This window comes from Lactococcus sp. SK2-659, from assembly GCF_020218185.2.
Taxonomy (GTDB): Bacteria; Bacillota; Bacilli; order Lactobacillales; family Streptococcaceae; genus Lactococcus; species Lactococcus lactis.
On sequence record NZ_JAIWQZ020000003.1, the window covers coordinates 56826 to 172168 of the forward strand.

Below are 115343 nucleotides of genomic sequence, written 5' to 3' on the forward strand. Positions count from 1 at the left end.
GTCACTTGGATGGGTGAACAAATTAATGAAAAAGGATTTGGTTCAGGTGTTTCAGTAATTATCTTTGCTGGGATTGTATCTAGTATCCCATCGGCGGTCAAATCTGTTTATGATGAAAAATTCTTAAACGTTCGACCTTCAGAAATTCCAATGTCTTGGTTATTTGTCATTGGTCTAGTATTGTCAGCAATTATCATTATTTATGTAACAACTTTTGTTCAACAAGCAGAACGTAAAGTACCTATTCAATATACTAAATTGACTCAAGGTGCACCAACAAGTTCTTATTTGCCACTTCGTGTCAATCCAGCTGGGGTTATCCCAGTTATCTTTGCTGGTTCAATTACAACTGCTCCAGCTACGATTTTGCAATTCTTGCAACGTTCGCAAGGAAGTAATGTAGGTTGGTTGTCAACTTTACAAGACGCCTTGTCATATACGACTTGGACAGGAATGCTCTTCTACGCATTATTGATTGTGCTCTTTACATTCTTCTACTCATTCGTTCAGGTCAATCCTGAAAAGATGGCTGAAAACCTTCAAAAACAAGGTTCTTACATTCCATCTGTTCGTCCGGGTAAAGGAACCGAAAAGTATGTATCACGTCTCTTAATGCGTCTTGCAACGGTAGGTGCGCTCTTCCTTGGTTTGATTTCAATCATTCCAATTGCCGCCCAAAACGTTTGGGGACTTCCAAAAATTGTCGCTCTTGGAGGAACATCACTCTTAATCTTGATTCAAGTTGCTATACAAGCAGTGAAACAACTTGAAGGATATTTACTCAAACGTAAATATGCAGGATTTATGGATAATCCACTTGAAACAAAATAAAATCTTGTCATTAGACAAGGTTTTTCTTTATTTTTTAGCAAAAATACGCTAAAATAGTGTAGGTAAAATCACAGAGAACATCTGCAATTTACTGACAGTTCTGTCAGTAATTTATAAATTAAAATCAGGAGAAAACAAAATGAATTTATTAATCATGGGACTTCCAGGAGCTGGTAAAGGAACTCAAGCTGAGTTCATCGTTAAAAATTATGGAGTAAATCACATTTCAACAGGTGACATGTTCCGTGCCGCAATGAAAAACGAAACTGAAATGGGTAAACTTGCTAAATCTTTCATCGATAAAGGTGAACTCGTACCTGATGAAGTAACGAACGGAATTGTTAAAGAACGTTTAGCACAAGATGATATCAAAGCTTCAGGCTTCTTGCTTGATGGATATCCACGTACGATTGACCAAGCTCATGCACTTGATACAATGCTTGAAGAACTTGGAATTAAACTTGATGCCGTTGTAAATATCGTTGTTAACCCAGATATTTTGGTTGACCGTTTAAGTGGTCGTTACATCTGCCGTAACTGTGGTGCAACTTATCATAAAATCTTCAATCCAACTAAAGTTGAAGGCGTTTGTGACGTTTGTGGTAGTCATGACCTTTATCAACGTGCGGATGATGTTCCAGAAACAGTTAAAAATCGTTTGGATGTCAATATTAAAGAATCAGCTCCAATTATTGAACACTATACTGAACTTGGACTTGTTAAAAACATTGAAGGTGAACAAGAAATTAGCCAAGTAACAGAAGATATTAAAAAAGTTTTAGGATAATAAAAATAAAAACCTCTGTCAGAGGTTTTTTTAGTAAAATAGCAAGATTAGAATACAAAATTTTACTGACAAGCTCTCTGTCAGTAAAATTATAAAAATGAAACACCCGAAAACATTGCCATGAATAGCTTTGAAAGCGAGTAATAAATTAAACATGTACTCAAGCTAGAAAAATAAAGGCTTTTCTAAAAGAAAGACTTGCATTTGTTGCTGAAAAATGCTAAAATACATAAGTCCGACTTTTTAGATATATATAGTATATATCTTTCGGGAAATTTCTAAGGAGGTACTTTTGCTTGGCAAAAGATGATGTAATTGAAGTAGACGGCAAAGTCGTTGACACCATGCCGAATGCGATGTTCACGGTTGAACTCGAAAATGGTCACCAAGTCTTGGCGACGATTTCAGGAAAAATTCGAAAGAATTATATCCGTATCTTGCCTGGAGACAAGGTTCAAGTTGAACTCTCACCATACGATTTGACACGCGGACGAATTACTTACCGATTTAAGTAATCCGGACATTCATTGAGTGCATGATGCACAGTAACCATAGAAAGGAAGACACAATGAAAGTAAGACCATCAGTTAAACCAATCTGCGAATACTGTAAAGTTATTCGTCGTAACGGTCGTGTAATGGTAATTTGCCCTGCCAATCCAAAACACAAACAACGTCAGGGATAGAAAGGAAATAGAAAAATATGGCTCGTTTTGCTGGAGTTGATATTCCAAACGAAAAACGCATTGTTATTTCATTAACATACGTATTCGGTGTTGGACTTCAAACATCTAAAAAAGTACTTGCAGCTGCAGGTGTCTCAGAAGATATCCGTACAAAAGATTTGACATCAGATCAAGAAGATGCAATCCGTCGTGAACTCGATGGCTTGAAACTCGAAGGAGACCTTCGTCGTGAAGTGTCACTTAACATCAAACGTTTGATGGAAATTGGTTCTTACCGTGGTATGCGTCACCGTCGTGGACTTCCTACACGTGGACAAAACACTAAGAACAACGCTCGTACACGTAAAGGTCCTGCTAAATCAATCGCAGGTAAGAAAAAATAATTAAATAGAAAGGAGTTAAAATGGCAAAAATTACACGTAAACGTCGTGTTAAAAAGAATATTGAATCTGGAATTGTTCATATCCAATCAACATTCAACAACACAATCGTTATGATCACAGACGTTCATGGTAACGCCCTTGCTTGGTCATCAGCTGGTGCACTTGGTTTTAAAGGTTCTAAAAAATCTACACCTTTCGCCGCTCAAATGGCTTCAGAAGCTGCTGCTAAAGCTGCTCAAGAGCAAGGTTTGAAAACTGTATCTGTTACAGTTAAAGGTCCTGGTTCAGGTCGCGAATCAGCTATCCGCGCACTCGCTGCAGCTGGTCTTAATGTAACATCTATCAGTGATGTGACTCCTGTACCTCACAATGGTGCACGTCCTCCAAAACGTCGTCGTGTATAATTAGTTGCTCTTGTCACTAATCACTTTTCGCTTAGAGGAGAACATACATGATTGAGTTTGAAAAACCAAAAATTACTAAATTTGACGAATCAGAAAATTACGGTAAATTCGTTGTTGAACCACTTGAACGTGGTTATGGTACAACTTTAGGTAACTCTCTGCGTCGCGTCCTTTTGTCATCACTTCCTGGTGCTGCTGTGACTTCAATTCAAATTGAAGGTGTTCAACACGAATTCGCAACAATCCCTGGCGTACGTGAAGATGTCATCCAAATCGTTCTTGCGGTTAAAGGAATTGCCATCAAATCATACGTAGAGTCTGAAAAACAAATCGAACTTGACGTAACTGGTCCTATGGATGTTACTGCTGGTGATATCTTAACTGATAGCGACATTGAAATTGTCAACAAAGACCATTACTTGTTCTCTATTGCTGAAGGTCACTCAATGCGTGCTGTAATGACTGTTAAAAAAGGATACGGCTATGTTCCGGCTGACGAAAATAAAGTCGATGGAGCGCCAATTGGCACAATTGCTGTAGACTCAATTTACACACCAGTAAGTAAAGTAAATTATCAAGTAGAACCTGCCCGTGTAGGTGGAGATTCTAGCTACGATAAATTAACACTTGAAATTACTACAAACGGTACTATCGTTTCTGACGAAGCTTTGTCACTCTCAGCTAAAATCTTGACAGACCACTTGAACTTGTTCGTTGATCTTTCAGAAGTTGCAGCTGAAGCCGAAACACTTGTTGTTAAAGATGAAGTTAAAACAGAACGTGTGCTCGATAAAATTATTGAAGAAATGGACTTCTCAGTTCGTGCTTACAATGGTTTGAAACGCGCAGGTATTAACACTGTTGCTGATATTGTTGAAATGAGCGAAGCTGACATGATTAAAGTCAAAAACCTCGGTCACAAATCAGTAGAAGAAGTCAAAGTTAAATTGACTGAATTGGGACTTTCCCTTAAAAAAAGAAAATAATAATATAGGAGGAAACAAATGAGCAATCGTAAACTCGGACGTACATCTTCACAACGTAAAGCTATGCTTCGTGATTTGACTACAGATTTGATCATCAACGAAACTATCGTTACAACTGAAGCTCGCGCTAAAGAAGTTCGTCGTACAGTAGAAAAAATGATTACGCTTGGTAAAAAAGGTGACCTTTCAGCTCGTCGTGCAGCAGCTGCTTACGTACGTAATGAAATCGCAATTAAAGATTTCAACGAAGAAACTGAAACTTTCCCAACTGCCCTTCAAAAATTATTCAACGACCTTGCTAAACGCTACGAAGGACGTAACGGTGGTTACACTCGTATCCTTAAAGTAGAACCACGTCGTGGTGATGCTGCGCCTATGGCAATCATTGAATTGGTTTAATTGTATTAAATCTTGAAGTAATAATAAAATACTAAATTGAGTGTTATGATGTTGGCGGGGGTTTCTGTGGGTGCATGTGTTGAGTTGTGATTGACTCTCTTTCGCATCAGCCTTGCTTATAGTCTAGCTCTGTCTGATTAGATTAAATTTCTAATCTAGTCAGGCCACTCAATTTATTTATTTTAGCCGTTGTAGCTCAGTCGGTAGAGCAGCACCATGGTAAGGTGAAGGTCGACAGTTCGATTCTGTTCAATGGCATATTTTTTTACAGTAGATATATTTAAATATGAGAAGTCTTATTTTATAAAATAAGACTTTTTATTGACTTTAAAAGCTTTAAAAAGCGAATAATGTCCACGGTTAAATACATTTGTTTACAAAAACGGCTCCTAATAAAATGAATGATTATAATATGCACGCACCTATTAATGATATGCAAATTGCCGAGGATATTCATCTTACTTTCAATCACATGATGATGTCAATTTTTCATAGAATAGTTGTGAACAAAAAATGAGAAAAGCAATTTTCGTTGACTTTGATGGAACAATCAATATTCGGAAGACAAAAAGTACTTTCAAAATTTGAATATTGGTAAAAAGTGGCAGACTTTTTTTACTTTGCAAGCCATTTTCCTTATATTACTGGCTTGTCCAACCATTTCTACAGAATGTTAAGAAGAAATTAAATGCTTATGAAAACTATTTTGGACAAAAATAATAATATTTTCTTGATGTAAATCAATGTTTTATAGTCTTTTTAAACTTATAATAAGACTATAAATATTGATGCATAATTGCAGGAGGAAAGTATAAATGTCAAAAATAGTAATGAAATTAGATGAATTGAGCTGTCCATCATGTATGGCTAAGATTGAAGGAGCTTTAAATACAACAAATGGAGTAGAAACGGCAAAGGTGCTGTTCAACGCTTCAAAAGTCAAGGCAGAATTTGATGACAATCAGGTAACTGCTACTGACTTAGTTAGTAAAGTTGAGGGGCTTGGCTATGTTGTCCAAAAGAGTAAAGTCACGGAAATTTAAAGCTATGATGTGCTAACTATTTTTTATCTAAGATTCGTGTCAGACACTCTGAAATATGATAAAATGGTAGAAGAATAAAATCCTTAATCAAATAAAACAGCGGATTATCCGCTGTTTTGTTACATTTTAATAAATTTTACGTATGAATAAGTGGAGGGAAAATGGCGAAGAAAAAATCATCATTTATTTGTCAAAATTGTGGCTATAAGTCTGCAAAATACTTAGGACGTTGTCCAAACTGTGGCGAATGGTCTTCTTTTGTTGAAGAAGTTGAAGTCCAAGAAGTTAAAAATCAACGTGTTTCAATGACTGGCGAACGTTCAAAACCATTGAAGCTAGATGAAGTTGAATTATTTGATACTCCTCGGATTGAAACGGACTTAGATGAATTTAATCGTGTATTAGGAGGGGGTGTTGTTCCTGGTTCATTAGTTTTGATTGGGGGAGACCCTGGGATAGGTAAATCAACTTTACTTTTACAGGTTTCTACTCAATTGGCTTCTAGAGGTCGTGTGCTGTATGTGAGTGGTGAAGAATCAGCCCAACAAATTAAACTAAGAGCTGAGCGTTTAGGAGATATTGACCGTGACTTTTATCTCTATGCTGAAACAAATATGCAGTCGATTCGTGCAGAAGTTGAGCGCTTAAAACCTAACTTCTTAATTATTGATTCCATTCAAACAATCATGACACCAGAAATTCAATCAACTCAAGGCTCTGTAAGTCAAGTTCGTGAAGTGACTGGAGAATTGATGCAAATTGCTAAAACGAATGATATTGCGACCTTTATTGTTGGTCATGTGACTAAAGAAGGTCAGCTGGCTGGGCCAAGGATGTTGGAGCACATGGTTGATACGGTGCTGTATTTTGAAGGAGAACGAAATAATACATTTAGAATTCTTCGTGCTGTAAAAAACCGTTTTGGTTCAACTAATGAAATTGGAATTTTTGAGATGCAGGGTCATGGCTTGGTCGAAGTGACTAATCCCTCAGAGGTCTTTTTAGAAGAACGCTTAGAGGGCTCGACTGGATCTGCGATTGTTTGTGCACTTGAGGGAACACGGCCCATATTAGTTGAAATACAAGCACTGACGACACCGACAATGTTTGGAAATGCTAAAAGGACTACCTCAGGCCTAGATTTTAACCGTGTAAGTTTAATTATGGCGGTGCTTGAGAAGAGAACAGGGCTCTTGATGCAAAATCAAGATGCCTACCTCAAATCTTCAGGGGGAGTAAAATTGGATGAGCCAGCCATTGACCTCGCGGTTGCGGTTGCTGTGGCTTCAAGTTATAAAGAACTTCCAACAGATGCGCGTGAATGTTTTATTGGTGAAATTGGTTTAACGGGTGAAATTCGTCGGGTGACCCGAATTGAACAAAGATTAAATGAAGCTGCAAAACTAGGGTTTAAAAAAGTATATGCTCCTAAAAATTCAATTGTAGGGATTGATATTCCTGAACAGATTCAAGTGATTGGAGTAACAACTTTAACTGAATGTTTAAAACTAGTCTTTGGCTAATATAAAAATAAGGCTATTTCATTAATGAAATAGCCTTTGCTTTTTATGAATGACTCATCTTATAAGAATAATAAGCTAATAGAACTAATAGACTAGAGCCGATTAATGTAAAATCACCTAACCATAAACTTAAAAGTGAAGAAATAAAGGCTCCCACAACAAATGATAAAGCAAGAGATAAGAAGATGAGTGAATTTTTTAAGTCCTTTGTGTTTTTAGAAACTATATATTGTCCTAGATTTGTTCCAAAAGCTTTGATATTACCTGTGGACATGATATTAGCATAAGGAAGTCCTCTGACTCGAGTAAAGGTATCACCTTGAATAACCATAAAAAAGGAGAGAATTCCAACAAAAAGTGAGGCTGATAAATGTAAAAAAGTAGCGAAGGCGAGAGAAATGAGTAAAATACCAATCATTTGTATGAAGAGAAGGGATTCAATTTCACTTTTATTATTTTGGGTTTTATATTTGGTGAATAAGGTCTTGAAAAGTGCACCTAGTGCAAAAAATAAAATTGGAATAATAAATTGAAAAGCTTTCTCCAAATTTCCATGGGCTAAATTAATTCCAGTCTGAATCAAATTCCCAGTTTGGAGACTAGCGAAACGGCCGTCAAAATGAAAAAAGGTAAAGGCATCAACAAAGCCTGTATTCATAGCAAGTAATAGAGCAACAAGTAAACTTTCTTTAGAATGGACTGCGGATTTAAGCATAATTTTTTCCTTCATAATCTGTAAAAGATAAGGTCATTATAGCACAATGATCATCTAATGTACTCTATTTAAAATAAAAAATTAAATGATCGCTAATAAGGGATACAAGTTATAAAATAATAAATATAGCATGAGAAATTAAATAGATTTCTTGTGTTTGGATAAGCAATATTAAAGGAGCGTGTGGTATAATTGACACAGGGCTTTCTTGTAAGCCTATCCATTTTCTAAAAGGAGGAAAAGATATGCGTCGTTGGATTATTCATCTTGTTATGACTGTCATCGGAGCATCGCTAGGTGTTGCTGTTGTACCATCAATTTTAAAGGTATTTGGTTGGGACACAGGGATTTTGCAGAACGAAGCTGTTGACGGTGTGATTGGTGCAATTATTTTTATTATTCTTTCATTTATATTTGCCGGTTCAATGCTTAATGGGTTGAAAAAAATAGATTCTAGAATTTCCAAAATGAATATGTCAAAAATGGTCTTCAATATTATTGGGATTGTTCTTGGTCTTCTAGTTGGGGTTATTGGAAGTATTCCATTAAGATTTTTAAATGTTCCTATTTTAAGTAATATCATTTCATTCATACTTGTTTTGGTGATGATTTATTTGGGATATGTTTTATTTGATCGACGAGGAGACGAAATTGCTAGAGTGCTTTTTCGTAAACGCCGTGAAGCAATGGCAACTGAACCAGCAGAAGTTGCTGAGGAAGTTGTCAGTGAATCTAAGAGTAATAATAGTATTTTATTGGATACAAGTTCAATCATTGATGGTAGGATTTTAGATGTAATTAAAACAGGGTTTATTTCAGATAAAATTATTGTTCCTAATTTTGTGATTTTAGAATTACAATTAATTTCTGATAGTTCAGACCCACTGAAAAGGGCTAAAGGACGTCGGGGCTTGGATTTGGTTAATGAATTGACTAAATTTGATCAAGTTGAAATTTCTCAAGTTGATTTTCCAGATGTTCGAGAAGTTGATACTAAACTTCTTAAATATGCAAGTTCTACTGGCTCAAAATTAGTGACGAATGATTTTAATCTTAATAAAGTTGCTGAAATTCAGGGTGTTCAAGTTCTTAACATTAATGACCTTGCTAATGCTGTGAAAACACAACTTGTTGTGGGCGAACATATTAACGTACAAATTATTCGTGCTGGTTCTGAACGTCAACAAGGCGTGGCTTATTTACCAGATGGAACAATGATTGTCATTGAAGATACTGCAAAATTGATTGATAAAACAGTTACTGTTGAAGTTGCTAAGGTGCTACAAACAAGTGCTGGTCGAATGATTTTTGCTGATTTAGTAAAAAAATAAAGAAGAAAACCGATAAATTATCGGTTTTCTTCTTAAATGAATTTTGAGTATTTAGGAGTTTAATATGTATTTAAAACGTTTTATTCAATTGTTTGTAGTTTTTTTAATTTCTTTAGCTGTTTTTGCTTTGATATTAGAAATGAATTTTGGAAATTATTGGTTAAGATTTGTTTTAGGACTTATCATTGCTTATGTTTTTCTTACTTTACCACTTGTTCTCTTAACAATTTTTAAAACTAATAAAAAGGCTAATGTTGTTGGTACGAATGCTGTAGAAAATGAACTTGCTTATCTTTTAAAAGACTTTCCAGGCTACCTTGCTTTAAGTGTGACTGATGAAAATTCAAAGAGTTCAACAACGATTATGAGTTTTATTCAAGCTCAAAAAACGGAAAATATTTTCTACATGGTTGCGGATAAAAAAGCTTCAAAGATTAGTGATCTAAAAAGAAATTCACAAGTGAGTTTTACGACTTGGTTTGATAAGTTGGAAAAAGGAGGGCGTTTGACTTCAAATCGGGTTCATGCAGAAATCTTAGAAGAGGCTAAAGCTCAAGAAATTGTGAAAAAAGAAGGATTAATCCTATCTCTTCATGAAAATGCGGAGAATATGTCAATTATTGCTTTAAGGATTGAATCGGCCCTTTATGAAAATTTTAAAGGTCAAACTAAAGTTATTAATTTTGAAAAATAATTTATTAAAACTGCTTTTTAGCAGTTTTTTTATTTTAATAAAAGTGGGAAATATTGATATTTTAGCTATATTGTATTACTATATAGATGTAGTTAGTATTACTAAATAGTGGGGGAAAAAATGAATCAAATTACAGAAATGTTGAAAGGAGTTCTTGAGGGGTGTGTTTTAGAAATCATTGGTCAAGGGGAAACTTATGGTTATGAAATTACTCAAAAACTGCGAGAACTTGGTTTTGAAGATGTTGTAGAAGGAACGGTATATACGATTACGATGCGTCTTGAAAAGAAAGGGTATGTTGAGATTAGAAAAAAGCCTTCAAAACTTGGTCCCGCTCGAAAATGGTATCGTTTAAATGAGGTAGGGCAAATTGAGCGAGGAAATTTTTGGAAAAAATGGGCTTTTATTTCAGAAAAAATGGAGTTTTTACGTCATCAAAATTTATGGAGTGAGCAGAAGGGAGAAAATCATGGTGGAGCATAGAAATATTGTTGATCGAATGATTGGTCTTGAAGAAAAAAGAGAATTTCGCGAATTTGAAAATCATGCTCAGAAACTTGGAGAGAATTATTATGAAGATTATAAGGAATTAAAAAAATATATATGGCACTCTGGGGTAACGAAATGGGCAGATTTCAAATTTATTTTTGGACAAGTTCTTGATTTACTTGAAGAAGCTAAAATCCAAGACAAAGAATTAACTGATTTAATTGGTTCAGATGTTGCGGCATTTATTGATGAGATGGTGGATGATACGAGTTGGGAAAAAAAGAAAAAAAATAAACTTAATAAGGAGCTGAAAAATGGTTTTAGATAAAATTAGTGACCTTCTTGCTGAAAAAAAAGACTGGCAAGAAATGCAAAATCGAGCTAAAAAATTACCTAAAGATTTTTATCAGGCTTATCGTTCAATTCAAAAATATATGTTCAAAATGGGGGCAACAGATTGGCATATTTTTAAGGATATTATTGAATTATTTGAGTTGGCAGTAGTTGATGGGCGAAGTCCAGCTGAGGTTCTGGGCAATGATGTTGCAACTTTTGCGGACGAATTATTAAGTGATAATAAAGAGGACTGGCGAAATAAGTATCGTCAAGAATTGAATGATTATTTTGCTCAAAAGTAATCAATAGCTTTTACTGATAAGTCTGTCAGTAAAATTGAAAATTTATCAATAAAAAAAGTTACTGACAGGTTTGTTAGTAACTTTTGTTTTTTTTAAAATTCCATGACCATATTGTACCAAGTTTCTCCACCGAATTTTGACTCGGAAAGTCCTTCGTCAGTAAAGCCGTGTTTTTCATAATAGGGAACTAAATAATCATGGCAAGTAAGACTGATTCCCAAACGTTTTTTCGATTTGGCTTCTTTTTCAAGTAAAAGGAGTAAGTTTGTCGCAATTCCTAAGCCTTGATAATCAGGGTCAACGGTTAAACTGATGATTTTTTGGAAACCACCTGTTTTGGGATTGGCTTTGGTACGTTCAAAAGATTCATCATCCAAGTAACGACCTTCTGTAACAGGACCAGAAACGTAACCTACGACAGTTCCTTCACTATTTCTTGCTGCGATAAAGCTATCAGGAATTAAGTTAATTCTTTCGATCATTGACTCTACAGAGAGGGCTTCATTTTCTGAGAAAGTAGCTCTTTCAATACGGATGACATCATCTATATCATTTGGCATAATTTGAGTATAAGTAATTTCATTCATACAATTAATTCTAACATAGACTGTTCAGAAAGGAAATCAATAATCATCGTTAGTAATTAAAAGAATAAATAGTTTGTCGTTTAAAGGATATGAAGTGGTTTAAAAATCTAAAATCTTTAATAAAATAAAGTTTAACTAAATGTTTACTTAAGATTTACAAAAAATTTACATTGAGTTTTGGAGAATGGGATAAAATGAAAGGGTAGTAATCAAACCAATGGAGGTTTTATGAACACAAGCGGAAAAAAATTCCTAGGAATTTTAATTGGAATTTCAGCTCTTTTATTAATTATTGCGTCTTTGGGGGATTTGCAAATTTCTAAAATGGTTATGGATCAAAATTCAATTTTTGGTAATCTTTTTCAGATATTTGGAATGTTTCCGTCAGCGCTTATCCCTTTTATTTCAGCGGAAATTATCTTCATTTATGGTCTAAGACAAGATAATCAACTGACAAAATGGATTTTAGCGATTTCTGGACTTGGCTTTGCTTATTGGTCAGCATGGGGCTGGGTTGATGGTTGGATGTTTTACGGTGTGACCACACTTAATAACATCAAAAATCATCAGCCACTGGGTGCGGCAAATAACAGTATTGGAGCCACAGCGACTTATTCTTTTGGACTTGAAGCACTTTTTACATTTATTATCCTGGTCATCGGAACATTTTTGATTTATAGATGGCTGAGCAAGAAAACTTACGAAGAATTAAGTCAATTGATTATTGTGGCGATTGCTGGGATTGCTGTCGTTTATGTCAGCAACTCAATTGTCAATACGATGAAAGTTAACTGGGGGCGTTTTCGCCCTTATGAGGTTAAGGAAATTGTTTCCTCTACCAAAGGAACGTTCACTAATTGGTGGCATTTGAACGGTCAAACAGGTCATCAATCATTCCCGTCAGGTCATACAATCGCAGCGGCTGCAGCACTCTTTTTACCATTTTTTGCTGACAGAAAAAATCTTAAAGGCCAAAAGATTTTGGCTTACAGCGGATTTATTTTCACACTTTTAATGATGGCTGCTCGGGTCCGAATTGGTGCACATTTCTTATCGGATACTACGATGTCATTAATTATCGCGTCTTTAGTTACTTTTGTTGCCACAAAGGCAATTGGTTACTCATTTATTGAGGAAGAATTTCTCAAATAGAAAATTATAAATGATTACTACAAAAATAACATTCTTTGGGGTGTTATTTTGATTTTGGTTGTAAATTCTTTGTTTTCTGGAGAGATTGTCTTATACTAATGCTAAGAAAATCAATTTTTGAAAGGAATAAAAAGATGAAAACAAGTGATGCTTTGATTGTAATTGATATGCAAAATGAGGTATGTGCTGGGATTTATCGGCGAGAAGAATTAATTGAGCAAATTAATCAACGAATTATTACTTATCGAAAGGCTAAAAAACCGATTATTTTTATCCAGCATAATGATGATGAACTGATAAAAGAAAGTTTTGGTTGGCAAATGATTCCAGAATTGCTGACAGCATCTACTGACAAGTATGTTGAAAAAACGCATGCCAATGGTTTCTATCAAACGGAACTGCAAAAACTACTGACAGACTTGTCAGTAAAATCGATTGAATTTTGCGGTGCTCAAACTGAATTTTGTGTTAACACGACGCTTGTTTTTGCTCATGGTCTGGGCTATCAAAATTGGATGCAAAGAGGGGCAAGTTCAACTTTCGATAGTAAATGGCTGTCAGCAAAAGAAATCGTTGATTTTTATGAAAACCATCTTTGGGATGAACGATTTCTTCAATTCTTAGATTAAATTTGTCAATGATAGATTACAAATAAATTTTAGGTCGGCATGCTTTCTTAATTTGTGGTAAAATAGAGGTGATTGTTAGAGTAGTTTAGGCTATTTAAAACCAAGAACGATTCATTTCTTACAGAAAAGAAGTGAACGAATTAATGAGGAGAATTGGATTAATATGAATAAAAAAATCCGCGTCCGTTACGCACCATCACCAACAGGACTTTTGCATATCGGGAATGCTCGTACAGCCCTTTTTAACTATCTTTTTGCCCGTCATCACGGGGGAGATTTTATCATCCGTATTGAAGATACAGACCGTGAACGTCACGTAGAAGATGGTGAGCGTTCACAACTTGAAAACCTTCGTTGGTTGGGAATGGATTGGGATGAAAGTCCTGAAACACATGAAAACTACCGTCAATCAGAACGTTTGCCTTTATATCAAAAATATATTGACCAATTGTTGACTGAAGGAAAAGCTTATTATTCTTATAAAACGCCAGAAGAACTTGAAGCTGACCATGCGAAACAAGAAGCGGCAGGAATTGCTCCACACTATATTAACGAATATGCTGGCATGAGTGATGATGAAAAAGCAGCTTATATCGCGGAGCGCAAAGCGCAAAATATTGAACCGGTTGTTCGTATTTCTGTTGATGAAAAAGCAATTTATAAATGGAATGATATTGTTAAAGGCGACATTGAATTTGAAGGTAAAAACATCGGTGGAGATTGGGTAATCCAAAAACGTGATGGTTACCCAACTTACAATTTTGCTGTTGTTGTTGATGACCATGATATGCAAATCTCACATGTTATCCGTGGAGATGACCATATTGCCAATACGCCAAAACAATTAGTTGTTTACGATGCTTTGGGTTGGGAAGCACCACAATTTGGTCACATGACTTTGATTATTAATTCTGAAACTGGGAAAAAATTATCAAAACGTGACACAAATACACTTCAGTTTATTGAAGACTACCGTAAAAAAGGTTACATGTCTGATGCCATTTTCAACTTTATTGCACTTTTGGGCTGGAATCCTGGTGGAGAAAAAGAAATTTTCTCTCGTGAAGAATTAATTGAACTTTTTGATGAACATCGTTTGTCTAAATCACCAGCAGCCTTTGACCAAAAGAAATTGGACTGGTTGGATAATGAATACATCAAAAATGCTGATTTTGCTAAAGTATTTGAATTGACAAAACCATTCCTTGTTGCTGCTAATCGCTTTGATGAACGTGCTGAGGAACTGGTTAAACTTTATCAACCACAAATGAAATCAGCAGATGAAATTGTTGAATTAACAGACCTTTTCTATGGAGATTTCCCAGAATTGACTGATGAAGCTCGTGAAATGTTGGCTGCTGAAACAACACCATTAGCTTTGAGTACTTTCCGTGCAAAATTGGCTGAACTTCCTGAAAATGATTTTACAGTGGAAAATATTTTCCCACTCTTTAAAGCGACTCAAAAAGAAACTGGCGTAAAAGGTAAAATGCTTTGGATGCCAATTCGTATTGCAGCTTCAGGTTCAATGCATGGTCCAGAATTACCAGAAACAATTGCACTTCTTGGAAAAGAAAAAGTATTGGCTCATTTGGACGCTGCTTTAAATAAATAAATTAATCAAAAAATGACTGACAGAAAAAAGCGTAGCTTTTGAGTATTCTGTCAGTAATTTTTATTTATAAAAAGATTGCTGTCAGTAAAATAAAAACTCGTCATTGACGAGTTTTTTAATTATTTGAATTGGTCAGCAGCTGGAATATGGCTGTCATGGAAATATTGTTCTGACAGTTTTTTAAGTGTGCCGTTATCATAAAGTTTTTTGAGTTCAACATTCAAATCTTTTTGCAATTTGCTTTGGCTGTTATCAAGAATAAAGTAATCATAAGTCTTAAATTCTGGTTGTTTATCCAAGTCTGTTGGAACAGTATCCACTAAACCTGTGATTGCATGTTCTTTAATCAAATTTTCTGCGGGTGCTTTAGAAGCAAATAAGAAATCAATTTGTCCACTAGAAACAGCAGATAAACGGTCGGCTAAAGGACGTTGGCTGTATTTAACATTAATTTTTTTGTCTGGATGATTTTTGTTCCAGCTTTCAAACATATCACCATAGTTGGTTCCAGCAGGAATTTCTGTCGTTTTACCAGCAAGTTGAGAGATTTTTGTAATATTTTCTTTAGATGTTGAGAAAATCGCATCAATTCCTTGGCGAACAGGATAGCTAAAGAGATATTTTTCAGAACGTGCTTTTGTCTTACCAAAATTATTTGCCGCAATTTGTGCACGGCCACCGTCTAAAGCAGCTAAAATCGCACTATCTTCATAGACTTTAAAGTCGAATTTATAATCCTTCATGTCTTTGTCAGCAGCTTTTAAAATATCATATTCAAAACCAGTCATTTTGCCATTTTCGCTGTATTCATAAGGGACAGAAGCGGCAGAAGTTGCAACAGTTACGGTTGTTACTTTATCTGTTGATTTAGAAGATGAATTATCTTTTGACGAGCAAGCAGCAAGTAAGCCAATTGAGGCAATTCCAACTGTTGCAAGAGTCAACAATTTTATTTTTTTCATATCAATTTCTCCTCAGAAATTTTGTCAGCTCAGTTTTTATTTTAAATTTGGAAGCAGGTTACGAGTGAGCTGACTTTTAATATAGACATAATATTAACATAATCTTAAAAAAACCACCATAAAAAAGATTTATGACGGTTTTTTAACTTTTATATGGTTCCGTTAGCGAAAATTTCAAAAATTTTCTTATCAAAATGCTCAGTTTCCCAAGTACATTCTGGGTGCCATTGGACAGCAAGCACATGTTTTTCTTTATTTTCAATCGCTTCAACTAAGCCATCGTTTCCATGAGCAATGGCCGTCAAGCCTTGGCCCAAATCTTTAATGACTTGATGATGGAAAGAATTAACCATATAATTTTCAGGCAAGAAGCCCAAGGCACTTTCTTTTTCAACACTAATATGATGAGTTGGAATTTCTTGTGGTGTTGGACTTTGGAGATGTTTTATCTGACTTGAAGTTTGACTCAAGTCTTGATAAAGACTTCCGCCAAAATAAACATTGAGTAACTGTAGGCCACGACAAATGCCCAAAATAGGTTTATTTGCTTCTAGAGCAGCTTTGATTGTGGCAAGCTCAAAACGGTCACGAATCGGATCAGTTGTTCCTAATTTAGCATTAGGCTCCTCACCATAAAGATAGGGACTGACATCTGCCCCACCAGTCAGTACAATTTTATCTACCAATGTCAGATAATTTTTTATATTTTCGGTTTTGTCAACAGGAAGAACAATCACAGTATGGCCTAAATCCTGAAAAACATCAATAAATGATTGACGAGTATAGCTTACTTTGTTCCACCAAAAAGGGGATTGTTCAACTGTATTGTAAGGAGTTCCAAGAATTCCAATAATTGCCATTTTATTTTTTCACACTTTCAATAGGAATAATGAGTTTAGATTGAGATAAATCAATCTCGTAAGTCACTTTACGATTATCACGAACCGTATGTTCAAAGTCAGTACTATAGAGTATGATCCGAAGTTTATCCGCTTTTTCTAAATGATAAATCGTTGGTTGTAGTTCAAATTTGAGCGTAAACCATTCGTCAGCATTTAAATCACTGACCGTCAGCAAATCTTGATTTTGGAGATTGGTAAATCCTTTAGTGACCAACTGATAAGGACTCTCGACAAGAGGAAGTTCAGCCAAATCATCTAACATAAAGTTTCGGCCACGGTCAAGAACTTTAAAATCTTTTACTCTTGCTTTATCTTCCAGCCGTTTTTTGGGACCAAAATCAAGAATTTGAGCAGATAAGAGTCCTTTACTATCATTTAATTTTAGTCTGATTTCTAGTTCAATTGGACCATTAATTGTTAACTCAGAAGGAAGTTCTAAATCAATGACAGCTTCGTTAGCTTTATTTTCAAATAAATCTTTTTTAAAGACGTTGAAATCTTTAGAATACTTTTTGAAGCTTTCATCATCATAGTGGTTATCAAATTGAGCAAAAGAAACCGCCGTTTTCCCAAGGGGGAGTTTGAGCTGGTCATCGCCCCCAAATTTACTGACAGCTGACCAAACTTGTTCTTTAGAATTTTCCTGTAAAATAACGGGTGGAAGATTTAAATTTAAATCTCTATCTAATAATTTGGCAGAGAAATAAGCATTGATTGTCTCAGAAAAATCAATGGATTGCCAAGAATTCATATAAATATGAGCCCCACGATGTAGAAAGGCATGCTTGGCATGACCTTCTGGCAGAGCCTGCCAAAAATTATAAGCTTGTTCGGGTGTAACATTCCAGTCTTGTAAACCGTGAACAATTAGGACGTCAGCTTTAACTTGGTCAGAATTGATTAAATAATTTCGGTCATGCCAAAATTGATTGTAATCACCAGACTTACGGTCTAAAGCAGTGGTCATTTCTGCTAAGCGTTTTTCGTATTCAGCATTTCCTTTTAAATAATCAGCACCATCAAGATTTCGTGAGTAAGTCAGTGCAGCAAGCACATCTAAATCTTCACCAGGAAAGCCACCAGGAGAACGGACAAGACCATTTTCACGATAGTAATTATACCAAGAAGAAATTCCAGCTTCAGCTAAGATGACTTCAAGTCCATCGACTCCAGTAGTAGCAGCACCATAAGCCATCGTTCCTAAATATGACTTTCCAGTCATGGCTACTTTTCCGTTTGCCCAAGTGGCCTTAATTTCATGCGTCTTTTTACGAGAAGTATAGGCACGAGTTCGGCCATTTAACCAATCAATGACAGCAGTCATACTATAAATTTGCTGATAATCGCCTGAAGTTTGGAAGCCATTTGAGCCACGCGTTCCAACACCAGCCACATAAATAGAAGCAAAACCACGCGTCAAAAAGTAGTCATTTAAAGAGTAAGTCCAACCATGAGTAAAGTGATAAGGTGCTTTATCCACAATAGGAAGTTCTTTGGTTTCAGACGCACGTTTTTGTGGAAGCTTTCCTTGGACATGGATTTTGTGACTGTCTTTTTTTTCCAAATCAACATTCATTTCATGAAGCGCTAAATCATTAGCTTTCTCATTGATTCCCAAATGATAAGGACTTGCGGTCATCACAACTGGAAGTTTTTCTGTGCTTTTTGGACGAATAATTTGAATTTTAATTAAGTCATTTTTTCCTTTTTGCTCAGTATCAACTGGACTTTCAACCCAAATGACCTCACGTTCAAGGAGCGAAGAATCAAAAGTTGCCAATGATTTGTCATTGAAAAAGTGATAGTGATTATCCAAAGGAAGAAGGCCTTCTGAAACCCAATGTTCAACAAGAATCATCCCGCTTTTACGACGGCTACAAAGTAAATAGTAAAAAGCAGAGATGATAGTTTCAGTTGTCATTTCAACATCACTTTGTGGAAGATTAAGTTTTTTAGCAAATTCAGTTGCTTTTCCTATTTCAAAATCAAAATTTGGAACAAAGTCAAGAAGTTGCAAAGCAATATTCCAGAAAATTTCCCAATCTAATTCAATAGAGGATTTTAAGAATTCAATGACATCTAGCTCAGTATTTGCTTGTAAAACAGTCATATCAGTAGGACTTTGAATGAGAAAATCTTTTAAAATTTTCTTTTCATCCCAAAAAACAGACCAACGAAACCCGAGCTGATCAAGTTCTGCTAGTTGTTCATCAAAATTTTTATCAACAATTGAAAAATGATTAAAGCGCATCTTAAGTCCTCCATAAAAAGCATGATAATTCTTTTAATTATAGCAAATTTTCAGTAAATAATCAGACTAAAAGGGTCTAATTTCCAATGAATATTTGAAGCAAGCGCGCTTTTCTGATATAATAGCTGAGGTTATTATATTAAAATCAAATTTTGGAGGGTTCCATAAAAAATGGATGTTACATGGACAGTGAAATATATCACTGAATTTATCGGAACTGCACTACTCATCATCATGGGTAATGGTGCGGTTGCCAACGTCGAACTTAAAGGTACAAAAGCTCACGCACAATCTTGGATGATTATTGGTTGGGGTTATGGACTTGGTGTAATGCTACCAGCAGTTGCATTAGGTAATGTTACTTCACAAATTAATCCAGCTTTCACACTTGGACTTGCAGCCTCAGGACTTTTTCCCTGGGCACATGTTGCTCAATATATTATTGCGCAAGTTTTAGGTGCGATGTTTGGGCAATTATTGATTGTTATGGTTTATCGCCCATACTATCTTAAAACACAAAATCCAAATGCTATTCTTGGAACTTTCTCAACAATTGATAATGTTGATGATAACGATGAAAAAACGCGTTTCGGAGCTACAGTTAATGGTTTCTTAAATGAGTTTCTTGGTTCATTTGTCTTGTTCTTTGGTGCAGTTTCGGCAACTAACATCTTCTTTGGTAGCCAATCAATTTCTTGGATGACAGACTACTTGAAAAAACAAGGAGCAGATATTACATCATCAGATATTATGAACCAAATTTGGGTTCAAGCATCAGGAGCTTCTGCTTCTAAAATGATTGCTCATTTGTTCTTAGGATTCCTTGTTATGGGACTTGTAGTCGCTCTTGGTGGTCCAACAGGTCCTGGTTTGAATCCAGCGCGTGACTTTGGTCCACGTTTGGTTCACAGCCTCTTGCCAAAATCAGTTTTGGGTGAAGCTAAAGGTTCATCTAAATGGTGGTATGCATGGGTTCCAGTTGTAGCACCAATTCTTGCAGCACTTGCAGCAGTTGCATTGGCTAAAATGATTTACAAATTTTAATTATTAAAATAAAAATTACTGACAGAATTTCTGTCAGTATTTTTTTTTATTTAATCATAAGAGCAATGACCAGTCCAAAGAGATTCCAAAGGAGATGGACGCTCATGTTAAGATAAAAATTGCGATATTTAGCATAAAGACTGGTAAGCACAAGACTCATTAAACCGTAAGTTAACCAGCTGTAGAGGTCAGTAGGACCATGCATGTAAGCAAAAAGGAGCAATGCCGTTAAAAAAGCAAAATATTTTTGATTTTTGAAAATGACCTCAAAAATTCCTACCCGATAAACAAGTTCTTCTAAAAAACCAGCAGCAAGTGTTTGGGTCGCAAAGACAGCAATTGGAATCACTTTTTGTAGCTCGTTTAGTGAATCTTGATTACTGGTTGTTGGACTTTGATTGATAATTTGAGCAAAAATTCCTGTCAGAATAGAGACTAGAAAAAGCAAAGCAAAACCAATTATTATTTTTAAAGGAGGAAAATATTTCCAACTTATTTTAGGGATGAGTTCAGCTTTACGAGCAATCAGATAAGAAGAAATAATCGTAAGTAAAAAGATAATGAAAAAGATGACGGTATCTAAGGTTGTGAAATGGTGCTGATAAGCAAAAATGGTTGTCGCAAGCATTGGTAAGTTAGATAAAATAAAGAGTACCAACCAAACTGATTTGTGATAAGCAAAAATTAATCCAACAATCGATAATACGAGAGCTGTCATTAAAAATGGTAAATGAAAAATACTGACAGATAGGGCTGAAAAAAGTAGCGCCAAAATAATCACAATTGCCCAACGATATTTGGCTAATGATTGAAGTTTTTCTATATTAAACATGTCAATATTATAGCATAGTAATAGCTGTCAGCAGAAAAAAATATTTCATTTTTGTTGATAACTTTTGTTAATCTGAACTTGAATAAATTGTAGTAAAATAGAGCTACCTCAAAAATGTGCATATCTGGCAACCACAATAAAAGGTCAGTCTAACTTTGTTCGTACCTAGATATGTACTTAAAACTATCCTTAAAAATGCTCATGGTTAACGACTATGAGTTTTTTTATTGAGATTTTAAAATTACATAATTAATGTAGAAAGAAAAAGTAAAAGATATAAATCGTTGATAATTTCCTTGAAATTTGCGAAAATAAGAGATAGTTATTTGTAAATGTAATCAATGGAGGCTAAAATGAGCGAGATTATAAATCATATTACCGCTTTTCAACCAGTCTATCGTGTGCTTAACCGTGAAGAAAATTTAGATTTCTACCGTGAAGTGCTTGGCTTTAAGGTCTTGGTAGAAGAAGGCGCAATGGTATGGCTTGGTGGGCATGAAGCGAAAAAAGATCGGTTTCAATTAGAAGAATCACCAGGTTTTCGTCCTGTTGAAGGATTGAAAAAACACGGGCAAACGGTGATCAAAGCTAATTCATCTGAGATTGAGCAATTAATTGTTCGTAACTTGGACAAGATTTCTAAGGTCTATAAAGGAAAAAATGGCTTTGCTTTTTCAGCGCTTTCGCCTGAATCAGAACTTTTTTGGGTAGCATCAGATTTACTGACAGATTTATCATCACTGACAGAAATTGATAAATCAGAAATTGAGCTTGAGAAAGATAAAACTTTTAAAGGTTTGTCAGATTTTGAAATTATAGCAATGGATTTGAATGTTGCTGACCAATCAATTATTGAATTTTATGAATCAGTTTTTGGTCTTAAAGCAATCAATAACCAAATTGAATTTCCTTTTGTAACTTTGACTTTTAGTGTTGAAGAAAGCGAAGATTTAGCTGCAGGAACCGATGAAGTACTTGACCTTGAGTTTTTAGTGTTCATGATTGATAAAGATTTTGATTTGAAAGATTTTGCTCATCAATTTTCTGATGTAGACGGAACATATTTGGATGGCTCAGCTAAAACTTTTTCATTAGAAGTTCCTGACCATGCAGAACTTTGGTTTGTAAAATAATAATTTTAAAAAAACTTGTTAATTTTTGACAAGTTTTTTTACTCAAAGTAAATCAGAAACGAAGGTTGAAACATGAAAAATCAACAAGAATTTTTAAACATAATCGAAGATTATATTGAGCGTGACGTTTTCCCAGGTGTCAATTTCGCAATTATTGAAGGAGAAAAAGTCGAGGAGTATCTTTTAGGAAATTCAGCAATTTATCCTGAAACAATCAAGCTCACTCAGGGAAAAAAATGGGATTTAGCTTCTTTGACAAAAGTAGTGGGCACCGGAACAGCCGTCATTAATCTTGTCCTAGCAGGAAAGTTAGAAATTGATGCCCCTCTTCAAAAATATTATTCTAAATTTACTGACAGAAGCGTCAGCTTGCGGCAATTACTGACACACACTTCTGGTATTGATCCTTTCATAAAAAATAGAGATAAGCTAAACGCAAAAGAACTGACAGAAGCAATTAATCAGATTAAAGTTACTGACAATAAGACCTTCAAATATACAGATATTAATTTTATTTTACTAGGTTTTTTATTAGAAGAATATTATGGAGAAAGTCTGGATAAAATCTTTTACAAACAAGTATTTGAAGACTGGAAAATGAATGACACAAGTTTTGGACCAGTAGAAAATGCAGTCCCAACAAGTCAAAATATCCCAGTAGGATCAGTTCATGACCCTAAAGCTCAAGTTTTAAAAAATCATTGTGGCTCAGCTGGTTTATTTTCAACGATGTCTGATTTGATTTTATTCAGTCAAGCTTACTTTCAAGAAGAAAAATATTTAAAGCTGACAAAAAATTATGCTGACGGAGATAAAAAAAGAAGTTTGGCTTGGGACTTACTCGGGCCAAATGATGATTGGTTGCTTCATACTGGCTATACCGGAACTTTTCTATTAATTAACCCTCGTATCAAAAAAGCAGTTGTTTTCTTATCGAACCGTGTCCATTTAAAAGATAATCGAGAAAAATGGATTGAAGAACGTGACTTCTTGATAAAATTTTTAATCAGCCATTTGACCTTAGATTAAGACTAAAATAAAAAGAACTGTACTGTTTAGTTTACAGTTCTTTTTTAGTTATTGCTGACAGACTAAAAAAATAAATGGCTGGACTCAAATAGTTTACATTTAGATTTTTTTGACCTATAATTTACTTGAAAAGTAATTTATTTACTTACGGCGAAAGGAGAAATTAGTATATAAAGTAGTTTCAAAGTAGTTGGTAGTTGATAGATTTAAGATCAAGGAGAATATCATGACAAAAATAAATGCATCAGATGCAATGTTAAAAGTTATTGAAGATTGGGGTGTCAAAAATATTTACGGTTTACCCGGTGGGTCAATTGATTCGACAATGAACGCATTATATAACCGAAGAGACACATTAAATTACATTCAAGTTCGTCACGAAGAAGTGGGTGCTTTAGCAGCCGTTGGGGAAGCAAAAGTAACCGGAGAAATCGGAGTAACCTTTGGTTCAGCAGGACCAGGAGCCGTTCACTTGTTAAATGGATTATATGATGCTCAATATGACCATGTTCCAGTACTTGCCTTGGTTGGTCAAGTTCCAACGAGTGCAATGAACACTAATTATTTCCAAGAATTAAATGAAAATCCAATGTTTGCTGACGTTAGTGTCTATAACAGAACAGTAATGACCGCAGAACAAATGCCAGCAGTAGTTGATGAAGCGATTCGTCAAGCCTATGCCAAACGTGGTGTTGCTGTCATTACCATTCCCAAAGATTTAGGTTGGCAAGAAATTGAAGATAATTATGTTTCTAGCGCTAATCTATATCAAAAACCTTTGCCACTAGAACCTGCGACTGAAAAAATCCAAGAAGCTTGGAAAATACTAAAAGAAGCAAAACGTCCTTTGATTTATATTGGTCAAGGAACAAGAGGAGCCCGCAAGGAAATCTTAGAACTTTCTAAAATGCTTCATGCTCCAATTTTGAGTTCTGCTTTAGGAAAAGGAATTGTTCCTGACAATGCCCCTGCTTACATGGGGTCAGCTGGTCGAGTTGCCTCTAAACCCGGGGTAGAAATTGCGTCTAACACAGATGCTGTTTTGTTCTTAGGTTCAGATATGCCATTCCAAAGTTTCTTTATTCCTAAAGATGCTAAATACATACAAGTTGATATTGACGGAACTAAATTTGGACGTCGTCATCAAGTAGATTTAGCTATTTTGGCAGATGCCAAACTGACAATTAAGAAATTAATGGAAGTGGGAGAACAACTTCCAGAAACAAATTGGTATCGCGCAGCACTAGCAGACAAAGAAAATTGGGTAGAGTGGCTTGAAAAACGTTCAGTTATTGACAGCTCACCTTTGGAAGTAGAACCTGTCTTTAAAGCCATTAATGACATGGCAACTGATGACGCCATCTTCCAAGTTGATGTAGGAAATGTCACAATTGACGGAATGAGACTTCTTGATACAAGTAAGGAACAAAAATTCACAACAAGTGGCTGGTATGCGACAATGGGTTATGCTCTACCTGCAGCAATTGGTGCGAAAGCGCAATATCCAGACCGTCAAGTTTGGTCAATTTCTGGTGACGGAGCTTGGGCAATGGTGATGCCTGATATTCTTACTCAGGTCAAATATAACTTACCAATTATCAATGTTGTTTTGACCAATAAGAGCCTTGGATTTATCGAAGCAGAACAAGATGATGCCAAACAACCACACTCAGGAATTGATTTGATAGGTGCTAATTTTGGCGCTTCTGCAGCGGCTTTGGGTGCTTTAGGTTTTGATGTTAATAATTTGTCAGAATTAAAAGAAGCTTTTGCAAAAGCTAAAGAAGCGAATCGTCCAACGGTCATCAATGTTAACATCTTTGACCATCGTCCATTACCTGTTGAACAATTGCAACTTGATTCTGCTGAATTTGAAAAAGAATATCAAACTCAAGGATTGATTCCATTTAGCAAATTGATTCAAGAATAAAAATAAATAATTTATACAAAAAAGACATTAGAGTTCTAATGTCTTTTTTGTATAGATTAAAATAAAAGAATAAATTAGAATAAAATTAGTTTTTGTTAGATAGGGATTATAAAAAAATAAAGTCAAATCATAGTATTATTAGTCACTATATATGAATTTATAGGTTTTATTCATTGTCTTAGCGAATGTACTTTTATAAATACTAAAGCAAAACAATGTATTTCGATTTGAAAAATAAGAACAATATGAGATAATAATTATGTAAAATGAGTTTATGGTTGTGAAAATAATAAAATTATAAATCAAAAAGATTTAATCTAAAACTCAAATATGAAGCATGGATAAAAAATAGAAAGGAGTAGAATTCTACCAAAATAATTTCGATAAATATGAAATTCGCAAGAAAGGAATGATAGATGATAAAAAAATGGACGGTTTGTTTAAGTATAATAATCTTAGTTCTAAACTTTGTTCCAAACTTACTGCAAGGTCATCAAGTATTTGCAGAAAATCAAAAAATTTATAAAGATAAAGTTGAGCTTATTAATGATGAATCATTCAATATCTCATATAGTATGCGAGCTTTAGAAAATCAATACGAATGGGAAATTGATTATAGAATAAATAAAACAGAAAATGATAAAGAATTAAAGTTAAAGTTTTCTTTTGAAGGGGATCAGCCTATTGAAATAGAGGAAAATGAAAGCTGGACACTTAAAGAAAAAAACACAATAATTTCAGATTTTGAAAAAGAAAATGAAGGAAAGATTGTACTTAGAGCTAACAACTCTATTTCATTGTTAAACTTAGAAATTCAGGCAGATGCTAAACTTATTGAAAACAATCAAGAAGTCATCAGTGAAGATATTTTAGCGAAGAATGAATCAACAATTTTTAGCTTATATATTCCAGAAAATAATAAAGCAGATTCAAAAGAGAAGGATAATAAAAATACAGAAAAAGTATTAAATAACGAGTCAAGTCAAGAAGAAACTGTTAGTCAATTAAAAAAAGATTCACAATTAGCATTTTCTTACCCTTCAAACTTTGGGATAAAGGCTAGTTTTAATGATTTAGCGCAAAATTATGAAAATATTTCTCCTGAATATAGACAAGATGAGACAGGAATTTCTCCAAATCATTCTTGGATACCTACGGGAAATACAACAGTGGTCAATCATCAAGGCTGGAATTCTTTTTCTTCACAGTGGGATGGAGTCAATAGTTGGAATGGAGAAGCAACAAATTTAGAAAATTCGTATATTGAATACGCTGGAGTTAATAATCCGGTCGATTTTGCCTTAAGAAAATATGCAAAAGAAACAGAAACACCAGGCTTATACGATGTTTATTTAAATGTTCGAGGAAATGTTCAAAACCCAATAAAACCAGTTGATATTGTTTTGGTAATTGATATGTCAGGCTCGATGCAAGGGGCAAAAGAAACTGCTGTTCGGCAAGGAGTGAGTGATTTTTTATCAACGATTCAAAACACTGCTTATGCAGATTATGTCAATGTTGGAATTGTTGGATATTCTAGTCCCGGGAATTATGTAACGGGAGCTAGTGGATATATCACGGTACCGATAGATAAAGTATCATCAGAAAACCATGTTAAATCAATTAATCAAGCATTAGCACCACAATTTTCAGGCGGAACTTTTACTCAATTGGGACTTCGCAAGGGAACTGAGATGCTTGAACAGGACTCCAGTGATAATCAAAAAATGATGATTTTGATGACTGATGGGGTTCCGACGTTTAGTTACAAAGTAAATTCTGCCTCAAAAGTTGATAATGTCATTTATGGTCAAAGCTTTGCTGAAAGCCGAGATGAACCAGGAAACACTTCTAAGATTCAAAGCCCATATTCTGTTAAAGATATAAATGGTGGAAGTAATATCGAAATTCGGGACACTTGGGCCGCAACATTAGGAGAGGCAGAAATTTCTAAACAAAAGATTTCAGAAATTCATACACTTGGAATTCAACTTGGGAATGATGGAAGCTATCTGAGTCAAGAAGAAGTCAAAAGTCAGACCAGTCTAATAGCTACGACAGGATTATACCAAGATGCAAATAGTGCAAATGATATTACTGATTATTTAAAAAATCAAGCAAATGTCGTTCTAAGTCGATTTAACACAATTACAAATGGATTGATTCTCGACCCACTAGGTGCTCAGTTCGAATATAAGGATACAAAGTTTGAAATTACCAGTGTCGGAGAAGACTCAATTGATAATTTACCAACAGGTAAGATAAACGAAAAAGGATTAGAAATTTCAAATCTTAATATTGGGAAAAATCAAGAAGCTCAAATTCATTATCAGGTTCGGTTAAATACTGAAACCGATGATTTTAAAACTAATTATTGGTATCAAATGAATGGAGAAACGACGTTGACTCCAAACGGTAGTAACCCAGATAATAAAGTAAATTTTGGAGTACCATCAGCAAAATCATCAGGAATAAATCTTACCCTTGAAAAACAATGGTTAGCTAATTCAGAAAATATACCTGAGAATGTTGAGCTGCTTATAGGCCGAAGAAGTGCTCAAATATCATCTGATTGGACCAAGACTGTTACGCTTCAGGAGGGTGATGAATGGCGGAGTCAGTTAGAAAATTTACCTAAGTATTCTATTTTGGGCGAAGAATTCATTTATGAAATAAAAGATGAGATTGTTCCTAATAGCGAAATATATGATTGGATAACAATTGGGGAAGACAAAACTACAATTGCTAACATAGAGAAGTTTAGATTACAGCTAATCAAAACATCTAACCATGATAATGAACCATTGTCAGAGGTGGAATTTGTACTTAAAAATAGTCAAGGAGAAGAAATTGACAAGGCAGTAACGAACGAAAAAGGTGAAATTTTATTTGATAAGACCCGTTTAAATTACGGAGAAGAATATCAACTCCACGAAATAAAATCGCCCGGTCACTCACTGGAAGGACCATGGAAAATAAAAACTGAGCTTGAAAATGGGCAGCCTATAATAAAAGTTGATGGAGAGCAAATCGCTTTAGATGAACACTATAATAAATTCATGATTAGTCTCAATATCACTAATGATATAAATATAGAGGAATTTAGAAACTCTGTTACAATTGATAAAAGAGCAGTTGATTCAGAAGAAAAACTTGATGGAGCAGTTTTTAATTTATATCAGATAGAATCAGTAGATGATGAATTGACCCAACTTACGCCCCTTGAAATCACAAATAATCTATTACCCGGTCTATACGCCTTGCAAGAAAGTGTTAGCCCAAATGGATATTACAGAGATGATGAAGTTCACTTTTTCCGAGTCAAATTTAATGGAAGCATTGTTGCTATTGGTAGTGAGGGTATAGATATTCCATTTTTAGATGAAAATGAAAGTGGAAAAAATGGATTAGTATTGAATGAAGAAGAAAATGGTGATTTGCATCTCACACTAATTTTTTATAATCAGGCCGTTCCGCCCTTGCAGTTAGAAGTTGATAAGATAGATGATGACTTTACCTCCCCTTTAGCTGGAGTAAGTTTTGAATTGACTCGCTTAGGTAGGAAGTCTACTGATTCGGACTCCGTAAAAAGAATCAATAGTTTTGATAGAATACTAAAAACATTTAATAATGACTTTACAGGAGAAACAATAGCCTTAAAATCTAATTCAGATGGCAAGCTAACTGTTATTGACAATGAAAATAATGGTCAAGAAAGTACATCTCCAATTAGCTTAGAGTATGATACTCAATATAAATTGGTTAAAAAAAGTTCGATTGGATTATTTCCAAATTTTGGAGAAACCTCCCAATGGATAATCACAACACCAAATATGGACGAACTTAAAGAACATGAAGAAGATAATAACATTGAAATTGATGGTGGAGATTTACTTGAAACCCCAGATGAATCAATACTAGAAAGTATCAATCAAACGCCAAGTACACTTGGTGTCGTTTCGCTTATTAAAACAAAGAACCCAGAATTCAAAGCATTAGAGAGTACTGATTCTCAGGTCGAAAAAGTAAAAAGTGACTCATCTTTCCAAGAAAAAATCTCAGCATATTTAATTTCTTTTGAGATTCATTCTAATATTACTCATCGTTTTACAATAAAAAAAGTTGATGGAGAAAGTAATAGACCAATGGACACCCAATTTGCTTTAAGGTGGGTTGAGAAGTTTGAACCGACTCAAGATTTTGACAGCCTTGAGCGTTTAAATCTTGACACTTTGGACTTGTCAGGGAATGATATTTCAACGAGTAGTAAGACTTCTATTGATGCCAAAGCAGGAGCCACTCTTTCTACTGAAAAGGGTTCTAGAACCTTAGACCATATGGCTAGAGGTAATCTTTATATCATAAGTGAAGAGGAGGTGCCTACAGGTTATCAAAAGACTAACACTGTTATTGTGGCATACATGGATAAGGCACAAGGATATGCAGATAAAGCTACCATTCATATTAGATTAGCCAAACGTTCGGCAACTCATCCAGAAATCCTAGAGTTTGGAAGTTTAGAAGACTTTAAAGAATATAAAGGAGATTTGGAAGATGAAATTGGGATAGTATTTGCAAATTACAAAATGGCTGAAGGAGGAAGTGAAGAAAAAGAGAAAGAAAAAGAAAAAGAAGAAAATAATGAGATGCAGAATAAGCAAGAAACAAATAAACCGAACATAGAACTCCCTGCTCTTGGAGCAATCGGTGTAGGAGGAGTTGGGTTACTACTTATCATCTCAGCTTACTTATTGAAAAAGTATCGTGGAAAGTAGAAAATATATTTGTAAATAATGATGATTAAAAAATACTGACAGCTAGTCGGTATTTTTAATATTTGTTATAATAAGATTATCAGTCAAAACCATGACACCGAATAAGTAGTAAAAAGAGGAGGATATTCTTTACTAAAACAGCTCTTATTTTAAAAATTGATAAGAACGAGGAAGATTCTAGCAAAAAAATGGTAATTATGGTATAATATACGCAAAATTTTGAAATAATTGATTCGAGGAAAAATATAAAAATATGAGTAGAATGATGCCGGCACGAGTGCGAAGTGAGGGAATCGCCCTCTATGCGAAAGGCTTCTTAAATGACCCAATTGAAACTGATTTTAAACTAACAGCAGAAATTGATGGTGAAGAGGTAAGTTATGACCTAGATGGTGCGCAAGATAGTTGTACTTGTGCAGCCTTTCAACAAAACCACCGCTATTGCAAACATATTGCAGCGATAGAAGAGTATCTAAAAAATCAAGATAAAGGAAGTCAGGAAACAAAAGACAAAGAAATCAAAGGAGCTGAACGAGCGCTTTTTGGTGAAAATGTTGCTTTTTTAGATGCTGTAAATGGTGAGACACAATTAAATTTCAATACAGACCAATACTCTATCGAAGTTCAAATTGAGGATAATAGTCAGCTTTATGATTATTTTTCAATGGATTATTTTTTGTATTTTGATTTAAAATTAAGAAGTAAAAATTTGGGCCGCTCATACGTTATTAAAGATATTCCTTATTTTCTACGTGCTTTAAAAAATTATAGTCAGTATTCTTTGGGTTCTCTACACTATATTGACCTCTTTTTTGATAATTTTGATGAAGCAAGTCAAGAATTTTTAACTTTTCTTTTAAAAATTGATAGTAAATCCGATGAAGCACTTACCAAATCCTTATATATTAAAAATGGTCGTTATCTTAATATTCCATTTTTATTCCTTGAAGAAGCAATGGACTTAGTTTCAGCTTTAGAGAATTATCAACTTCAGATTACAGGTAGAACGGTCAATTATTTTACATTTATAGCCCTTGATAATGATTCGGAGATTTTTAAATTTAAGGTTGAAAGTCAGCAAGATTATATCGAGTTGAAACTCTACAGTGAGGATTATCATAATTTTTATGATTATTCACTTCTTTATGCCAATAATGTATTTTATAAACTCAATCAAGAACAACGGCGTCTGCTCCTTGTTTTAGATAAGCAATTTGCTAAAAAATCACAAATTAAATTTTCATATGCTGATAAGGATAAATTAGCTCAGGCTCTTCAACAATTATCAACTTTGGGAGAGATTGAAGCGCCAGACCATTTTGTTGTCAGACCTTTTGATGCTAAATTTACTTTTGATTTGTTGGAAGATCAGACCATTAGTTTGGCAATGACTTTTGATTATGGAAGTTTCTCAATAGATAGTTTCCACGATTTAGAAACCCTAGAATTTTCAAGAGATTTGCGTAAAGAGCAAAAGATTTTTGCGCTGATGGAACGTTTGCAGTTTGCTAAGGCTTTTAATTCGTCATTAAATATTCCAGAAAATTTATCAGAGAATTTCTTTTTGAAAATCTTACCTGCTTTTCAAAAACTTGGTCAGATTGAACTGTCGCCAACTTTAAGAAATATGAGAATGGATGAAGTTCCTGAAATTCATATTGATAGTCAGGGAGGGCTCTTAGATATTTCCTTTGATATCCCTCAGGTTGAAGATGGTGAATTTGCAAATGTTATTGCAAAATTACAAGAAAATGCTGAATTTTATATCAGTGAAAGTGGGAAATTTTATCATTTTAATGAAAAATTTGACCGCTTGAAAGCTGCATTAAATGAACTTGACGACCAATTTGTTATTCAAGGAAGCAGTTTGCATGTTAATATTAATCGAAGTTTTCAAATTTCTAAAATATTTGAAAATATTGGTGGAGCTTCCTTCTCTGAAAAATTTAAATCACTCTATCAACACTTGACGCATCCTGAAGAGTTTCCTTACGAGAAACCAGAACATATTAAGGCTTCCTTGCGTTCTTATCAGGAAACGGGTGTTCGCTGGATGAGTATGCTCTCTCATTATAATTTGGGAGGAATTCTTGCTGATGACATGGGATTAGGTAAAACGGTTCAAGCGATTACTTTTATTCTTTCTAATCTGAAAAAAGATGAGAGTGTTCTAATTACCGCACCAGCTAGTCTTACTTATAACTGGGCAAGTGAATTTGAGAAATTTACTGATGAGATTGATTTTGCTGTTATTGACGGGACAAAAGCCGAGCGAAGTAAAGAAATTCAAGAAAAACATCAAATTTATATCACAAGTTATGGTAGCTTCTTGAAAGATTTTGAAGACTATCAGGATAAAAAATTGAATTACTTACTTTTGGATGAAGCTCAAGTTGTCAAAAATTATAGTAGTAAAACCAATAAATCACTATCTGCTCTGAATGTTGAACATACCTTTGCCCTTTCAGGAACACCACTAGAAAATCGAATTGAAGAAATTTGGGCCATTTTCCAAGTGGTGATGCCAGGCTTTTTACCAAAACGTGAAAAATTCAATAAGATGGAACCATCTGTTATCTCAAGATTGATTCAGCCTTTCATTATGCGTCGTAAAAAAGAAGATGTGCTTGAAGAACTTCCAGAAAAAATGGAAATTACGGTCTATAACCAATTAGCTGATGATCAAAAAGTAATCTATTTAGCACAACTCGAATTGATGCAAAAACAAGTTTTAGAAATGGATAGTGCGGCTTTATCACGTTCAAGAATTGAAATTCTGGCAGGAATTACACGACTTAGACAAATTTGTAATACACCAGCATTATTTATGGATGACTATAAAGGAAGTTCTGGGAAACTTGAACGTTTACGAGAATTATTGGCGCAAATTAAAGATTCAGGCCATCGTCCTTTGATTTTCTCTCAATTTACAAAAGTTTTTCCACATATTGAAAAGTTGATGGAAGAACAAGAAATGACCGCTTATAAACTGACTGGTTCTACTCCAATTAAAGACCGACTTTCAATGGTTCAAGCCTTCAATGCTGGTAGTCGTGATGCTTTCTTAGTTTCATTAAAAGCCGGTGGGGTTGGTCTTAATTTAACCAGTGCTGATGTCGTCATTTTGGTTGACTTGTGGTGGAACCCAGCTGTTGAAGAACAGGCTATTGCGCGTGCCCATCGGATGGGACAAAAAAATACGGTAGAAGTCATTCGCTTGATTACCAAAGGTACAATTGAAGAAAAAATTATGGAAATCCAAGAGCGTAAAAAGGATTTAATTGCTAATGTTTTAGAAGGCGATACAGTGGATAAAGTCCTTAGTGAAGCAGAAATTCGTGAAATTCTTGGAGTATAGCTTTAAAAAACTTAGAAATTAAGCTATAATGGATATTGAAACGGTTATCTTAGAATCTAAATCTTGATTTGATATTTTATCTAGTAGAAGAAAAATTCTATAAAAGCTAGGAAAGACAAGAGTTTTCAATGTTCTTTGATAAACTTTCATCATCTTCATAAAGAATTAAAATGTAATTAATAGATTAAACAAACTATAAAAAAGTAGGGCAAAACATGGTAGAAAGAAGAGTGGTATTTCCAGTTATTGGTGATGACGAAGCACTTCAAAAAGATACTCGGGTAATTTTTACTAACCAGCAGTTGCTGACAAGAAATCCCAGCCTTCAGGATGAAGCTTCAATTGAAAATAATAAGCCAAAAACTGATGCCAAGAGACCTGAGAGTTTCAAACCTTATAAAGCTAAAACAAGCTTTAGCACACAGCATCGTCCGCTAAACTCTAATCATGACGGCGTAAGTTCCTATGATAAAATGCCTAAGAAAACTAGCGTTGACGAGTCAAAAGAACGGGCAAAACGTGCAGCAGCAACACTTCCAAAGCCTCCTAAACAGTATGTTTCACCATTGGAGCGGGACAAGGAGGATATCACAGTTCGTCGTTCAACATCCGCAATTTTGAATAAGCGACCTTCAGCTAATGATAACCCAATTCGGGATATGAAAAATCAAGGAATGAACGTTTCTGATGCAGTCGCTAAAGGCGGAATGAAGAAGGCAGTTCCACATGGAGCCGCTGCTAATGACACACAAAAAGGAAGTTATTTTGAAAATAAGCGGAAAAATATCTTTGACCGTGGAATCGTTTAATTTTCAAATTTAAATGAAAAAACTGACAGAGAAGTTAAATTTTATTATGGTAAAATTTACTTTGGAGATATCACTTGTCAGTTATTTTGTGTGTCTTTGAGCTCATAAAAATTTAAGTAAATAAAAAAATAATTGTAAGAAAAGAAGGGAAATTTCTGTCAGTGATTGATAAAGAAATAGAATTACTGACAGAAAATTTTATCATGGAAAAAACATATCATTTTACCGGTATTAAAGGTTCAGGCATGAGTGCACTTGCGCTAATGTTACATCAAATGGGAAAGAAAGTTCAAGGTTCGGACTCAACAGATTACTTTTTCACACAACGTGGTCTTGAACAAGCTAACGTACCACTTTTGCCTTTTGACGAAAAAAATATTAAGCCCGAATTTGAATTGATTGCTGGAAATGCTTTTCGCGATGATAACAATGTTGAAATTGCATTTGCCCATAAAAATGGATTTCCATTCAAACGTTACCATGAATTTTTGGGACATTTCATGGAAGATTTTACTAGCATCGGAGTTGCAGGTGCACATGGTAAAACTTCAACAACTGGAATGTTAGCTCACGTGATGTCTAATATCGTGGACACTTCTTACTTGATTGGTGACGGAACTGGTCGTGGGATTGAGGGAAGTGAATATTTTGTCTTTGAATCTGATGAATATGAACGTCATTTCATGCCTTATCATCCTGAATATACAATTATGACAAATATTGACTTTGACCATCCTGACTACTTTGAAGGAATTGAAGATGTCACCTCAGCTTTCCAAGATTACGCAAATAATATTAAAAAAGGTATTTTTGCTTACGGGGAAGATGTTAACTTACGTAAATTGACTGCCAAAGCACCTATTTACTATTATGGTTTTGAGGCTAATGACGATTATCGTGCCGAAAATTTGGTCAGAAGTACACGTGGCTCATCTTTTGATGCTTATTTCCGCGGTGAAAAAATTGGTCATTTTGTCGTTCCAGCTTATGGTAAACACAATGTATTGAATGCCTTGTCAGTTGTAGCCGTTTGTCATAATCTTGGGTTGGATATGACGGAAGTTGCAGACCACTTATTGACTTTCCGAGGAGTGAAACGTCGTTTCACTGAGAAAAAAGTAGGTGAGACAGTCATTATTGATGATTTTGCTCATCATCCAACTGAAATCGAAGCAACATTGGATGCTGCTCGTCAAAAATATCCTGATCGTGAAATCGTTGCTGTTTTCCAACCTCATACTTTTACTAGAACAATTGCATTTGCTGACGAATTTGCAGAGGTGCTTGACCATGCGGATACCGTTTACCTTGCTCAAATTTACGGTTCAGCACGTGAAGTAGACCATCATGAAATTACGGCACAAGATTTAGCTGACAAAGTTCGTAAACCAGCCAAAGTAATTGATCTTGACAATGTTTCGCCATTGTTGGACCATGACCGTGGGGTTTACGTTTTTATGGGAGCAGGAAATATTCAAAAATATGAACTTGCTTTTGAAAAGTTACTTAGCCAAGTCTCAACTAACTTACAATAAAATAAAAAAAGTACTGACAGCTTTTTGGTCAGTACTTTTTTTGTTATATTCAATTTTTGTCAGTAAAAAAAATTCAAGTCACGGGAGTGCGACTTGAATCAAAGGGGTTTATGAAGAAATTATTTAGGGAGTAATATGAGTATAAATGTAAACGCTTAAACGAACCTTAATTTGTTTAAAAATTATCCTAATAAAATATACTTTATTTCCGCAGTAAGAATATTTGCCGCTTTTTCGGACGCACAAATAACGAGCAGAGTATCTGCTCCGGCAATTGTACCTAAAATATCTGTCCGACTATCACGTTCGTCATCTAAAGCATTCGCCAACACATCGGCCTCACCCAATTTTGTCCGAATAACCACTAAAGCTCCGACAGATTTTGCTGAAATAACAAAATTATAAAAATACAACTGTAAATCAGAATTAATTTTGGAATTGCCAGAAGTCAAAAATGAGTAAAAACTCTCTCCTTTATCCCGTTTTTTTATAATATTTAATTTTCTGATATCTCTTGATAAAGTAGCTTGTGTTACCTCTACACCGCGTTCTAATAATAGAGATTGAAGCTCTTCTTGAGTCGATATTTTATTATTTGTCACAATTTCTTTAATAATTTCTAATCTTTTATCTCTTTTCATAGCATAATTATACCATATAATGGACTATATATTGACAAAATTAGTGTTTTTTCTGTATAATTAATGAATGGATGAAAAACAATTAGTAAGCCAAGCACTGTCTGCTGCAATCGATGGTGTTCTTGGAGTAGAACAAATCGCGGCTATTATCGAAAAACCTAAATCGTCAGATTTAGGAGATTTAGCATTCCCAGCTTTTCAATTGGCCAAAACTCTCCGAAAATCTCCACAAATCATTGCTGGAGAAATTGCTGAGAAGATAGATACAAAAGGCTTTGAGAAAGTTATCGCAGTAGGACCATATGTTAACTTTTTCTTTGATAAAAATGCAACTGCCTCAGAAGTAATTCGAGAAGTTTTGACTGAAGGTGAACATTACGGTGATGCAAATATTGGTCAAGGAGGAAATGTTCCGATTGACATGTCTGCGCCAAATATTGCTAAACCTTTTTCAATTGGACATTTACGTTCAACTGTTATCGGGGATTCAATCGCCAAAATTTACGAAAAATTGGGTTATCAGCCAATCAAAATCAATCACTTGGGCGACTGGGGTAAACAATTTGGTCTTTTGATTACAGCTTACAAGAAATATGGTGATGAAGCTACAATTACAGCTAATCCGATTGATGAACTCTTGAAACTTTATGTCAAAATCAATGCTGAAGCTAAAGAAGATCCAGAAGTTGATGAAGAAGGACGTCAATGGTTCCTTAAAATGGAACAAGGCGACGAGGAAGCACTTCGCATTTGGAAATGGTTCTCAGATGTTTCTTTGATTGAATTTAACCGTATTTACGGAAAACTTGGTGTAAGTTTTGACCACTTCATGGGTGAAAGTTTCTATAGTGATAAAATGGATGCCATTGTTGAAGATTTAGAAAGTAAAAATCTTTTACACGAATCAAAAGGTGCTTTGATTGTTGACCTTGAAAAATATAACCTCAATCCAGCTTTGATTAAGAAAACAGATGGTGCAACACTCTATATTACACGTGACCTTGCCACAGCAGCTTACCGTAAAAAAACTTTCAATTTTGTGAAATCTCTTTATGTTGTTGGTGGCGAGCAAACCAATCACTTTAAACAATTAAAAGCAGTTTTGAAAGAAGCTGGTTATGATTGGTCTGACGATATGGTGCATGTTCCATTTGGTATGGTAACTCAAGGTGGGAAAAAATTCTCAACTCGTAAAGGGCATGTCGTGAAATTGGAAATGGCACTTGACGAAGCAGTTGATCGTGCTGAAAAACAAATTGAAGCCAAAAATCCTAATTTGGAAAATAAAGAAGAAGTTGCCAAACAAGTTGGGGTTGGTGCTGTTAAATTTTATGACTTAAAAACTGATAGAAATAACGGTTATGACTTTGACTTGGACGAAATGGTTTCATTTGAAGGGGAAACAGGCCCTTATGTTCAATATGCACATGCTCGTATTCAATCAATTTTACGTAAAGCAAACCGTAAGGTAGATATTAATAATATTTCTCTCGCAGTTTCTGACGCTGAAGCTTGGGAAATTGTTAAAGCATTAAAAGAATTCCCAAATGTTGTTAAACGTGCTGCAGATAATTATGAACCATCTGTTATTGCTAAATATGCAATTTCGCTTGCGCAAGCTTTTAACAAATATTATGCTCATGTTCGCATTTTAGAAGATGATGCTCAATTGGATGGCCGTTTGGCTTTGATTAGCGCTACTTCAATCGTCTTGAAAGAAGCATTGCGTCTTCTTGGAGTTGCTGCACCTGAAAATATGTAAAAAATAAATTTTTCACTTAATCTCTTATCAAAAAGATTTAATTCTTTAGGATAAGAGATTTTTTTGTTGCCTTTTTAAAATACTTTTGTAAAATAAGCTTTTTTAATAAAAGCCTAAGAATCGCATGATAACAAAAGAAATGAATAAACGTGAAATTGTCAGAATATAAAAAAACATGTATAAATGAATAAACCTTTGTAAAGTGTAGCATAAGTGCTTGACAAAAAATATGCATAGATGTATAATTTCCTTGTAAACGATTCCAATAATACCGAATCGAAATCAGAAAGGATACTCCAAAATGAACAATGGAATTAATGTTAACTCAGAAATTGGGAAATTAAAATCAGTCCTCCTCCATCGCCCAGGTGCGGAAGTTGAAAATATTACCCCAGACACAATGAAACAACTTTTATTTGATGATATTCCATATCTCAAAATTGCTCAAAAAGAGCATGATTTCTTTGCTCAAACTTTGCGTGATAATGGTGCAGAAACTGTTTATATCGAAAATCTTGCAACAGAAGTTTTTGAAAAATCATCTGAAACAAAAGAAGAATTCTTAAGTCACTTATTACACGAAGCGGGTTACCGTCCAGGACGCACATATGATGGTTTGACTGAATATTTGACTTCAATGTCAACAAAAGATATGGTCGACAAAATCTATGCTGGCATTCGTAAAAATGAATTGGATATCAAACGTACAGCACTTAGCGATATGGCAGGATCTGATGCAGAAAATTATTTCTACCTCAATCCATTACCAAATGCCTACTTCACACGTGACCCACAAGCTTCAATGGGTGTCGGAATGACCATTAATAAAATGACCTTCCCAGCTCGTCAACCTGAAAGCTTGATTACAGAGTATGTTATGGCTAATCACCCACGTTTCAAAGATACTCCAATCTGGCGTGATCGTAACCATACCACTCGTATCGAAGGTGGTGATGAATTAATTCTTAACAAAACAACAGTAGCTATCGGGGTTTCAGAACGTACTTCATCTAAAACAATTCAAAATCTTGCTAAAGAGTTGTTTGCAAACCCACTTTCAACATTTGACACTGTACTTGCGGTTGAAATTCCTCATAACCATGCAATGATGCATTTGGATACAGTATTTACAATGATTAACCATGATCAATTTACTGTCTTCCCAGGAATTATGGATGGTGCTGGTAATATCAATGTCTTCATTCTTCGTCCTGGTAAAGATGACGAAGTTGAAATTGAACATTTGACTGACCTTAAAGCAGCACTCAAGAAAGTCTTGAATCTTTCAGAACTTGACTTAATTGAATGTGGTGCAGGTGATCCAATTGCCGCTCCTCGCGAACAATGGAATGATGGATCAAATACACTTGCTATCGCACCCGGCGAAATCGTTACTTACGACCGTAACTATGTAACTGTTGAGTTATTGAAAGAGCATGGAATCAAAGTTCATGAAATCCTTTCAAGCGAACTTGGTCGTGGCCGTGGTGGTGCCCGTTGTATGTCACAACCACTTTGGCGTGAAGATTTGTAATCTTAAAGATTTAAAAATATCTTCGTAAGTTCATTGATAACTTAGGAAGAGATACTTTAAACTTATAATTTCATAGATTCATTTGATAATTAATTATTTAGGAAAGAGTGAATCACTAGCTTATTAATGTAATTTAAAAAATTCATTAAATATAATAAAAATAGAAAAAGGAAGAAAAAATAATGACATCACCACTTATTACAAAAGCAGAAGTAAACTCAGTATTCCAAGGTCGCAGCTTACTTGCTGAAAAAGATTTCACACCAGCTGAAATTAACTACCTTGTTGATTTTGGTCTTCATTTGAAAGCATTGAAACAACAAAATATTCCTCACCACTACCTTGAAGGTAAAAATATTGCCTTGCTCTTTGCAAAAACTTCAACTCGTACACGTGCTGCCTTTACAACTGCTGCAATTGACCTTGGGGCTCATCCAGAATACCTTGGAGCTAACGATATTCAATTGGGAATTAAAGAATCAACAGAAGATACAGCTCGCGTGCTTGGTTCAATGTTTGATGCTATCGAACGTCGTGGATTCTCTCAAAAAGAAGTTGAAGATTTGGCAAAATACTCTGGTGTTCCAGTTTGGAATGGTTTGACAGATGATTGGCATCCAACACAAATGATTGCAGACTTTATGACTGTTAAAGAAAACTTTGGACATCTTAAAGGTTTGACATTAGTCTACGTAGGTGATGGTCGTAACAACATGGCAAACTCACTTATCGTAACTGGTTCTATGCTTGGTGTGAATGTTCATATTGTTGCTCCAGATTCACTTCATCCTACTAAAGAAGTTATGGACATTGCAAATAAATTTGCTGAAAAATCAGGTGCTAAACCTCTTGCAACTTCAAATATTGAAGAAGGTGTTAAAGGCGCAAACATTATTTACTCAGACGTTTGGGTATCAATGGGAGAATCTAACTGGGAAGAACGTGTTAAACTTTTGACTCCATACCGTATCACAATGGATATGCTTAAAATGACTGGAAATGCTGACAATGGTCAATTGATCTTTATGCACTGCTTACCAGCATTCCATGATACTGAAACTGAATATGGTAAAGAAATCAAAGAAAAATATGGTTTGACAGAAATGGAAGTGACTGACGAAGTATTCCGTTCTAAATATGCTCGACAATTTGAAGAAGCAGAAAATCGTATGCACTCTATCAAAGCAATCATGGCTGCAACTTTGGGTAATTTATTTATCCCAGCAGTTCCTGAAGATTTTAAATAATTAAAATAGATAATTTGTCAGTTTACTGACAGAGCTGTCAGTAAACTGATAGATTTTGATTTAAGTCGTTGAAAGCAGTCTAAGATAAAATTAGACTGTTTTGGCGGTTGAAATCACTGAAAGGATTGATATGGACGCAGAAAATAAAAAAGGAATTGGCCTTGCTGCTTTAGTTGCGATTATTGTTTCTGGAGCGATTGGTGGTGGGGTATTCAATCTCTCTAACGATTTAGCAACAAATGCATCACCTGGTGGTGTTATCATTTCATGGATCGTTATTGGTTTTGGTATTTTAATGTTGGTTTTATCACTAAATCATTTGGTGGTAAATAAACCTGAACTTTCAGGTGTATCAGATTATGCACGTGCTGGTTTTGGTAATATGGTTGGTTTCATCTCAGGTTGGGGTTATTGGTTATCTGCATGGGCAGGTAACATTGCCTTTGCTGTTTTGATGATGACTTCCGTTGACTATTTCTTCCCCGGCGTATTTCAAGCTAAGAATGGTTCTTTGACCATTCTGTCAGTAATTGTTGTTTCAATTGTTTCGTGGGGATTGACCTTACTCGTTATGCGAGGTGTTGAAGGGGCTGCTGCTATTAATGCAATTGTCCTCATCGCAAAATTGATTCCATTGTTTGTTTTTGTAATTGCTGGAATAGTAACATTTAAAGCTGGAGTATTCAGCGCTCACTTCTGGCAAAATTTCGTTGCGAATACAAATGCTGATGGTGTCATCAAGAGTTTAACTTGGTCAAATATGACTGGCGGAGATTTATTCAGTCAAGTCAAAGGTTCACTTATGGTTATGATTTGGGTCTTTGTCGGTATTGAAGGTGCTGCTATGATGGGTGACCGTGCAAAACGTAAATCAGATGCCGGTAAAGCTTCAATTCTTGGTTTGATTGCCTTGTTAGTAATTTATATCTTGCTCTCATTATTACCATTTGGTTTTATGAGTCAACAAGAGTTAGCAAACACAGGACAACCTGGTTTAGTTCATATTTTGAACGCCATGGTTGGTGGTTGGGGTGGCTCACTAATGGCCATTGGTCTGGTGATTTCACTTCTTGGTGCTTGGTTATCATGGACAATGCTTCCAGTTGAGGCAACACAACAATTGTCAGAACAAAAATTACTTCCTAGTTGGTTTGGTAAACTTAATGACAAAGGTGCACCTAAAAACTCACTTTTGTTGACACAATTAATTGTTCAAATCTTCTTGATTGTTACTTATTTTGTAGCTGATGCTTACAATGTCTTTGTTTACCTTTGTACTGCTGTTATCATGATTTGTTACGCCTTAGTTGGTTTATACCTCTTTAAATTAGGGATTCAAGAAAAGAAAACAAGTAACATTATTATTGGTTTCATCGCAGCTGCTTTCCAAATTTTAGCATTGTACTATTCAGGTTGGCAATTTGTTTGGCTTTCATTAATTCTCTATGCTGTTGGTTTCATTCTTTATGCTTTGGGCAAAAAAGAATATGGCACTAAAATGTCCACAGCAGAATTAATTGCAACTTTTGTTTTAACAGTTTTAGGAATCCTTGCTGTTTTTGGAGTATATGGAAACTGGCTTGGCTTGCAAGATGCACTTGGAATTGATGGTAATACATTACTTGTTGCTGTTGTTCCACTGATTGTAGTGACATTTATTGTTTACTTCGTCGTTCGTAGCGATATTAACAAAAAAGAAATAAAAAATTAAGCGAAGGGGTACAGAAATGGTAAAACGTATTGTTGTAGCCCTTGGTGGGAATGCTATTCTGTCGAAAGACCCATCAGCGAAGGCTCAAAAAGAAGCACTTGAAGTTACAGCTGAACAATTGATGCCATTAATTAAAGATAATGACTGCCAAATGGTTGTGACTCATGGAAATGGACCACAGGTTGGAAACTTACTTTTACAACAGCTAGGTTCAGATAGTGAAAAAAATCCAGCTATGCCATTGGATACAGTTGGAGCAATGACCCAAGGTGAGATTGGTTTTTGGACCGTTCAAGCATTTACAAGAGCAATGGCAAATAATGGCTTGGAGCGTTATCCAGTTATTTCAGCAGTGACTCAAACATTGGTTGATGAAAATGATCCAGCTTTTAAAAACGCTAGTAAACCAATTGGTCCTTTTTACACAGAAGAACAATTGCCAGAAATTAAAAAGCAATTTCCTGATTGGGAATTAATGGAAGACGCTGGTCGCGGATATCGCCGAGTTGTTCCAAGTCCTAAACCACTTGAAATTATTGAAGCCAAAGCTTTTGGACCAATCTTAGAATCTGGTAGTCTATTGATTGCTTCTGGCGGTGGTGGAATTCCCGTCATTAAAGATGGTAATGGTTATAAAGGTGTTGAAGCCGTAATTGATAAAGATTTCTCTGCAGCTAAACTGGCTGAAATGGTTGGAGCAGACGAGCTTTTGATTTTAACAAGCGGTGGTGACGTATATTTGAACTATGGGAAAGAAAACCAAGTTCATTTGGAAACAGTCAAAGTTTCTGAAATGCGCAAATATGTTGACGAAGAACGTTTTGCAAAAGGTTCAATGGGACCAAAAGTCGAAGCAGCTGTCAGTTTTGTTGAACGAACAGGTAAGACTGCTACAATTACTAGCCTTGACAATGTTGAAAATTTTGTCAAATCTGGTAGTGGAACAAGAATTGTTCCTTAAATAAGAAAAAAGATAGAGGAGAAATAATTTCATGGTAAGACGTATGGTCGTAGCCCTAGGTGGTAACGCTATTTTAACAGATGACCCAACAGCAAAAGCGCAAGAAAAAGCACTTGAAACAACAGCAGAACAATTAATTCCTCTTATTAGAAATAATGATGTGGAAATGGTTGTCACTCATGGTAACGGACCACAAGTCGGAAATCTTTTATTGCAACAATTAGCAGCGGATAGTCCTAAAAATCCAGCTATGCCAATTGATACAGCTGTTGCAATGACTCAAGGACAAATTGGTTTCTGGATGGGGCAAGCATTTACAAGAGCTTTGATAAAAAATAATATGGAACGTGTTCCAGTCATCTCTGTAGTGACTCGTACAGTTGTTGATAAAGATGACCAAGCTTTTGAAAAACCTACTAAACCAATTGGTCCATTCTACGACGAAAAAGGATTGGCAGAAATGAAAGCTCAATACCCCGACTGGGTATTTGTTGAAGATTCTGGCCGCGGCTATCGAAGAGTAGTTCCAAGTCCTAAACCAACACGTATCGTTGAAGCCGAAGCGATTAAGCCACTAATCTCATCAAGTGTTTTGGTGACTGTATCTGGTGGTGGTGGAATTCCTGTCATTGAAACTAAGGATGGTTATGAAGGGGTTGAAGCTGTTATTGATAAAGACTTTTCAGCAGCGAAAGTAGCTGAACTTGTTGAAGCAGATAATCTTTTGATTTTGACTGCGGTAGATAATGTTTTTGTTAATTTCAATAAACCTAATCAGAAAAAACTAGAAACAGTAACAATGGCAGAAATGAAAGCTTATATTGAAGAAGGTCAATTTGCTGCAGGTTCAATGCTTCCGAAAGTCGAAGCAGCAATGGAATTTGTTGCTCGTACAGGGCGTCCTGCAACAATTACTTCTTTGGAAAATCTTGAAGACTTCCTCAACAATGATTCAGGAACAAAGATTATTCCTTAAAGATAAAAATGCTACATTTTTGATGTAGCATTTTTTTATAAATGTAGTCTAAAAATCGATAAACTTTCCGATATTTTATCAATAATTATTGTACAATTAACATGTAAACGATTTATATTGATAAAGTTACTGACAAGATGTAAGTATCAGCGATAAATATTAAGGTAAAATGATTACTAAATCTGTCAGTAAAAAAATAAAGAGAGGAAGACAAATTTAAATGATTTTTTCTTAAAAAAATATTTAAATTTGCAAATAAAACTTATGGAACTTGTACAATTTGGTTGTGAAGACTGGCTCAATGTTTGGGAAAAATCTGCAACGATTGATATTGCTCAGTCAACCATTGATTCGTTATCTTTGGAAGAAGTTTTGGCCTTCGAAGAAGATAATGGCGAAGCTTTTATGTTACAGATGATGAAAGAAAAATTCAGTTATGGTTGGATTGAGGGTTCACCAGCTTTTAAATCAGAAGTGGCAAAACTTTATAAAAGAGTGCCAGAGGATAATATTTTATCTACAAATGGAGCTACCGGAGCAAATTTCCTTACAATTTTAGGATTAATTGGTCAAGGTGATCATGTGATTGCTCAATATCCTTCTTATCAACAACTGTATGATTGGCCTAAAACATTAGGTGCCCAAGTTGATTATTGGCATATCAAAGAAGAAAATAATTGGTTGCCACAAATTGAAGAATTACGTCGTTTAGTAAAAAGTAATACAAAACTTATTTGTTTAAACAATGCGGCCCAACCAACCGGAGCAATCATGAGTCCTAAATTTTTGTCAGAAGTGGTTGAAATTGCACGCAGTGTTGATGCTTATATTCTTTGTGATGAAGTTTATCTTCCACTGGATGAAGAAACGCCTTATTCACCTATTGCTGATTTATATGAAAAAGGAATATCAACTAACTCTATTTCTAAAACTTATTCTGTACCAGGAATTCGTGTGGGTTGGGTAGCCACTCAAGACCGTGACCTTTGTAATGAATTTAGAAAAATCCGGGATTATACCTTGATTTGTACCGGGGTATTTGATGACGCCGTAGCGGCTTTAGTATTGAAACATAAAGATAAAGTACTTGAACGCGCTCGTAAAATTGTCAAAGGTAATTTATCAATTTTGAAAGAATGGGTGGAAAATGAACCTTTAGTCTCAATGGTTTATCCCAATGCAGTCTCTGTAAGTTTTGTTAAATTTGAAGAACTTGATCCAACAAAAACTGAAGATTTTGCAATCCAACTTCTTCGTGAAAAGGGTGTCCTAATTATTCCTGGAAACCGTTTTGATTTACCAGGCTATGGTAGGATTGGGTATTGTACAGATGAAACAACCTTACGTCAAGGCCTTAAACTCTTATCTGAATTTTTGAGAGAATATCAGGTTTGATATATTCTTTATAAAATACATTTCTGTTTTACTAAAGTGTATAAAAAGTGTATAATAAAGAACTGATAGTATAATTATAATTGAAGAATATAAAATAGTCTCTATATTCAAGAGACTCTTTTATATTTATAAATGATATTATACAAATTTAATTATAGGAAATTTATGATTAAATAGTAGAAAGTGAGTAAATGGAAAACAAGAAAACAAAAGGGATTAGCCTTTTTGCACTATTAGCAATTATTATTTCTGGAGCAATTGGAGGTGGAGTCTTCAATCTTGCTAATGACCTCGCCAATGGTTCAACACCCGGTGGAGTCATGATTTCATGGCTCTTTATTGGTTTTGGGATTTTCATGCTTGTCTTGAGTTTTAATCGACTGATTACAATTAGACCCAAACTTTCCGGAGTCTCCGACTATGCTCGAGAAGGGTTTGGAGACTTTATCGGTTTTCTATCAGGATGGGGTTACTGGATTTCAGCTTGGACTGGAACAATTGGTTTTGCAGTTTTAATGATGACATCTGCTGACTATTTCTTCCCTGGCAAATTTGCTAATTCCAATGGTTCGTTGACTGTTTTATCAGTAATTATTGTTTCAATAATCTCATGGATATTAATGTTTCTAGTTGACCGAGGAGTAGAAACTGCCGCCCTTGTAAATGCGGTTGTTATGATTGCAAAGCTCATTCCTTTAGTTGTATTTTCAATCACAGGGATTATCCTATTTAAAGCTGATGTATTCACTCAACATTTTTGGCAAACTTTCACAAGCAATCTAGCTGCGGATGGGTCAGTCAAAAGCCTAGTTTGGCATGCGATGACTGCTGGTGGACTCCTTGATCAAATTAAAGGCTCGCTGATGGTCATGGTCTGGGTATTTGTTGGGATTGAAGGCGCAGCGATGATGGGAAATCGGGCAAAGAAAAAATCGGATACAGCTAAAGCGACAATTATTGGTCTAGCAGTTTTGCTTGTCATTTATGTCCTTTTATCATTACTTCCTTATGGTTATATGGACCAGGCAAGTTTGGCAAATGTTAAAGCACCAGGCTTAGTTTATATTCTTAACGAGATGGTCGGTGGCTGGGGCGGAAGTCTGATGGCAATTGGACTAATGATTTCCTTATTAGGAGCTTGGCTTTCGTGGACAATGTTACCAGTTGAGGCGACACAACAATTGGCAGAGCAAAAACTATTGCCAAGTTGGTTTGGTAAGCTGAATAAATATCATGCGCCAAGTAATTCTTTGCTTATTACTCAGCTGATGATTCAAATCTTTATTATCATTACATATTTTGTAGCCAATGCTTATAATGTCTTTATTTATATGGCAACAGCTGTAATTATGATTTGTTATGCTTTGGTTGGAGCTTATCTTCTTAAAATTGGGATTAAAGAAGGTTCAATTAAAAATATATTAATAGGATTTTTCACCTTTGCTTTTCAAGCTCTGGCCCTTTATCTTTCAGGTTGGCAATATGTTTGGTTGGCGATGATTCTTTATACGATTGGTTTCATTTTATTTATTAAAGCGAAAAAAGAAAGTCGACAAGCAATATCAGTCAAGGAATGGGCAGGAATGTTCATTGTGGCCTTACTAGGAGTTTTAGCAATTCTGGTCTTGATTTGTGGCGCAAAATCAGGAACAGCTTTAGATCTTCGGGGATTACTAGGCTACTAAACAAAATATAAAAATAAGTTGTCTTATATAAATTAATTTTATCGGTATTTTTCTAAAAGTGAATAAAGGAGAGAATTGATGAGAACTTTTTCAGAAGTTAAGGAATTATTAGCTGATCTTGAAATTCCTTATAATATAGTAGAACATCCAGCAAGTCATTCAACTGAGGAGTCGGATAACTACATTAAAGATTATGAAGGTTGTCGTTCCAAAACTTTAATCTTAGCCAATAAAAAGTCTACCCAGTTCTATATGATAATTATGGATGATGCTAAACAGGTTGATATGAATCGCTTGGGAGAAATTATTGGAGTGAAGAGACTTCACTTTGTCTCGGAAGAACGACTAGAAGATATGCTTGGATTAAACTCCGGAATTGTTTCTCTTTTTGGACTTGTTGGTAAACATTATGATAATATGCATATTTATTTTGACCAACAAATGCTAGATGACTATCAAATTCAAACTTTTCATCCTAATGATAATACCAAAACTATTTTCTTTGCGATGGATGCTTGTTTTACAATTTTGAAGTCGCAGGGCTATGATTATCAAATTATTGATTTATAAATTAAAACTCTTACTTGTTAAGAGTTTTTTTGTAATCAATCTATTGAGTCTGAAAACTAATTCTTGTATAATAGCAATATGTTAACTTTCCCACTCATCAATGACACTTCGCGAAAAATCATTCATATTGATATGGATGCCTTTTTTGCTTCTGTTGAAGTGCGTGATAATCCGAGTTTAAAAGGTAAGCCGGTTGTTATTGCCAGAAATCCATTACAGACAGGTGGACGTGGCGTGGTTTCAACTTGTTCTTATGAAGCGCGTGCTTTTGGAATACATTCGGCAATGAGTGCTAAAGAAGCTTATGATCTTTGCCCACAAGCTATTTTTATTTCAGGAAACTATGAAAAATACACAAAAGTAAGTAAACAAGTTCGTGAAATCTTTAAACGTTACACTGATGATATTGAAGCAGCTTCAATTGATGAGGCCTATTTAGATGTAACAGAAAATAAAATCGGTGCTCAATCAGCAATTAAAATTGCTAAGTTGATTCAGCATGATATATTTGTTGAGTTAGGTTTAACCTGTTCTGCAGGAGTTTCTTATAATAAATTTTTAGCGAAAATTGCATCTGATTATGAAAAGCCCCATGGCTTAACCTTAATTATGCCAGAAGAAGCATTAGAATTTTTAGCAAAATTACCGGTGGAAAAATTTCATGGTGTTGGAAAAGCGACAGTTCCTAAATTGCACGCACTAGGTTTCTTTAATGGGGGAGATTTACAAAAAGCAGACCCAGTTGATTTAGCTGAAAGATTCGGAGTTTATGGTTGGGAGCTTTATCAAAAGGCCAATGGAATACATAACTCGAAAGTCAAAAATTACCGTGAGCGAAAGTCAGTTGGAAAAGAACGAACTTATGGTAAACTATTATATCTTCCGGATGATATTAAAGCAGAGTTGAGTAAAATTTCTGGTAAAGTTTCCGACTCATTAAAGAGTCATCAATTAAAAGGAAGTATTGTCATTTTAAAATTGAGATATTCTGATTTTACAACATTGACAAAAAGAAAATCTTTAGCAGAAAAGTTAGAAAGTCCAGAAGAAATTGCAGAAGTAGCACAAGAGATATTTGAAGAACTTGAATATGATGAAAGTTTAGGAGTAAGGCTTTTAGGGGTTACGGTGACAGAATTTGGTGTCCCAAAAGCAACATTAGATATGCAATAGTTAGAAACGGGATGAAGGCAATTTCAGCTCGCTTTTTTGTGATTAGATAATAAATGGTACCAAGTGAACAAGCAATTTGAAGGAGCAGCATTTCGTTTAAGAAAGTTAGAGAAAATGAAGCGGTAAAAAACCATAAAAAATCACCGCTGCCAACTCTTAAATTGAATTTTTCAGCTAAGACGGCTAAAATAAGCCAAAAATAGAAAAGGGGAGAAAGAGGAAATATTAAAATAAAACTGAGTGCAAAAATAAACCAGATAACAAAAGGAAAACTGTGCTGACGATAATCAAAAGCAGATAAAATTAGTGAAAGAATAATCAGTAAAAATTGACTAGGTTTAAGATAATTTACCCAAGCTAAAACAAAAATTAAAGCTGATGAGAACTCCAAAAAAACATATAAATATGGAATTTTACTTTTACAATAACGGCAATGTGAGCCAGAACATATTTGAGAAAAAATAGGAATTAGATCACGATAGGCTAAAAGTTGCTGACAAGAATCACAATGTGAGCGTCCAAAAATAATCGATTTTCTTAGTGGAATACGGTCAACTATTAAGCCAAAAAATGAGCCAAAAATACTTCCAATTACAAATATAAATAAAATGTCCATACTAATCTATACGAAATAAATGAAGAATTGTAACTTTAAATATAGCGAAAAAAGAAAATAAGTAAATCATTTGAGAAAAAAATCTCATTGGTTTATAATATATTTATAGAAAAGTTAATATTAAGTCTCTTTATGACATTTAATATTTAAAAAATGGAGGTTAGTTATGTCAAATGAACACACACAAGAAGTTTTAAATCAAACAGTTGCTGATTTATCAAAAGCATCAGCACTTGTTCATCAAATCCACTGGTATTTGCGTGGTCCAGGTTTTCTTTACCTACACCCAAAAATGGATGAATTAAAAGATCAATTGGATGAACATTTGGACGAATTTGCAGAACGTCTAATCACTATTGGTGGTTCTCCAGTTTCAACTTTAGCAGAATTTGATAAAAATTCTAAAATTGAAATGACTCCCGCCGTTTGGGGAAAATCTAATTCAGAACGTGTAAAAGAATTGATTGTTGCTTACAAATATTTGACTCAACTCTTCAAAGATGGCATTAAAATTGCTGGTGATGATGGTGATGATGTGACAGTTGACTTATATACGACTGCTCTTGGAGATATTGAAAAAACACTTTGGATGATTGAAGCTGAAGTAGGTTAATTACTTTATAAATAAAAAACTCTCTGTCAGTTAATGATAGAGAGTTTTTTATTTGAAATTTACTAATAAGACGATTAGTAATTAGATACCAGATTTAGTTTTACCATTCCAAGAATTCAAACCACTTTTAAGGATATAAACTTCAGGAATGCCAGCTTTTTTTAGTTTTTTAGCAACTTTTGCTCCGCCAACAGGACGACCATTTTCATAAATGAGTACAGGTTTATGTTTACTTAAGGCATTTAAACTTTGGTCAATTTGTCCAGCAGGAAGATTACGTGCACCAAGAATATGTTTAATACGAAAATCTTTTGCTTCACGAATATCAATTAATTGAGAAGTAGGCATTAAACGAGCAAACTCAGCTTCTTCAACAAGTTTAGCATTACGACGAAGATTCCAACGAGGATAGACAAACATTCCGATAATTACTAAAACAAGAATGATATCAATGATAATAATAACCAAAATTATTCTCCTTTAAATTTAAGAGCAAGACTTGCGGCACCGATAATTCCAGCGTCATTTCCAAGGACAGCAAGTTTGATTTTACTTGAGTTACGAACAGTTGAAAAGGCATATTTAGTGAAATATTTTTCAACTTTTTCACGTAAGAATTCTCCAGCAGCAGAAACACCACCACCGATGACGATTGAAGCAGGGTTCAAAGTAGAACCAAGGTTTGCACAAGCAAAACCGAGATAATAAGCAAATTTATCAACAACGGATAAGCTGAAGTGATCTCCTTCTTGAGCTGCAAAGAAGATATCTTTGGAAGTCACCTCATCACCATTATCAATTGCTGCTTTAATAGTAGAATCACCTTCATATTCTTCAGCAAATTTACGAGCTAAACGAACGATACCTGTTGCAGAAGTTACTGTTTCCAAGCAACCGCGATTTCCACAAGTACATTCAAAACCATCAGGGTCAACACAAATGTGGCCAATTTCGCCACCAGCTCCGGCAACACCATGAACAAGCTCACCTGAAGCGATAATTCCGCCACCAACACCAGTTCCAAGAGTAATGAAAACAACATCTGGATTATTTTCACCTGCCCCTACCCAACGTTCACCAAGAGCAGCAACGTTAGCATCGTTATCCAAAATGAATGGAAGGCCAACACCTTCAGAGATTGGTTTACCTACTTCTTGAGTATCTGCCCAGTTTAAGTTAAAAGCAGCTTTTACGGTACTTTCAGAAATATTTACTGAACCCGGTGTTCCCATTCCAATTCCAAGAAATTCAGATTTGTCCAAGTTATAAAGGCTTAAACGGTGGTTGATTGATTCAATAATATCAGGGACGATATGTTTTCCATCTTCTAAAATATTTGTCGGAATAGACCATTTATCTTGAACCTCACCATCGAGTGTCAAAATTCCAAATTTAATTGAAGTTCCACCAAGGTCGATACCGATAATTTTACTTGCAGTCATGTTTTTTTCTCCAATCTGACAATAAAAAAAGAATCATTTTTTATTGGTCGTAGATTTTTTCTTTTCAATTCTCTCTTCACGTGCCAAAATCAAGCGAGCAGTCAAATAGTCATGGTCGCTTTTTTGAAATATTCCTGATTCAAGCATTTTTCCTAATTCAATTTGCATAAAAGCAATCGCATCCAAACGATCTGGAAAAAGATTGATGTATCCATATTTTTTCAGCATTTCTTGCACGTCATAGAGAGTTTTCATTACTACATTTTACCGTATTTGATAAAGGCTTTCAAGTCCAAGCTATATGTAAAAGAGAGTGAATAGCGCAGAATTTGCTTATAAAATGGTATAATACAATATAATTTGAAAACGTAACTAAAAAGATATTTAATGGTAATGATGCTTTTGGAATAAGATTGTAGTTAAAATTTACTTGTTGAGGGTAAAAAATGAATAGAATTTTGATTGATGCGGACTTTTATGCAGTAAATCGCTTGGAGCGATTTGTTCTTGAAAATGAAAAAGAACTTGGGATAAAAGACGAGATCGATGCAACAATGGTATTCTATAATCATCAGCATGTCTATAAATTTCTTCAAATTTACCTTAATGAAGTTAAGACTTGTTTTATAAAAATTGCACAAAAAGAAGAGTTCGAAATACTGAAAAAAATACAGAAGTTAGAAAGTAAGGCATTTTTTCTTATCTATACTGATAATCCTGACTTAAAAAAAGAATTATTGAACTTTACTACCTCTCCGTTATGGACTCAAATGACTGTGGCCAGTGACTCTGATACTGAAGTTAGAGAAATGATTAAGAAAGTGTTGCTCTACTGTTTTACAAATGAGCTAAATATTGTCGAAATCAGTGGTTATCCAATTTCGATAGATTCTCTTTTATATATTGAAGCGGACAAAACACATCGAAATTATCTTAGAGCCATCACAAAAGATAATGAATGTTTAGTTCGTGGTACGATTTCTGATGTAAAAAAGAAAATTCCCAATTTACTTGCACTTGGGCGCGGTTTACTCGTTGATACAAATAAAATTCGTCGAATTGAAAAAGACGGGTTGACGCTATGTTTCGAACAAAGCTTGAAAAAAGTCAAAGCACCGGCGGTTTGCAAAAAAGAGTTAAAGGAACTCAAAAAACAATCAAAACGAATAAAATAATCACTCTTTTTTAGGGTGATTTTTGTTTTTTCCTGATAAAAACGCAATTTCATCACAGAAAACTCAATTTCGTCACAAAAATAATGAAATTATGCAAAAAAAGATTGTATGCAAAAATGAAAAGGTTTACAATCGAAATATAAGATTTAATATTGATTTAAAACTATTAAACAAATGCAATCAACTAAAAGCTCATACATAATCAAAGTGAGGAAGGAGGGACAAAAAATTTTGTTGCAGTAGAATTTTAAAAAAGTTCTACAAAAGATTAGAAATCTTTAGAAAGGAAGTAGAAAAATGAAAACTAAAAAATTACTTGTTTCAACACTTATCCTTGCGACTCTCGGTGGAACATTCCTTCAAGTCAGTCCTGTATTCGCTGTTAATCGTTCAACTTATTCTCAAGGTTCAACAAATGACAAAAAGTATGGTATGGGAGCTTATGCGGCCTACTGGAACAACTATGGAAATCATTGGGCTGAAGTAGTATATGTACACCGCTATGGAGGGGCTTTAGCGGGAGCTTATGCCAATCAACAAGCTTATGCCTGGTTAAATACTCGCTGGGGAGAAAGAGTGATTTTCTTCCATGGTAATAATACAGTTCAAACCAAACATTGGTGAGTGAAATGAAAAAAATAAAGTATATTTTTTTGACTGTGACCATTGCACTAGTCACAGTCTTTTATATTATCAACATAAAAGGAAAAGATCAGCAAATCATTTCAGAAAGATTGCCAAAGGCTGTTCTTATTGCAAATAATGAGAATCAAAACCCAGAAACCATTCCTAGCCCTCAAGAAGTCGTCAAAGAAATAGACGATTATGCAAGAAAACATAATGTCTTTATCGTTATGGATATTGTCACACCTGCCGGCTCTGAAGACTTCAAGCCAACTTATATAACTTTTGGGACAGGGAAACTTGCAAGTAATATGATTTTATTTCCAAAAGCGAATCGGGCAAACAATGACTTATTGGGTATGGGTGCAACTTACAATATTCTAAAAGGGCATGGAAGTGCCGAGGAATTAAGTCAATATTTAAATCAAAAATTTCATGTAACGGCATCTTATTTTCCCACTATGTCACTCATTGGGGAGTACTATAATATCTATGGTAATCCACAGGCTGTAACCTTATTGATAAGTATCTTTCTGGCTTTTGTCGGCTTAGCTATTTTTGTAAGAATCTCAGAGTTACGAAAATCAGGAATAGAGCTTTTGTCTGGAAAGACCTTGTTGAATACTGTATTTTCAGATAGTATTTGTGATATAAAGTTTATCTCAATTTTGACGATTATTGCTATGATAGGGACTTCTAGTTACTTGCTCATAACTGGTCTAAGCAACTTGTCACTTCATATTTTTGCTTTATTTTCTATCTTCTTTTCTTCTCTGATATTTGTGCTATTGTCATGCTTAGTAAGTGCAATAATCATGATTATCCTCTCTCGGAGTCAGCTTAATTCACTTATCAAAGGGAAACTACCGACAATAGCGTTGATGGTTCTTGTGGTTTTGATGCAATTTGCTGTGAGTCTTGTCCTTGTCACAAGTCTATCAGGAATTCACTATAATCAAATTGAATTAAAAAAACAGGAAGCCGACTTAGATAAATGGAAAGAAGAAAAAGATTATTATACGTTTCCCTATGCCTCTATTAATTTGCAAGTGAGTAATCAAGAAGCAAAATCATGGTGGAACTTTTATAATATTGAAGTAACGAAAGATGATGCGATATTCGTTAGACATGATTTATTTGCTGGACCAGAAGAAAGTAGCCAAGACCAACTTTTCGTTACACCAAGTTATCTGAAAGCACAACATATCAAGACTAAAGAAGACTTTTCTAATCTTAAACTTGGAGAATACGCTCTTTTGATACCGAAAAATCAAATGAAAAACCGTCAAAAACTTATCACTAAATATAATAAATCATTGACGGAAACCACACAAAACGGTAAAAAAGAGACTAAGATGAAGGCAAAATACGTTGAAGAAGTACCAAATGGTGAAAAACGTTTTATTTATAATGTCGCTTATGAGAAAATGACAACGCAGCAAGAAATCTCTGACCCAATTATTATTGTGATAACACCGAAATCATCAGGAGAAGAAACTGGTCTATCGTGGGCAGGGGATAATGATTATTTCTTTGTGAAAGGTAAAGAACAAACGATTAATAGGCTGAAAAAGTTGGGATTATACGATAAGGTTCATTATTTAGTTAATGCCTATGGACAGTATGAAGCACAGACAAATCTTGTAAAAGAGAGTTTAAATATGGCAATCATGTCAGCCATTATAACGATTATTGTCATTAGTTTTTTCTATATTTTACTGCATGTCCTTTACTTTACTCATTTCAGAAGAACAATTGTAATAAAATTTATTTCTGGAATGCCCAACTTGAGAATTCATCGTCGGTTCATTTTTGTAGAGTTAGGATTACTTTTGATTTTATTACCAACATTGACAATAATCAGCAATGAGTTTTTATATTCTCTTTTTGTTGTAAGTGCTTTGTGGTTTATTTCGCTCATTATCCTACTTGTTCAAATGAAAAATTTTGAAAATGGACAAATAAATAGTTTGAAAGGAGAATAGATGTTTGAATTAACTAATATTACTAAAGAATTTTTACATAGAAAGGTTTTTGATAACTTTAAATTAACCTTTGAAGCTGGGAAAGTTTATGCCATTATCGGTCAATCAGGTTCTGGTAAAACAACCTTACTGAATATGATTGCTAAACTTGAATCCTACGAGGGAAGTATTCTTTATGAGGGAAAAGAATTATCAAAAATCAAGAAACATTCCTATTTTCTAAATGATTTGTCTTATCTTTTTCAAAATTTTGGATTGATTGAAAATGAAACGATTGATAAAAATTTGGATTTGGGATTGATTAATCAAAAGTTATCCAAGAAAACTAAACAAGAAAAAAAGCTTGAAACTTTGGCACAAGTTAATGTAGCCTATTTAAAACTCAATCAAAAAATTTATGAATTGTCAGGTGGTGAGGCACAGCGTGTGGCACTTGCTAAAGCGATTTTGAAGGATTCACCGGTTATTTTGGCAGATGAGCCAACAGCAGCACTAGATTCTGAGAATAGTGAAGAAGTGATGAAATTACTTTTGAGTCTGAAAAATAAAAATCGGATTATTATTATTGCTACGCATAATCCTGTGATTTGGGAAATGGCGGATGAGGTTGTTGAATTGTCTAGATGAGGTAATATATTGGGGGGATTTTTACTTTTTACAATGAAAATATCAATTTCATCACAAAAAAATTGATTTCGTCACAAAAATGATGAAATTGTGCAAAAAAATATTGTAAACGAAAATAAAAAGGCTTACGATTAAAGTATGAATAATGATAGAAATAAATCTTGAAAGAGAGGGAGGACCAATGGAAAATTAATAAAGTTCAATATCAACTCAAAGATATATCGTGCAAAAAGAAAGTGGGTAATTTTTTAATTAAAAATATAACATCAAGTAAGTTATAATTTAAAGACTAGCTCTTAGATTAGTAACTTACAGACTAAGAAAAGAGGATTTAGTTATGAATGCGAAAAAAATTATTATTGGCACACTTGTTGTCAGTGTATTATTTGCAACTGGATTTGCTGTAAAAGCAGATGGTGCATTAGCACCTAATGTTGATGTGTCTAAAAATGGAAAAGTTAATTTGAATATACCTAAAAAGGCAGATAAAATTATTATGAATACGAAAAAGCAAGTTAAATATGTTGTGAAGGGAGCCGTGAAGCTAGAGAGTACAAGTGGTGGTAATTTGACAGCGCCTGTAACGGTGGATAGTCAAGTAACTACTGATAGTGGAGACAATACAAAAGGAGTGACAACTTATACTGCTGATTTATCTCAAGCTCAAGTTATTAGTAATGATAAAGCAAGTTCAGATAATAATTTGGCTATAAACATATTGGGGAATTTTTTTGGCACTAAGGTATCTGCTACAACTTATGATACTTCAACAACATCTAAATGGGATTCAACATATGGCGTAAAGATTAAAGAAGAAATTTACTGGACAGTAACGGGTTCACATAATGATAATAAGTTGAATATTTATAAAGTTACGGGCGGCTACACGATTGCTGATTCGTCAATTCAGGTAACCTCATCTAGTATAAGAGTACAACAAAAATATCATCCGTCGCAAGACCATACATGGGGAAAAGGCACCTCAGCGTCTTGGAGTGTATCAACAGGTTATACAGCTGTTTCGAATACTCCTGGTTCAAGAGGGGAAGTAGGTTATACAGTTAATTTAAAAAGAGGAACTCATTCTAAATGGTCAGTAACCCTTAATAATTTAGTATTTTCTTATTAATTTAGTTAGGAGATAGATATGAAAAAATATATAGTATTTACATTTATTTTAGGGTTGCTCAGCTTCTTTCTTCCTTTTTTTCCAGCGACTAATAATCACTTTGAGAATACTCAACTTTTGGGCTTTCAATATGTTGTTAAATATGGTTTGCGGCTCTATTTCGTTGTTTTGATTGTACTATTGGTTAATTATTTTACAATAAATGAGCGGTATGTAAGATATAAAAAAGTCATTCCGCTTTTAATCACAATTGCTATATTTGGAGCTTATGGTGGTCTCGCATTTAGACAATTTTTGATTGGTGGAATACAAAGAGGACTGATGGTGCTAGGAGATTATAGTTTTGGATATTTTATCAGTTTCGCTTTGTTTTTAATTTTTAATGTTTTGGTTTGTATTGATGCCTATAAAAAGGGAGATTAAAATGTGGGTAAGAAAAATAAAAATTTGGCAAGTATTTCTTGCATTCATCATTTGGATAGGAACCATGTTTCTTCCTGCAACGGTAAATCAGGCTAAATTGAATACGAATTTTGACTATAAAAAAAGTCGAGAAAATTTCTTTTATTTTCTTTTTCATCAAGTCCCTTTTTATAGTTTCATTTTGGGATTGGTGTTGCTTATATCACTTTTTCTCATTTATAGGAAAATAAATTTTAGTGTCTATTTTTCTTTTGCTAGTCTTATTTTTTACATTAGTTTCTTAGTTATAGCTTTTCCGTCTATGATTATTTTTAATCATCGTTTATCTGAGAATACTTTTGGGGCTGAACTTTCTATCTTTTTAACCTTTTATGGAGCTGGATATATTATTGCTGTTCTATTGGGTTTAGTTGCTTTTCTTTTACTATTTCTCTACAGTTTAAGAATAAAAGAATGTTAACAACATAATCATTTTTGCTGATTTTATTAATTATAAAAAAATAAAGAACTCCTTAGAAATTTTTCTTTGGGGTTTTCATTTTGGAAGTAAAAAAATCTTTGTTAGGCTTGTAAACGTGTGCATTTACAGCTTTTAGAAAAGTGTGCTATAATGGGTTAGATATATACGAAAGTAAGGTATGATAAAATTGACTAAATTACGCGAAGATATTAGAAACGTCGCTATTATTGCCCACGTTGACCATGGTAAAACTACATTGGTTGACGAACTCTTAAAACAATCTCAAACGTTGGATGCTCGTAAAGAATTAGCTGAACGTGCGATGGACTCAAATGCACTTGAGCAAGAACGTGGGATTACTATCCTTGCCAAAAATACAGCAGTTGAATATAACGGAACTCGTATCAACATCTTGGACACACCAGGTCACGCGGACTTCGGTGGAGAAGTTGAACGTATTATGAAAATGGTTGATGGAGTTGTCCTCGTTGTCGATGCTTATGAAGGAACAATGCCTCAAACACGTTTTGTTTTGAAAAAAGCTTTGGAACAAAACTTGACTCCAATCGTTGTTGTTAATAAGATTGACAAACCATCTGCTCGTCCAGCTGAAGTTGTTGATGAAGTTCTTGAGCTTTTCATCGAACTTGGTGCTGATGACGAACAATTGGATTTCCCAGTTGTTTATGCTTCAGCAATCAATGGTTCTTCATCAATGTCTGATAATCCAGCTGATCAAGAACACACAATGGCAAATATTTTTGATACAATCATCGACCATATCCCTGGCCCAGTTGATAACTCTGATGAACCTTTGCAATTCCAAGTTTCACTTTTGGACTACAATGACTATGTTGGACGTATTGGTATTGGACGTGTTTTCCGTGGAACAATCAAAGTTGGGGACAGCGTTACTTTGTCTAAACTTGATGGTTCGACTAAAAACTTCCGCGTTACTAAACTTTTTGGTTTCTTCGGTCTTGACCGTCAAGAAATCCAAGAAGCAAAAGCTGGTGATTTGATTGCTTTGTCTGGTATGGAAGATATCTTCGTTGGGGAAACTGTTACACCTTCAGACCACGTTGAACCATTGCCAATCTTGCACATTGATGAACCTACTTTGCAAATGACTTTCCTTGCTAACAACTCACCTTTCGCTGGTCGCGAAGGAAAATGGGTAACATCACGTAAAGTTGAAGAACGTTTGGTTTCTGAATTGCAAACTGACGTTTCACTTCGTGTTGAAAACACTGAATCTCCTGATAAATGGGTTGTTTCTGGTCGTGGTGAATTGCACTTGTCAATTCTTATTGAAACAATGCGCCGTGAAGGATATGAACTTCAAGTTTCACGTCCTGAAGTTATCATCAAAGAAATTGATGGTGTTGCTTGCGAACCATTTGAACGTGTTCAAATCGACACTCCTGAAGAATACCAAGGTTCAATCATCCAAGCCCTCTCTGAACGTAAAGGTGATATGCTTGATATGCAAATCACTGGTAACGGTCAAGCGCGTTTGATTTTCCTTGTTCCTGCACGTGGTTTGATTGGATTCACAACAGAATTCATGTCAATGACTCGTGGATACGGAATCATGAACCATACTTTCGACCAATATCTTCCAGCTGTTAAGGGAGAAATCGGTGGACGTCACCGTGGTTCTTTGATTTCTATGGATTCAGGTCAAGTTACTTCTTACGCAATGGGTTACGTTCAAGAACGTGGACAACTTTTTGTTGATGCAGGTACTGAAGTTTATGGTGGGATGATTGTTGGTGAACACAGTCGTGATAATGATTTGACTGTAAATATCACTAAAATGAAACAACAAACAAACGTTCGTTCTTCAAATAAAGACTCTACATCTGTTTTGAACACACCAAAAATTCTTTCACTTGAAGAATCTTTGGAATTCCTTGGAGATGATGATTACTTGGAAGTAACTCCAGAATCAATCCGCTTGCGTAAACAAATTTTGGATAAAGCAATGCGTGAAAAATCAACTAAGAAGAAAAAATGAGTTTAATCAAATAGAGAAACTTGATTTTCAATTATTGAAAGTTTGATGATGAATAAATTAATTTTTCGTTAGTTCTTGTCATAACTTGGAAAGGAGAAAAATGTTCTATATTATCTTGTTGATTTTAGTTGCCTTTGCGTATATTTTCATGATGCCCAAAGACGTTCGGCGGAGTATGGACATTTTCTTCTTTGCTGGTGTTGGAGTTCTAGTTCTTGCTTTTGCTGTGGCACAGGCGGTAAGTCATCGGTCATTACTTTTAGAAATTATCGGTATTGTGGCGATGCTTGTCGTAACGGTCAGAGCTTGGATGGAATTGGAAAAGTTGGACAGTCGAAAAAGAAAAAAATAAATGATTGATTGATTAATAATCAAGCAATGAATAAAACTGTCAAAGTTTGGCAGTTTTATTTTGATTTTGTAGAAATGGAGAAAAAACATGGATATGGAAAAAGTGGCTCAAGGTTTTGAGCTAGTTGTTGCAAATATTATGTTACTATCTGAGAAATTGGATACAGATTTTTATGATGCTTTTGTAGAACAAAATGCTGCTTTTTTAGATGATACTGACCAAGGAATTGTTGAATTGTCAGTAAATAATGACAAACTTCGTCAGTTAAATTTATCAAATAAGGAGTGGCAAAAACTTTTTCAATTTGTTTTGTTGAAAGGGTCACAAGTCGCACCACTTCAGCCCAATCATGCAATGACTCCAGATGCAATTGGTTTAATTTTTAATTTCATTATTGAACATCTTAATAAAAATTCTGAACTTCGTTTAATTGAATTTGGGTCTGGTATGGGTAATCTTGCTGAAACGCTTTTGGTTAATCTTAATAAAAAGGTTGATTATGTAGGCTTTGAAGTTGATGATTTACTTTTAGATTTGTCTGCTTCAATGGCTGAAATTATGGGGAGTCAGGCTGAGTTCATGCAAATTGATGCAGTACAAAAGCGTTTGATGGAACCTGCTGACGTTGTTGTCAGTGATTTACCAATTGGTTTTTATCCAGATGATGAAGTTGCAAAGAATTTTGAAGTTACGACTACTGACGGACATACTTTTGCTCATCATCTTTTGATTGAGCAATCATTTAATTATTTAAAAGAGGGTTCTTTTGCCATTTTCCTAGCTCCAGAAGATTTACTGACAAGTCCTCAAGGACCTCTATTAAAGGAGTGGATTAGTAAACATGGGAGTGTGATGGCTGTCATCACTTTACCAAAATCACTTTTTAATGCTGATGCTAAGGCGATTTATGTTTTGAAAAAGGGGCCGGCTGCACATGCAACTTTTGCTCACCCTTTGTCTTCACTGACAGACAGAGAAAGTTTAGAAGTCTTTATGGAAGAATTTACAAAAATTGTAAAATTATAAGATTGAAATTACTGACAGGTTCTGTCAGTAATTTTTTTGGTTAAAATGTATGAAAATGATTGAATTTGAAAACGTTTTTTATTTTAAAAACTACATCTTGAATTAAGCTCGTGAATCATGACCGAAAAACACAAAAGGAATTGTAATTGTGTTATAATTTAACCGTATTTCAAATTCAAGGAAGGTTTATTAAACATGACCAAAACATTAGCAGTTAACGCTGGTTCATCATCTATGAAATGGCAAATGTATGAAATGCCAGAAGAAAAAGTTCTTGCCAAGGGATTAATCGAACGAATTGGTTTGAAAGATTCGATTGTGACCGTCAAATTTGGTGAGCAAAAAGAAGAACGCGTTTTTGACATTCCAAATCATACAGAAGCAGTAGAAGTTTTACTTGAAGATTTAAAACGATTGAAAATAGTAGAGGAATTTACTGAAATTACAGGTGTAGGACATCGTGTGGTTGCTGGAGGTGAAATTTTCCAAAAATCAACAGTTGTTACACCAGAAGTGTTGCAACAAGTTAAAGATTTGTCAGCTCTTGCTCCTTTGCATAATCCAGCAAATGCTGCAGGAATTGAAGCTTTTTTGAACTTACTGCCTGATGCAACTTCAGTAGTAGTTTTTGATACAGCTTTCCATACAACGATGCCTGAAAAAGCATTCCGTTATCCATTGCCTAAAAAATATTATACAGATTATGCTGTCCGTAAATATGGGGCTCATGGAACTTCACACATGTATGTTTCACAAGAAGCTGCAAAATTACTTGGAAAACCAATTGAAGAAACTAAAATTATCACTGCTCATATCGGGAATGGCGCATCACTGACAGCAGTAAAAGGTGGGAAATCAATTGATACTTCGATGGGATTCACACCACTTGCTGGAGTGATGATGGGAACACGTACAGGTGAAATGGACCCTTCTGTTTTTCCATACCTTATTGAAAATGACTCTGAGTTAAAAGATGCTCAAGATGTTGTTGATATGATGAACAAAGAATCTGGTCTCTATGGTGTATCTGGTATTTCATCAGATATGCGTGATATCATTGCTGCTAAAGATACAGATACTGATGCAAAACTTGCATTCGAGATGTATGTTGACCGAATTCAAAAATTTATTGGTCAATATTTGGCCGTTTTGAATGGGGCTGATGCTCTTGTCTTCACCGCTGGTATTGGTGAAAATTCGGTTCCTGTTCGTGAAGCAATTCTTTCTGGATTGACTTGGTTTGGAATTGAAGTTGACCCTGAGAAAAATGTCTTTGGCGTCGAGGGAGAAATTTCAACACCTCATTCACGCGTAAAAGTTTTTGTGATTCCAACTGACGAAGAGCTTGTAATTGCTCGTGATGTTGAAGCACTTAAAAAATAATTAATTAAAAGATTTTGTTCTAAAACAAAATCTTTTTTATTTTTAAAATGACATAAAATGATAAGTTCTGGGAATCCTTGAGGGAGGAGAAATGAAATCAGACATAAAATATGATATAATTTTAAGAATAAAACGCATACATTAAGGAGAGTAAGTATGGAAAAAACGCTCGCTGTCAATGCAGGCTCCTCGTCATTAAAATGGCAACTTTACGAAATGCCGGAAGAAACCGTGATTGCTAAAGGAATTTTTGAACGTATTGGTTTGTCTGGCTCAATCTCAACAACTAAATTTAACAATGAAGAACACGTTAGAAAACAAGAAATTGTTGACCATCGTCAAGCTGTTTTGTTATTAATGGATGAATTAATTCACTTTAAATTAATTCATGAATTCCGCGAAATCACAGGAATTGGCCATCGTGTTGTTGCAGGTGGGGAATTTTTCAAAACTTCTACGGTTATTAGTCCTGAGGTTTTGGCTGAGATTAAAAATCTTTCAACTTTGGCTCCTTTGCATAATCCTGCTAATGTTTTAGGGATTGAAGCTTTTCAACGGCTATTACCAGATGCACTTGCAGTTGCAGTTTTCGACACTGCTTTTCACAGTACTTTGCCAGAAAAGGCTTATCGTTATCCTATTCCAACAAAATATTATGAAGATTATTCAATCAGAAAATATGGAGCACATGGAACGTCACACATGTATGTCGCCCAAGAAGCGGCAAAAGTTTTAGGAAAACCATTGGAAGATTTGAAGCTAATTACGGCTCATATCGGAAATGGAGCTTCAATTACAGCAATTGAAGCTGGAAAATCTGTTGATACTTCAATGGGATTTACACCACTTGCTGGTGTAATGATGGGAACACGTGCAGGTGAAATGGACGCCTCAGTCATTCCTTATATGTTAGAGAGCGACCCAAGCCTTAGAAATGCTCAAGATGTGATTGACATTCTCAATAAAGAATCTGGAGTTCTTGGGGTGTCAGAACTCTCAAGTGATATGCGTGATCTTTCAGAAGCTGTGGCTAAAGGAAATCCTAAAGCGATTCTTGCTTATGAAATGTATGTTGACCGTCTCAAGAAATTTATTGCCCAATATTTTGGAGTGTTAAATGGGGCTGATGCTCTTATTTTCACGGCTGGTGTTGGTGAAAATGATACAGCTGTTCGGACTGATGTAGTTAATGGACTTTCTTGGTTTGGCATGGAAATTGATGAAAGTAAAAATGTTCGTGGAGCATTTGGTATTATTTCTAAACCAGAGTCTAAAGTGAAAGTACTTGTTGTGCCAACAAACGAAGAATTGGTTATTGCTCGTGATGTTGAAGCTGCTAAATAATTAGATAAAATTTACTGACAGAAATTTGTCAGTAAATTTTTTTATTTATGAAAAAGCTGTCAGTAAAGTTTTGACAAATGGTTTGTCTTCTATAAAAGAAAGCGTTATAATTAGAGTAAATGGAGGGAAGGTTATGGAGGATTTACCAAAAGTTACAAAAGCTGAAATGTTGCCAGGAGTGCGTTTACGTTTGGAATTTGATAATGGACAAGTTCGATATTATCCTGTTCATGAGCAAATTGATTTGCTGATGAATCCTTTTGATGTGAGTAAGTTAAAAAAGACGTATGGCGCAAATTTGTTTCTTGGGGGAATGGTTTCATGGATTGGAAATGAGATTAAGATTGAACCTAATGGAGATTTGTTACTTAATAAATCGGTGATTCCTGCTGAAATTCTTTGGAAACACAGTCTTAAACATGTTGACAGTCTGGACCCGGAAAAATTGAAAGAGTTAGAAGAAATCAAGCACCCAATTTGGCAAGGTTTTAAAAGTCTTAATTTAATCTTTTGGATTGCGGGGATTCTTTTTGTGATTTATTTACTTATTCAGTTGTTGGGACATCTGGGTTTATTGACATCATGATAGTTTCTAAAAAGGCTTTGATTAGTCTTTTTTTCGTGAGCATTTTATGGTAAAATAGAGAAAATATAATAGAATAGGTGCAATATGGCTGAAATTAAATATAAACGCGTACTGTTAAAACTTTCGGGAGAGGCCCTCTCAGGCGAAAAAGGTTTCGGATTTGACCCTGAAACAGCAAAAGCTGTCGCTGAAGAACTCAAAGAAGTCCATGATTTGGGCGCAGAACTTGCGATTGTTTGCGGTGGTGGTAATGTTTGGCGTGGAGTTACTGGTGAGAAAGCCGGAATGGAGCGTGCTCAGGCAGATTACATGGGAATGCTTGCAACAATTCAAAATGGATTGTTCATTCAAAGCGCTCTTGAAAATATTGGGGTTGACACACGAGTGATGACAGCCATTGAGATGAAAGCTGTTGCTGAACCTTATATTCGTCGTCGTGCTGAACGCCATTTAGAAAAGGGACGTGTTGTCATTTTTGCTGGGGGAACTGGTTCGCCTTACTTTTCAACTGATACAACCTCTGCATTACGTGCTGCGGAAATTAATGCTGATGTCATTTTAATGGCTAAAAATGGTGTTGATGGTGTTTATAATGCTGACCCTAAATTAGTTGCTGATGCTATTAAATTTGAACATTTGACACATATGGATGTTATTACCAAAGGCTTGCAAGTAATGGACAGTACGGCTTCAACAATGTCAATGGATAATCATATTCCACTTGTTGTTTTCAACATGAATGAAGCTGGAAATATTACACGTGTCGTTCGTGGTGAAGAAATCGGAACAACGGTTGAATAAGATTTACTTACAAAAAAGTTGTCAGTAAATTTATTCATTAAAAAATTACTGATGGAAATACTAGCATATTCGTAAACGCTGAAGCGTCAACGACTATCCTATGATGGAAATACTAGCATAACTGTAATCATTAAAATACTAACGCTTAACTCTGACAAAGTTTATGTCAGTAAAATAAATAGAAGAATTAAAAGTAGAAAAAGGAAATAAAATGGCAAACGAAATTGTTACAACAGCTCAAGACCGGATGAAACAATCATTAGGAAGTTTACAACGTGATTTAGGACATATCCGAGCTGGTCGTGCCAACGCAAGTCTTCTTGACCGTGTTCAAGTTGTTTACTACGGCGCACCAACACCACTCAATCAATTAGCGTCAATCACAATTCCAGAAGCGCGCGTATTGATGGTTACTCCTTTTGATAAATCAATCTTGAAAGATATTGAAAAAGCATTGTATGAATCAGATCTTGGGATTACACCAGCAAATGATGGTTCTGTGATTCGTTTAGTTATCCCAATGCTGACAGAAGAACGCCGTCGCGAACTTGTCAAAGAAATGGGTAAATATATTGAATCAGCAAAAGTAGCAATCCGTAATATCCGTCGTGATGCAATGGACACTGCTAAGAAATCAGAAAAAGCAAAAGAAATCACTGAAGATGATCTTAAAGATCTTGAAAACAACATTCAAAAAGTGACTGATGACGCGGTTAAAGAAGCAGACCGTCTTGCATCAATTAAAGAAAAAGAATTGTTGGATATCTAAGTAGAACAATCTAACAAATAAAGTAATCTGTAAAAGCATTAACGGCTCCATTGAGCCGTTTTTACATCAAAAATCTGTCAGGATGGATAAATTTGAGAGAACTAATCAAACTTAGAGAGCAACCGTCTTATCTCAAAGAAGCAATTCGATTTTTTCAGGAAAAATGGGGAAATACGGACAGTAACCCTGTATATGATGACTGTTTGAAGCATAGTTTAGAGAGTAACAAAAAGATTCCTCAGTGGTATCTGATTGTTGATGAAGGAAAAATTATTGCGGGTTGTGGACTGATTAGCAATGATTTTATTAGTCGAATGGACTTATATCCTTGGCTTTGTGCACTTTATGTTGAAGAAAAATTTCGAAAGCAAGGTCTTGCTGGTCTGTTGATTGAAGCAGTAAAAGAAGATTGCAGAACTTTTGATTTTGATAAACTTTATCTTGCAACGGATTTTGCTGATTTCTATGAGCGCTTTGATTTTCATTATCTAGCTGACGGCTATCATCCTTGGGGTGAAAAATCACGGATTTACGAAGGAAATATCAATTAAACAGAGACAAATAGTCTCTCAATCACATTTTATAAAGAGGTACAAATGAGTATTATTGGACAAACAATCTCCGCGATAATCGTGGAAGAAAGTGAACGTTTCTATTTTCTCCAAAAGGGAGAAGATTTATTACGTTTAGATAAAACAGAAGGTGAACATACAGTTGGCGATGTGGTAACTGGTTTTGTTTATGTGGATAAAGATGACCATCGTCGTTTGACGACTTTGGAACAAAAAGCAACAAATGAGCATTATGGTTGGGGAACGGTAACAGCTGTTCGTAAGGACCTTGGTGCCTTTGTTGACACAGGTTTACCAGGAAAAGATGTGGTCGTCTCTCTTGATGATTTGCCACTCGAAAAAGACCAATGGCCAAAAGTTGGTGACCAACTTTATGTGAAATTAATTATTGACAGAAAAGAGCGGATTTGGGGTCATTTAGCTTGGCATGAAGATTTCTGGAATCTTGCAGGTCCTGGTTATGACAACATGCAAAACCAAGATTTACGAGCAATTGTTTATCGAAATAAAGAATCAGGAACATTTGTTTATTTGCCTGATAACAATATGCTAGGATTTATTCATCCAAATGAACGTTTCTCAGTCCCACGTGTCGGTCAAGAACTTCAAGTTCGTGTTATTGGTTTTAGAAAAGAAGACCGTAGTCTAAATCTGTCAGCAAAACCACGTGCTTATGAAATGCTTGATGCTGATAGCCAAATGATTTTAGCTTATCTTCAATCAATGGGCGGGAAAATGGCATTTAATGACAAATCAAATCCAGATGAAATTAAAGCAACTTTTGGAATCTCAAAAGGACAATTCAAAAAAGCGCTTGGTGGTTTGATGAAGGCTAAAAAAATCAAACAAAGTCCAGAGGGAACAGAATTAATCGGAGAATAATTTACTGACAGCTTCTTTAGAAATACTAAGCTTATTTAAAAGCATTCGTCAGTAAATTCTGTCAGTCTTATGACTTATAAAAATTTCTATCAGTAAAAAAGTAGCTTAATTGGCTACTTTTTTTGAGCTATGCTATAATATTTCACAAGACAAACAAAGTGAAGGAGAAATAATGGCAACAGAAAGAGCAATATTTGCAGGTGGATGTTTTTGGTGTATGGTTCAGCCTTTTGAAGAACGAGAAGGGATTTTATCTGTGATAAGTGGCTATACAGGTGGAACTGTTGAAAATCCAACTTATGAACAAGTAAAAAAACACCTGACTGGTCATACAGAAGCAGTAGAAATTATTTTTGATAATAGTAAAATTACCTATCAAAGTCTTGTTGAACTTTATTGGACACTCACGGACCCAACAGATGCTTTTGGTCAATTTGAAGACCGTGGGGATAACTATCGTCCAGTCATTTTTGTTGAAAACGAAGAACAAGAAAAAATTGCCAAAGAAAGCAAAGCGCAATTGCAAGCCAGCGGAAATTTTGATTCACCTATTGTGACAAGTATTGAAGCCGTTCAAAAATTCTGGCCAGCAGAAGACTACCATCAAGGATTTTACAAAAAAAATCCAGAAGATTATGCTCAATCAAGTAAAATTCGTCATGATTTTTTGGAAAAACAATGGGAAAAATAATTAATTTTCCGACTTAATGATAATAGAAAGAGAAAATGACTTTTTATAATTACCTTATGCGCCATCGCGCACCAGTAGAAAAAGATGATGCAACTCGTCTTGCAAATTTAGTTTTTCAAGATCCGCTTTTTCCAAAACAGTCTAAAGATTTTGATGAAATTTCGACTTATTTAGAAACCCAAGCCCCATTTTATTTTAATCTTACCCTGTTTGATAATATTTGGGAAAGTTATTTAGAAGCTTAAATTAAAGTAATTTGGAAATATTTTCTAAAAAAAATAGAGTTGACTCACTCTATTTTTTTTGTAAAATTTTTAAGCAAAATCATCTTCTAATTTTTCCTTATCCAAAAGTTTAATCATTCGTCCTTGACGGCTAATAATTTTATTTTCTTCAAAAACCTTGATTTTACGTGAAATTGTTTCTGGACTGGTTCCGATATAATTGGCAAGCTCCTTGAGTTTCATTGGAATTTCAAAATAAAGGCTATCAGAAGTGGCTGATAGATTCAAAAAGTAATGTGCAAGACGTGCTTCAACATCATCTAGTGCCAAAAATCCTGCTTGGTGCTCAGCAGCTAGATATTTTTTAGCATTAAGTTTTAAAAGTTGTAATGAAAGACTAGGATAAGTCGTTAATAATGTCTCAAAATCAGATTGACGCAAGAAACAAATCGTAGAATCAATCATGGCCTGACCATAAAGTTGTCCGTTAGTCACGCCAAGTAAGGCTCCTTCGCCTTCATAATCGCCTGCTTCGATGATTCTTAAAAGTTGCTCTTTGCCACTTTGTGAAAGTTGTGAAATTTTAAGTGCACCTTGAGCTACAATGACTAATAAAGGTTCTTTGTCAGGGCTAATAATAATTTCACCTTTTTTAATTTTTTTGTGTTCAACAATTTTTTCGACCTTAGTTAAATCTTGTTCAGCAAGTTTTTCAAAGAGTGGAACTAATTGGACACAATGATGATTATCTAAAGTCATTTTATTCTCCTTATTTGAGTAGATATTTTTCCTGAAAGATTTTCTTTAATTATAACCTTATTTTTAGTCATTTGCGACAGGAAAATTTTTGGATAGTATTTTTTTATGAGGAATTAAACGCATTGCGTTGAGAATAACCAATAAAATACTTGCTTCATGGACAAACATTCCAGTCGCCATATTGACATATTGTCCAATAAATCCTGAACTATTCCCCAAGATTAATCCGGAAAGAAGAAAGATTACAACAAAGAGAGCAATTAAAATATTTTGTCTCATATTTTTCCTTGTACTTTTTGCAAGGGAATGAGCATAAGAAAGGTTATCAAAATTAGAACTCATAAGGACAATATCTGAAGTTTCAATGGCGATGTCAGTCCCAGATGACATTGCGATTCCCACATCGGCAAGTGCAATACTAGGGCTATCATTAATACCGTCGCCTATAAATGCTACTTTTTTACCAGCTAGTTTATAGTCTTGCACGATTTTTGCCTTGTCTTCAGGTAGGAGGTTGGCGTAAACCTGACTGATTCCCACTTGTTGTGCAATTGATTGAGCGGTACTTTCATTGTCGCCTGTCAGCATTATCAGCTCTTTAATTCCTTGTTTTTTGAGTCTGGTCAGTGTTTCTTTTACATTTGGTCGGATTTCGTCAGTAATTCCATAAAGTAAACGCACCTTATCATCAGCAATTAATACTGTTGAAAGTCCATGTTTTTGAAGTTTCATTAAATCATTTTTTTGTTGAGCGTTTAAAAAAATTTTATGATTTTCAAGGAGTTTTTCGTTTCCAATCAATAAATGGTCAGCAGAAATCCCCTGTCCTTTTATGACTTCAATATTTTGAAGAGGTACTTTGGTAAATTCACCGATTTCATCAATGATCGCCTTAGCTAAAGGGTGATCTGATTGACTTTCAAGCATAGCGACCTGGTTGATAAGTTCGGTAGAAGCGCCATAATTTTTAGTAATGGAGACCTGAGTCTTTCCTTTGGTAAGTGTTCCCGTTTTGTCAAAAAGAAGCAGGTCAGTCTGACTAAAATTAGTCATGATATTTCCACCTTTAATTAAAATTCCCTTTTTGGCTCCATTCCCTATCCCTGCGACATTACTGACAGGAGGTCCAATGACAAGGGCACCCGGACAACCTAAAACTAATAAAGTAATTGCCAACTTGATATCTTGACTGACAAGGAAAATTAAAAAAGAGAGAACTAAAACACTAGGAGTATAATATTTTGCGAAACGGTCAATAAATTTTTCAGCAGAGGATTTTGTATCTTGGGCTTCTTCCACTAATTCAATAATTTTACCAAAGGTGGTATCCTCTCCTACCTTTTTAGCTTGAATCAAAAGACTTCCATTTTCAAGAAGCGTTCCAGCAAAAACCTTATCTCCGACTCCTTTTTTTATTTCAGCGGACTCCCCACTAATACTTGATTCATTGACAAAACCAGCCCCCTCATAAATAGTGCCATCTACAGGAATTTGAGCGCCAGTTTTTACTAATAATTCGTCATTAATCTTGACATCATCAATGTCAATGACTTCTCCAGAAATCCGAAGAGCGGTTGAGGGAGCAATTTCTGTCAAAGATTTAATGGAAGAACGTGTTTTTTCTAAAGTTTTCTTTTCCAAAAAAGCTCCGAATGCGAAAAGAAAAGTAACAATTGCTGACTCCTCATACTCTTGAATAAAAAGAGCAGCAATAACAGCAATTGATACCAATAATTCAATTGAAACTTGTTTGAATTTAAGTGCTTGGACTGCTTGAAAAGCAATTGGGACAAGACCAATAAATGTAGCTAATAAGAGTGCAAAGGCCCAAAGAAAATAAGAATTCAAAAGATATTTTCCACTATAAGCGATTAAAATTAATAAGGCTGAAAGACCAGTCAATTGATTACTATATTTTTTTAGTAAAGCTTGAAGTTTCATGAATTAACCTTTCTTGGTTTGATAGTTCTATTATAGATTACTTGCAACTTAAAAAAATTGATAGTCATCAAGAAAATTAACCTTTCGTAAACAAAGAAAAGTTGACATCAGTCCTTTTTTTTGATAGAATACTCAGGTATGTGAATTTTCACATGCACGGCGTGGAAGCTGTAAAATACAGCATCATACCACATCACGAAAACAAAATATAAGGAGAATTTATCGTGGCTAAACAAGTAGAAAAACTCGTTAAATTACAAATCCCTGCCGGTAAAGCAACACCAGCTCCACCAGTTGGACCAGCTTTGGGTCAAGCAGGTGTTAACATCATGGGATTCACAAAAGAATTCAACGCTCGTACAGCTGACCAAGCTGGTATGATCATCCCAGTTGTTATCTCAGTTTATGATGACAAATCATTTACATTCATCACAAAAACTCCTCCAGCAGCAGTTCTTTTGAAAAAAGCAGCAGGCGTTCAAAAAGGTTCTGGTGAACCTAACAAAACAAAAGTTGCTTCAGTTACAAAAGCACAAATCAAAGAAATTGCGGAACTCAAAATGCCTGACCTTAACGCGTCATCAGTTGAAACTGCAATGTCAATGATTGAAGGTACTGCAAAATCTATGGGATTCACTGTTACTGACTAAAAATTTAGACGAATTACTTCGTTGACAGAACCCTCACCTACTTAGGTAGGCTTCGGAACCTGTCGCCTCGTACTTCGACTAAATTTTCGAGATTTACATATTGTAAATTCAGAAAAAGTCACACATGCAATCCACACATTTAGTGGAAGGCTGTTACTCTTGTTGTTATAAAAGTACTATTAGTTCATCTGAGCGGCGAGGAGCGAGAAAATAGCTTCCGACGTTTAGTATAAAGACCGTGTTTGGAGGGGAATATTTTCCTTTGAGCGCAGCAGAGCGAATTTTCAAACGCAACAAGGAAGACAGACAACCGATATTACCACAAGGAGAAAATAGAAATGGCTAAAAAAAGTAAAGCATTGCGCGCAGCGATTGAAAAAATCGACGCAACTAAATTATACAGCGTAGAAGAAGCTGTAGCACTTGCAAAAGAAACTTCATTTGCAAAATTTGATGCAACTGTAGAAGTTGCTTACAACCTTAACATCGACGTTAAAAAATCTGACCAACAAATCCGTGGAGCAATGGTATTGCCAAACGGTACTGGTAAAACTGCTCGTGTTCTCGTTTTCGCTAAAGGTGCGAAAGCTGAAGAAGCTACAGCAGCTGGTGCAGACTTCGTTGGTTCTGATGAACTCGTTGCTAAAATCAACGGTGGATGGTTGGACTTCGACGTTGTTATCGCAACACCTGATATGATGGCTGTTGTTGGACGTCTTGGACGTGTCCTCGGACCACGTAACTTGATGCCAAACCCTAAAACTGGTACAGTTACTATGGATGTAACTAAAGCAGTTGAAGAATCAAAAGCTGGTAAAGTTAACTACCGTGCTGACAAAGCTGGTAACGTTCATGTTCCAATCGGTAAAGTTTCATTCGATACAGAAAAACTTGTTGAAAACTTTAAAGCTTTGAACTCTGTAATTGCAGCTGCTAAACCTGCTGCATCTAAAGGAGCTTACATCACAAACCTTTCTGTTACAACTACAATGGGTCCTGGTGTTAAAGTTGATTCTGCATCATTCTAATAACAATAAAAAAGAGAAAAATATTTTTCTCTTTTTTTATTTATTGTAGAATATAAAAAAACATGCTAGAATGAGGTATGTTATTATTTATATGGGCTTATACAACAATTATCTTTGCAATTGCCTATCTTTTTCAAGTTCTAAACTTGACGCTGATTGGATTAGAGGTCGTTACCATTCTCATTCTTTTTATCAGTTTTTGGGAAAGTACCAAAGGAAGACATTGGCGAATTATTGGAATGAATATTATTAATATTATATTCATAAGTATTCTATATTTTTCACAACATACCTTTACTTATATTCAACATCATGATGTCGAAAAAATGCTGGTCATAGTTGTTAGTTTTGTCTTGTCCCAATTATTGGGGATTTTTTGGGGGAGACAGTTTTATAAACATCAAGAAAAATCAAAAAAATAAAAGGGTTGAAATTATTCAACTCTTTTATTTATTTGATTAACAAGTTCATTAATTTTTTCAACTCTAGGTTGGATGGAAATTTGAAATTCATCTACTTTTTTTTGGATATCTTTTCCAACTTTTTCTGCTTTGATACCTTCTTCTTGAACACGTTCCACATTTACTTTCATCGTGTTGACTTCTTCTGACAACTCGCCAATGATATTTTTTAAGTCTTTAAATAATTCAATCATAGTAATGTCCTTTTATTGGCCATTGATTTCTTTAGCAATTTCAGCTAAATCATAATCATGAGCAGTGAATTTTCCAACGAAACCATCATTTTCATCAAAACGAGGAATAAGGTGAATATGAGTATGGAAAACAGTTTGACCAGCGATTTCTTCGTTATTTTGTAAAATGTTCATCCCTTTAGCATGAAGATTATTAACAATTTTGTTGGCAATAAAAGGGACCTTGCTGAAAAGTTCAGCTGATTGTTCGCCTGTCATTGAAAGAATGTTGCGATAATGTTTTTTGGGAACCACTAATGTATGCCCTTTAGTTGTTTGAGTGATATCAAGGAAGGCAAGAACATCATCATCTTCATAAATTTTGGTGCTAGGAATTTCACCAGCGATAATTTTGCAAAAAATACAATCTTCCATTTGATAGGTCCTCCAGTAGTAATAATGACTCTTTACTCAAAGTCAAAACTTATAATATACTTAGATTATATTATAAATAAGCTAAAAATCCCAGTAATAATGCTGAAACTTACTAAATCGTAAGGGAATTGCCGAAAAAGGGAAATTCAAATATGTTATAATAAATAAAACTTTTATTTATTATAACTTAAATCTAAGCATTTTTTATTTTATAAATTTGATATAATGTAATGAAAATTATTCTTCTGTTTAGAGAAAGTATGGGGGAGTTTAGGAGTATGGTGAGAAAAAAAGCTAAGAAGAAAAAGAATGCTAATCGGCCACTTGGTTTGATTTTTAAATATTTGCGAGAGTTTTTTAAGTTTTGGTTTGAATATCTTTCGATTTTTGTTGGGGCAACTATAGTCATCACACTTGTTATTATTCCACTTTTAGAATCCATTTCTGAGCTTATTATGCGAGTTAGTGGAATTCCTTATGTTTCTTATAATAATCTTGGAAACTTGTTTCAGCAGCATTTCTTAGGAGTTTTGGGGCTCGTAGTTGTCTTGTTTGTGCTCATCTTTTTGGTTTATCTGCAATTCATCGTTCAGTTTCAAGGAATTCGTTTGATTCAGGCGAGAACTTTTAGTTTAAAAAGTTTATTTAGGCAAGTTATTTCGGATCTTAAAAATGTCAGAATTCAACAATTAGTCTTTTTCGTATTTTATTTTTTATTAATTATTCCTTTTGGACGTTATGTTTTTAGTACGCCGCTTTTGTCGAAAATTAAAATTCCTGTTTTTACATTTGAATTTTTCTTTAAAAGTTGGCAAAATATGCTAATTTTGTTCCTATTTTATGCTATAACATTTTGGATTAGTACCCGTTTAATTTTGACTCTTCCACTGATGATTTTAAAAGGTAAATCATTGAAAGTAGCAATAAAAGAAAGTTTAAAACGAACAAAAGGAGTTAGAAATTTTTTCAGACTATCTGTTTATTTTGGACTTATCGGTTTATTTAGTATAATAATGCAGGGGCTTCTTTTTATGGGCGGCTACTTTGCCCAAGATTATTTGGATAAAACTTCTTTTGCTCTTGTGGGAGCAGTGTCAATACTGGATTTGATTTGGTTGGGAAGCTCTATTATATCTACCTTGAGTTTGGTCATGCTTTTTAGTTACTTGATAAGAGAAGCTGACTTGGAAGCCTTTGAAATTTCAGAAGTAGTAAAAAAATCTCCGAAAGTTAGAAGAAAATATAAAATAATTTTTTCTACTTTAGCTGTTTTAATTTTTGCTTTAGTGAGCTGGACTTATGTTGAAGGATTTATGGATACTGTCCCTTTAACCATTTCACATCGGGGAGTTGATGAAGAAAATGGGGTGCAAAATACAATTCCAGCCATGGAAGCTACGGCTAAATCAAAACCAGATTATGTTGAAATGGATATTCAGGAAACAAAAGACCATCAATTTGTTGTTTTCCATGATCCAACTTTAAAAGATTTAGCTGGAATTGATATTCCGCCACAAAAACTTACCTTAGCAGAATTGACGAATACAGTTGTTTCGGAAAATGGGAAAAAGGCTTTAATCCCAAGTTTTGATGATTATTTAGCGGCTGCTGAAAAAGTTAACCAAAAATTACTGGTTGAGATTAAAGTTTCTCCATTTGATTCTCCAAAGATGGTTGAAAATTTTAGTAAAAAATATGGTGCACGGCTTTTAAAAGATAAGGCTATGATTCATTCTTTAGATTATAATGCTCTTTTAATTGAACAAAAAATTAATCCTAAGATTAAAGTGAGTTTCATCCTTCCGTTCAACTTACTTTTCCCACAAACTAAGATGTCGGCCTATACCATGGAGGCCACAACACTCAATAGTAGTTTTGTGGATAAAGCTCAGGCAAGAAAGCAGATGGTTTTTGCTTGGACGGTCAATGACGAAACGGATATGAGAGAACAGATGTTCAATGGAGTAGATGGAATTATTACAGATAATCTTGATGACTTAAAAGAAGTTATCGCCGAGGATGATGATAATCCGAGCTATGCGCAACGTATTTTAAGAATGACTTCAATAATAAATATAGAATAAGATTGAAAAGAGGAATGTATGTTAAAAGTAACAAATCTAACAGGTGGCTATTTGGGGCATCCTGTCTTAAAAGACCTTAATTTTGAAATTAAAGAAGGTGAGTTAGTTGGACTCATTGGTTTAAATGGGGCAGGAAAATCGACAACAATTCAAGAAATTATTGGACTTTTGACTCCTTATTCTGGACAAATTGAATTAGACGGCTTAACTTTACAACAAGATTTAGAAGGCTATCGTAGAAAAATTGGTTTCATTCCAGAAACACCAAGTTTATATGAAGAATTGACTTTGCGTGAACATATTGAAGTGACAGCTTTAGCTTACGGGATTTCTGTTGACTTGGCTTTTGAACGTGCTGAAAAATTATTAGAAACTTTCCGCTTGAGTGATAAATTAGATTGGTTCCCTGTGAATTTTTCAAAAGGGATGAAACAAAAAGTGATGATTATCTGCGCATTCTTAGTGGAACCTTCGCTCTATATTGTTGATGAACCTTTTATGGGACTTGATCCGCTTGCGATTCAGGATTTGATTGACTTGATGATTGACATGAAAAAATCAGGAAGTTCGATTTTAATGAGTACACATATCTTGTCCACAGCTGAAAAATTCTGTGATAAATTTATTGTTTTGCATGAAGGTCAAGTTGTTGCTTTTGGAACAGTAGAAGAATTACGGACTCAATTTAATCAGCCTAAGGCAAGTTTAGATGAAATTTATCTTGCCTTAACAAAAGGAAATATTCCAAACTCTAAAGAAGTTGTAGAGGCAGGAAAGTCAAATGAATGAAATTTTAAAAAAACGACGTAACCTTTGGTATAAGCAAAATATAAAATATCTTCGTTATGTTTTTAATGACCATTTTGTTTTGTTCCTGATGATTTTATTAGGAGCTTTGGTAGTTCAGTATATTAACTTTCTACAAATTCATCAGCTGAATTTATGGGGCAAAATTATTTTAGTTATTTTGATCAGTTTGGCTAGTCAAATTGTGGGACGTTTGGCAACATTTATTGAGAGTCCAGATAAAGTTTTTTTACTGACAAAAGAAATGGAAGTTCGGGCATATTTAGTAAAATGTTTAATCCGCTCTTTGATTATTCCAGCAGTTGTGTCAGCACTTTTGGTTTTGATTGCTGCTCCATTATTAAGATTTAATCCTATTTTCTTAGTCCTTTGGTTCGTCTTACTTGTCGCAATCAAAGCGGCTTGGTTGGCTTACAAAATTTGGACTTCTCAAAAAAGTGGACTTTTGGATTGGGCTTTCTTGATTGATTTAGAAGAAGGACGAAAAACAGGAACTTTAAGATTATTTTCACTGTTTACGAATGTTAAGGGACTTAAATCACACAGTCATCGTCGGAAATATCTTGATTTTCTACTGACGAAAACAAAAAGAACTTATGAGTATCTATTTACAAGAAGTTTTTTACGCTCAGGAGATTATCTTGGTTTAACGATTCGTTTACTTATTTTGTCAATTTTAGCGATGATTTTTATTAATAATGGAATTGTTGCCATTATTATGGTGGTTGTATTTAACTATTTGCTTATTTTTCAACTTTTATCATTACAAACGGCTTTTGATTATCAACTTTTAACAAGAATTTATCCACTGAAAAAAGCGGCTAAAACAGCTGGCTTACGGGTGCTTATTTTTAGAGTGATGATGTTTGTGACAATTGTTGAATTGATTCTGTCATTAATTTTTGTTCGACCATTTTTCTTGAGTTTGATTATATTACTTACGAACTTTTTACTGACAAAATTTTATGTTAGATTCCGACTTAAAAATAAATAAAAAAGTTACTGATAGAATGTCTGTCAGTAACTTTTTATTTATAATTTGATAATTTTTGTACCATGAACATAATTTGTTCTGGTTAATTGAGCGAGGTTTTCAAAGTTTTCAGCATTGACACCCCCACCAATAATAATGTTAATTTTTCCTTTAGCATAGTCAATAAGACTTTTAAGTTTGTCAGTATTTAAGGGTTGGTCAAGTGGCCCACCGTGCGTCAAAATTTTATCTACGCCAAATTCGACAAGTTGGTCAATTGCTTTTTCTTGATCAGTGACTTCATCAAAAGCCATGTGGAAAGTGATTGGGAGCCCTTGTGCGGCAATACTCACTGTTTCAAGTGCGTCAGTATCTATTTCATTGTCAGGAGTAAGGGCACCAAATACAATGTTTTGGGCACCAGCTTCAACAGCTTTAAGTGTATCAGTCTCAATAATTTTAAGTTCATGAGAATTATAAACAAAATTACCACCGCGAGGACGAATCATGACAGCAAGAGTTGTCTTACTTTCGGCAACATATTTGGCAGCTTCTTCAATGACACCATAAGAAGGAGTGGTTCCTCCAACTGCGAGGTTGTCGCAAAGTTCAATTCTCTCAACGCCGGCTTGAAGCGCTTGAGGAATTTTGGTAAAATTTTCAAGGCAAAGTTCTCGGATAATCATAATTTCTTCCTTTCATCTACTAAAATTATTATAACATGATTATCTTGTTTAACTTAAAAAAATTACAAGAATTATTTTGAATAAAAAGAATGAAAGTGATTATGCTAGAATAGAACTATGTTAAAATATAGAGCTTCAATCCTTGATATATAAGGGTTGTAGCGGTTATAAACAAAATTTTTTACGCTTTTTACTACGTTAGCCTCAAAAAATCATAATGCTTTTAAGATATCGCTGAACTTTTCAGCGGTCTCTTTTTCTTTACTTTTGGCAAGGTGGCTATATGTATTCATTGTGATAGCATAATCAGCATGTCCTAATCGTCTTTGTATCTCTTTAGGGTTAACATCGTTGTTCATTAAAAGACTAGCGTGAGTATGACGAAAACCGTGAAAGCCAATGTTAGGTACTCCAGCATTTTTGAAGTGTCTCACTAATTTCTGTCTCTCTATTTCATAAGACCTCATTTTTTGATGATATGAGAAGACTAAAGAATCATGCAAAGATATAGCACCGTCATTTTGATATTTCCGCCATTCTTTTAAACTTTCAAGAGTGTCGTTATCCAAAAACACAGAGCGGTTGCTTTCCTTTGTTTTTGCACTATCTTGTATCACATTGCTTTGTTGAATCAGAGTTTTAGACACATTGAGATAATGGTTGTTAAAATCAATATCTGACCAAGAAAGAGCCATAGCTTCCCCAACACGTAAACCAGTTGCAAGAAGTAGTTTGTATAAGGTCTTGCTTTTTCGATTATCTGTGTTAGGTTCTAACGTATTAAGATACGACAAGAATTGTTTTAGCTCCTCATTATCAAAATATTTAATTTTTTTGACTGTCCTTGTTTTAAGTTTTGGAGGAAAAACCTTTATAGCTGGATTGTCCTCGATTGCTCCTAATTGCATACCATAATCAAGAATACGTTTGATGAAGTTAAGAAGTAGTTTATAATCTTTACACTTCCCCTTTTCACGTTTCCCGTTGATTATTTCGGCTGTATTTGCGTTATTAGCCCATTTATTGACAAGTTCTTGTAATAACATTGGCGTTATCTTAGAGAGCTTATATGAGCCAATAGGAGGCAGTATATAATTACGCAAATAGTTGTCAGCAACACTTATACTATTTTCCTTGACTGTCAGCTTATAACTTTCAAACCAACTCAAAGCCAAAGATTCAAAGTTATCAAAGACGACTTTTTCCCTTGCAATTGTAGACCCATTATTTATAAAATCATTTATAGATTGGCGTGCTTTAATCTCACACATTTTTCTACTATTGGCACTTACACTTGTTCGTACTTGCTTACCAGTTAAAGAATCCACACCCAAATAAACGTTAGTACGGTACACCTTTGTACCGTCTTTTTTTATATATTCTTTAATATTCATATTTTCTTCCTTTCATTTTTGTACTAATGTCAGGCAAGGCATGTACAAGGATTGAGAAATATTGTTATTAGAGTTTATACGATTAATTAGTTAACTGGTTTATTAGTTTATAGAGTTATAAAATTATCAACTGATATAGTATTATTTACGGTATCAACGGTATCAAAGTATTATAAAACTATATAAATAAAGGGTTTAGGGTGCTACCTTTCTAAAAAAGAATAGTAACAGTAAAGTATCAACGGTATCAACTATATAAGAGATGAGATATTGAAAAGGATAGATAAACAGCTCCATAGAGCCTTTTGTTTGGTATAACTACTGACAGAATGGCATTCAGCTTTTAACGTGGTTCAGGTTTGCACGTATTGGGGTTAAGTAAAAAAGCATGAAAAATTTACTTATGAAAGCTGTTATGCGGTTTGTGAGTTTGCTACCGACATCTTTGTCGGTCACAAAATATGATATTTCAGAGTGGACCTATAGAGATTTGTACAAAAATGTTCATATCCTATTATTGGTTTCCGAAAAAAGTGAAACTAAAAACATATAAATAAAATGAGATTTTGGCGCTTTTTATTTTTCTATGGTCTAGCGTACTGATTACCTCGTGTCGCTGGCTGTGCAATACTAGATGCCTCTGCCTGAGTCATATATCGGTAATTGGCTGGATTAGTTACTGAAGAATAGTATTTATTGCTGTCAGAAACAAACACCATGCCAGGAGCTGCGATAGACCACCCGCCCTCAGTTGTGTAGGAGTTATCATTAGCTACTGTTTGAGATGAAGGCTCTGTAACTACTGGGGCTTGTTCTACTGCTTGCGATGAACTTACTTTAGGCGCTTCTGACTGTACTGGTTGAGTTGTTGAAGAGATCGGATTTCCTGAGGCATAGTCAATTTCTAAGCCCTCTGCACTATTAATAACGATCACTTCTATATTTAGAGTATTATCTGAAGACTTGATGTCTACAATTGAGCCACGAGGTATAGTTTCATTGGCATTATAAACAGGAGTTGTCTGATAATTTATAGTTGCACTTGTATTTGGATTAGCCTTCCAAAAATCTTCTGCTAATTCTTCCGCATACCTCATTCCTCCATTTTGATTTGCTCCAACGTTTTGACTACGCGTACCAGTAGTGAAGTTATATTGTGAAGTATAAGAGCCTTCTCCTAAGAGACTGTCAGCAATTGAATGACTTCTATTGTATAAATAACCATGATAGGTTCTTCCTGTCAGTGAGAACGTGATTGCGATTTTGGGATTGCTTGATGGCCAAGCTGGAGGGTCTAAAGGTTGTCCTTGTCTCGAACCTTTTGAGGCTTCAAACTGTGAATATGTTAAAATCGCGCGTGCTACTCCTGAACGCCCTTTATCATCAGCATTAAAACTATACTCTCCTGCTTTCAAATTTTCAAAGCCCGAAAGTTTTGCTGAACCATTTTCCCAGTAATAATTACCAGTAGGACCTGCAGACTTGGCATTAGTGTACTCGTTTAATTTGTTTAAAATATCCGTTGTAATAGCTGCAGTAGAACTGCTTGATGAACTAGCAACTACTTTTTTAGCTACTTTAGAACTGGAAGAACTCGTAGTACTCTTACTTATAGATTTCGCAGGCTTAGTGCTTGTGGATACTGAACTGCTAGAAAAACTAGAGGAATAGCTAGATATAGCTGTTTCAGTTTTATTATCAGAATTCGGCCCACTAAATGCTCCAGCATAAACTACAAATCCAAACAATGAAACTAACGCAAGTGGGACAACTCCGACTAGCCAAACTTTTCGACCTGTCTTTCTATAATTTATAACTAAACGATAAATGCCATAAAGGCATAAGAAAGGAAACAGTAAAACAGCTAGAACCCAAAACCACCATTTTTTACTTTTATTTTTCATAAATTACTCCTACCAGTTTTTAGTGACTGGAAACACATAGATTTACGAATTCAGGCGCCTAGGCGCTTTTTATTTTGCGTTCCTAAAATTTAGGGTTACTAATTCTAAACTAACGAGAATACCCATAAAATAAAATTTACAGGGTTAAGAGTTTTTATAAAAGTGATATGTAAATCCTTTTTTAATTCATGTTTAAATGAATCGCTAAATGATGACTTACTATTTATTGTTGCGTAAACTGCCTTGCAAATATCTAGAAATAACACTAAGAAAAAGACTACAACATATAATAGTAGAACTGCTTTTAGAATTATTAAGATAAAATTAAACACATTACTCATACTGAACTCCTCTTTTATTTTAAATTTTTTTCGTTCCTAAAATTTGGGACTTGCTATATAAATTTGAACCTTAGCATTTCTTAGCATGTTGAGAAATGTTGAGGTTCACAGATATATTGATGTTAAGGCTACAGAAATATAGAAACAAACATTAGTAATACGTCTCCAATTACCTGATAGAATGAGAACTCTTTATCTGATATTCTCTTTTTTTGTTTTTTAATTCTTTTCTTCATGGTTTACCCCACCAACTCAAACCAGCACAGCTCATACAGCAACGCACGCGCTTCGTCATAAGCGTTGTGATGATAGCCGTAAAAGTCTAAGAAGTTGTATATATTTAACGTGTCGCGCGTGATAATGTCAAAACGGCTGATGTAATCAATAGCACACTCTCTAAATCTTTTATTGCTCGTATCACAGTAGTAAGAAAACCTCTTTATTGACTCTCATTTCTGCACAATTAATTTAACCTTAAATCACTTGAAATATTAGCTAAATCACGTCTTGCTTGCATTAGTATATCCATAGCCTTATTATAAGCCTCATCATTCAAATCATCATAAATAAGGTCAGCAGTTGTAATATTTGCCGGACGAATTCTCATTTCACCTACATGAGGCAATTTATCTAATTTTTCAGGGTCTTCATATTTTTTTGATAACTCGTGTTGTAAATCAATAATTTTAGGCACTAAAGAGTTGAGTATCCCTCGATCTGTATTTCCCATTCCAGATAAATTTGATACAGCTTGACCAATTAAATTTTGTAAGTTTTTATCATCTCCAACTATATGATTAGCGGATTTCATTCTTTTGATTTCTTTTTTTATTTGTTCAGGAGTATACCCCGTGGCGTCTTCCCATAAGTCCCAGCCTTCTGGGTCGTCTGTTTCCCCTGTAAGATACTCAGTTGGAACATTTAATATGTCAGAAATAACGGATAATATATGTTCATCAGGAATCCGACTTCCTTTTTCATAGTAACTTACCGCTTGTTGTGTTAGTCCCAGTAAATCAGCTAACTCTTTTTGACTGATTCCCTTTTTTTGGCGGGCTATTTTTATACGTTCCATTTTCTTAACCTCCTAACCTAATTGTATTTTAACAGTTTCCATCAAAAATAACAACATTGTTGTTGACAAATACAACAGTGTTGTGTTAAAATGTTTTTATACAACAGCGTTGTAAGAAAGGAATGTTTCAAATGGAAGCTAATCAGACCATTAGGGAAATTATTTATAAAAATCGTTTAAAAAATTGGCAGGTAGCCAATGAGATAGGTATTTACCCATCAACTTTAAGCGTATGGTTACGCACAGAGCTTAATGATGAACGTCGTGAGCGGGTGGAAAAAGCACTTGAACAATTGATAAAGAATAAATAATCATCTTCCAAGAACAAACAAAAGGCATTTGCATAGCTTTTGCTAAATTGTAGGTACACAGCGTAAACCTCGCTGTAAGTATTGAGCGATGATTCTCACAGCCTAAGCATGGCTATAAACTACTGCCCTAACATGACCGCGATGTCTTTAAACGAAGTAGAAATGAGGACAAATGAACTTACAATTAGTCAATCAAGAGTTATTCAACGGTATTACCTGTGATGTTTGGCGTAATGATAATCATGAAATTTTCATGACAACTGAACAACTTGCTCAATGTATTGGATATCAAACTAGATATGGTATTACAAAACTAGTACAGAAAAATAAGTATCTCAAAAACAGAGAATTTTCAGTTAGTGCCAAATTGGCACACGGTGACGGAAAGCAATACGATACTCGAGTATTTACGTTTGAGGGAATCAAAGAAATTCTTTTCCTTGCTCCAAAAAGTGAAACGGCTCGAAAATTCCGTGAATGGACACGTAGCGTATTGAATGCTTATTTCAAAGGCGAGTTAGTCAAAGCAAAAGAAATGGCGAAAGCTACTATCACACGTAGAGATTTGTCCACCGCCATTAAGGAAAGTCCACACTTTGAGCCGAACTATCACGTTATCTTTGCTAATATGCTGACGGCTCTGGTTACTAACGGCAAATATAAGAGTGTCCAAGGCATGAGAAAAGCGCTAGGACGTACTAACGCTAAACTTAAACAAATGCTTGACAGTCCTGAAGAACTGCAGTTACTGCAAACTTACGAATCGAGTATTACTAATTTACTAGATTTAGGTTTTGACCGACACCAAATCAAAGAATTTTTGACAAAAGAAAAAGTCCCAACCGACCAAAGTAAAGACTTTTAATAACAAAGCATGAGTCACGCGCTAACGTGATTTCATGCTCTTATTTTACCATAATGAGAGGAATTTTCAATATGAACAAACCAGTAAACAAAGAAACTTATATCCTTGACGATTCAATAGCCTTTGAACTCATGGACTTATTAAAAGCCAAAGCACGCCACTTTATCCAACTTAATGAGTATGTCTACCGCTTGTTTGACGGTCAATCAGTAGTTACTTTCACAACTTTAGAAAATAACATTCAAGTAGAAATGGTTAAGGGGTAAGCATGAAATTCAAAAGATTTAAACGTGTTTATATCGCTCATGATAAGACAGCTAAGCCAGTTATTGGCATGACTACTGACAGGATATTATTTATAAATATCCCTTATGAATTTACAGGTAAGCGACAACTAGTTAGAGGGGGCATGGAATGAAATTTATAAAAATGGACGTTATAAGCACAGAAATACTACCTATTTGGTGGGTTAAATTCAGCCGTGTTGAAGTTAGAAAATTATTAATCGTTAATGAATCTAAAGCGCCAAAGTGCCATTTACGTCTCAAACGAGGAGGTAAAGCATGAAAATTAATACTATATCAGATTTAAAAGCGCTTGTAACTTCTCTTGAACGTTATGACGATAATACACCGATAGCAATTAGTATCACTGGACAAGCTGAAAAGTTCGCAGTCGTTCCACTGCCTTTTTCTAAAACTTTCGGACAGAAACAACCTGATTTAGTAAGTTTACAGATTTTTAAAAAAGGAGAAAAAAATGATTGAAGATATTAATTTAAAAAATGCTGAGGTTTCAGCAATCCTAACAATGGTTTTTGATGAAGTACAAAGAATTTACGGACTCGAAAAAGGAGGTAGGGAATACGAATTGGATAGATTGAAAGATACTTTAATGACATCGTTTTTTATGATGAGTGAACGAGTGGAAGATATCAATGAAATAGCTAGTTTGATTATGAAAAAAGAGAAGCCAAAGGAGGCAGGGAGTGAATGACGACACCTTAACGAACCTTGTGGCGCGTGGCTTAGTTGATAAAGTCATCAGCCTATTTAATAAGTATCTTGGTACACAGCTCAAAATCAGAAATGAAAAGCGAGTATTACCTTATATCTCTAAAAAGCGTGTTATGGAAGACTTAGATATATCAGACGGCACTCTTGATAATTGGGAAAAGCACGGATTGAACCGCTACAAACCGCGATACAAAACCACACTTATTTACTATTTGATTGATGATATATGCAAATTCATCATCATAGATACTTAGCAACTTGTCAGGCAAGGCAAAAAGGATTAAGAGAGGAAAATAAAAAATGACATTAAGAAAACTAACTGACTTACAAAAATTAGACCAAAATATTATTAAATTTCTTGCTGAACATCGAGGAATTGAACGAGCTGTCAAAGGCAAGATTTTAGCACAAGCCCTTGATATTGATTTTAGAACTTTACAAAGCAGAATTGAGTACCTACACAAACAGGGTTGCGCCATTGGTTCGATTGATAACGGCTATTTTATCCCAACTAATGAGGAAGAGCGCAGAGCTGGAATCATAAAAAAACAACGCACAGGCATTGCGATTAATAATGCAGTCAATGGCTATACGCTTGCAGAACTTGATTGGATTGACCAACTCTTTCAGGAGGACTGACGATTGACACCAAAAGAACAAGCCCTAAACTGTATTAGTCGTGGCTTTTCTGTTATCGCTGGTTATCCAGCAGGTAAAAGCGAGAGAGCTGTTATAAAAGGAACTTCAAGCGGAACACTTGACGAAATCACAGTGAGCGCGTGGTTTGATGAAATACCGAACCGCAACATTATGATTAATCTTAGAAATAGTGGTTTGATTTGTATTGACTTAGACCAACACGAAAACGGACAGAATGGTCGGAATGTTTTCAGTCGCTTGTGGAATGAAAACAGCGAGGGCGAAATATTAAGTACCTATGTTGAAAAGACACCCACAGGCAACGGCTTGCACGTTTTCTTTAAAGTTCCGAAAGAGCTATTTAATCAGCCGATTGTCAGCGAACTAGCGGACGGCGTAGAGATAAAAACACACTTCACACCCATATATCCGAGCAAACGCACAGACGGCGATTATATGCCTTTGAATGGCACAGAAACTAACGAACCACTCACTTTTGATAACCTTTCTGATTGTCCTGACTGGTTATTAGAAATGATACAACGACCACAGGCACGCGCAAAGTCTATAACAGGAAGTAGGACTTATGGCGCTGAAATGTGGGAGTTATTCAACCAAGGCGCAAGAAAAGGCAACCGAAACAATGACACGAACCGAATACTTCACTACTGGCGAAAGATTGGCATTGATAACAATAGTTGCATGGACTTATTGCGAACCTTTAACAATCGAACCAGTCCGCCCTTACCTGATGACGAGCTGGCGACCATTTGGAAAAGTGTATTCAAGATGAAATAGAAAGGAACTCATGACAGACCAATTAGAAAAACTTGTGGCAGAAACACCACAGGAAAATGTAAGAAGTCCGAAACCTAAAATAGAGGACTTCACAGAATACAAAGAAAACGGCATAAAAACATTTAGCCAAACGGCTTACACCGAAGCAATAGTAAACTGGATTGAGCAGGAACGTGACATCATAAATAGTTATGATTATATTCAAGAACACACGCAGAATTTAAAGAAAATTAAAAAATTATTCTTTGAACACCGCGCGTTATTTCTAAGCACACCGAACAAAGACGGTAACGCACCCAAGTCACTAAGTCCCTTAGATACGGCTAGAATCATCTATAAAACGCTCAAAGTCATCAAATTAGATCACCAAAGCGGACTATTAGGCGTTTATAACCCTGAATTAGGAATATACGAAACAAATGAAAATTTCTTTCATCGGCTTATCTACTGGCTAGAGCCGTCTTATAGTCAAGCACGGTCAAAAGAAGTCTTATTCAAACTTGAAACCTTAGCAGAGGTTAAACAGCAAACCGCAGAAGCTCATCTTATCCCAGTAGCAAACGGTATTTTCAATAAGAAAACCCAACAATTAGAGCCGTTTAATGCTAAGTATGTCTTTACTTCTACTATTTCAACACGCTACAATGCACGCGCTGAACCTCCTAATATTAACGGTTGGGACGTTGATAGCTGGTTACTTGATTTAATGAGCGGAGATAAAGAACTTGTTAGCCTTTTATGGCAGATTATTTCAGCAAGCACTAACGGCAATTACTCCTATCGTAAAGGCGCGTGGCTAGTAGGTAAGGGAAACGACGGCAAAGGGACATTTCAGAGTTTAATCATGAACTTAATAGGACGTGAGAACGTCGCAAGTGTCAAAGCTGAACAATTTTCTGAACGCTTTTCTCTTTCCCAAGTCGTTGGGAAGACTTGCATTATTGGAGATGACAGCCAAGTCAGCTATTTAGACAATGCAGGGAACTATTTCAGCGTGGTTACTGGCGACCCAGTACCTATTGAAGCGAAAGGAAAACAACCAACACTAGCCGTCTTTAATAAATTAGTCATTCAATCTACTAACTTCTTACCCAAGTTTAGGAATAAGTCAAATGGAACTTATAGGCGTTTGCTTATCGTGCCTTTTGAAAAGTCTTTTACCGCAGATAATGACAACTGGAAAATCAAAGATGATTATATTAAACGCAAAGACGTTTTAGAGTATGTCCTTAAAATTGCGTTATCCCTTAACTTTGAGAAGTTTGATGAACCAAAAGCCACACAAGGGCTATTAAATGACTTCAAAATCAGCAATGACAATGTACTAGCCTTTGTAAATGATATGTTTGAGGAGTTTGTCAGTGATTTTCTACCAACTGCTTTTCTAAGTGCCTTATATCGTGCATGGTGTGAAGATGAGGGAGTGAAGCCCTTTACTAAGCGAGAGTTTGAACTTAAGTTACCTGACCATATTAAAGAAGAATGGGAAAAAACAAGCAGACGACCGAGCGGTGCAGGTTTTAACAGAGCGATCGATTTACACCGAGCAGAGGAGTACGAGCTTTTTAGACGGTTGTTTCATTGGGACGAAGACAAACAAAAAAGTATGACAAAAGGCTATTTACGTAAGAAAAAGCGAAAATGACACCGTACTACGGTAACATGATACCGACAGCGGTATCAAGTTTAAGCGCGTGGTTAAGCCATTTGCGGGACTTTGAAACCGTGATACCGTATTTTTACCACTTCTCTAGGAATTTACCAGATAACAAGAAAGGTTATAAAAATGACAGAATTTGAAGAACAATTAATTAAAGAAGTAAAAAGATTAAATAATAATCTTGATGAAATCTCTATTAGTTTACAATATATTGCAAACATAGACATAGACAGTAATGGGAATGTACGAGGTAAATAAATGATGATATTAAAAGAAATTAAAAAGCCACGCTGTCCGACAAATTGAATTGTTGACAGAACCTGACAAAACCTGACATAAAAAACACTACAAATTACTACATAGAAAAATCGGAGAAAATCAAATGAGCCAAAATACAAAAACAATCTTATCTAACCTTTTCACGCTGACAAGTGAACTTTCAGAACCTACTTCTAACTTTATTCATATTGAGGGAGCAAACGAAAGACCAGCGACTCAAAAAGACTTAGCGAAAGGATTGCGTGAGAACCTAGTCAACCTTACAGAAGTTTTGGGCTTATCTGTGGACGAACTGACAGAACCGCAGGAATACGAGCCACAGGAAACAGTAAAATCAATCATTGAAGAAATTCAAGAACTGACCTTTGCACCTCAGGAAACCTCAGGCAATGACGTGCAGGTTTTCGCGGACTTACTGACTGACAGTATTGAGCGTTTGATTAAGGCATTAGGATTGAATGAAATGAGCCTATCAGCAGAGAGCGAGAATAAACCGCAAGAGCTGGCACTTAAAGCACAGTTACAAGACTTATACTCACTTAACGACTCAATGGTTACCGAAGACCCTAACCATATCCCAAGATATACAGACGGAACTATTATCAGATTGTCTGATTTAGTAGATATGAATGTACAGGCATTAGATAATATTGCGGAACTCATCGGATTTGAGTTAGAAGAATAAACAAAAAGAGCCTAGTCAATGACTGGGCTTTTAGTCGTTATGTAAGTACGATTAGGCAAAGTGTTAGGGAGATTATGGGGAGGTAAACTGGTACAAAACCAAACGAATACAAGTACTTTTATTTAGTAGTTGTATGTCGTAAGCCTTATGATATATGTTGTTGTGGCTATTTTCGTATTTTTAGAACGTTTGTTTTTACTACTAAGATTATACTAAGGTAAACTGGTAAGGTTTTGGTAAGGTCATTCAATATGATAAGGTACGATATTGCAGGTTTTTAGCGGAAACTTGAGCATTAGCAACCCTTTTTAAAATCTAACAGAGGAGGAAGCATGAAAGATAAAACAGATAAAATCATATCTGATTATATTAACGGACGCACACAAGCCAAAATAAAAGCAATTGAGAGCCGTTATATATACAGGGTAAAACAGGACAACCTAGGAATTAGAACAGCTTATAAAGGCACAGCAGAGCCAGAGCGGAAAACGTTAGACAAGGAACGCATGGAAGAGGACAAAGAGCTGATAGGATTAAGGCGAACCCTCGAACTTTTAGAGGCTTTATACAATACTTTAACGCTATCAGAAAAGAAAGTCATCGAGCTAAGACATAAAGGATATGACGGTTTTACGTGGTATCGTGTCGCTATGGAGTTAGAGGACGCAGGAATAGATATATCTATCAAGAGAGCTAAAAAAATATACTTTGCTTTCAAAGAAGATGTGGCGCGTGTTTTGTAGTGTTTTTGTTTGGATGATTATATTATGAATGAACTAGAGTTTAATATCAGATTATATCTTACAGGCGTTATGAAGTCATGGACTGACAGGATAGACAGCACAGGGAAAGAAACGCAACAACGCTTCATATTAAACGCAATGACAGAGCTGTTTGAATCATTGAGTGATGATGATATAGAGTTGATAAGACTTAGATACATGGAACGCTTGACACTATCAGAAGTTTCAAGCCGTTATCTTATAAATGAAAGTACCGTTAGACACCACACGAACCCAGCTATTAAGCAGGTAAAAGAGATTATAAAGAAAGCCACAGAACAAGCACAGCACGCGCGTGAGGCTGATTGAATATAAATTATTATAGAACAACAAAAAAGCTCATAGCAATTAAACTATGGGTTTTTGGTTATATCCCCCCACCTTTTGAGTAATTCAAAACTTTTAAAAAGAACCGATTAAGTATAGCTTTTTCCAAGTGTACAAAGTTCTGAAAAACTTTTTTTCTTAGTAAGAATGGCTTAACATCAAGAGCGAAGAGATTTTCAGTCGCTTGAACACAGGGAGAAAAAGGGCTGTTTTTTTGCAATAACATATATAAAAAAATAGCTTAGACATATTTAAAAGAATAAGAATCGCTCAACCATGGGAATAGAAAAATATTTTTTTACGTTCGTTTAAAAAAATCAGTAAAATTAAAAGCCATATATCGTTGATATACAGCCACTTGCCTGACAAAAATTTGTTCATTTTTTTAACGCTTTTTACTACGTTCGTGTTTTTTTACGCTTTTTACTACGTTTAAAAACATGTATATTATGGTCTAATGGGTCGTGTTTTTAGTGCATAATTGCATAAAACGGACTTTTTACCCTCTATTTGGCTCTAATGGGGAGCTGTGATAAAATAGAACTATGTTAAAAAAAATTGAAAAAGCTTATTTATTTTTAGAAGAAAATGTGGAAATGTTGAGATGTCCAATTTGTCATGGAAAATTTCAATTGGCAGCCTATGCCTTAAAATGTGAAAATAATCATACTTATAATTTAAACAAGAAAGGTTATGTTAATTTTTTACAAACAAAAGCTGACACAGAGCATTATACGCGTAAAATGTTTGAACCACGTAGACGCCTAATTCAAGCAGGTATGTATCAAAATTTACTGACAGAAATTCAAAAATCATTTGTCAGTGGAAATTTACTTGATGTTGGAACAGGTGAAGGTTCATTTTTAGAACTCCTAGAGGGTGCGGGGGCGAAGTTTGCTTTTGATATTGCTAAAGATGGAATTGAAATGGCAACCGAATTAGATACGAAAAGTTTTCTGTCCTTAGCTGATTTAACTAATCTCCCTTTTGCTGACGAAAGTCTGTCAGTAATTTTGAATATTTTTACGCCTTCAAATTATGCAGAATTTCATCGAGTTCTGACAGAAAATGGCCGGGTCATTAAAATTATTCCTGACAGAAATTATTTACGTGAGTTGCGAGAAGTTTATCAACTTCCAGTTGATTATGATAATCAAGCAGTTATTGAGCGTTTTAAAGAAGAATTTCCTAAGAATACTCAACAAACAATTGATTATACTTTTGAAATTCCAGAAAATTTGCGTCAAGATTTCTTATTGATGAGTCCATTAGAATGGTCAGTTTCTGAGGAAAGAAAAAAATTTGCAAAGGAAAATCCGCCAAAAACAGCGAGAATTCATGTGCAAATTTTAATTGGAATAAAATAAAAAAAACTGTCTATTAGGCAGTTTTTATTTCATCATAAATTTAATCGCTTTAGCAATTCCTTTTTTCACGGAAATATAAAGAGCAAGCGAGAGAACAATAGAAACTGGAATAGCAATCCAGCTTGCCAATAAACTTACCAAAATGTAAGTAGTAAAAACAAGAAAAATTGAGAAAACAGCAATATTAGTGAAGAAGCTTAATTCTTCAATTCTTTTGTTGACTTGTCTTTGCTCAAAATTTTTACTTTCGTTATAATCGACATATTCTTGCTTCTCATAAAAATCTTTTAAATTCTTTAATTCCATAATTTTCTAGCACTTTCCTATATTATGTAATCAATTATAGTATAAAAAGCACAGGTTTACGTTACCCAGAATTTAAATGTATTACCATTTAGTTTCGTTTGGGTTAAAATAAAATTAATCTATACTTTTTTATGAATAAATATCATTTTGAGTAGTGAATTTTAGTAAGAGGATGAATTAGAAAAAACGTGTAAGAGAACAATATGATATAATTATCACTATGATTACTATTACTTCTACGGCAGAAAGCCTAGAGCAAGCTAAAGCATTGCTCGAAGCTGGAGTCGACCGTTTATACATTGGTGAAAAAAATTATGGTTTACGCGTACCAACTGCCTTAACCAACGAAGAGATTCAAAAAATTACAGAACTTGCACATGATGCAGGAAAGACAGTGACTGTCGCGGTCAATGCTCTGATGCATACAGAGATGATGGCAAAAATAAAAGATTTTTTAGATTTCTTAGTTGAAATTAAAGCTGACCGAATTGCAGTAGGCGATGCGGGTGTGATTTTTGTTTTGCAACGTGATAAATATGAGTTACCATTTACTTATGATGCCTCAACCATGGTTGCTTCTGCCCGCCAAGTTAATTTTTGGGCCAAACAAGGGGCAATTGAAGCTGTTCTTGCACGTGAATTGCCAAAAGAAGAACTTGCTGATATGACCGATGAACTAGCTGTACCAGGCGAAATTTTAGTTTATGGTGCAACAGTGATTCATCATAGCAAACGTCCATTGGTGCAAAACTATTATAATTTCATCAAGACTGAAGAAAAAGGCAAAGACAGAGAAAGAAATCTTTTTGTCTCTGAACCTAAGAAAGTTGATACACATTATTCAATCTTTGAAGATAATCACGGGACGCATATTTTTGCTAATGATGATTTAGATATGATGACAGAACTTTCAGATTTAGTAGCAATGGGTTATGACCATTGGAAATTGGATGGAATTTTTACTCGTGGTGAAGATTTTGTAGCGATAAGCAAACTTTTTGTAGAAGCTAAAAAGCTGATTGAAGCAGGCGAATTTACAGAACTTAAAGCTTTCCAACTAGATGAAGAAATCCGAAAAATACATCCAGCAGGACGGACATTATCACACGGTTTCTATGATTTGGACAAAGATGCCATTAAATAAAAAAAGGAAGTTATCGATTTATCGATAACTTTTTGTAATTTTTTATAACCTTTTAGAAATGAAAAAACAAATCATTTGTAAAATTAACGATAAAATATTATAGTGTCCTTGTAGATAAAAACAAGTGAAAAGTTACGAATAAACAAGCAAACTTTCACTCAAATGAAAGATTCAAATTTTTAGAAAGGAGATAAAATTATGGAAAAGTCGCCGCCATAGCTAGGTGATTATTTGAATGCCGAGCTCTTAATTAGTTTCTTATTTTATTAAGAAATGAGAAAGGTAAAAGGACTATGACATGAAAAAGATTCTGATATTTAGTACAGTGTTTATCGTTAATTATTTTTGGACTAATAGGTGGTCCAAAAGTTAAAGCAACAACTTATCATCAAGGGGTAAATAAAGTGGTGCTGGTAAGTAAAAATAAATACTCTCAAACAACAAGAATATACGTTTCCAAAGATAGGGCAAATCAAATGATATCTTCGGGTTTAATATATAGTGGTTTTGTAATACCCGGAGTAGGAACTATTGGGAAATTTATGTTAAGTCTAGCTGGGGTATGGACTAGAGTACCGGGAGGATTTTATTTTACTTGCACGACATATTACCCTTCTATTTTGACAGGTGGCAAGATTTCTTCTGTTTATAGCGGATATAAATGGCAATAAGGAGGAAAAACTAATGATTAATTTTAAAAAATATTTCTTTCCAATTATTATGGTTATTGTCTGGCTTATTGTTCTTTTTTCTAATCCAGGAATAGTAGGAAAAATTGTCCTTACACTTTTATTGATTGTTGGAGCCATTATCACAGGGCTCATTAACAAAAATTATAACAAATGAATTCAAAATGGAAGGCCACTCTGGATATTCAGAGTGACCTTTTTATTATTTACTCAAAAAAATATCAATAATTCTGTCAGTAAAAATGAGAGATAAGCAACATAATGTCAAAGAACTTTGTCACATTTGAAGGTTTAAATTTGGCAAGAAATCCTGTAAAATAAAGAAACAAAGAAGTTTTGGCTCGCAAATTTACTGACAATAAATTTGACTAAGATTTTTTCTTTTTGGAGCCTTTTCAAAATACTTACAATCTTGAAAATTGGAGAATTGAAACATGTCAATTACAAAAACACGTCCAGAGGTGCTTGCACCAGCAGGAACACTCGAAAAACTAAAAGTCGCTATTGATTATGGCGCAGACGCAGTATATATTGGTGGACAGGCCTATGGCTTACGTTCACGCGCAGGTAATTTTACTTTTGAAGAAATGGCTGAAGGGGTCGCTTATGCAAGTGCCCACAACGCTAAAGTTTATGTAGCAGCCAATATGGTGACACATGAAGGGAATGAAAAAGGGGCGGGCGAATGGTTCCGTACATTACGTGATTTAGGAATTTCAGCGGTTATCGTTTCTGACCCTGCTTTGATTGCCATCTGCGCTGCTGAAGCACCAGGTTTGGCCATCCACTTGTCAACACAAGCGTCTGCTACTAACTATGAAACCTTAGAATTCTGGAAAAATTTAGGACTTGAACGCGTAGTTTTAGCGCGTGAAGTTTCTGTAGAAGAGTTAAGAGAAATTCGTCAGCATACTGATGTTGAAATTGAAGCTTTTGTTCACGGAGCCATGTGTATTTCATACTCAGGACGTTGTGTCTTGTCAAATTATATGAGTATGCGTGATGCTAACCGCGGGGGATGTTCACAATCTTGCCGTTGGAAATATGATTTATATGATATGCCATTTGCTGGCGAGAGAAAATCGATTACTGGTGAAGTCACTGAAGAATTTTCAATGTCAGCCGTTGATATGTCAATGATTGAACATATTCCTGATATGATTGAAAATGGAGTTAATTCGCTCAAAATCGAAGGAAGAATGAAATCAATTCACTATGTTTCAACAGTTTCTAACGTTTATAAAGCAGCTATTGATGCCTATTTGGAATCACCAGAACGTTTTGAAGAAATAAAACCAGCCTTAGTTGATGAATTATGGAAAGTAGCTCAACGTGAATTAGATACTGGCTTTTATTATGGAACGCCTGATGAAAATAAACAACTCTTTGGGGCTCGTCGTAAAATTCCTGAGTACAAATTCGTCGGAGAAGTTGTTGCCTTTGATGCTGAAACAATGGTAGCTACAATTCGTCAAAGAAATGTTATTACAGAAGGTGACCAAATTGAATTTTATGGCCCAGGATTCCGCCACGTGGAAACAGTGGTCAAAAATCTTCGTTTGGCAGAAACAGATGAACATATTGACCGTGCACCAAACCCAATGACCCTTTTACATATTGATGTTCCTTTTGCGGTTAAAGCAGGGGATATGATTCGTAAAAATGGCTCAGGTTTGATTAATCTTTATGATAAAAAAACAGGTCTTGCTAAAACAGTACGAGCTTAATAAAAATAAAAAGAGAATTTTTGCTGAAATTCTCTTTTATATCATTTTAGGACTGATAATTTCAGAATTGTCAAACTTCTATTTTTTATAAAATTAAGGCAAAGTGCTATAATCAAAGAAAGAAGATAAAGAAAACAAGGCTTGACTTTATTCTCTTTAAGTAGTCTTTAAAATTCATTTTATACAAAGGAGTCCCAATGATAAAAGCAATTGCCTTAGAAAATGTTTGGTTAAATTTTTCAGATGAAACAAAAGCGGCTTTCAAGAAAAATAAAGCTTACCAGTTTCAATTTAAAAAAGAAGAAGAGCTGACAGAATCAGATTTTCTGGAAACAGAAGTATTAGTTGGTCTGCCAAAGCCTGATTTATTAGCAAAATATAAAAATTTAAAATGGCTCCAACTTTTATCAGCTGGAACCAATGGTTATACTCAAGGAGCAAATTTTCCTCAAGAGGTAGTTTTGACAAATGCAACAGGAACTTATGGACTTACGATTTCTGAGCATTTACTAACAATGGCTTTCGTTCTTCTAAGAAAATTTGACCTTTATCAAAAACAACAAGAAAAAGAAATCTGGGAAAATATTGGTCAGATTCAATCTATTTATGGCTCAACAGTATTGGTTCATGGTTTAGGTGATATTGGAAGTCACTTTGCACAAAAGATTCAAGCTTTGGGAGGTCATGTCATTGCAGTCAAACGAACTGTTTATGGTGATGAAGAATTTGCTGATGAAGTCTATGCTGAAGCTGACCTAGACAAAGTTTTACCAAGAGCTGATATTATTGCTTCAAGTGTCCCTGGGACCCATGAAACTTATAAATTATTTAATCAAGAAAAATTTGATTTAATGAAAGAAAATGCTATTTTCCTAAATGTTGGTCGGGGAACAAATGTCGATTTAGAAGCCTTGTGTGATGCTCTTGAGTCTAAAAAAATTGCTGGGGCAGGAATTGACGTGACCGACCCAGAACCATTGCCTAAAGGTCACCGGGCTTGGCATACAGAACGACTATTAATCACTCCTCATGCTTCGGGCGGTTATACTCTTCCTGAAACATGGCGTCGCTTTATGAAAATATTGGAAAAAAATCTCGATGCCTATGCAAATGGTAAGGAATTGACGAATATTGTTGATATGAAAACAGGATATAAACGAAATGCTCACAAATAATATTTCAAAATCAAAATTAAGTGGAAAAAATATCGGTATTTATTTTGGAACTTTTGCTCCTCTGCATACGGGGCATCAGCAACAAATCTATAAATGTGCAAGTTTGAATGACGGGGTCTTGCTTGTCGTTTCCGGTTATGATAATGACCGTGGTGCCCAAATTGGCTTACCTCTTGAGAAACGATTTCGTTATTTGCGTGAAGCTTTTAATGATGAAGAAAATATTAAAGTTTCGATGCTTAATGAAAATGATTTACCAGAAATGCCTAATGGTTGGGACGAATGGGCAAATCGTTTATTTGAATTGATTCATCATAATACATTGGAGAGAGAGTTATCAGTCACTTTTTATGTCGGCGAATTAGAATACGCAGCAGAATTGAAGAAACGATTTCCAGCTGACGGGAATCAATATGCTGTTGAAATTGCTGACAGACATGATATTTCACTATCAGCTACACAAATTAGAGAAAATCCGCAAGAACACTGGACTCACATTAATCGCGTCTTTAGAAGACATTTTTCGAAAATTGTAACCGTCATGGGTTCAGCTTCAACAGGTAAATCAACCCTTGTTCGCCGTTTGGCACGTTCCATTAATGCCCCGTTTTCAGAAGAATACGCTAGAGAATATGAAGAAGCTTTTAATATTGATGATGATGAGTTGAAAATGGATGACTATGCTCGAATGATTACAGGTCAATATGATGCAAATTCTCGCGAAGTCAATTCTCCTGCTAACCAAGGAATTGTCTTTTTAGATACTGATGCCATTGTGACCAGAGTGTACGCTAAATTATACTTACCTAGAGAAGATTTCGAGCAGCTTGAACCTCTATTCAAGAAAACAATTGCAGATGAACGAATGGATTTAATTTTAGTCATTCCACCAATTACAGAATATATTGATGACGGCTTTCGTCATATGGAATGGGAAGAATCACGTCATGAATTTCATGAAGAATTGATGCGTCAATTAGCTGAGTTTGGATTAATGAATAAAGTTGTTATTTTAGATGACGAAGGAGATCACCGTGATCAGGAAGGATATTTAACACGTTATCATCATGCAATTGATGCTGTTCACGAATATACTGGTGTAAAAATTGACCGATTGAGCTATTAATTTTACTGACAGCTTTATTTAGAAAATAAAAAGTTACTGACAGATTTGTCAGTAACTTTTTTGTTCTTTATAAGAGCTTTTCAATCTTAATTAATTCTTCGTCAGTAAATTTCAAATGTTCTAAAGCTGCCACATTTTCAATGATTTGTTGCGGACGGCTTGCGCCAATTAAAGCAGAAGTGATGCCTTGAACCCTGTCATCTCTTTCTCGTAAAACCCAGGCCAAGGCCATTTGAGCTAAAGATTGTCCACGACTTTGAGCCAAATCATTAAGCGATTGGACTTGTTCCAATCTTTCTTTCGTAAGACTGTCATCATGCAAAGTTGCATAATGAGGATCACGCATTCGCGAATCTTCAGGAATACCATGTAAATATTTTCCGGTTAAGAGCCCTTGGTACAAAGGTTTAAAGGCGATTGTTCCTATCCCCGCCTCCGTCAAAGTTTCTTGCAAGTCATCTTCAATCCATCGATCTAGCATTGAATAACGAGGTTGATGAATCAAGAGTTTAAAGCCTAACTTTTCAGCCGCTAAGACCGCAGCTTCGGTTTCTTTGGCGGAATAATTGGACAAACCTACATAAAGTGCTTTTCCGCTATCCAGAGCGCTTTTTAAAGCCCCCATTGTTTCTTCAATCGGTGTATTTGGGTCAGGACGATGTGAATAAAAAATATCAACATAGTCAAGTCCCAAACGCTCCAAAGATTGATCAAGACTAGCCAGCAAACTTTTTTTGCTGCCCCAGTTTCCATAGGGTCCAGGCCACATTGGATAACCAGCTTTAGTTGAGATAATTAACTCATCACGCAGTTTTTGGAAATCTTCTTTCAAAATACGACCAAAATTACGTTCTGCTGAACCGGGTTCTGGTCCATAATTATTGGCCAAATCAAAATGAGTAATTCCTAAATCAAATGCCGTATGAATCATGTCCCTTGCATTTTCAAAATCATCTACCGAACCAAAATTATGCCAGAGTCCTAATGAAAGAGCAGGCAATAATAAACCAGAATTTCCAGCTGGGCGATAAATCATGTGGTCATAACGAGTGGGATTGGGAATATAAGTCATTACTTTCTCCTTAAAAATAGAAATATAAAACGATTTCAGGGAATTATAGCAAATGTAAGCGTCAAATGTTATAATTTTAGGATAGAAAACATTTTTTGATAACAACAAGCGAATCAATGGAGTAAAAATATGTCCAATTTAACCAATGCTGAATCCTATACTTGGCAAATTATTCAAGAAAACTATGAGAAAATTCCACAATTATCAATTTCAGAATTGGCAGAATTGGCTCATGTTTCTCTCTCAACTGTCAATCGAACAGTAAGAAAAAAAGGTTTTGAAGGTTATGGTGAATTTAGATATTCGATTCGTGAGAAAAAACTTCCTGAAATCAATGGTTTTTCCAAAGAAGTCCTGGGGGCTATTGCTAAAAATCAAGAAGAACTTTTGAAAACAATAGAAAATATCTCTGCTGAAGAAATTGAAAAAGCTGTGGAGTTGATTCAAGAATCAGAGGAAATCTTAATTTTTTCACGAGGCTTATCAACAAACGTTGCTGACGAACTGATGAAAAAGTTGCAACTTTTCCGTAAGCCCGTCAGTTTGCATGATGATTCAAAATACATGGCTTACTATGCCCGTTTTGTTAATGAAAAAAGCCTAATCATCGTTTTATCACTTTCAGGAGAAACAGTAGAAATTTTAAATGCTCTAAATATTGCCAAAGGACAAAATCCCAAAATATTATCCCTAACTGTTAATGCTAATTCCAGTCTGACCAATCTTTCAGATATTAGTTTGATTGGTTACAAGAGTAGTCTTGAGGTGAATTATTTTGATTTAGATGTTCATAGTAGACTCTCATTATCCATTTTATCAAGAGTTCTAATTGATGCTTACTCCATTTATACTTTAAAACAATAAAGCTTCGATATCAAGTCATATCGAGCTTTTTTTTATAAAAAGAGCAAAATAGAAAGGGTTTCCAAAAGATAAGCTGAAATTGGAAACCCTTTCTTAAATCAAAGTGTTATACTCTAAATGTGAGCGATTTCAAAATGAAATTGAAGACTGTTTCGCTTTTAAAAACTTATCCAAAATAAAAGTTTTCCCAACCAAGGATTACTCGTTTCAAAAGGCAAAACAGTAGCTTTGTAGATTTACTTATGAATTAAGTAGATTTAGTATAAAGGAGGATCCCCATGAAAGAGGGAAAAATGAAACAACGTTTATCGTACGCTTTTGGCGCATTAGGACATGATGTTTACTATTATTCAATTAGTACATTCTTCATCGCCTTTGTAACGGCACAAATGTTTGCTGGAACACCACATGAGGATGCGATGATTGCTTTAGTCACTAGTTTAGTCGTTATTATTCGTTTAATCGAAATTATTTTTGACCCAATCATTGGTTCAATTATTGATAATACCCACACAAGATGGGGAAAATTTAAACCTTGGTTGGTTGTTGGTGGGATTATGTCATCTTTGATGATTATGCTCATGTTTTCAGACTTCTTCGGACTAGCAAAAAGTGATAATCGTACATTATTTGCCATTGTCTTCATCATTGCCTTTATTATTCTTGACGCCTTTTATTCATTCAAAGACATTGCCTTCTGGTCAATGATTCCAGCGCTATCAGAAAAAAATTCTGAACGTGAAACACTTGGAACTTTCGCCCGTTTTGGCTCAGCAATTGGTGCGCAAGGGGCAACTATTTTAGCGATTCCAATTACAATTTTCTTTACTAAAGGTGGACATGCTCAAGGAGCAAGAGGATTCTTTGCTTTTGGTGTTATTGCCGCTTTGGTCCAAGGAATTTCGGCTTTGGTAACCGCTTGGGGAACTAAAGAACAAAAATCAGTTATTCGTCAAGAAGGAACCAAAACAAATACATTGGATGTATTTAAAGCGCTCCTAAAAAATGACCAATTAATGTGGTTGTCACTTTCATATATTTTATTTGCCATTGCTTATGTGGCAACAACAGCAACTTTGATTTTGAACTTTACTTTTGTTATTGGAAATGCTAGTCTTTATTCAATTACAGGAATTGTCGGATTCATTGGTTCAATCATTCTCGTTCCAATGTTTCCGATTTTAGCTAAAAAATTTGGACGACGCAAAGTTTTGACTGGAGCAATCATTTCAATGCTTCTTGGTTATCTCTTGTTCGTTTTAGGAAGTTCGGTAGCAATGACTGTTGCTGGATTAATCTTCTTAACTGCGCCCTATCAACTTGTTTTCTTGTCAGTATTAATGACAATTACTGACTCGGTAGAATATGGTCAATGGAAAAATGGAGTACGTAATGAAGCCGTAACGCTTGCCATGCGTCCATTGCTTGATAAAATTGCCGGTGCTTTCTCAAATGGTATCTATGGATTTGTGGCAATTTCAGCAGGAATGACAGGTTCAAAATATATCTCTGGTCACACTTACGGTGTGGCAACATTTAAACTCTACTCATTTGTAGTTCCAGCCATTTTGATGATTATCGCTTTAGCAATTTATTTATTCAAAGTTAAATTGACTGAAAAACGTCACGAAGAAATTGTTGCAGAACTCGAAGAACGTTTAAAATAGGTAAATAATTTACTGACAGCTTTTGTAAGATAGAAAATAAAAAGATGAAATTCGTTTAATCTGTCATCAGTAAATCTGTCAGTAGAATTTTTAAAATTTGATTAAAGGTCATTATAGTTAGGAAATATCATGGAAATTAAAATAAGAGATTTTGGCTTAGGAAGTGACTTAATTAGTCTAACCAATAAAGCAGGTGTCACAATTTCTTTTACAAATCTCGGCGCTCGGATTGTTGACTGGCAAAAAGATGGAAAGCATCTGATTCTAGGCTTTGATTCAGCTAAAGAATATTTAGAAAAAGATGCCTATCCTGGTGCAACAGTTGGACCCACAGCAGGAAGAATTAAGGATGGTTTGGTCAAAATTTCTGGGAAAGATTATATCTTAAATCAAAATGAAGGCCATCAAACCTTACATGGTGGGGAAGAAAGCATTCATACTAAACTTTGGACATATGAAGTTACCGATTTAGGAGCTGAAGTTCAAGTCAAATTTTCCTTAGTTTCTAATGACGGAACAAATGGTTATCCTGGTAAAATAGAAATGTCAGTAACTCACTCTTTTGATGATGACAATAAGTGGAAAATTCATTATGATGCCATTTCTGATAAAGACACTGTGTTTAATCCAACTGGGCATGTCTATTTTAATTTGAATGGTGATGCTAGTGAATCTGTTGAAAATCATGGACTTCGACTGGCCGCTTCAAGATTTGTTCCTTTAAAAGACCAAACAGAAATTGTTCGTGGTGATATTGTTGATATAAAAAATACAGACTTGGATTTCCGTCAGGAAAAACAATTATCAAATGCCCTCAATTCTAATATGGAACAAGTTCAATTAGTTAAAGGAATTGACCATCCTTTCTTGTTAGACCAGTTAGGACTTGATAAAGAACAAGCTCGTTTAACGCTTGATGATACTTCAATTTCAGTCTTTACTGACCAACCAAGTATTGTGATATTTACAGCAAATTTTGGTGATTTAGGAACTCTTTATCATGGGAAAAAGCAGGTGCACCATGGTGGAATTACTTTTGAATGTCAAGTTTCACCTGGGTCTGAGCAAATTCCGGAGCTTGGAGATATCAGCCTAAAAGCGGGAGAAAAATATCAAGCAACCACAATTTATAGCTTGCATATAAAATAAAGAAATAAATTTAGAGGAGAGAAGAAATGTCTATAGTTGTAGAAAATAGTACTGTATTATCAGCATTAACAGAAAAATTTGCAGAAGTTTTTGGAGATACAAAAGAAGTTGAATACTTTTTTAGCCCAGGACGAATTAATTTGATTGGTGAACATACCGATTACAATGGGGGATATGTTTTCCCAGCATCAATCACAATTGGAACAACAGGACTAGCTCGTCTGAGAGAAGATAAAAAAGTCAAACTTTACTCAGAAAATTTTCCTAAATTAGGCGTCATTGAATTTGAATTAGATGAAGTTGAAAAGAAAGATGGTGAGCTTTGGTCTAATTATGTTAAAGGAATGATTGTCATGCTTAAAGGAGCAGGATATGAAATTGACAAAGGTTTTGAATTGTTGATAAAAGGAGAAATTCCTACAGCATCTGGCCTTTCATCATCAGCATCACTTGAGCTTTTAGTCGGCGTTGTTTTGGATGATTTATTTAACTTAAATGTTCCACGTCTTGAATTGGTTCAATTAGGACAAAAAACAGAAAATGATTATATTGGTGTTAATTCTGGAATTTTAGACCAATTCGCTATTGGTTTTGGTGAAGTCAAAAAAGCAATCCTATTGGACTGTAACACTCTAAAATATGAGATGGTTCCTGTTGAACTTCGTGATTATGATATTGTTATCATGAATACTAACAAACCGCGGGCTTTGACAGAATCAAAATACAACGAACGTTTTGCTGAAACACGTGAAGCGCTCAAAAGAATGCAAACGAGATTGGACATTCAATCACTTGGAGAATTATCAAATGAAGAATTTGATGCCAATACTGATTTGATTGGGGATGAAACATTAATTAAACGTGCACGTCATGCCGTTTATGAAAATAATCGAACTAAAATTGCTCAAAAAGCATTTGTTGCAGGTAATTTGACAAAATTTGGAGAACTTCTTAATGCTTCACATGCTTCTTTGAAAGATGATTATGAAGTCACAGGACTTGAACTTGATACCTTAGCAGAAACTGCTCAAAAACAAGCCGGTGTCTTGGGGGCCAGAATGACTGGAGCCGGATTTGGCGGTTGTGCAATCGCTCTTGTTGCTCATGACAATGTTTCAGCCTTTGAAAAAGCCGTCGGCCAAGTTTACGAAGAAGTTGTCGGTTATCCAGCAAGCTTTTACGTCGCTCAAATTGGTTCTGGTTCAACAAAGTTGGATGTTGAATAAATCAAATAATATTAAAAAATTTTTATGAGTGATTTAAGTGAGTTAACATTAAATTAGTGATAGCACAAATTCAAGCACTCAAAACTAAGTGCTTGAATTTTGTATTCATTTCCAAAACTCACTAATCAAGACAAAGCAAGAACTTTACTTACAGAAGTAAATTAGAAAGTATTTTATGTCAATTTATCAATCAATTCAAGATTTTATTAGTCTTGCTTTACAAAATGGAACGATTGAGCCACTTGATGAGCTCTATCACAGAAATCAACTTCTTCATTTTCTTGGTCTAAATGATTGGGCAGAAGTCGATAAAGAAGCTCACGAGAAAGATTCCTTGATTTTAATGGATCAACTTTTAGCGATTGCAAATGAAAATAATGTGATTGAAAAAGGACAAGATGAATTTTATGAAGCTGCTCTGATGAATTTTATTACACCACGCCCAAGTAAAATCAATCATGATTTCTGGGAAAAATATAAAACATCTCCAGATGCAGCAACTCAATATTTTTATGAACTGGCACAGCAAGTGAACCAAGTAAAAACTCGAGATATTGCACGTAATATTGCCTTTAGTCATTTGACAAAATATGGAAAACTTGAAATAACGATTAATCTCTCAAAACCAGAAAAAGACCCCAAAGCCATTGCGGCAGCTAAATTAGTAAAGGTTTCCTCTTATCCAGCCTGTCAACTTTGTTTGGAAAACGAAGGATTTTATGGCATAGGAAATAAACCTGCTCGTTCTAATCATCGAATCATTCAAGTTTCAATTAACGGCGAAGACTGGGGCTTCCAATATTCTCCTTATGCCTATTTTAATGAACACTCGATTTTACTAAATGCTAAACATCAACCAATGGAAATTAATAAACGTGCTTTTGATAATTTATTGGGATTTCTAGATCAATTTCCTGATTATATGATTGGTTCTAATGCAGATTTACCAATTGTTGGAGGGTCAATTTTGACCCATGACCATTATCAAGCTGGCCGTTATGAATTTCCGATGGCAAAAGCAGAACTTCGAGAAGAAATTAAACTTCAACATTTTCCAGATGTTTCTTGTGGAATTGTGAATTGGCCAATGTCTGTTCTAAGATTATCAAGTAAAAACCAAGTAGAACTTTCAAAAGCTGCAGATGAACTTTTAAAAAAATGGCAAGTTTATAGTGATGAAAGTCTTCAAATCAAAGCTAAAAGTGCTGACGGAAAGCTTCATCATACAATTACTCCGATTGCTCGAATTCGAGAGGGGAAATATGAATTAGATTTAGTTTTACGAGATAATAATACAAGTGAAATTTATCCAGATGGAATTTTTCATCCACATCCAGCCCTACACCATATCAAAAAAGAAAATATTGGTTTGATTGAAGTGATGGGACTTGCAATTTTACCAGCCAGGTTAAAGACAGAACTTTTGGAAGTTGAAAAATATCTCTTGAATCAAGAAAATGAGATGTCAGAAATTCACAGACCATGGGCTGAAGAATTGAAAAAGACAGAATATTTTTCAAAAGAAACAGTGCATGAAACAGTTCAGGGAGCAGTTGGAGAAGTATTTGAACAGGTGTTGAAAGATGCCGGAGTATTCAAAGATAATCAAGAGGGACAAGCTGGTTTCCATAGATTTATTAATTTTATAAATGCTTAATCCTAAAACTAAGTTTAAAATTTATTGAGTGATATTAGCTATCATAATTGTTAGTGTTTCCAAAAAGTGATACAAATTCTCAATAATTTGATATAATGTATAGAAAATGGAGGTTCTTATGACGGTTTTAGTTCTTGGTGGAGCAGGATACGTGGGAAGTCACGCGGTAGATATGCTTCTTAAACGTGGTTACGATGTGGCAGTGGTGGATAATTTAGTGACAGGCCACCGTGAATCTGTTCCAGCAAATGTACGCTTTTACGAGGGTGATGTGCGTGATCATGCTTTCTTAGCTAGTGTTTTTGAAAAAGAAAATATTGAAGGAATCATGCATTTTTGTGCTTACTCTTTAGTGGGTGAGTCAATGCAAAAACCTTTAATGTATTTTAATAATAATGTTGGTGGTGCTCAAGTAATTCTAGAAACGATGGAAGAATTCGGAGTAAAACATATTGTTTTCTCAAGTACAGCAGCTACATTTGGAATTCCAGAAAAAAGTCCAATTTCAGAAAAAACACCTCAAAAACCAATTAATCCTTATGGTGAAAGCAAATTAATCATGGAAAAAATGATGAAATGGCAATCGCAAGCAACTGATATGACTTATGTCGCTTTGCGTTATTTCAATGTTGCTGGGGCTAAGGATGATGGTTCAATTGGTGAAGCTCATAAAAATGAAACACATTTGATTCCAATTATTTTGCAAACAGCACTTGGCCAAAGGAAATTCATTACTATTTATGGTGATGACTATCACACGCCTGATGGAACTTGTATTCGTGATTATATTGATATGGAAGATTTGATTGAAGCACACATCAAAGCACTAGAGTATCTTAAAGCGGGCGGTCAGTCTGACCAATTTAATCTCGGTTCAAGTAAAGGTTATTCAAATCTTGAAGTACTTGAAACAGCACGAAAAGTAACAGGTAAAGAAATTCCAAGCCAAATGGGTGAACGCCGTGCAGGAGACCCAGATGAACTAGTTGCTGATTCAACAAAAGCTGGTGAAATTTTGGGTTGGAAAGCACAAAATGATTTAGAGCACATTATTACGAACGCTTGGAAATGGCACCAAAGTCATCCAAAAGGTTACTGATAAATTATCTAAAGTTCGAAAAAAAGCTCAATTTTTTGAGCTTTTTTATATGTAATCGTCATGAAAATGTAATGATAATTGTGATAATTATTAATAAAAAAATTTGATATAATGAAGTGGATGAAAAAAAGACAGTTAAGAAGAAATAAAAATAAATTTAAAAGGCTTTCTCTGACTTTTATTGCTTTAGTTATCGTTCTTTCTGGAACAATTTTCGTCCTCTCTTGGTCGAAAGCTCAGCATTCACATGCTAAAAGTGATAATGGAACGAGTTTGTCAACGACAGCGGAAGTTAAGGAGAGTACTTCCTTAACTTCGAATTCGAATAAGCAAATAATTTATCCTACGATTTATATTGCAGGTTCAAGTGGCAGTGTTACACCAGTGGATTGGTTAGTTCAACGGCTACTTCCGATTGAAAATGTACCCGCTCATAAATCTTTGTCAATTACTGCAGATACTAATAAAAATAATATATTAAAAATTGAAGGACAAATTTCACAAGATAACCAGTATCCGATGATTGAATTTGGGACAGTAAAAGGAACTGACTCTGGTTCGATATATTCTGCAGGATTACAAAAAGTAGTATCTTATTTGATGCAGAATTATCAGATTCCTTGGATTAATCTCGTCGGTTATTCTTCAGGAGGGACCGGTGCTGTGTACTATATGATTGATACAGCCAATAATCCAAATTTCCCTCCTGTTAATAAATATGTATCTTTGGATGGGGAATACAATAAAGGAACTAATCTCCAATACGGAGAGAGTTTGACTAATGTCATACAAAACGGACCATTAATTAAAACACAAATGTATCAATACATCGAAGAAAACTATGAAAGAATATCTCCGAAAGTTCAAATGTTGCTATTGGAAGGAGATTTTAATAGTGCAAAGCAGACAGATAGCGCTATTCCTTGGGCAGATAGTTTTTCAATTTATCATCTTTTCAAGAACAACGGAAATGAAATAACTTCAACTTTATATCCAACTAAAACGAGCCATTCACAAGCTCCAAAAAATCCAACTGTAGTAAAATATGTTAAAAATTTTCTATACGGAACACCATAAAAAACTCGGAATTAAGATTCCGAGTTTTTTTGAAGAGTTTCATAGTAATGATGTTTTTTTTGTAAAATAAAATCTAAGTGACCTTCTAAATCAGTAATTTGTTGGCGTAAAATTCGCTCTTGTTCAACTAAAAGTGAAATACGTTGAATAATTGTTGAATCGCCTTGTTCTCTTAAGCGAGAATAATCTTGGATTTTTGCAAGAGGCATTCCTGTTGCTTTAGCTCTTTTGATAAAGTAAATCCATTCAAGGTCAGCTTCTGTAAACTCTCGATAATTACTAGAGTTTCGAGCAGGTTTTAATAAATCAAGTTCTTCATAATAACGAAGAGTAGCGATTGGAAGTTCTGTCAGTAAAGCTATTTCTGAAATTTTATAAGTTTTAGTCATTTTTTTCTCTTTTTCGCTTGCCCTCAAGTTAACTTGAGGGTTTATAATGATTTTATCATAGAAAGCTGGTAAATAAAATGGACAAAAAAGAAATTGGTTTAAAAAATTTAGCGAAAATTGATGGAGCAGCTGCTGAAGTTGTTTTTGATTCACTCAAAGATCTTGCACCAGACTTGAATGATATGATGCTAGAATTTGCTTTTGGAACGATTTATGAGCGAGGAGTTCTCAATTTTAAACAGCGTGAAATGATTACTATCACCAGTTTGTTGACTCAAGGAGGCTGTGAAAATCAATTGCGAGTGCATATTCAAGCTTCGTTAAATGTTGGACTAACGCAAGAAGAAATTATTGAAACTTTTATTCACTGTGTTCCTTATGTCGGTTTTCCAAGAATTTTAAATGCTATCTTTGTTGCTAAGGAAATTTTTACTGACAGAAAGTAAAAAAGTTACTGATGAATTTCTGTCATAGGATAGCTGTTACTGCTTTAGCAGTCTACAGATATGCTAGTAGTTTCATCAGTAACTTTTTATTGCTCTTGTTCAATGGTTCCAGCATTAACATGGAAAATACTCAGATTTTCAGGTAAATTTTTAAGATGATCAAGAGTGGTTGTAGTTATAAAAGTTTGTGTTTTACCCAAACTTGTTTCAATCAAATCAAGTTGACGATGATTGTCTAATTCACTCATGACATCATCTAAAAGTAAAATCGGATACTCACCAGTCTCTTCAAAAATTAAATCAATCTCTGCTAATTTAATTGAGAGAGCAACGGTTCGTTGTTGTCCTTGACTACCAAAATCAGCAACATTGATCTCATTGATAAAAAATTGTAAATCGTCACGGTGAGGGCCAACCGATGTTTGATGCCTAAAAATATCATGGTCTTGTCTGCTCAATAATTCTTTTGAAAAGTCAGTTTTCACATTTTGATTATAAATGATTTTTAAATTTTCTTTACCATGAGTAAGTTGCTCATGGATTTTTTTTGCATGAACTTCAAGATTATCAATAAAATTTTGCCGCTCAAGCATGATTTTATTACCATGTTCAGCTAATTGTCCGTCAAGAACACTTAAAAAATTTTTATCAATTTTGTCTTTATCAAATTTTAAATAAGCATTCCGTTCTTTTAACGCACGATTATATCGCATGGAATCATAAAGGTAAACCGCATGAATTTGTCCTAGTTCAATATCCATAAATTTTCTGCGGGTAGCAGGAGAACCTTTGACCAATTCCAAATTTTCAGGTGCAAACATCAAGATTTTTAGTTGACCAATGTAGTCGGCTAAGCGATTTTCTTTGAGATGATTGGCTTTAGCAATTCTCCCTTTGGGACTTAATTGAACTTCAAGTGGAACAGTTGCATGAGCTTTTTCAACGACTCCTGAGACCTTCATTTCTTGTTGCGACCAAGAAATGAGCTCTTTATCGTGACTTGTTCTGTGACTACGAGTGAGTGCTAAAAAATGAATCGCCTCAAGAATATTTGTTTTCCCTTGAGCATTTTGTCCTAAAAAAATATTGAGATTAGGATGAAAATCAAGTTTTAATTCCTCATAATTACGAAAATTTTTGAGTTCAATTGCTTTGAGTTTCATTATTTTCTACCAGGAAAACGTGGCGGAGCTTTTTTAGCTGGTTTTGTCGTCTTGTTTTCCGCGTTCATTTTTTTCACAATAGCTTTAACACGCGCTTCTTCAACTTTTTCTGCTTCATGTTCTTTAATCGCATCAGCGTCAGCTTGCTCAAAAGTAACTTTTAAATCAAAAGTTGGAAATTCTAATAAATCTCCGTCACGGAGTTTTTTGCCACGACGATTTTCAGCTTCGCCATTATAGAAAATATTTCCTTCGTTTTCAGCAAGGAAAATTTTTGCTTGACCTCCTGTTGAAATTAATCCAAGTTCTTTCAAAACTTGTCCGAGTGTGATATATTCTTCAAATAAAATGTATTTTTTCATAGTCTTATTTTAACATAAATCTGAAATTTAGTTCATTGGAAATTTAGAAATTTATTGAATAAAATAAGGAAACTTTAAGATAAAAATTATTCGTCATTTTCGTTAGGAAATCTCACAAAATTGCTTCAGTTTTTGGTATAATAAAGGTTGCCTTAATAACTAGAAAAAGCTTGATAAAATAGGAAAGTGATAGTCAATTGACAGAAATTAAAATGGCAGATGGAGTGATGCTTCATCTCATTAAAGAAAGCAAATTTAAAACAGTAAGACTAATGGTTCGTTTTCGTGAAGAAATGTCAGCTGACACCCTTGGAAAACGTGTCCTTATTTCTAATATGCTCGAAAGCACTAATGCGGTTTATCAAACCGGAAAAGATTTTAGTCGCAAATTATCTGAAATGTATGGCGCTTCGTTTACGACAGGAGTGGCTAAAAAAGGGAAACAACATTTACTTTCTCTTAATATGAGTATCGTAAATCCTAAACTTGTTGATTTTGATACTTTGGGAGCAGCAGTCGATTTCTTGAAAATTGCAATTTTTCAACCCGATGCTGCTAATGGTCAATTCAATCCCGAAATTTTCAAAAGAGAGCAAAGAAATTTATTGCATTATTTGGCCTCAATGAATGATGACCGTTCTTATTATGCCAGTCGTCAGTTGTCTAATTTATTCTTTGAAGATGAAAATCAAGCACTACCAAGTGTTGGAACGAGCGAATTGATTGCCAAAGAAAATCCAAAAGCCGTTTTTGAATATTATCAAAAAATGCTGACAGACAATGCCATTGATATCTTTGTCTTAGGTGATGTAGATGAAAAACGAATGATTGAACGATTCTCAGACTTCAATTTTACTGACAGAGCTGTCAGTAAAGAAATTTTTTATCAACAATCACTGACAGAAAGCTCAGTAGTGACAGATGAAAAAGAGGTTGCTCAATCTATTTTGCAATTCGCTTATCAAATGCCAATTGCTTATGGAGACAAAAACTACCTTGCTTTGCAAGTGATGAATGGACTTTTGGGAGGTTTTGCTCATTCAAAACTCTTTACCAATGTTCGGGAAAAAGCAAGTTTAGCCTATTCAATTTCTTCAACTTTTGATTCTTTCACAGGTTTTCTAAAAATTGCAGCTGGAATTGACGTTGAAAATTATGAAGAAGCCAAAAGTTTAATCTTTGAACAATTAGAAGCCATAAAATCAGGAGATTTTACAGAATTAGAAGTTGAGCAAACCAAAACAATGTTACGAAATGCTTATTTTGTGGGGCAGGATTCGCCGTCAAACACGATTGAGCTAGAGTATGTAAAAGCACTTATTCCAGATAAATTTTTACCGATGTCTGAATTTTTAAATGCCCTCGAATCTGTTTCAAAAGCCGATTTGATTAGCGTTGCAAAATCATTAAATCTGCAGGCAGAATACTTTATGAAAGGATTTACTGTGAATCAGGAAAAAATGGAGGTCAGCCTTGAAAAGTAAGTTTTATGAAAAAATAGGTGAGAGATTATTTACAGATATTTTGCCTAATGGCTTGACAGTTTATTATCTTCCAAAAGCAGATTACAATCGAACTTACGGCTTGTTCACTACAAATTTTGGTTCACTTGATACAAGTTTTGTCCCATTGGGAGAAAGTGAATTTCAGACTTTTCCAGAAGGAATCGCCCATTTCTTAGAGCATAAACTTTTTGAAAAAGAAGAGGGTGATGTCATGTATAAGTTTGGAGCTTTGGGAGCTCAAACTAATGCTTTTACAAGTTTTTCAAGGACTTCATACCTTTTTTCTACTCGCGAAAATTCTTATGAATGTACAGAACTTTTACTTGATTTTGTCCAAAAACCTTATTTTACAAAAGAAAATGTTGAAAAAGAACAAGGAATTATTCAACAAGAAATCCAAATGTATCAAGATGACAGCGATTGGCGTCTTTTTGCAGGACTTTTGGAAAAAATGTACCCTGATTCTCCTTTAGCAGCTGATATTGCTGGGACACCGGCAACAATTAATGCCATTACGGCAGATGATTTGTATAAAAATTATGAAGTTTTTTATCATCCTAAAAATATGAATTTGTTCCTAACAGGTCCTTTTGATATTGAGATGATGTCAGACTTTGTAAGAAGTAATCAAGCTAAAAAAGACTTTGCTGATTTAGCAGAAATTCAAAGAAAAGAAATTAAAGCGAGCGAACCAATTTCGGGAGAGAGTTTGGAACTTGAAGTCGCCATGCCAAAATTTGCTTTGGGTCTGCGCGGTGAAGACCAACTTTCAAGTGACTCAAAGACCCTATTTAAATATAAATTAGCCAATCAACTTTTTCTCGATTTGCTTTTTGGTAGAACCAGTCAGCGCTATGAAGAGCTTTATAATTCAGGCCTAATCGACGATTCCTTTGGTTTCTCCTTTGATTTGGACAAGAGATTTCATTTTGCAGTGTTGACTGCTGACACAGAAAATCCGCAAATTTTAGGTCAAACTTTGCAAGAAGCCATAAAAAGTTATAAAATAGATAGAGATTTTAGTGAGGAACATCTCGACTTACTCAAAAGAGAAATGTTGGGAGATTATTTTAGTTCATTAAATTCGCTTGAATATATTGCGAATCAATTTTCATCAGAAATTTATGGTGACTTAACTTTCTTTGATTTCCCTGAAATTTTGAAAGAATTAAGTCTGTCAGAAATTGAAAAATTTGCTGACCAATTTATTTCTGAGATGAAAAAAGTAGAATTTACAATTTTACCTAAATAAATCCCTCTGTCAGTAAGACAGGAAAGCTAAAAATCTACTGACAGAAATTTAAGCATATCCGTAAGGGACTAAAGTCCCAACGGCTATCCTTTGACAGAAATTCAAGCCTATTAAAATCTTTCTGTCAGTAAAATAAAAGTCGCTCAAAGTTTCAGTGAAACTTTGTCAGCGCAATTTCTAAGGCGAGATAGTAAAAATCTCCAAAATAAACAAAGAACAGTGATAATTAACAATCGATGTGCAGTACAAAAATGAAGGGAGGATATGTTGACAATCAAAACAATCGGACAAGTCTTAAAAGAAAAGCGGACATCGCTTGGACTTGATCTTTCTGAAGCAGAACAATTAACTCAAGTACAAAAATTATATATCGTAGCACTGGAGACAGATGACTATAAAGCCCTACCGGGTGATTTTTACATTAAAGCTTACCTCAAACAATATGCAGAAAAATTGGGGTTGAATGCAGATAGAATTATTCAAGCCTATGATGAAGGCAAAGGAATCACAGTTGAGGATAAAGAGGATATCCTAGAAAATTATCATTTTGTGAAACCGAGTGAGCGAGTAGAACCTGAGGAAGAAGTGCCAAAAACATGGCGTCATTATGTACCAATTATTTCTTTATCAGCAGCGGCATTATTAATTGTAGTAGGTGTTTTTGCAGCGGTAATTATGAATAAACCAGAAACACCAGATTTAATAACCAATGATTATTCTTATTCAAAGAGTGAAGTTAGTACTTCTAAGTCTTCTACAAGCTCTACAAAACCATCAGAAAGTAGTACACAAGCAAGTAGTAGTACACCTGAACCAACAATTGCTATCTCAGGCTCAAGTTCGGCATTGATTGCCACAATTTCTAATATTTCTGACCCTATAAAAGTTGATTTTTCAGTTGCAGCAGGACGAACAATTTGGGTTGGCATGACGAATTCCAATGTTCCAGCAACTGGTCAAACATTATCTGATGGAGCAAATAGTCTGTCTGCTTTAGTGACAACAGGCGCAGAAAATTCAGTAATTACACTTGGAAGTGTTCAAGGGCTTACCATTACGGTTAATGGAAAAGCTCTTGATTTATCATCACTAACCACAACTGGACCAAATAAAATTACTTTACAAATTAATCGAACGACAAGCAATTCAGCTGCTCAATAAATAAAAGTTGAGGCTTATTTTAAGCTGTAAAAGGAGAACTATGAAAGAGAAATTACCCAATCAATTGACAATGGCAAGGATTTTTATGATTCCAATCTTTGTGATTTTATTTTATTTACCAGAAGGTGCACATTTTAATGGTTTTGTTTCACAAGACCATAGTTCAGTGATGTGGGTTATCGCAGCAATTGTATTTGCCGTAGCCTCATTTACTGACTGGCTTGATGGATATCTCGCCCGTAAATGGCATGTTGTCAGCAATTTTGGTAAATTTGCTGACCCATTGGCCGATAAAATGCTCAATATGGTTGCCTTCGTTGTTCTTGTTGGACTTCATGTTGTTCCAATGTGGGCTGTTACAATTATCATTTGCCGTGAGCTTGCGGTTACAGGATTGCGCCTCTTACTCGTTGAACAAGGTGGAGTTGTTATGGCGGCTGCAATGCCTGGTAAAATCAAAACTGCCACACAAATGTTGAGCGTTATTTTCCTTTTCATTGGAAATCCCTTGTATATAGGAACAGTCCTCTTTTATGTTTGTGTCTTCTTTACCATTTATAGTGGCTATGACTATTTTGCTAAAAATATGCAAGTTTTTAGAAATGCTGATTAATCATTTCCAAATAAAAAATAAAAAAATTCAAGTATTTCTACTTGGATTTTTTTATTTGGAGTGCCAGATATGGCACGAATAAAAGAAGTCGAAAAATCAGCTGTTATAATGATTTTAGAAAGGATATAGTGCTAATTTGAACCACTTGTAGTTCACAATAGAAAGGAGATTTTTGCACAAATGA

General features: G+C 34.8%; 118 protein-coding genes, 1 tRNA gene and 2 pseudogenes (1 of these 121 only partly in view). 96 read left to right on the top strand and 25 right to left on the bottom strand.

Going from position 1 to position 115343, the window contains the following annotated elements:
* From secY to radA, 11 genes are all read left to right on the top strand, one after another.
* A protein-coding gene (gene secY, locus LDP15_RS10325) for a preprotein translocase subunit SecY (RefSeq protein ID WP_003129919.1) crosses the window boundary here: on the top strand, positions 1-831 show its 3' portion. Its footprint begins 489 nt before the window's first position; the window shows 831 of its 1320 coding nt (coding positions 490-1320); the start codon falls outside the window, past its left edge; it ends in the stop codon at positions 829-831.
* Between the two features lie 139 nt (positions 832-970).
* Positions 971-1618, top strand: coding sequence for an adenylate kinase (locus LDP15_RS10330; RefSeq protein WP_010906298.1), 648 nt, complete (start codon positions 971-973; stop codon positions 1616-1618).
* Positions 1619-1914: 296 nt separating this feature from the next.
* Positions 1915-2133, top strand: coding sequence for a translation initiation factor IF-1 (gene infA / locus LDP15_RS10335; protein ID WP_003130554.1), 219 nt, complete (start codon positions 1915-1917; stop codon positions 2131-2133).
* A gap of 53 nt (positions 2134-2186) precedes the next feature.
* The gene (rpmJ, locus tag LDP15_RS10340) at positions 2187-2303 is read left to right on the top strand and encodes a 50S ribosomal protein L36 (RefSeq protein WP_001808836.1); all 117 of its coding nucleotides are present in this window, start codon (positions 2187-2189) and stop codon (positions 2301-2303) included.
* A gap of 17 nt (positions 2304-2320) precedes the next feature.
* Positions 2321-2686, top strand: a complete 366-nt coding sequence (rpsM, locus tag LDP15_RS10345; RefSeq protein ID WP_003130555.1) for a 30S ribosomal protein S13 — start codon at positions 2321-2323, stop codon at positions 2684-2686.
* Positions 2687-2706: 20 nt separating this feature from the next.
* A complete protein-coding gene (rpsK, locus tag LDP15_RS10350) occupies positions 2707-3090 on the top strand; it encodes a 30S ribosomal protein S11 (protein ID WP_010906297.1) in 384 nt (127 codons plus the stop codon).
* Between the two features lie 47 nt (positions 3091-3137).
* Entirely contained in the window at positions 3138-4076 is a 939-nt protein-coding gene (locus LDP15_RS10355) for a DNA-directed RNA polymerase subunit alpha (RefSeq protein WP_003130557.1), read from the top strand.
* 18 nt (positions 4077-4094) lie between these two features.
* Entirely contained in the window at positions 4095-4475 is a 381-nt protein-coding gene (gene rplQ, locus LDP15_RS10360; RefSeq protein WP_003130558.1) for a 50S ribosomal protein L17, read from the top strand.
* A gap of 185 nt (positions 4476-4660) precedes the next feature.
* Positions 4661-4733, top strand: a tRNA-Thr gene (locus LDP15_RS10365).
* Between the two features lie 557 nt (positions 4734-5290).
* Positions 5291-5518, top strand: coding sequence for a heavy-metal-associated domain-containing protein (locus tag LDP15_RS10370; RefSeq protein ID WP_015427150.1), 228 nt, complete (start codon positions 5291-5293; stop codon positions 5516-5518).
* A 161-nt stretch (positions 5519-5679) separates the two neighbouring features.
* Positions 5680-7041, top strand: a complete 1362-nt coding sequence (gene radA / locus LDP15_RS10375) for a DNA repair protein RadA (RefSeq protein WP_225513493.1) — start codon at positions 5680-5682, stop codon at positions 7039-7041.
* 43 nt (positions 7042-7084) lie between these two features.
* Here the strand turns inward: radA and LDP15_RS10380 are convergent, their stop codons facing one another.
* On the bottom strand, positions 7085-7771 hold the full coding sequence (locus LDP15_RS10380; RefSeq protein WP_015427148.1) for a YoaK family protein: 687 nt from the start codon (positions 7769-7771) through the stop codon (positions 7085-7087).
* Positions 7772-8001: 230 nt separating this feature from the next.
* Here LDP15_RS10380 and LDP15_RS10385 point away from each other — a divergent pair, with 230 nt between their 5' ends.
* The 5 genes from LDP15_RS10385 to LDP15_RS10405 all read left to right on the top strand — a co-directional run bounded on the left by LDP15_RS10385 (position 8002) and on the right by LDP15_RS10405 (position 10908).
* Positions 8002-9087, top strand: a complete 1086-nt coding sequence (locus LDP15_RS10385) for a PIN/TRAM domain-containing protein (protein ID WP_015427147.1) — start codon at positions 8002-8004, stop codon at positions 9085-9087.
* Positions 9088-9151: 64 nt separating this feature from the next.
* The gene (locus LDP15_RS10390; protein ID WP_015427146.1) at positions 9152-9781 is read left to right on the top strand and encodes a hypothetical protein; all 630 of its coding nucleotides are present in this window, start codon (positions 9152-9154) and stop codon (positions 9779-9781) included.
* Between the two features lie 120 nt (positions 9782-9901).
* Positions 9902-10264 carry a PadR family transcriptional regulator gene (locus tag LDP15_RS10395; RefSeq protein WP_015427145.1) on the top strand — a complete coding sequence of 121 codons (363 nt, stop codon included), beginning with the start codon at positions 9902-9904 and terminating at the stop codon, positions 10262-10264.
* Positions 10251-10598, top strand: coding sequence for a DUF1048 domain-containing protein (locus LDP15_RS10400; RefSeq protein WP_015427144.1), 348 nt, complete (start codon positions 10251-10253; stop codon positions 10596-10598). Before LDP15_RS10395 ends, LDP15_RS10400 begins: the two co-directional genes overlap by 14 nt.
* Positions 10585-10908: a DUF1048 domain-containing protein gene (locus LDP15_RS10405; protein ID WP_015427143.1), complete on the top strand. Its 324-nt coding sequence runs from the start codon at positions 10585-10587 to the stop codon at positions 10906-10908. The genes LDP15_RS10400 and LDP15_RS10405 overlap by 14 nt, the downstream gene beginning before the upstream one ends.
* Positions 10909-11000: 92 nt before the next feature.
* Here LDP15_RS10405 and LDP15_RS10410 read toward each other — a convergent pair whose 3' ends face one another.
* Positions 11001-11495 (bottom strand): GNAT family N-acetyltransferase, encoded by a 495-nt coding sequence (locus LDP15_RS10410; protein ID WP_015427142.1) that lies wholly within the window; start codon positions 11493-11495, stop codon positions 11001-11003.
* A 228-nt stretch (positions 11496-11723) separates the two neighbouring features.
* Here LDP15_RS10410 and LDP15_RS10415 point away from each other — a divergent pair, with 228 nt between their 5' ends.
* The 3 genes from LDP15_RS10415 to gltX all read left to right on the top strand — a co-directional run bounded on the left by LDP15_RS10415 (position 11724) and on the right by gltX (position 14891).
* Positions 11724-12647, top strand: a complete 924-nt coding sequence (locus tag LDP15_RS10415; protein ID WP_015427141.1) for a phosphatase PAP2 family protein — start codon at positions 11724-11726, stop codon at positions 12645-12647.
* Positions 12648-12745: 98 nt separating this feature from the next.
* Positions 12746-13276 (top strand): cysteine hydrolase family protein, encoded by a 531-nt coding sequence (locus LDP15_RS10420; protein ID WP_012898592.1) that lies wholly within the window; start codon positions 12746-12748, stop codon positions 13274-13276.
* 163 nt (positions 13277-13439) lie between these two features.
* Positions 13440-14891, top strand: coding sequence for a glutamate--tRNA ligase (gltX, locus tag LDP15_RS10425; RefSeq protein ID WP_010906290.1), 1452 nt, complete (start codon positions 13440-13442; stop codon positions 14889-14891).
* A 119-nt stretch (positions 14892-15010) separates the two neighbouring features.
* Here gltX and LDP15_RS10430 read toward each other — a convergent pair whose 3' ends face one another.
* The 3 genes from LDP15_RS10430 to LDP15_RS10440 all read right to left on the bottom strand — a co-directional run bounded on the left by LDP15_RS10430 (position 15011) and on the right by LDP15_RS10440 (position 19006).
* On the bottom strand, positions 15011-15853 hold the full coding sequence (locus tag LDP15_RS10430; protein ID WP_004254442.1) for an amino acid ABC transporter substrate-binding protein: 843 nt from the start codon (positions 15851-15853) through the stop codon (positions 15011-15013).
* A 149-nt stretch (positions 15854-16002) separates the two neighbouring features.
* On the bottom strand, positions 16003-16713 hold the full coding sequence (locus tag LDP15_RS10435; RefSeq protein WP_015427140.1) for a gamma-glutamyl-gamma-aminobutyrate hydrolase family protein: 711 nt from the start codon (positions 16711-16713) through the stop codon (positions 16003-16005).
* 1 nt (position 16714) lies between these two features.
* On the bottom strand, positions 16715-19006 hold the full coding sequence (locus LDP15_RS10440; protein ID WP_015427139.1) for a Xaa-Pro dipeptidyl-peptidase: 2292 nt from the start codon (positions 19004-19006) through the stop codon (positions 16715-16717).
* Positions 19007-19177: 171 nt separating this feature from the next.
* On the opposite strand from LDP15_RS10440, the gene gla reads away from it, so the two are divergent.
* Positions 19178-20050 carry an aquaglyceroporin Gla gene (gene gla / locus LDP15_RS10445; protein ID WP_015427138.1) on the top strand — a complete coding sequence of 291 codons (873 nt, stop codon included), beginning with the start codon at positions 19178-19180 and terminating at the stop codon, positions 20048-20050.
* A gap of 46 nt (positions 20051-20096) precedes the next feature.
* Here gla and LDP15_RS10450 read toward each other — a convergent pair whose 3' ends face one another.
* Positions 20097-20882: a CPBP family intramembrane glutamic endopeptidase gene (locus tag LDP15_RS10450; RefSeq protein ID WP_015427137.1), complete on the bottom strand. Its 786-nt coding sequence runs from the start codon at positions 20880-20882 to the stop codon at positions 20097-20099.
* A 353-nt stretch (positions 20883-21235) separates the two neighbouring features.
* On the opposite strand from LDP15_RS10450, the gene LDP15_RS10455 reads away from it, so the two are divergent.
* From LDP15_RS10455 to murC, 7 genes are all read left to right on the top strand, one after another.
* Positions 21236-22015, top strand: coding sequence for a CppA C-terminal domain-containing protein (locus LDP15_RS10455; protein WP_128267873.1), 780 nt, complete (start codon positions 21236-21238; stop codon positions 22013-22015).
* Positions 22016-22087: 72 nt separating this feature from the next.
* Positions 22088-23044 (top strand): serine hydrolase domain-containing protein, encoded by a 957-nt coding sequence (locus tag LDP15_RS10460; RefSeq protein WP_015427135.1) that lies wholly within the window; start codon positions 22088-22090, stop codon positions 23042-23044.
* A 226-nt stretch (positions 23045-23270) separates the two neighbouring features.
* Positions 23271-24974 carry a pyruvate oxidase gene (spxB, locus tag LDP15_RS10465; RefSeq protein ID WP_015427134.1) on the top strand — a complete coding sequence of 568 codons (1704 nt, stop codon included), beginning with the start codon at positions 23271-23273 and terminating at the stop codon, positions 24972-24974.
* Positions 24975-25390: 416 nt separating this feature from the next.
* Positions 25391-29749 (top strand): SpaA isopeptide-forming pilin-related protein, encoded by a 4359-nt coding sequence (locus LDP15_RS10470; RefSeq protein ID WP_225513495.1) that lies wholly within the window; start codon positions 25391-25393, stop codon positions 29747-29749.
* A 253-nt stretch (positions 29750-30002) separates the two neighbouring features.
* The gene (locus LDP15_RS10475) at positions 30003-33107 is read left to right on the top strand and encodes a DEAD/DEAH box helicase (RefSeq protein ID WP_015427132.1); all 3105 of its coding nucleotides are present in this window, start codon (positions 30003-30005) and stop codon (positions 33105-33107) included.
* A 215-nt stretch (positions 33108-33322) separates the two neighbouring features.
* The gene (locus LDP15_RS10480) at positions 33323-33916 is read left to right on the top strand and encodes a hypothetical protein (RefSeq protein ID WP_010906281.1); all 594 of its coding nucleotides are present in this window, start codon (positions 33323-33325) and stop codon (positions 33914-33916) included.
* A 203-nt stretch (positions 33917-34119) separates the two neighbouring features.
* Positions 34120-35451, top strand: coding sequence for a UDP-N-acetylmuramate--L-alanine ligase (gene murC / locus LDP15_RS10485; RefSeq protein ID WP_025016838.1), 1332 nt, complete (start codon positions 34120-34122; stop codon positions 35449-35451).
* A gap of 182 nt (positions 35452-35633) precedes the next feature.
* On the opposite strand, the gene argR is transcribed toward murC, so the two are convergent.
* Positions 35634-36092 carry an arginine repressor gene (argR, locus tag LDP15_RS10490; protein ID WP_004254487.1) on the bottom strand — a complete coding sequence of 153 codons (459 nt, stop codon included), beginning with the start codon at positions 36090-36092 and terminating at the stop codon, positions 35634-35636.
* A 67-nt stretch (positions 36093-36159) separates the two neighbouring features.
* Between argR and argS the strand changes: the two genes are divergently transcribed.
* From argS to dinB, 10 genes are all read left to right on the top strand, one after another.
* Positions 36160-37854: an arginine--tRNA ligase gene (argS, locus tag LDP15_RS10495; RefSeq protein WP_015427130.1), complete on the top strand. Its 1695-nt coding sequence runs from the start codon at positions 36160-36162 to the stop codon at positions 37852-37854.
* 301 nt (positions 37855-38155) lie between these two features.
* A complete protein-coding gene (gene arcA, locus LDP15_RS10500) occupies positions 38156-39388 on the top strand; it encodes an arginine deiminase (RefSeq protein WP_015427129.1) in 1233 nt (410 codons plus the stop codon).
* A 182-nt stretch (positions 39389-39570) separates the two neighbouring features.
* Entirely contained in the window at positions 39571-40635 is a 1065-nt protein-coding gene (gene argF / locus LDP15_RS10505; protein ID WP_004254507.1) for an ornithine carbamoyltransferase, read from the top strand.
* A gap of 130 nt (positions 40636-40765) precedes the next feature.
* A complete protein-coding gene (locus tag LDP15_RS10510) occupies positions 40766-42346 on the top strand; it encodes a basic amino acid/polyamine antiporter (RefSeq protein WP_015427128.1) in 1581 nt (526 codons plus the stop codon).
* A 16-nt stretch (positions 42347-42362) separates the two neighbouring features.
* Entirely contained in the window at positions 42363-43307 is a 945-nt protein-coding gene (gene arcC / locus LDP15_RS10515) for a carbamate kinase (RefSeq protein ID WP_015427127.1), read from the top strand.
* A 31-nt stretch (positions 43308-43338) separates the two neighbouring features.
* A complete protein-coding gene (gene arcC, locus LDP15_RS10520) occupies positions 43339-44283 on the top strand; it encodes a carbamate kinase (RefSeq protein WP_012898533.1) in 945 nt (314 codons plus the stop codon).
* Positions 44284-44547: 264 nt separating this feature from the next.
* On the top strand, positions 44548-45678 hold the full coding sequence (locus LDP15_RS10525; RefSeq protein ID WP_136122559.1) for an aminotransferase: 1131 nt from the start codon (positions 44548-44550) through the stop codon (positions 45676-45678).
* A 191-nt stretch (positions 45679-45869) separates the two neighbouring features.
* A complete protein-coding gene (locus LDP15_RS10530) occupies positions 45870-47363 on the top strand; it encodes a basic amino acid/polyamine antiporter (RefSeq protein ID WP_015427125.1) in 1494 nt (497 codons plus the stop codon).
* Between the two features lie 78 nt (positions 47364-47441).
* Positions 47442-47933 (top strand): prolyl-tRNA synthetase associated domain-containing protein, encoded by a 492-nt coding sequence (locus tag LDP15_RS10535; protein WP_015427124.1) that lies wholly within the window; start codon positions 47442-47444, stop codon positions 47931-47933.
* 78 nt (positions 47934-48011) lie between these two features.
* Positions 48012-49106, top strand: coding sequence for a DNA polymerase IV (dinB, locus tag LDP15_RS10540; protein WP_015427123.1), 1095 nt, complete (start codon positions 48012-48014; stop codon positions 49104-49106).
* Here the strand turns inward: dinB and LDP15_RS10545 are convergent.
* Positions 49057-49722 (bottom strand): A24 family peptidase, encoded by a 666-nt coding sequence (locus tag LDP15_RS10545; protein ID WP_015427122.1) that lies wholly within the window; start codon positions 49720-49722, stop codon positions 49057-49059. The genes dinB and LDP15_RS10545 overlap by 50 nt on opposite strands.
* Before the next feature lie 166 nt (positions 49723-49888).
* Between LDP15_RS10545 and LDP15_RS10550 the strand changes: the two genes are divergently transcribed.
* Entirely contained in the window at positions 49889-50335 is a 447-nt protein-coding gene (locus LDP15_RS10550; RefSeq protein WP_004254538.1) for a DNA starvation/stationary phase protection protein, read from the top strand.
* Between the two features lie 81 nt (positions 50336-50416).
* Here the strand turns inward: LDP15_RS10550 and LDP15_RS10555 are convergent, their stop codons facing one another.
* The 3 genes from LDP15_RS10555 to LDP15_RS10565 are packed head-to-tail and all read right to left on the bottom strand — an operon-like array spanning position 50417 to position 52032.
* Positions 50417-50803 (bottom strand): rhodanese-like domain-containing protein, encoded by a 387-nt coding sequence (locus LDP15_RS10555; protein WP_004254540.1) that lies wholly within the window; start codon positions 50801-50803, stop codon positions 50417-50419.
* A 2-nt stretch (positions 50804-50805) separates the two neighbouring features.
* Positions 50806-51777 (bottom strand): ROK family glucokinase, encoded by a 972-nt coding sequence (locus LDP15_RS10560; protein ID WP_015427121.1) that lies wholly within the window; start codon positions 51775-51777, stop codon positions 50806-50808.
* Positions 51778-51810: 33 nt separating this feature from the next.
* Positions 51811-52032: a YqgQ family protein gene (locus LDP15_RS10565; RefSeq protein ID WP_010906270.1), complete on the bottom strand. Its 222-nt coding sequence runs from the start codon at positions 52030-52032 to the stop codon at positions 51811-51813.
* A 191-nt stretch (positions 52033-52223) separates the two neighbouring features.
* Here LDP15_RS10565 and LDP15_RS10570 point away from each other — a divergent pair, with 191 nt between their 5' ends.
* From LDP15_RS10570 to LDP15_RS10660, 19 genes are all read left to right on the top strand, one after another.
* On the top strand, positions 52224-52952 hold the full coding sequence (locus LDP15_RS10570) for a LytTR family DNA-binding domain-containing protein (protein WP_015427120.1): 729 nt from the start codon (positions 52224-52226) through the stop codon (positions 52950-52952).
* A 297-nt stretch (positions 52953-53249) separates the two neighbouring features.
* Positions 53250-53576, top strand: a complete 327-nt coding sequence (locus LDP15_RS10575) for a lactococcin 972 family bacteriocin (protein WP_012898524.1) — start codon at positions 53250-53252, stop codon at positions 53574-53576.
* Positions 53577-53581: 5 nt separating this feature from the next.
* On the top strand, positions 53582-55561 hold the full coding sequence (locus LDP15_RS10580; RefSeq protein ID WP_080619333.1) for a bacteriocin-associated integral membrane family protein: 1980 nt from the start codon (positions 53582-53584) through the stop codon (positions 55559-55561).
* Complete coding sequence (locus tag LDP15_RS10585) at positions 55562-56188, top strand: ABC transporter ATP-binding protein (RefSeq protein WP_015427118.1); 627 nt, start codon at positions 55562-55564, stop codon at positions 56186-56188. It begins immediately after the preceding gene.
* Between the two features lie 337 nt (positions 56189-56525).
* Positions 56526-57317, top strand: coding sequence for a hypothetical protein (locus tag LDP15_RS10590; protein ID WP_015427117.1), 792 nt, complete (start codon positions 56526-56528; stop codon positions 57315-57317).
* Between the two features lie 18 nt (positions 57318-57335).
* Positions 57336-57740: a hypothetical protein gene (locus tag LDP15_RS10595; RefSeq protein ID WP_015427116.1), complete on the top strand. Its 405-nt coding sequence runs from the start codon at positions 57336-57338 to the stop codon at positions 57738-57740.
* Position 57741: 1 nt separating this feature from the next.
* Positions 57742-58200 (top strand): hypothetical protein, encoded by a 459-nt coding sequence (locus LDP15_RS10600; RefSeq protein ID WP_015427115.1) that lies wholly within the window; start codon positions 57742-57744, stop codon positions 58198-58200.
* A 187-nt stretch (positions 58201-58387) separates the two neighbouring features.
* Positions 58388-60220, top strand: coding sequence for a translational GTPase TypA (gene typA, locus LDP15_RS10605; RefSeq protein ID WP_025016832.1), 1833 nt, complete (start codon positions 58388-58390; stop codon positions 60218-60220).
* 100 nt (positions 60221-60320) lie between these two features.
* Positions 60321-60572 carry a DUF3165 family protein gene (locus LDP15_RS10610; RefSeq protein WP_004254583.1) on the top strand — a complete coding sequence of 84 codons (252 nt, stop codon included), beginning with the start codon at positions 60321-60323 and terminating at the stop codon, positions 60570-60572.
* Positions 60573-60659: 87 nt separating this feature from the next.
* Positions 60660-61598, top strand: coding sequence for a class I SAM-dependent methyltransferase (locus LDP15_RS10615; RefSeq protein WP_225513496.1), 939 nt, complete (start codon positions 60660-60662; stop codon positions 61596-61598).
* Positions 61599-61793: 195 nt separating this feature from the next.
* Positions 61794-62981, top strand: coding sequence for an acetate kinase (locus tag LDP15_RS10620; protein ID WP_012898519.1), 1188 nt, complete (start codon positions 61794-61796; stop codon positions 62979-62981).
* A gap of 156 nt (positions 62982-63137) precedes the next feature.
* Positions 63138-64325, top strand: coding sequence for an acetate kinase (locus LDP15_RS10625; protein WP_015427114.1), 1188 nt, complete (start codon positions 63138-63140; stop codon positions 64323-64325).
* 133 nt (positions 64326-64458) lie between these two features.
* Entirely contained in the window at positions 64459-64911 is a 453-nt protein-coding gene (locus LDP15_RS10630; RefSeq protein ID WP_012898517.1) for a hypothetical protein, read from the top strand.
* 84 nt (positions 64912-64995) lie between these two features.
* Positions 64996-65712, top strand: a complete 717-nt coding sequence (gene pyrH, locus LDP15_RS10635; protein WP_004254608.1) for a UMP kinase — start codon at positions 64996-64998, stop codon at positions 65710-65712.
* A gap of 211 nt (positions 65713-65923) precedes the next feature.
* Complete coding sequence (gene frr, locus LDP15_RS10640; protein WP_004254618.1) at positions 65924-66481, top strand: ribosome recycling factor; 558 nt, start codon at positions 65924-65926, stop codon at positions 66479-66481.
* A 92-nt stretch (positions 66482-66573) separates the two neighbouring features.
* Positions 66574-67032 carry a GNAT family N-acetyltransferase gene (locus LDP15_RS10645; protein ID WP_015427113.1) on the top strand — a complete coding sequence of 153 codons (459 nt, stop codon included), beginning with the start codon at positions 66574-66576 and terminating at the stop codon, positions 67030-67032.
* A gap of 45 nt (positions 67033-67077) precedes the next feature.
* Positions 67078-67935: a S1 RNA-binding domain-containing protein gene (locus tag LDP15_RS10650; protein ID WP_010906261.1), complete on the top strand. Its 858-nt coding sequence runs from the start codon at positions 67078-67080 to the stop codon at positions 67933-67935.
* 172 nt (positions 67936-68107) lie between these two features.
* Complete coding sequence (gene msrA / locus LDP15_RS10655) at positions 68108-68626, top strand: peptide-methionine (S)-S-oxide reductase MsrA (protein WP_015427112.1); 519 nt, start codon at positions 68108-68110, stop codon at positions 68624-68626.
* Between the two features lie 35 nt (positions 68627-68661).
* On the top strand, positions 68662-68871 hold the full coding sequence (locus LDP15_RS10660; RefSeq protein WP_010906259.1) for a YozE family protein: 210 nt from the start codon (positions 68662-68664) through the stop codon (positions 68869-68871).
* A gap of 69 nt (positions 68872-68940) precedes the next feature.
* Here LDP15_RS10660 and LDP15_RS10665 read toward each other — a convergent pair whose 3' ends face one another.
* A complete protein-coding gene (locus LDP15_RS10665) occupies positions 68941-69609 on the bottom strand; it encodes a Crp/Fnr family transcriptional regulator (protein ID WP_015427111.1) in 669 nt (222 codons plus the stop codon).
* 63 nt (positions 69610-69672) lie between these two features.
* The gene (locus LDP15_RS10670; RefSeq protein ID WP_015427110.1) at positions 69673-71550 is read right to left on the bottom strand and encodes a heavy metal translocating P-type ATPase; all 1878 of its coding nucleotides are present in this window, start codon (positions 71548-71550) and stop codon (positions 69673-69675) included.
* A gap of 224 nt (positions 71551-71774) precedes the next feature.
* On the opposite strand from LDP15_RS10670, the gene rplK reads away from it, so the two are divergent.
* From rplK to LDP15_RS10685, 3 genes are all read left to right on the top strand, one after another.
* The gene (gene rplK, locus LDP15_RS10675; RefSeq protein WP_004254643.1) at positions 71775-72200 is read left to right on the top strand and encodes a 50S ribosomal protein L11; all 426 of its coding nucleotides are present in this window, start codon (positions 71775-71777) and stop codon (positions 72198-72200) included.
* Positions 72201-72538: 338 nt separating this feature from the next.
* Positions 72539-73228: a 50S ribosomal protein L1 gene (gene rplA / locus LDP15_RS10680; protein WP_004254644.1), complete on the top strand. Its 690-nt coding sequence runs from the start codon at positions 72539-72541 to the stop codon at positions 73226-73228.
* 77 nt (positions 73229-73305) lie between these two features.
* A complete protein-coding gene (locus tag LDP15_RS10685; RefSeq protein WP_015427109.1) occupies positions 73306-73650 on the top strand; it encodes a hypothetical protein in 345 nt (114 codons plus the stop codon).
* An 11-nt stretch (positions 73651-73661) separates the two neighbouring features.
* Here the strand turns inward: LDP15_RS10685 and LDP15_RS10690 are convergent, their stop codons facing one another.
* Positions 73662-73883, bottom strand: coding sequence for a hypothetical protein (locus tag LDP15_RS10690; RefSeq protein WP_010906257.1), 222 nt, complete (start codon positions 73881-73883; stop codon positions 73662-73664).
* 12 nt (positions 73884-73895) lie between these two features.
* Positions 73896-74297, bottom strand: a complete 402-nt coding sequence (locus tag LDP15_RS10695; protein WP_004254651.1) for an HIT family protein — start codon at positions 74295-74297, stop codon at positions 73896-73898.
* A gap of 278 nt (positions 74298-74575) precedes the next feature.
* Here LDP15_RS10695 and LDP15_RS10700 point away from each other — a divergent pair, with 278 nt between their 5' ends.
* From LDP15_RS10700 to LDP15_RS10710, 3 genes are read left to right on the top strand one after another with little or no spacing between them, the layout of a single operon-like run.
* Complete coding sequence (locus tag LDP15_RS10700; RefSeq protein WP_042230629.1) at positions 74576-76381, top strand: glycerophosphoryl diester phosphodiesterase membrane domain-containing protein; 1806 nt, start codon at positions 74576-74578, stop codon at positions 76379-76381.
* A gap of 18 nt (positions 76382-76399) precedes the next feature.
* Positions 76400-77170 (top strand): ABC transporter ATP-binding protein, encoded by a 771-nt coding sequence (locus tag LDP15_RS10705; protein WP_004254655.1) that lies wholly within the window; start codon positions 76400-76402, stop codon positions 77168-77170.
* Entirely contained in the window at positions 77163-78182 is a 1020-nt protein-coding gene (locus LDP15_RS10710) for an ABC transporter permease (RefSeq protein WP_015427107.1), read from the top strand. Before LDP15_RS10705 ends, LDP15_RS10710 begins: the two co-directional genes overlap by 8 nt.
* A gap of 38 nt (positions 78183-78220) precedes the next feature.
* On the opposite strand, the gene LDP15_RS10715 is transcribed toward LDP15_RS10710, so the two are convergent.
* The 5 genes and pseudogenes from LDP15_RS10715 to LDP15_RS10735 form a co-directional block, all read right to left on the bottom strand.
* On the bottom strand, positions 78221-78847 hold the full coding sequence (locus LDP15_RS10715) for a copper homeostasis protein CutC (protein ID WP_015427106.1): 627 nt from the start codon (positions 78845-78847) through the stop codon (positions 78221-78223).
* Between the two features lie 212 nt (positions 78848-79059).
* A complete protein-coding gene (locus tag LDP15_RS10720) occupies positions 79060-80241 on the bottom strand; it encodes a site-specific integrase (protein ID WP_225513497.1) in 1182 nt (393 codons plus the stop codon).
* A gap of 584 nt (positions 80242-80825) precedes the next feature.
* Positions 80826-82145, bottom strand: coding sequence for a DNA/RNA non-specific endonuclease (locus LDP15_RS10725; protein ID WP_225513498.1), 1320 nt, complete (start codon positions 82143-82145; stop codon positions 80826-80828).
* A 580-nt stretch (positions 82146-82725) separates the two neighbouring features.
* Positions 82726-82917: pseudogene (locus LDP15_RS10730) on the bottom strand (hypothetical protein); the annotation flags it as partial.
* A gap of 32 nt (positions 82918-82949) precedes the next feature.
* Positions 82950-83561 (bottom strand): helix-turn-helix domain-containing protein, encoded by a 612-nt coding sequence (locus LDP15_RS10735; protein ID WP_012898677.1) that lies wholly within the window; start codon positions 83559-83561, stop codon positions 82950-82952.
* Positions 83562-83692: 131 nt separating this feature from the next.
* Here LDP15_RS10735 and LDP15_RS10740 point away from each other — a divergent pair, with 131 nt between their 5' ends.
* From LDP15_RS10740 to LDP15_RS10815, 16 genes are all read left to right on the top strand, one after another.
* Positions 83693-83872 (top strand): hypothetical protein, encoded by a 180-nt coding sequence (locus LDP15_RS10740; RefSeq protein WP_225513499.1) that lies wholly within the window; start codon positions 83693-83695, stop codon positions 83870-83872.
* Between the two features lie 172 nt (positions 83873-84044).
* Entirely contained in the window at positions 84045-84737 is a 693-nt protein-coding gene (locus tag LDP15_RS10745; RefSeq protein WP_373442489.1) for a Bro-N domain-containing protein, read from the top strand.
* 71 nt (positions 84738-84808) lie between these two features.
* Positions 84809-85003, top strand: a complete 195-nt coding sequence (locus LDP15_RS10750; RefSeq protein ID WP_023163769.1) for a DUF1655 domain-containing protein — start codon at positions 84809-84811, stop codon at positions 85001-85003.
* Between the two features lie 2 nt (positions 85004-85005).
* On the top strand, positions 85006-85155 hold the full coding sequence (locus LDP15_RS10755; RefSeq protein WP_225513512.1) for a hypothetical protein: 150 nt from the start codon (positions 85006-85008) through the stop codon (positions 85153-85155).
* Positions 85152-85304, top strand: a complete 153-nt coding sequence (locus LDP15_RS10760; protein ID WP_225513513.1) for a hypothetical protein — start codon at positions 85152-85154, stop codon at positions 85302-85304. Before LDP15_RS10755 ends, LDP15_RS10760 begins: the two co-directional genes overlap by 4 nt.
* Positions 85301-85504, top strand: coding sequence for a hypothetical protein (locus tag LDP15_RS10765; RefSeq protein WP_225513514.1), 204 nt, complete (start codon positions 85301-85303; stop codon positions 85502-85504). The genes LDP15_RS10760 and LDP15_RS10765 overlap by 4 nt, the downstream gene beginning before the upstream one ends.
* On the top strand, positions 85497-85733 hold the full coding sequence (locus LDP15_RS10770) for a hypothetical protein (RefSeq protein WP_225513515.1): 237 nt from the start codon (positions 85497-85499) through the stop codon (positions 85731-85733). The genes LDP15_RS10765 and LDP15_RS10770 overlap by 8 nt, the downstream gene beginning before the upstream one ends.
* The gene (locus LDP15_RS10775) at positions 85726-86007 is read left to right on the top strand and encodes a hypothetical protein (protein ID WP_225513516.1); all 282 of its coding nucleotides are present in this window, start codon (positions 85726-85728) and stop codon (positions 86005-86007) included. Before LDP15_RS10770 ends, LDP15_RS10775 begins: the two co-directional genes overlap by 8 nt.
* A gap of 46 nt (positions 86008-86053) precedes the next feature.
* Entirely contained in the window at positions 86054-86392 is a 339-nt protein-coding gene (locus LDP15_RS10780) for a hypothetical protein (protein ID WP_225513517.1), read from the top strand.
* Between the two features lie 3 nt (positions 86393-86395).
* Positions 86396-87190: a bifunctional DNA primase/polymerase gene (locus LDP15_RS10785; protein WP_225513518.1), complete on the top strand. Its 795-nt coding sequence runs from the start codon at positions 86396-86398 to the stop codon at positions 87188-87190.
* Between the two features lie 10 nt (positions 87191-87200).
* On the top strand, positions 87201-88835 hold the full coding sequence (locus LDP15_RS10790) for a phage/plasmid primase, P4 family (protein WP_225513519.1): 1635 nt from the start codon (positions 87201-87203) through the stop codon (positions 88833-88835).
* 141 nt (positions 88836-88976) lie between these two features.
* Positions 88977-89108: a hypothetical protein gene (locus tag LDP15_RS10795; RefSeq protein ID WP_255596492.1), complete on the top strand. Its 132-nt coding sequence runs from the start codon at positions 88977-88979 to the stop codon at positions 89106-89108.
* Positions 89109-89232: 124 nt separating this feature from the next.
* Positions 89233-89814 (top strand): hypothetical protein, encoded by a 582-nt coding sequence (locus LDP15_RS10800; protein ID WP_225513520.1) that lies wholly within the window; start codon positions 89233-89235, stop codon positions 89812-89814.
* Positions 89815-90146: 332 nt separating this feature from the next.
* Positions 90147-90557 (top strand): RinA family protein, encoded by a 411-nt coding sequence (locus LDP15_RS10805; RefSeq protein ID WP_225513521.1) that lies wholly within the window; start codon positions 90147-90149, stop codon positions 90555-90557.
* A 24-nt stretch (positions 90558-90581) separates the two neighbouring features.
* Positions 90582-90905 (top strand): sigma factor-like helix-turn-helix DNA-binding protein, encoded by a 324-nt coding sequence (locus LDP15_RS10810; protein ID WP_225513522.1) that lies wholly within the window; start codon positions 90582-90584, stop codon positions 90903-90905.
* 563 nt (positions 90906-91468) lie between these two features.
* Positions 91469-92290, top strand: a complete 822-nt coding sequence (locus LDP15_RS10815; RefSeq protein WP_015427105.1) for a putative RNA methyltransferase — start codon at positions 91469-91471, stop codon at positions 92288-92290.
* Between the two features lie 24 nt (positions 92291-92314).
* Here the strand turns inward: LDP15_RS10815 and LDP15_RS10820 are convergent, their stop codons facing one another.
* A complete protein-coding gene (locus LDP15_RS10820; RefSeq protein WP_004254660.1) occupies positions 92315-92596 on the bottom strand; it encodes a DUF3270 domain-containing protein in 282 nt (93 codons plus the stop codon).
* Positions 92597-92816: 220 nt separating this feature from the next.
* Here LDP15_RS10820 and LDP15_RS10825 point away from each other — a divergent pair, with 220 nt between their 5' ends.
* The 5 genes from LDP15_RS10825 to LDP15_RS10845 all read left to right on the top strand — a co-directional run bounded on the left by LDP15_RS10825 (position 92817) and on the right by LDP15_RS10845 (position 98457).
* Positions 92817-93740 carry a peptidase U32 family protein gene (locus tag LDP15_RS10825; RefSeq protein ID WP_004254664.1) on the top strand — a complete coding sequence of 308 codons (924 nt, stop codon included), beginning with the start codon at positions 92817-92819 and terminating at the stop codon, positions 93738-93740.
* 684 nt (positions 93741-94424) lie between these two features.
* Positions 94425-94586, top strand: a complete 162-nt coding sequence (locus tag LDP15_RS10830) for a hypothetical protein (protein WP_015427104.1) — start codon at positions 94425-94427, stop codon at positions 94584-94586.
* Between the two features lie 277 nt (positions 94587-94863).
* Entirely contained in the window at positions 94864-96156 is a 1293-nt protein-coding gene (locus LDP15_RS10835) for a U32 family peptidase (RefSeq protein ID WP_015427103.1), read from the top strand.
* A gap of 197 nt (positions 96157-96353) precedes the next feature.
* Positions 96354-97331, top strand: coding sequence for a D-2-hydroxyacid dehydrogenase (locus LDP15_RS10840; protein ID WP_015427102.1), 978 nt, complete (start codon positions 96354-96356; stop codon positions 97329-97331).
* Entirely contained in the window at positions 97318-98457 is a 1140-nt protein-coding gene (locus LDP15_RS10845; protein WP_015427101.1) for a nicotinamide-nucleotide adenylyltransferase, read from the top strand. The genes LDP15_RS10840 and LDP15_RS10845 overlap by 14 nt, the downstream gene beginning before the upstream one ends.
* A 67-nt stretch (positions 98458-98524) precedes the next feature.
* Here the strand turns inward: LDP15_RS10845 and mgrA are convergent, their stop codons facing one another.
* Complete coding sequence (mgrA, locus tag LDP15_RS10850; protein WP_015427100.1) at positions 98525-99529, bottom strand: L-glyceraldehyde 3-phosphate reductase; 1005 nt, start codon at positions 99527-99529, stop codon at positions 98525-98527.
* A 126-nt stretch (positions 99530-99655) separates the two neighbouring features.
* Between mgrA and LDP15_RS10855 the strand changes: the two are divergent.
* The 7 genes and pseudogenes from LDP15_RS10855 to LDP15_RS10885 form a co-directional block, all read left to right on the top strand.
* Positions 99656-100393 (top strand): annotated as a pseudogene (locus LDP15_RS10855) (MurR/RpiR family transcriptional regulator); the annotation flags it as partial.
* A 278-nt stretch (positions 100394-100671) separates the two neighbouring features.
* Positions 100672-102060 (top strand): glycoside-pentoside-hexuronide (GPH):cation symporter, encoded by a 1389-nt coding sequence (locus LDP15_RS10860; protein ID WP_015427099.1) that lies wholly within the window; start codon positions 100672-100674, stop codon positions 102058-102060.
* Between the two features lie 129 nt (positions 102061-102189).
* Positions 102190-103209 carry a galactose-1-epimerase gene (gene galM, locus LDP15_RS10865; protein WP_225513524.1) on the top strand — a complete coding sequence of 340 codons (1020 nt, stop codon included), beginning with the start codon at positions 102190-102192 and terminating at the stop codon, positions 103207-103209.
* A 26-nt stretch (positions 103210-103235) separates the two neighbouring features.
* Complete coding sequence (locus LDP15_RS10870) at positions 103236-104435, top strand: galactokinase (RefSeq protein WP_015427097.1); 1200 nt, start codon at positions 103236-103238, stop codon at positions 104433-104435.
* A 175-nt stretch (positions 104436-104610) separates the two neighbouring features.
* Positions 104611-106092, top strand: coding sequence for a UDP-glucose--hexose-1-phosphate uridylyltransferase (locus LDP15_RS10875; RefSeq protein ID WP_136122561.1), 1482 nt, complete (start codon positions 104611-104613; stop codon positions 106090-106092).
* A 118-nt stretch (positions 106093-106210) separates the two neighbouring features.
* Positions 106211-107191 carry a UDP-glucose 4-epimerase GalE gene (galE, locus tag LDP15_RS10880; protein WP_042230624.1) on the top strand — a complete coding sequence of 327 codons (981 nt, stop codon included), beginning with the start codon at positions 106211-106213 and terminating at the stop codon, positions 107189-107191.
* Positions 107192-107311: 120 nt separating this feature from the next.
* Positions 107312-108268, top strand: a complete 957-nt coding sequence (locus LDP15_RS10885) for an alpha/beta hydrolase (RefSeq protein ID WP_042230622.1) — start codon at positions 107312-107314, stop codon at positions 108266-108268.
* Between the two features lie 11 nt (positions 108269-108279).
* Here LDP15_RS10885 and LDP15_RS10890 read toward each other — a convergent pair whose 3' ends face one another.
* Complete coding sequence (locus LDP15_RS10890; protein ID WP_015427093.1) at positions 108280-108657, bottom strand: MerR family transcriptional regulator; 378 nt, start codon at positions 108655-108657, stop codon at positions 108280-108282.
* 77 nt (positions 108658-108734) lie between these two features.
* On the opposite strand from LDP15_RS10890, the gene LDP15_RS10895 reads away from it, so the two are divergent.
* Positions 108735-109103 carry a carboxymuconolactone decarboxylase family protein gene (locus LDP15_RS10895; protein WP_015427092.1) on the top strand — a complete coding sequence of 123 codons (369 nt, stop codon included), beginning with the start codon at positions 108735-108737 and terminating at the stop codon, positions 109101-109103.
* Between the two features lie 86 nt (positions 109104-109189).
* Here LDP15_RS10895 and recF read toward each other — a convergent pair whose 3' ends face one another.
* Positions 109190-110266: a DNA replication/repair protein RecF gene (gene recF, locus LDP15_RS10900; protein WP_015427091.1), complete on the bottom strand. Its 1077-nt coding sequence runs from the start codon at positions 110264-110266 to the stop codon at positions 109190-109192.
* Positions 110266-110628 carry a S4 domain-containing protein YaaA gene (yaaA, locus tag LDP15_RS10905; protein WP_004254746.1) on the bottom strand — a complete coding sequence of 121 codons (363 nt, stop codon included), beginning with the start codon at positions 110626-110628 and terminating at the stop codon, positions 110266-110268. The genes recF and yaaA overlap by 1 nt, the downstream gene beginning before the upstream one ends.
* Before the next feature lie 197 nt (positions 110629-110825).
* Here yaaA and yfmF point away from each other — a divergent pair, with 197 nt between their 5' ends.
* The 4 genes from yfmF (at position 110826) to pgsA (ending at position 115159) form a co-directional block, all read left to right on the top strand.
* Positions 110826-112112, top strand: coding sequence for an EF-P 5-aminopentanol modification-associated protein YfmF (yfmF, locus tag LDP15_RS10910; protein WP_225513525.1), 1287 nt, complete (start codon positions 110826-110828; stop codon positions 112110-112112).
* On the top strand, positions 112102-113385 hold the full coding sequence (yfmH, locus tag LDP15_RS10915) for an EF-P 5-aminopentanol modification-associated protein YfmH (protein WP_029344435.1): 1284 nt from the start codon (positions 112102-112104) through the stop codon (positions 113383-113385). Before yfmF ends, yfmH begins: the two co-directional genes overlap by 11 nt.
* A 264-nt stretch (positions 113386-113649) precedes the next feature.
* Positions 113650-114546, top strand: coding sequence for a RodZ family helix-turn-helix domain-containing protein (locus tag LDP15_RS10920; protein WP_015427088.1), 897 nt, complete (start codon positions 113650-113652; stop codon positions 114544-114546).
* 40 nt (positions 114547-114586) lie between these two features.
* Positions 114587-115159 carry a CDP-diacylglycerol--glycerol-3-phosphate 3-phosphatidyltransferase gene (gene pgsA, locus LDP15_RS10925; RefSeq protein WP_015427087.1) on the top strand — a complete coding sequence of 191 codons (573 nt, stop codon included), beginning with the start codon at positions 114587-114589 and terminating at the stop codon, positions 115157-115159.
* Positions 115160-115343: the final 184 nt, after the last annotated feature.

Bases quoted from the DNA above. Each gene is read 5' to 3' on its own strand.
- LDP15_RS10620 (WP_012898519.1), top strand. From the start codon at position 61,794: ATGACCAAAACATTAGCAGTTAACGCTGGTTCATCATCTATGAAATGG.
- LDP15_RS10355 (WP_003130557.1), top strand. From the start codon at position 3,138: ATGATTGAGTTTGAAAAACCAAAAATTACTAAATTTGACGAATCAGAA.
- LDP15_RS10830 (WP_015427104.1), top strand. From the start codon at position 94,425: ATGATTAATTTTAAAAAATATTTCTTTCCAATTATTATGGTTATTGTC.
- LDP15_RS10330 (WP_010906298.1), top strand. From the start codon at position 971: ATGAATTTATTAATCATGGGACTTCCAGGAGCTGGTAAAGGAACTCAA.
- LDP15_RS10595 (WP_015427116.1), top strand. From the start codon at position 57,336: ATGAAAAAATATATAGTATTTACATTTATTTTAGGGTTGCTCAGCTTC.
- LDP15_RS10435 (WP_015427140.1), bottom strand. From the start codon at position 16,713: ATGGCAATTATTGGAATTCTTGGAACTCCTTACAATACAGTTGAACAA.
- LDP15_RS10875 (WP_136122561.1), top strand. From the start codon at position 104,611: ATGTCAATTTATCAATCAATTCAAGATTTTATTAGTCTTGCTTTACAA.
- LDP15_RS10815 (WP_015427105.1), top strand. From the start codon at position 91,469: ATGTTAAAAAAAATTGAAAAAGCTTATTTATTTTTAGAAGAAAATGTG.
- LDP15_RS10565 (WP_010906270.1), bottom strand. From the start codon at position 52,032: ATGAAAACTCTCTATGACGTGCAAGAAATGCTGAAAAAATATGGATAC.
- LDP15_RS10420 (WP_012898592.1), top strand. From the start codon at position 12,746: ATGCTAAGAAAATCAATTTTTGAAAGGAATAAAAAGATGAAAACAAGT.
- LDP15_RS10600 (WP_015427115.1), top strand. From the start codon at position 57,742: ATGTGGGTAAGAAAAATAAAAATTTGGCAAGTATTTCTTGCATTCATC.
- LDP15_RS10860 (WP_015427099.1), top strand. From the start codon at position 100,672: ATGAAAGAGGGAAAAATGAAACAACGTTTATCGTACGCTTTTGGCGCA.
- LDP15_RS10535 (WP_015427124.1), top strand. From the start codon at position 47,442: ATGAGAACTTTTTCAGAAGTTAAGGAATTATTAGCTGATCTTGAAATT.
- argF (WP_004254507.1), top strand. From the start codon at position 39,571: ATGACATCACCACTTATTACAAAAGCAGAAGTAAACTCAGTATTCCAA.
- LDP15_RS10760 (WP_225513513.1), top strand. From the start codon at position 85,152: ATGAAATTTATAAAAATGGACGTTATAAGCACAGAAATACTACCTATT.
- argR (WP_004254487.1), bottom strand. From the start codon at position 36,092: ATGAAAAGAGATAAAAGATTAGAAATTATTAAAGAAATTGTGACAAAT.
- LDP15_RS10805 (WP_225513521.1), top strand. From the start codon at position 90,147: ATGAAAGATAAAACAGATAAAATCATATCTGATTATATTAACGGACGC.
- LDP15_RS10625 (WP_015427114.1), top strand. From the start codon at position 63,138: ATGGAAAAAACGCTCGCTGTCAATGCAGGCTCCTCGTCATTAAAATGG.
- LDP15_RS10480 (WP_010906281.1), top strand. From the start codon at position 33,323: ATGGTAGAAAGAAGAGTGGTATTTCCAGTTATTGGTGATGACGAAGCA.
- LDP15_RS10810 (WP_225513522.1), top strand. From the start codon at position 90,582: ATGAATGAACTAGAGTTTAATATCAGATTATATCTTACAGGCGTTATG.
- LDP15_RS10370 (WP_015427150.1), top strand. From the start codon at position 5,291: ATGTCAAAAATAGTAATGAAATTAGATGAATTGAGCTGTCCATCATGT.
- LDP15_RS10475 (WP_015427132.1), top strand. From the start codon at position 30,003: ATGAGTAGAATGATGCCGGCACGAGTGCGAAGTGAGGGAATCGCCCTC.
- LDP15_RS10890 (WP_015427093.1), bottom strand. From the start codon at position 108,657: ATGACTAAAACTTATAAAATTTCAGAAATAGCTTTACTGACAGAACTT.
- LDP15_RS10695 (WP_004254651.1), bottom strand. From the start codon at position 74,297: ATGGAAGATTGTATTTTTTGCAAAATTATCGCTGGTGAAATTCCTAGC.
- arcC (WP_012898533.1), top strand. From the start codon at position 43,339: ATGGTAAGACGTATGGTCGTAGCCCTAGGTGGTAACGCTATTTTAACA.
- mgrA (WP_015427100.1), bottom strand. From the start codon at position 99,529: ATGACTTATATTCCCAATCCCACTCGTTATGACCACATGATTTATCGC.
- LDP15_RS10670 (WP_015427110.1), bottom strand. From the start codon at position 71,550: ATGAAACTTCAAGCTTTACTAAAAAAATATAGTAATCAATTGACTGGT.
- yaaA (WP_004254746.1), bottom strand. From the start codon at position 110,628: ATGAAAAAATACATTTTATTTGAAGAATATATCACACTCGGACAAGTT.
- LDP15_RS10835 (WP_015427103.1), top strand. From the start codon at position 94,864: ATGTCAATTACAAAAACACGTCCAGAGGTGCTTGCACCAGCAGGAACA.
- gltX (WP_010906290.1), top strand. From the start codon at position 13,440: ATGAATAAAAAAATCCGCGTCCGTTACGCACCATCACCAACAGGACTT.
- LDP15_RS10450 (WP_015427137.1), bottom strand. From the start codon at position 20,882: ATGTTTAATATAGAAAAACTTCAATCATTAGCCAAATATCGTTGGGCA.
- LDP15_RS10790 (WP_225513519.1), top strand. From the start codon at position 87,201: ATGACAGACCAATTAGAAAAACTTGTGGCAGAAACACCACAGGAAAAT.
- LDP15_RS10735 (WP_012898677.1), bottom strand. From the start codon at position 83,561: ATGGAACGTATAAAAATAGCCCGCCAAAAAAAGGGAATCAGTCAAAAA.
- LDP15_RS10405 (WP_015427143.1), top strand. From the start codon at position 10,585: ATGGTTTTAGATAAAATTAGTGACCTTCTTGCTGAAAAAAAAGACTGG.
- LDP15_RS10510 (WP_015427128.1), top strand. From the start codon at position 40,766: ATGGACGCAGAAAATAAAAAAGGAATTGGCCTTGCTGCTTTAGTTGCG.
- LDP15_RS10765 (WP_225513514.1), top strand. From the start codon at position 85,301: ATGAAAATTAATACTATATCAGATTTAAAAGCGCTTGTAACTTCTCTT.
- gla (WP_015427138.1), top strand. From the start codon at position 19,178: ATGGATGTTACATGGACAGTGAAATATATCACTGAATTTATCGGAACT.
- galE (WP_042230624.1), top strand. From the start codon at position 106,211: ATGACGGTTTTAGTTCTTGGTGGAGCAGGATACGTGGGAAGTCACGCG.
- LDP15_RS10575 (WP_012898524.1), top strand. From the start codon at position 53,250: ATGAAAACTAAAAAATTACTTGTTTCAACACTTATCCTTGCGACTCTC.
- LDP15_RS10710 (WP_015427107.1), top strand. From the start codon at position 77,163: ATGAATGAAATTTTAAAAAAACGACGTAACCTTTGGTATAAGCAAAAT.
- LDP15_RS10840 (WP_015427102.1), top strand. From the start codon at position 96,354: ATGATAAAAGCAATTGCCTTAGAAAATGTTTGGTTAAATTTTTCAGAT.
- LDP15_RS10385 (WP_015427147.1), top strand. From the start codon at position 8,002: ATGCGTCGTTGGATTATTCATCTTGTTATGACTGTCATCGGAGCATCG.
- LDP15_RS10585 (WP_015427118.1), top strand. From the start codon at position 55,562: ATGTTTGAATTAACTAATATTACTAAAGAATTTTTACATAGAAAGGTT.
- LDP15_RS10550 (WP_004254538.1), top strand. From the start codon at position 49,889: ATGTCAAATGAACACACACAAGAAGTTTTAAATCAAACAGTTGCTGAT.
- LDP15_RS10780 (WP_225513517.1), top strand. From the start codon at position 86,054: ATGACATTAAGAAAACTAACTGACTTACAAAAATTAGACCAAAATATT.
- LDP15_RS10755 (WP_225513512.1), top strand. From the start codon at position 85,006: ATGAAATTCAAAAGATTTAAACGTGTTTATATCGCTCATGATAAGACA.
- LDP15_RS10665 (WP_015427111.1), bottom strand. From the start codon at position 69,609: ATGACTTTAGATAATCATCATTGTGTCCAATTAGTTCCACTCTTTGAA.
- LDP15_RS10725 (WP_225513498.1), bottom strand. From the start codon at position 82,145: ATGAAAAATAAAAGTAAAAAATGGTGGTTTTGGGTTCTAGCTGTTTTA.
- LDP15_RS10395 (WP_015427145.1), top strand. From the start codon at position 9,902: ATGAATCAAATTACAGAAATGTTGAAAGGAGTTCTTGAGGGGTGTGTT.
- LDP15_RS10610 (WP_004254583.1), top strand. From the start codon at position 60,321: ATGTTCTATATTATCTTGTTGATTTTAGTTGCCTTTGCGTATATTTTC.
- galM (WP_225513524.1), top strand. From the start codon at position 102,190: ATGGAAATTAAAATAAGAGATTTTGGCTTAGGAAGTGACTTAATTAGT.
- LDP15_RS10570 (WP_015427120.1), top strand. From the start codon at position 52,224: ATGAATAGAATTTTGATTGATGCGGACTTTTATGCAGTAAATCGCTTG.
- LDP15_RS10685 (WP_015427109.1), top strand. From the start codon at position 73,306: ATGTTATTATTTATATGGGCTTATACAACAATTATCTTTGCAATTGCC.
- LDP15_RS10415 (WP_015427141.1), top strand. From the start codon at position 11,724: ATGAACACAAGCGGAAAAAAATTCCTAGGAATTTTAATTGGAATTTCA.
- spxB (WP_015427134.1), top strand. From the start codon at position 23,271: ATGACAAAAATAAATGCATCAGATGCAATGTTAAAAGTTATTGAAGAT.
- LDP15_RS10870 (WP_015427097.1), top strand. From the start codon at position 103,236: ATGTCTATAGTTGTAGAAAATAGTACTGTATTATCAGCATTAACAGAA.
- rpmJ (WP_001808836.1), top strand. From the start codon at position 2,187: ATGAAAGTAAGACCATCAGTTAAACCAATCTGCGAATACTGTAAAGTT.
- LDP15_RS10650 (WP_010906261.1), top strand. From the start codon at position 67,078: ATGAGTATTATTGGACAAACAATCTCCGCGATAATCGTGGAAGAAAGT.
- LDP15_RS10545 (WP_015427122.1), bottom strand. From the start codon at position 49,722: ATGGACATTTTATTTATATTTGTAATTGGAAGTATTTTTGGCTCATTT.
- LDP15_RS10590 (WP_015427117.1), top strand. From the start codon at position 56,526: ATGAATGCGAAAAAAATTATTATTGGCACACTTGTTGTCAGTGTATTA.
- LDP15_RS10705 (WP_004254655.1), top strand. From the start codon at position 76,400: ATGTTAAAAGTAACAAATCTAACAGGTGGCTATTTGGGGCATCCTGTC.
- LDP15_RS10795 (WP_255596492.1), top strand. From the start codon at position 88,977: ATGACAGAATTTGAAGAACAATTAATTAAAGAAGTAAAAAGATTAAAT.
- rplQ (WP_003130558.1), top strand. From the start codon at position 4,095: ATGAGCAATCGTAAACTCGGACGTACATCTTCACAACGTAAAGCTATG.
- LDP15_RS10690 (WP_010906257.1), bottom strand. From the start codon at position 73,883: ATGATTGAATTATTTAAAGACTTAAAAAATATCATTGGCGAGTTGTCA.
- argS (WP_015427130.1), top strand. From the start codon at position 36,160: ATGGATGAAAAACAATTAGTAAGCCAAGCACTGTCTGCTGCAATCGAT.
- LDP15_RS10525 (WP_136122559.1), top strand. From the start codon at position 44,548: ATGGAACTTGTACAATTTGGTTGTGAAGACTGGCTCAATGTTTGGGAA.
- rpsM (WP_003130555.1), top strand. From the start codon at position 2,321: ATGGCTCGTTTTGCTGGAGTTGATATTCCAAACGAAAAACGCATTGTT.
- LDP15_RS10400 (WP_015427144.1), top strand. From the start codon at position 10,251: ATGGTGGAGCATAGAAATATTGTTGATCGAATGATTGGTCTTGAAGAA.
- frr (WP_004254618.1), top strand. From the start codon at position 65,924: ATGGCAAACGAAATTGTTACAACAGCTCAAGACCGGATGAAACAATCA.
- LDP15_RS10440 (WP_015427139.1), bottom strand. From the start codon at position 19,006: ATGCGCTTTAATCATTTTTCAATTGTTGATAAAAATTTTGATGAACAA.
- LDP15_RS10430 (WP_004254442.1), bottom strand. From the start codon at position 15,853: ATGAAAAAAATAAAATTGTTGACTCTTGCAACAGTTGGAATTGCCTCA.
- LDP15_RS10740 (WP_225513499.1), top strand. From the start codon at position 83,693: ATGGAAGCTAATCAGACCATTAGGGAAATTATTTATAAAAATCGTTTA.
- LDP15_RS10820 (WP_004254660.1), bottom strand. From the start codon at position 92,596: ATGGAATTAAAGAATTTAAAAGATTTTTATGAGAAGCAAGAATATGTC.
- LDP15_RS10455 (WP_128267873.1), top strand. From the start codon at position 21,236: ATGAGCGAGATTATAAATCATATTACCGCTTTTCAACCAGTCTATCGT.
- LDP15_RS10825 (WP_004254664.1), top strand. From the start codon at position 92,817: ATGATTACTATTACTTCTACGGCAGAAAGCCTAGAGCAAGCTAAAGCA.
- LDP15_RS10470 (WP_225513495.1), top strand. From the start codon at position 25,391: ATGATAAAAAAATGGACGGTTTGTTTAAGTATAATAATCTTAGTTCTA.
- LDP15_RS10410 (WP_015427142.1), bottom strand. From the start codon at position 11,495: ATGAATGAAATTACTTATACTCAAATTATGCCAAATGATATAGATGAT.
- LDP15_RS10745 (WP_373442489.1), top strand. From the start codon at position 84,045: ATGAACTTACAATTAGTCAATCAAGAGTTATTCAACGGTATTACCTGT.
- radA (WP_225513493.1), top strand. From the start codon at position 5,680: ATGGCGAAGAAAAAATCATCATTTATTTGTCAAAATTGTGGCTATAAG.
- dinB (WP_015427123.1), top strand. From the start codon at position 48,012: ATGTTAACTTTCCCACTCATCAATGACACTTCGCGAAAAATCATTCAT.
- LDP15_RS10630 (WP_012898517.1), top strand. From the start codon at position 64,459: ATGGAGGATTTACCAAAAGTTACAAAAGCTGAAATGTTGCCAGGAGTG.
- LDP15_RS10560 (WP_015427121.1), bottom strand. From the start codon at position 51,777: ATGACTGCAAGTAAAATTATCGGTATCGACCTTGGTGGAACTTCAATT.
- msrA (WP_015427112.1), top strand. From the start codon at position 68,108: ATGGCAACAGAAAGAGCAATATTTGCAGGTGGATGTTTTTGGTGTATG.
- LDP15_RS10895 (WP_015427092.1), top strand. From the start codon at position 108,735: ATGGACAAAAAAGAAATTGGTTTAAAAAATTTAGCGAAAATTGATGGA.
- murC (WP_025016838.1), top strand. From the start codon at position 34,120: ATGGAAAAAACATATCATTTTACCGGTATTAAAGGTTCAGGCATGAGT.
- LDP15_RS10460 (WP_015427135.1), top strand. From the start codon at position 22,088: ATGAAAAATCAACAAGAATTTTTAAACATAATCGAAGATTATATTGAG.
- arcC (WP_015427127.1), top strand. From the start codon at position 42,363: ATGGTAAAACGTATTGTTGTAGCCCTTGGTGGGAATGCTATTCTGTCG.
- LDP15_RS10770 (WP_225513515.1), top strand. From the start codon at position 85,497: ATGATTGAAGATATTAATTTAAAAAATGCTGAGGTTTCAGCAATCCTA.
- LDP15_RS10750 (WP_023163769.1), top strand. From the start codon at position 84,809: ATGAACAAACCAGTAAACAAAGAAACTTATATCCTTGACGATTCAATA.
- pgsA (WP_015427087.1), top strand. From the start codon at position 114,587: ATGAAAGAGAAATTACCCAATCAATTGACAATGGCAAGGATTTTTATG.
- LDP15_RS10580 (WP_080619333.1), top strand. From the start codon at position 53,582: ATGAAAAAAATAAAGTATATTTTTTTGACTGTGACCATTGCACTAGTC.
- LDP15_RS10615 (WP_225513496.1), top strand. From the start codon at position 60,660: ATGGATATGGAAAAAGTGGCTCAAGGTTTTGAGCTAGTTGTTGCAAAT.
- LDP15_RS10720 (WP_225513497.1), bottom strand. From the start codon at position 80,241: ATGAATATTAAAGAATATATAAAAAAAGACGGTACAAAGGTGTACCGT.
- LDP15_RS10380 (WP_015427148.1), bottom strand. From the start codon at position 7,771: ATGAAGGAAAAAATTATGCTTAAATCCGCAGTCCATTCTAAAGAAAGT.
- LDP15_RS10800 (WP_225513520.1), top strand. From the start codon at position 89,233: ATGAGCCAAAATACAAAAACAATCTTATCTAACCTTTTCACGCTGACA.
- recF (WP_015427091.1), bottom strand. From the start codon at position 110,266: ATGAAACTCAAAGCAATTGAACTCAAAAATTTTCGTAATTATGAGGAA.
- rplA (WP_004254644.1), top strand. From the start codon at position 72,539: ATGGCTAAAAAAAGTAAAGCATTGCGCGCAGCGATTGAAAAAATCGAC.
- pyrH (WP_004254608.1), top strand. From the start codon at position 64,996: ATGGCTGAAATTAAATATAAACGCGTACTGTTAAAACTTTCGGGAGAG.
- LDP15_RS10715 (WP_015427106.1), bottom strand. From the start codon at position 78,847: ATGATTATCCGAGAACTTTGCCTTGAAAATTTTACCAAAATTCCTCAA.
- LDP15_RS10660 (WP_010906259.1), top strand. From the start codon at position 68,662: ATGACTTTTTATAATTACCTTATGCGCCATCGCGCACCAGTAGAAAAA.
- LDP15_RS10390 (WP_015427146.1), top strand. From the start codon at position 9,152: ATGTATTTAAAACGTTTTATTCAATTGTTTGTAGTTTTTTTAATTTCT.
- LDP15_RS10920 (WP_015427088.1), top strand. From the start codon at position 113,650: ATGTTGACAATCAAAACAATCGGACAAGTCTTAAAAGAAAAGCGGACA.
- LDP15_RS10700 (WP_042230629.1), top strand. From the start codon at position 74,576: ATGGTGAGAAAAAAAGCTAAGAAGAAAAAGAATGCTAATCGGCCACTT.
- rpsK (WP_010906297.1), top strand. From the start codon at position 2,707: ATGGCAAAAATTACACGTAAACGTCGTGTTAAAAAGAATATTGAATCT.
- LDP15_RS10885 (WP_042230622.1), top strand. From the start codon at position 107,312: ATGAAAAAAAGACAGTTAAGAAGAAATAAAAATAAATTTAAAAGGCTT.
- LDP15_RS10845 (WP_015427101.1), top strand. From the start codon at position 97,318: ATGCTCACAAATAATATTTCAAAATCAAAATTAAGTGGAAAAAATATC.
- arcA (WP_015427129.1), top strand. From the start codon at position 38,156: ATGAACAATGGAATTAATGTTAACTCAGAAATTGGGAAATTAAAATCA.
- LDP15_RS10530 (WP_015427125.1), top strand. From the start codon at position 45,870: ATGGAAAACAAGAAAACAAAAGGGATTAGCCTTTTTGCACTATTAGCA.